This window comes from Pseudomonas sp. A39 (assembly GCF_058145955.1).
Genome location: NZ_JBYVMD010000015.1, coordinates 1 through 114,019, shown reverse-complemented (window position 1 = coordinate 114,019; position 114,019 = coordinate 1). Strand labels below are relative to the sequence as shown.

At 61.4% G+C, this 114,019-nt stretch carries 99 protein-coding genes and 2 pseudogenes (1 of these 101 cut by a window edge); 40 read left to right on the top strand and 61 right to left on the bottom strand.

The genetic code is table 11. The annotated features are described in order from the left end of the window. The 5 genes from pepN to AC3ZU9_RS14380 form a co-directional block, all read left to right on the top strand. On the top strand, positions 1-527 hold the end of the coding sequence (gene pepN, locus AC3ZU9_RS14400; RefSeq protein WP_102060379.1) for an aminopeptidase N. 2,131 nt of this gene lie to the left of the window's left edge; 527 of the gene's 2,658 nt are visible here — the last part of the coding sequence; its start codon lies beyond the left edge, outside the window; it ends in the stop codon at positions 525-527. A 227-nt stretch (positions 528-754) separates the two neighbouring features. Further along, complete coding sequence (locus AC3ZU9_RS14395; RefSeq protein WP_012723873.1) at positions 755-1,471, top strand: helix-turn-helix transcriptional regulator; 717 nt, start codon at positions 755-757, stop codon at positions 1,469-1,471. A gap of 52 nt (positions 1,472-1,523) precedes the next feature. After that, positions 1,524-1,859: a nuclear transport factor 2 family protein gene (locus AC3ZU9_RS14390; protein ID WP_012723874.1), complete on the top strand. Its 336-nt coding sequence runs from the start codon at positions 1,524-1,526 to the stop codon at positions 1,857-1,859. A gap of 15 nt (positions 1,860-1,874) precedes the next feature. Then, entirely contained in the window at positions 1,875-2,978 is a 1,104-nt protein-coding gene (zapE, locus tag AC3ZU9_RS14385) for a cell division protein ZapE (protein WP_012723875.1), read from the top strand. Between the two features lie 172 nt (positions 2,979-3,150). Then, positions 3,151-3,642, top strand: coding sequence for a GNAT family N-acetyltransferase (locus AC3ZU9_RS14380; protein ID WP_012723876.1), 492 nt, complete (start codon positions 3,151-3,153; stop codon positions 3,640-3,642). 106 nt (positions 3,643-3,748) lie between these two features. On the opposite strand, the gene AC3ZU9_RS14375 is transcribed toward AC3ZU9_RS14380, so the two are convergent. From AC3ZU9_RS14375 to AC3ZU9_RS14360, 4 genes are all read right to left on the bottom strand, one after another. Then, positions 3,749-3,970: a hypothetical protein gene (locus AC3ZU9_RS14375; protein WP_012723877.1), complete on the bottom strand. Its 222-nt coding sequence runs from the start codon at positions 3,968-3,970 to the stop codon at positions 3,749-3,751. 145 nt (positions 3,971-4,115) lie between these two features. Continuing rightward, positions 4,116-6,344 carry a TonB-dependent siderophore receptor gene (locus AC3ZU9_RS14370; protein WP_490090882.1) on the bottom strand — a complete coding sequence of 743 codons (2,229 nt, stop codon included), beginning with the start codon at positions 6,342-6,344 and terminating at the stop codon, positions 4,116-4,118. Positions 6,345-6,458: 114 nt separating this feature from the next. Then, complete coding sequence (locus tag AC3ZU9_RS14365; protein ID WP_043205255.1) at positions 6,459-8,207, bottom strand: phosphoethanolamine transferase CptA; 1,749 nt, start codon at positions 8,205-8,207, stop codon at positions 6,459-6,461. A gap of 160 nt (positions 8,208-8,367) precedes the next feature. Next, on the bottom strand, positions 8,368-8,547 hold the full coding sequence (locus AC3ZU9_RS14360) for a DUF6026 family protein (RefSeq protein ID WP_012723880.1): 180 nt from the start codon (positions 8,545-8,547) through the stop codon (positions 8,368-8,370). A 269-nt stretch (positions 8,548-8,816) separates the two neighbouring features. Between AC3ZU9_RS14360 and gnd the strand changes: the two genes are divergently transcribed. Genes gnd through AC3ZU9_RS14345 form a run of 3 tightly spaced genes read left to right on the top strand, consistent with a single transcriptional unit; the run spans position 8,817 to position 12,141 of the window. Then, complete coding sequence (gnd, locus tag AC3ZU9_RS14355; protein ID WP_093545349.1) at positions 8,817-9,800, top strand: phosphogluconate dehydrogenase (NAD(+)-dependent, decarboxylating); 984 nt, start codon at positions 8,817-8,819, stop codon at positions 9,798-9,800. Beyond that, positions 9,797-11,320 carry a glucose-6-phosphate dehydrogenase gene (gene zwf / locus AC3ZU9_RS14350; protein WP_093545352.1) on the top strand — a complete coding sequence of 508 codons (1,524 nt, stop codon included), beginning with the start codon at positions 9,797-9,799 and terminating at the stop codon, positions 11,318-11,320. The genes gnd and zwf overlap by 4 nt, the downstream gene beginning before the upstream one ends. Then, positions 11,317-12,141 carry an HAD family hydrolase gene (locus AC3ZU9_RS14345; RefSeq protein WP_122810657.1) on the top strand — a complete coding sequence of 275 codons (825 nt, stop codon included), beginning with the start codon at positions 11,317-11,319 and terminating at the stop codon, positions 12,139-12,141. Before zwf ends, AC3ZU9_RS14345 begins: the two co-directional genes overlap by 4 nt. 66 nt (positions 12,142-12,207) lie before the next feature. On the opposite strand, the gene AC3ZU9_RS14340 is transcribed toward AC3ZU9_RS14345, so the two are convergent. Beyond that, on the bottom strand, positions 12,208-12,468 hold the full coding sequence (locus AC3ZU9_RS14340; protein ID WP_231807975.1) for a DUF1652 domain-containing protein: 261 nt from the start codon (positions 12,466-12,468) through the stop codon (positions 12,208-12,210). Between the two features lie 342 nt (positions 12,469-12,810). On the opposite strand from AC3ZU9_RS14340, the gene AC3ZU9_RS14335 reads away from it, so the two are divergent. Beyond that, the gene (locus AC3ZU9_RS14335) at positions 12,811-14,136 is read left to right on the top strand and encodes a sigma-54 dependent transcriptional regulator (protein WP_102060382.1); all 1,326 of its coding nucleotides are present in this window, start codon (positions 12,811-12,813) and stop codon (positions 14,134-14,136) included. 116 nt (positions 14,137-14,252) lie between these two features. Here the strand turns inward: AC3ZU9_RS14335 and fapF are convergent, their stop codons facing one another. From fapF to AC3ZU9_RS14295, 8 genes are all read right to left on the bottom strand, one after another. Continuing rightward, positions 14,253-15,557, bottom strand: a complete 1,305-nt coding sequence (gene fapF, locus AC3ZU9_RS14330; protein ID WP_122810656.1) for a fibril amyloid transporter FapF — start codon at positions 15,555-15,557, stop codon at positions 14,253-14,255. 49 nt (positions 15,558-15,606) lie between these two features. Then, entirely contained in the window at positions 15,607-16,353 is a 747-nt protein-coding gene (gene fapE / locus AC3ZU9_RS14325) for a fibril amyloid subunit FapE (RefSeq protein WP_012723887.1), read from the bottom strand. A gap of 39 nt (positions 16,354-16,392) precedes the next feature. Continuing rightward, positions 16,393-17,073: a fibril amyloid maturation endopeptidase FapD gene (fapD, locus tag AC3ZU9_RS14320; protein ID WP_012723888.1), complete on the bottom strand. Its 681-nt coding sequence runs from the start codon at positions 17,071-17,073 to the stop codon at positions 16,393-16,395. Positions 17,074-17,148: 75 nt separating this feature from the next. Next, the gene (fapC, locus tag AC3ZU9_RS14315) at positions 17,149-17,892 is read right to left on the bottom strand and encodes an amyloid-like fimbrin subunit FapC (protein WP_012723889.1); all 744 of its coding nucleotides are present in this window, start codon (positions 17,890-17,892) and stop codon (positions 17,149-17,151) included. Between the two features lie 67 nt (positions 17,893-17,959). After that, positions 17,960-18,511, bottom strand: a complete 552-nt coding sequence (gene fapB, locus AC3ZU9_RS14310; RefSeq protein ID WP_012723890.1) for a fibril amyloid subunit FapB — start codon at positions 18,509-18,511, stop codon at positions 17,960-17,962. Then, positions 18,511-18,960: a fibril amyloid chaperone protein FapA gene (gene fapA / locus AC3ZU9_RS14305; RefSeq protein WP_093545358.1), complete on the bottom strand. Its 450-nt coding sequence runs from the start codon at positions 18,958-18,960 to the stop codon at positions 18,511-18,513. The genes fapB and fapA overlap by 1 nt, the downstream gene beginning before the upstream one ends. A 329-nt stretch (positions 18,961-19,289) precedes the next feature. After that, positions 19,290-20,285 (bottom strand): FecR family protein, encoded by a 996-nt coding sequence (locus tag AC3ZU9_RS14300; RefSeq protein WP_046033784.1) that lies wholly within the window; start codon positions 20,283-20,285, stop codon positions 19,290-19,292. A gap of 161 nt (positions 20,286-20,446) precedes the next feature. Then, a complete protein-coding gene (locus AC3ZU9_RS14295; protein WP_490090881.1) occupies positions 20,447-25,534 on the bottom strand; it encodes a dermonecrotic toxin domain-containing protein in 5,088 nt (1,695 codons plus the stop codon). Positions 25,535-25,740: 206 nt separating this feature from the next. On the opposite strand from AC3ZU9_RS14295, the gene AC3ZU9_RS14290 reads away from it, so the two are divergent. Further along, positions 25,741-26,778, top strand: a complete 1,038-nt coding sequence (locus AC3ZU9_RS14290) for an Ldh family oxidoreductase (protein ID WP_490090880.1) — start codon at positions 25,741-25,743, stop codon at positions 26,776-26,778. A gap of 50 nt (positions 26,779-26,828) precedes the next feature. On the opposite strand, the gene AC3ZU9_RS14285 is transcribed toward AC3ZU9_RS14290, so the two are convergent. Then, positions 26,829-27,149: an ElaB/YgaM/YqjD family protein gene (locus tag AC3ZU9_RS14285; protein ID WP_010172915.1), complete on the bottom strand. Its 321-nt coding sequence runs from the start codon at positions 27,147-27,149 to the stop codon at positions 26,829-26,831. Positions 27,150-27,312: 163 nt separating this feature from the next. Here AC3ZU9_RS14285 and AC3ZU9_RS14280 point away from each other — a divergent pair, with 163 nt between their 5' ends. Next, complete coding sequence (locus tag AC3ZU9_RS14280) at positions 27,313-27,567, top strand: hypothetical protein (protein WP_003190904.1); 255 nt, start codon at positions 27,313-27,315, stop codon at positions 27,565-27,567. Here AC3ZU9_RS14280 and AC3ZU9_RS14275 read toward each other — a convergent pair. After that, the gene (locus tag AC3ZU9_RS14275) at positions 27,539-28,459 is read right to left on the bottom strand and encodes a LysR family transcriptional regulator (RefSeq protein ID WP_093545455.1); all 921 of its coding nucleotides are present in this window, start codon (positions 28,457-28,459) and stop codon (positions 27,539-27,541) included. The two genes, AC3ZU9_RS14280 and AC3ZU9_RS14275, sit on opposite strands and share 29 nt — an antisense overlap. A 90-nt stretch (positions 28,460-28,549) precedes the next feature. Between AC3ZU9_RS14275 and AC3ZU9_RS14270 the strand changes: the two genes are divergently transcribed. Beyond that, entirely contained in the window at positions 28,550-29,476 is a 927-nt protein-coding gene (locus AC3ZU9_RS14270; protein ID WP_093545369.1) for a carbon-nitrogen hydrolase family protein, read from the top strand. Between the two features lie 200 nt (positions 29,477-29,676). Here the strand turns inward: AC3ZU9_RS14270 and AC3ZU9_RS14265 are convergent, their stop codons facing one another. Both AC3ZU9_RS14265 and AC3ZU9_RS14260 read right to left on the bottom strand, forming a co-directional pair. Continuing rightward, positions 29,677-30,138: an LEA/WHy family protein gene (locus AC3ZU9_RS14265; RefSeq protein ID WP_122810653.1), complete on the bottom strand. Its 462-nt coding sequence runs from the start codon at positions 30,136-30,138 to the stop codon at positions 29,677-29,679. A gap of 12 nt (positions 30,139-30,150) precedes the next feature. After that, a complete protein-coding gene (locus AC3ZU9_RS14260) occupies positions 30,151-31,578 on the bottom strand; it encodes a nucleobase:cation symporter-2 family protein (RefSeq protein ID WP_012723898.1) in 1,428 nt (475 codons plus the stop codon). 236 nt (positions 31,579-31,814) lie between these two features. On the opposite strand from AC3ZU9_RS14260, the gene AC3ZU9_RS14255 reads away from it, so the two are divergent. Further along, positions 31,815-33,440, top strand: a complete 1,626-nt coding sequence (locus AC3ZU9_RS14255) for a methyl-accepting chemotaxis protein (protein ID WP_102060387.1) — start codon at positions 31,815-31,817, stop codon at positions 33,438-33,440. Between the two features lie 73 nt (positions 33,441-33,513). Here the strand turns inward: AC3ZU9_RS14255 and AC3ZU9_RS14250 are convergent, their stop codons facing one another. The 10 genes from AC3ZU9_RS14250 to AC3ZU9_RS14205 form a co-directional block, all read right to left on the bottom strand. Continuing rightward, positions 33,514-34,491: a 2-hydroxyacid dehydrogenase gene (locus AC3ZU9_RS14250; protein WP_490090879.1), complete on the bottom strand. Its 978-nt coding sequence runs from the start codon at positions 34,489-34,491 to the stop codon at positions 33,514-33,516. Next, the gene (locus tag AC3ZU9_RS14245; protein ID WP_012723901.1) at positions 34,488-35,780 is read right to left on the bottom strand and encodes an MFS transporter; all 1,293 of its coding nucleotides are present in this window, start codon (positions 35,778-35,780) and stop codon (positions 34,488-34,490) included. The genes AC3ZU9_RS14250 and AC3ZU9_RS14245 overlap by 4 nt, the downstream gene beginning before the upstream one ends. Positions 35,781-35,825: 45 nt before the next feature. Beyond that, complete coding sequence (locus AC3ZU9_RS14240) at positions 35,826-36,767, bottom strand: sugar kinase (RefSeq protein ID WP_012723902.1); 942 nt, start codon at positions 36,765-36,767, stop codon at positions 35,826-35,828. Continuing rightward, positions 36,760-37,542, bottom strand: coding sequence for a sugar phosphate isomerase/epimerase family protein (locus AC3ZU9_RS14235; RefSeq protein ID WP_102060389.1), 783 nt, complete (start codon positions 37,540-37,542; stop codon positions 36,760-36,762). Before AC3ZU9_RS14235 ends, AC3ZU9_RS14240 begins: the two co-directional genes overlap by 8 nt. An 82-nt stretch (positions 37,543-37,624) precedes the next feature. Next, positions 37,625-38,692, bottom strand: coding sequence for a LacI family DNA-binding transcriptional regulator (locus AC3ZU9_RS14230; RefSeq protein WP_093545458.1), 1,068 nt, complete (start codon positions 38,690-38,692; stop codon positions 37,625-37,627). 109 nt (positions 38,693-38,801) lie between these two features. After that, positions 38,802-39,389: a LysE family translocator gene (locus AC3ZU9_RS14225; RefSeq protein WP_490090878.1), complete on the bottom strand. Its 588-nt coding sequence runs from the start codon at positions 39,387-39,389 to the stop codon at positions 38,802-38,804. Between the two features lie 54 nt (positions 39,390-39,443). After that, positions 39,444-40,283, bottom strand: coding sequence for an AraC family ligand binding domain-containing protein (locus AC3ZU9_RS14220; protein ID WP_490090877.1), 840 nt, complete (start codon positions 40,281-40,283; stop codon positions 39,444-39,446). 73 nt (positions 40,284-40,356) lie between these two features. After that, positions 40,357-40,998 carry a DUF1345 domain-containing protein gene (locus tag AC3ZU9_RS14215; RefSeq protein WP_012723907.1) on the bottom strand — a complete coding sequence of 214 codons (642 nt, stop codon included), beginning with the start codon at positions 40,996-40,998 and terminating at the stop codon, positions 40,357-40,359. 656 nt (positions 40,999-41,654) lie between these two features. Then, positions 41,655-44,747, bottom strand: a complete 3,093-nt coding sequence (locus tag AC3ZU9_RS14210; RefSeq protein WP_012723908.1) for an efflux RND transporter permease subunit — start codon at positions 44,745-44,747, stop codon at positions 41,655-41,657. Positions 44,748-44,753: 6 nt separating this feature from the next. Continuing rightward, positions 44,754-45,896: an efflux RND transporter periplasmic adaptor subunit gene (locus AC3ZU9_RS14205; protein ID WP_012723909.1), complete on the bottom strand. Its 1,143-nt coding sequence runs from the start codon at positions 45,894-45,896 to the stop codon at positions 44,754-44,756. Positions 45,897-46,067: 171 nt separating this feature from the next. Between AC3ZU9_RS14205 and AC3ZU9_RS14200 the strand changes: the two genes are divergently transcribed. Then, positions 46,068-46,769 carry a response regulator gene (locus tag AC3ZU9_RS14200; RefSeq protein WP_043205260.1) on the top strand — a complete coding sequence of 234 codons (702 nt, stop codon included), beginning with the start codon at positions 46,068-46,070 and terminating at the stop codon, positions 46,767-46,769. A gap of 3 nt (positions 46,770-46,772) precedes the next feature. Further along, positions 46,773-48,074 (top strand): ATP-binding protein, encoded by a 1,302-nt coding sequence (locus tag AC3ZU9_RS14195; RefSeq protein WP_012723911.1) that lies wholly within the window; start codon positions 46,773-46,775, stop codon positions 48,072-48,074. Here the strand turns inward: AC3ZU9_RS14195 and AC3ZU9_RS14190 are convergent, their stop codons facing one another. The 3 genes from AC3ZU9_RS14190 to AC3ZU9_RS14180 are packed head-to-tail and all read right to left on the bottom strand — an operon-like array spanning position 48,075 to position 49,827. Further along, positions 48,075-48,743 (bottom strand): anti-sigma factor, encoded by a 669-nt coding sequence (locus tag AC3ZU9_RS14190; protein ID WP_490090876.1) that lies wholly within the window; start codon positions 48,741-48,743, stop codon positions 48,075-48,077. Next, a complete protein-coding gene (locus AC3ZU9_RS14185; protein WP_122810647.1) occupies positions 48,740-49,255 on the bottom strand; it encodes a sigma-70 family RNA polymerase sigma factor in 516 nt (171 codons plus the stop codon). The genes AC3ZU9_RS14190 and AC3ZU9_RS14185 overlap by 4 nt, the downstream gene beginning before the upstream one ends. A 50-nt stretch (positions 49,256-49,305) precedes the next feature. Further along, positions 49,306-49,827 (bottom strand): DUF3455 domain-containing protein, encoded by a 522-nt coding sequence (locus AC3ZU9_RS14180; RefSeq protein WP_122810646.1) that lies wholly within the window; start codon positions 49,825-49,827, stop codon positions 49,306-49,308. A gap of 138 nt (positions 49,828-49,965) precedes the next feature. Between AC3ZU9_RS14180 and AC3ZU9_RS14175 the strand changes: the two genes are divergently transcribed. Both AC3ZU9_RS14175 and AC3ZU9_RS14170 read left to right on the top strand, forming a co-directional pair. Further along, on the top strand, positions 49,966-50,736 hold the full coding sequence (locus AC3ZU9_RS14175) for a class I SAM-dependent methyltransferase (RefSeq protein ID WP_490090875.1): 771 nt from the start codon (positions 49,966-49,968) through the stop codon (positions 50,734-50,736). A gap of 91 nt (positions 50,737-50,827) precedes the next feature. After that, positions 50,828-51,613, top strand: a complete 786-nt coding sequence (locus AC3ZU9_RS14170; RefSeq protein WP_122810645.1) for a sulfite exporter TauE/SafE family protein — start codon at positions 50,828-50,830, stop codon at positions 51,611-51,613. Positions 51,614-51,888: 275 nt separating this feature from the next. On the opposite strand, the gene AC3ZU9_RS14165 is transcribed toward AC3ZU9_RS14170, so the two are convergent. After that, positions 51,889-53,130 carry an acyl-CoA dehydrogenase family protein gene (locus AC3ZU9_RS14165; RefSeq protein WP_490090874.1) on the bottom strand — a complete coding sequence of 414 codons (1,242 nt, stop codon included), beginning with the start codon at positions 53,128-53,130 and terminating at the stop codon, positions 51,889-51,891. Between the two features lie 267 nt (positions 53,131-53,397). Between AC3ZU9_RS14165 and sfnG the strand changes: the two genes are divergently transcribed. Beyond that, positions 53,398-54,483, top strand: a complete 1,086-nt coding sequence (gene sfnG, locus AC3ZU9_RS14160; RefSeq protein WP_012723918.1) for a dimethylsulfone monooxygenase SfnG — start codon at positions 53,398-53,400, stop codon at positions 54,481-54,483. Here sfnG and AC3ZU9_RS14155 read toward each other — a convergent pair. Beyond that, positions 54,482-54,928 (bottom strand): annotated as a pseudogene (locus tag AC3ZU9_RS14155) (GNAT family N-acetyltransferase); the annotation flags it as partial. The gene sfnG and the pseudogene AC3ZU9_RS14155 sit on opposite strands and share 2 nt — an antisense overlap. A 94-nt stretch (positions 54,929-55,022) precedes the next feature. Between AC3ZU9_RS14155 and AC3ZU9_RS14150 the strand changes: the two are divergent. Continuing rightward, complete coding sequence (locus tag AC3ZU9_RS14150; RefSeq protein WP_490090873.1) at positions 55,023-56,609, top strand: RimK family ATP-grasp domain-containing protein; 1,587 nt, start codon at positions 55,023-55,025, stop codon at positions 56,607-56,609. Between the two features lie 153 nt (positions 56,610-56,762). Here the strand turns inward: AC3ZU9_RS14150 and map are convergent, their stop codons facing one another. Together map and AC3ZU9_RS14140 are read right to left on the bottom strand one after the other, a co-directional pair. Next, positions 56,763-57,524 carry a type I methionyl aminopeptidase gene (gene map / locus AC3ZU9_RS14145; protein WP_122810643.1) on the bottom strand — a complete coding sequence of 254 codons (762 nt, stop codon included), beginning with the start codon at positions 57,522-57,524 and terminating at the stop codon, positions 56,763-56,765. Continuing rightward, positions 57,524-57,724 carry a ParD-like family protein gene (locus AC3ZU9_RS14140; RefSeq protein WP_010567513.1) on the bottom strand — a complete coding sequence of 67 codons (201 nt, stop codon included), beginning with the start codon at positions 57,722-57,724 and terminating at the stop codon, positions 57,524-57,526. Before AC3ZU9_RS14140 ends, map begins: the two co-directional genes overlap by 1 nt. A gap of 274 nt (positions 57,725-57,998) precedes the next feature. On the opposite strand from AC3ZU9_RS14140, the gene ilvA reads away from it, so the two are divergent. Next, positions 57,999-59,021 (top strand): threonine ammonia-lyase, biosynthetic, encoded by a 1,023-nt coding sequence (gene ilvA / locus AC3ZU9_RS14135; protein ID WP_080943264.1) that lies wholly within the window; start codon positions 57,999-58,001, stop codon positions 59,019-59,021. 234 nt (positions 59,022-59,255) lie between these two features. After that, the gene (locus tag AC3ZU9_RS14130) at positions 59,256-59,525 is read left to right on the top strand and encodes a DUF1652 domain-containing protein (protein WP_043205265.1); all 270 of its coding nucleotides are present in this window, start codon (positions 59,256-59,258) and stop codon (positions 59,523-59,525) included. Here AC3ZU9_RS14130 and AC3ZU9_RS14125 read toward each other — a convergent pair. The 11 genes from AC3ZU9_RS14125 to AC3ZU9_RS14075 all read right to left on the bottom strand — a co-directional run bounded on the left by AC3ZU9_RS14125 (position 59,522) and on the right by AC3ZU9_RS14075 (position 71,234). Then, positions 59,522-59,920 (bottom strand): hypothetical protein, encoded by a 399-nt coding sequence (locus tag AC3ZU9_RS14125; RefSeq protein ID WP_046033796.1) that lies wholly within the window; start codon positions 59,918-59,920, stop codon positions 59,522-59,524. The two genes, AC3ZU9_RS14130 and AC3ZU9_RS14125, sit on opposite strands and share 4 nt — an antisense overlap. Positions 59,921-59,998: 78 nt before the next feature. Further along, positions 59,999-60,268, bottom strand: a complete 270-nt coding sequence (locus AC3ZU9_RS14120) for a DUF2790 domain-containing protein (protein ID WP_043205266.1) — start codon at positions 60,266-60,268, stop codon at positions 59,999-60,001. Positions 60,269-60,352: 84 nt separating this feature from the next. Then, on the bottom strand, positions 60,353-61,291 hold the full coding sequence (locus AC3ZU9_RS14115; RefSeq protein WP_012723926.1) for a carbohydrate kinase family protein: 939 nt from the start codon (positions 61,289-61,291) through the stop codon (positions 60,353-60,355). A gap of 12 nt (positions 61,292-61,303) precedes the next feature. Beyond that, the gene (xylB, locus tag AC3ZU9_RS14110; protein WP_490090872.1) at positions 61,304-62,785 is read right to left on the bottom strand and encodes a xylulokinase; all 1,482 of its coding nucleotides are present in this window, start codon (positions 62,783-62,785) and stop codon (positions 61,304-61,306) included. A 140-nt stretch (positions 62,786-62,925) separates the two neighbouring features. After that, positions 62,926-64,407 (bottom strand): mannitol dehydrogenase family protein, encoded by a 1,482-nt coding sequence (locus AC3ZU9_RS14105; protein ID WP_490090871.1) that lies wholly within the window; start codon positions 64,405-64,407, stop codon positions 62,926-62,928. Between the two features lie 18 nt (positions 64,408-64,425). After that, complete coding sequence (locus AC3ZU9_RS14100) at positions 64,426-65,541, bottom strand: ABC transporter ATP-binding protein (RefSeq protein WP_490090870.1); 1,116 nt, start codon at positions 65,539-65,541, stop codon at positions 64,426-64,428. 37 nt (positions 65,542-65,578) lie between these two features. Further along, complete coding sequence (locus tag AC3ZU9_RS14095; protein ID WP_012723930.1) at positions 65,579-66,409, bottom strand: carbohydrate ABC transporter permease; 831 nt, start codon at positions 66,407-66,409, stop codon at positions 65,579-65,581. A gap of 10 nt (positions 66,410-66,419) precedes the next feature. After that, positions 66,420-67,310 (bottom strand): carbohydrate ABC transporter permease, encoded by an 891-nt coding sequence (locus AC3ZU9_RS14090; RefSeq protein ID WP_046033800.1) that lies wholly within the window; start codon positions 67,308-67,310, stop codon positions 66,420-66,422. Between the two features lie 154 nt (positions 67,311-67,464). After that, positions 67,465-68,748, bottom strand: a complete 1,284-nt coding sequence (locus AC3ZU9_RS14085) for an ABC transporter substrate-binding protein (RefSeq protein WP_375360246.1) — start codon at positions 68,746-68,748, stop codon at positions 67,465-67,467. A 218-nt stretch (positions 68,749-68,966) separates the two neighbouring features. Next, positions 68,967-69,872: an AraC family transcriptional regulator gene (locus AC3ZU9_RS14080; protein WP_012723933.1), complete on the bottom strand. Its 906-nt coding sequence runs from the start codon at positions 69,870-69,872 to the stop codon at positions 68,967-68,969. 72 nt (positions 69,873-69,944) lie between these two features. Continuing rightward, positions 69,945-71,234, bottom strand: coding sequence for a glycosyltransferase (locus AC3ZU9_RS14075; protein WP_490090869.1), 1,290 nt, complete (start codon positions 71,232-71,234; stop codon positions 69,945-69,947). Between the two features lie 158 nt (positions 71,235-71,392). Here AC3ZU9_RS14075 and tpx point away from each other — a divergent pair, with 158 nt between their 5' ends. The 7 genes from tpx (at position 71,393) to AC3ZU9_RS14040 (ending at position 84,313) form a co-directional block, all read left to right on the top strand. After that, positions 71,393-71,893 (top strand): thiol peroxidase, encoded by a 501-nt coding sequence (gene tpx, locus AC3ZU9_RS14070; RefSeq protein WP_012723935.1) that lies wholly within the window; start codon positions 71,393-71,395, stop codon positions 71,891-71,893. 231 nt (positions 71,894-72,124) lie between these two features. Further along, positions 72,125-73,429 carry an MdtA/MuxA family multidrug efflux RND transporter periplasmic adaptor subunit gene (locus AC3ZU9_RS14065; RefSeq protein WP_490090868.1) on the top strand — a complete coding sequence of 435 codons (1,305 nt, stop codon included), beginning with the start codon at positions 72,125-72,127 and terminating at the stop codon, positions 73,427-73,429. Further along, positions 73,426-76,527, top strand: a complete 3,102-nt coding sequence (locus AC3ZU9_RS14060; protein WP_490090867.1) for an MdtB/MuxB family multidrug efflux RND transporter permease subunit — start codon at positions 73,426-73,428, stop codon at positions 76,525-76,527. The genes AC3ZU9_RS14065 and AC3ZU9_RS14060 overlap by 4 nt, the downstream gene beginning before the upstream one ends. Further along, complete coding sequence (locus tag AC3ZU9_RS14055; protein WP_012723938.1) at positions 76,524-79,631, top strand: efflux RND transporter permease subunit; 3,108 nt, start codon at positions 76,524-76,526, stop codon at positions 79,629-79,631. The genes AC3ZU9_RS14060 and AC3ZU9_RS14055 overlap by 4 nt, the downstream gene beginning before the upstream one ends. Positions 79,632-79,786: 155 nt before the next feature. Continuing rightward, positions 79,787-81,199: an efflux transporter outer membrane subunit gene (locus AC3ZU9_RS14050; RefSeq protein ID WP_154846116.1), complete on the top strand. Its 1,413-nt coding sequence runs from the start codon at positions 79,787-79,789 to the stop codon at positions 81,197-81,199. 216 nt (positions 81,200-81,415) lie between these two features. Then, entirely contained in the window at positions 81,416-83,512 is a 2,097-nt protein-coding gene (locus AC3ZU9_RS14045; RefSeq protein WP_093545410.1) for a putative bifunctional diguanylate cyclase/phosphodiesterase, read from the top strand. A 54-nt stretch (positions 83,513-83,566) separates the two neighbouring features. Further along, complete coding sequence (locus AC3ZU9_RS14040; protein WP_046033806.1) at positions 83,567-84,313, top strand: SDR family oxidoreductase; 747 nt, start codon at positions 83,567-83,569, stop codon at positions 84,311-84,313. A gap of 101 nt (positions 84,314-84,414) precedes the next feature. On the opposite strand, the gene mapR is transcribed toward AC3ZU9_RS14040, so the two are convergent. The 3 genes from mapR to AC3ZU9_RS14025 all read right to left on the bottom strand — a co-directional run bounded on the left by mapR (position 84,415) and on the right by AC3ZU9_RS14025 (position 87,726). Beyond that, on the bottom strand, positions 84,415-85,824 hold the full coding sequence (mapR, locus tag AC3ZU9_RS14035; protein ID WP_490090866.1) for a GntR family transcriptional regulator MpaR: 1,410 nt from the start codon (positions 85,822-85,824) through the stop codon (positions 84,415-84,417). A gap of 67 nt (positions 85,825-85,891) precedes the next feature. Further along, entirely contained in the window at positions 85,892-87,301 is a 1,410-nt protein-coding gene (gene ccoG / locus AC3ZU9_RS14030) for a cytochrome c oxidase accessory protein CcoG (protein ID WP_490090865.1), read from the bottom strand. Between the two features lie 185 nt (positions 87,302-87,486). Next, complete coding sequence (locus AC3ZU9_RS14025; RefSeq protein WP_231807487.1) at positions 87,487-87,726, bottom strand: DUF3203 family protein; 240 nt, start codon at positions 87,724-87,726, stop codon at positions 87,487-87,489. Positions 87,727-87,863: 137 nt separating this feature from the next. Here AC3ZU9_RS14025 and AC3ZU9_RS14020 point away from each other — a divergent pair, with 137 nt between their 5' ends. After that, positions 87,864-88,355 (top strand): MgtC/SapB family protein, encoded by a 492-nt coding sequence (locus AC3ZU9_RS14020; protein WP_320400647.1) that lies wholly within the window; start codon positions 87,864-87,866, stop codon positions 88,353-88,355. On the opposite strand, the gene AC3ZU9_RS14015 is transcribed toward AC3ZU9_RS14020, so the two are convergent. Then, entirely contained in the window at positions 88,333-88,509 is a 177-nt protein-coding gene (locus AC3ZU9_RS14015; protein WP_163825743.1) for a hypothetical protein, read from the bottom strand. The two genes, AC3ZU9_RS14020 and AC3ZU9_RS14015, sit on opposite strands and share 23 nt — an antisense overlap. A 205-nt stretch (positions 88,510-88,714) precedes the next feature. Here AC3ZU9_RS14015 and AC3ZU9_RS14010 point away from each other — a divergent pair, with 205 nt between their 5' ends. The 4 genes from AC3ZU9_RS14010 to AC3ZU9_RS13995 are packed head-to-tail and all read left to right on the top strand — an operon-like array spanning position 88,715 to position 97,537. Then, positions 88,715-90,703, top strand: coding sequence for an alpha-1,4-glucan--maltose-1-phosphate maltosyltransferase (locus tag AC3ZU9_RS14010; protein ID WP_490090864.1), 1,989 nt, complete (start codon positions 88,715-88,717; stop codon positions 90,701-90,703). A gap of 34 nt (positions 90,704-90,737) precedes the next feature. Continuing rightward, positions 90,738-94,085 carry a maltose alpha-D-glucosyltransferase gene (gene treS / locus AC3ZU9_RS14005; protein ID WP_490090863.1) on the top strand — a complete coding sequence of 1,116 codons (3,348 nt, stop codon included), beginning with the start codon at positions 90,738-90,740 and terminating at the stop codon, positions 94,083-94,085. Beyond that, the gene (glgB, locus tag AC3ZU9_RS14000; protein ID WP_012723949.1) at positions 94,082-96,319 is read left to right on the top strand and encodes a 1,4-alpha-glucan branching protein GlgB; all 2,238 of its coding nucleotides are present in this window, start codon (positions 94,082-94,084) and stop codon (positions 96,317-96,319) included. Before treS ends, glgB begins: the two co-directional genes overlap by 4 nt. A gap of 51 nt (positions 96,320-96,370) precedes the next feature. Next, positions 96,371-97,537, top strand: a complete 1,167-nt coding sequence (locus tag AC3ZU9_RS13995) for a GGDEF domain-containing protein (protein WP_012723950.1) — start codon at positions 96,371-96,373, stop codon at positions 97,535-97,537. A gap of 3 nt (positions 97,538-97,540) precedes the next feature. On the opposite strand, the gene AC3ZU9_RS13990 is transcribed toward AC3ZU9_RS13995, so the two are convergent. The 3 genes from AC3ZU9_RS13990 to AC3ZU9_RS13980 form a co-directional block, all read right to left on the bottom strand. Then, on the bottom strand, positions 97,541-99,721 hold the full coding sequence (locus AC3ZU9_RS13990) for a GAF domain-containing hybrid sensor histidine kinase/response regulator (protein ID WP_490090862.1): 2,181 nt from the start codon (positions 99,719-99,721) through the stop codon (positions 97,541-97,543). Between the two features lie 153 nt (positions 99,722-99,874). Further along, the gene (locus tag AC3ZU9_RS13985; protein WP_046033815.1) at positions 99,875-100,726 is read right to left on the bottom strand and encodes a CAP domain-containing protein; all 852 of its coding nucleotides are present in this window, start codon (positions 100,724-100,726) and stop codon (positions 99,875-99,877) included. A gap of 81 nt (positions 100,727-100,807) precedes the next feature. Further along, entirely contained in the window at positions 100,808-102,022 is a 1,215-nt protein-coding gene (locus AC3ZU9_RS13980; RefSeq protein WP_490090861.1) for an MFS transporter, read from the bottom strand. 112 nt (positions 102,023-102,134) lie between these two features. Here AC3ZU9_RS13980 and AC3ZU9_RS13975 point away from each other — a divergent pair, with 112 nt between their 5' ends. Together AC3ZU9_RS13975 and AC3ZU9_RS13970 are read left to right on the top strand one after the other, a co-directional pair. After that, positions 102,135-103,040, top strand: coding sequence for a LysR family transcriptional regulator (locus tag AC3ZU9_RS13975; protein WP_490090860.1), 906 nt, complete (start codon positions 102,135-102,137; stop codon positions 103,038-103,040). Positions 103,041-103,061: 21 nt separating this feature from the next. Then, positions 103,062-103,751: a GNAT family N-acetyltransferase gene (locus tag AC3ZU9_RS13970; RefSeq protein WP_122810630.1), complete on the top strand. Its 690-nt coding sequence runs from the start codon at positions 103,062-103,064 to the stop codon at positions 103,749-103,751. On the opposite strand, the gene AC3ZU9_RS13965 is transcribed toward AC3ZU9_RS13970, so the two are convergent. Then, the gene (locus tag AC3ZU9_RS13965; RefSeq protein WP_012723956.1) at positions 103,723-104,325 is read right to left on the bottom strand and encodes a TetR/AcrR family transcriptional regulator; all 603 of its coding nucleotides are present in this window, start codon (positions 104,323-104,325) and stop codon (positions 103,723-103,725) included. The two genes, AC3ZU9_RS13970 and AC3ZU9_RS13965, sit on opposite strands and share 29 nt — an antisense overlap. A 69-nt stretch (positions 104,326-104,394) precedes the next feature. Between AC3ZU9_RS13965 and AC3ZU9_RS13960 the strand changes: the two genes are divergently transcribed. Together AC3ZU9_RS13960 and AC3ZU9_RS13955 are read left to right on the top strand one after the other, a co-directional pair. Then, complete coding sequence (locus AC3ZU9_RS13960; protein ID WP_064053783.1) at positions 104,395-104,994, top strand: NAD(P)H-dependent oxidoreductase; 600 nt, start codon at positions 104,395-104,397, stop codon at positions 104,992-104,994. Positions 104,995-105,105: 111 nt separating this feature from the next. Next, entirely contained in the window at positions 105,106-105,369 is a 264-nt protein-coding gene (locus AC3ZU9_RS13955) for a hypothetical protein (RefSeq protein WP_102060417.1), read from the top strand. 64 nt (positions 105,370-105,433) lie between these two features. Here the strand turns inward: AC3ZU9_RS13955 and AC3ZU9_RS13950 are convergent, their stop codons facing one another. The 3 genes from AC3ZU9_RS13950 to AC3ZU9_RS13940 form a co-directional block, all read right to left on the bottom strand. Continuing rightward, positions 105,434-105,820, bottom strand: coding sequence for a hypothetical protein (locus AC3ZU9_RS13950; RefSeq protein WP_043205271.1), 387 nt, complete (start codon positions 105,818-105,820; stop codon positions 105,434-105,436). Between the two features lie 32 nt (positions 105,821-105,852). Further along, positions 105,853-107,109 carry a 3-phosphoshikimate 1-carboxyvinyltransferase gene (locus AC3ZU9_RS13945; RefSeq protein ID WP_490090859.1) on the bottom strand — a complete coding sequence of 419 codons (1,257 nt, stop codon included), beginning with the start codon at positions 107,107-107,109 and terminating at the stop codon, positions 105,853-105,855. 198 nt (positions 107,110-107,307) lie between these two features. Continuing rightward, entirely contained in the window at positions 107,308-107,871 is a 564-nt protein-coding gene (locus AC3ZU9_RS13940; protein ID WP_043205273.1) for a YecA/YgfB family protein, read from the bottom strand. Positions 107,872-108,172: 301 nt separating this feature from the next. Between AC3ZU9_RS13940 and AC3ZU9_RS13935 the strand changes: the two genes are divergently transcribed. Further along, entirely contained in the window at positions 108,173-108,985 is an 813-nt protein-coding gene (locus AC3ZU9_RS13935) for a crotonase/enoyl-CoA hydratase family protein (protein ID WP_046033823.1), read from the top strand. Positions 108,986-108,990: 5 nt separating this feature from the next. Next, the gene (gene nudC, locus AC3ZU9_RS13930) at positions 108,991-109,824 is read left to right on the top strand and encodes an NAD(+) diphosphatase (protein WP_046033824.1); all 834 of its coding nucleotides are present in this window, start codon (positions 108,991-108,993) and stop codon (positions 109,822-109,824) included. Here the strand turns inward: nudC and AC3ZU9_RS13925 are convergent. From AC3ZU9_RS13925 to AC3ZU9_RS13915, 3 genes are all read right to left on the bottom strand, one after another. Next, positions 109,792-110,571 carry a TSUP family transporter gene (locus tag AC3ZU9_RS13925; protein ID WP_012723965.1) on the bottom strand — a complete coding sequence of 260 codons (780 nt, stop codon included), beginning with the start codon at positions 110,569-110,571 and terminating at the stop codon, positions 109,792-109,794. The genes nudC and AC3ZU9_RS13925 overlap by 33 nt on opposite strands. A 183-nt stretch (positions 110,572-110,754) precedes the next feature. After that, positions 110,755-111,471: a phosphatidylcholine synthase gene (pcsA, locus tag AC3ZU9_RS13920; RefSeq protein ID WP_012723966.1), complete on the bottom strand. Its 717-nt coding sequence runs from the start codon at positions 111,469-111,471 to the stop codon at positions 110,755-110,757. A 148-nt stretch (positions 111,472-111,619) separates the two neighbouring features. Then, positions 111,620-112,534: a class I SAM-dependent methyltransferase gene (locus AC3ZU9_RS13915; protein WP_490090858.1), complete on the bottom strand. Its 915-nt coding sequence runs from the start codon at positions 112,532-112,534 to the stop codon at positions 111,620-111,622. Positions 112,535-112,563: 29 nt separating this feature from the next. Here AC3ZU9_RS13915 and AC3ZU9_RS13910 point away from each other — a divergent pair. Continuing rightward, positions 112,564-112,677 (top strand): annotated as a pseudogene (locus AC3ZU9_RS13910) (hypothetical protein); the annotation flags it as partial. 25 nt (positions 112,678-112,702) lie between these two features. Here AC3ZU9_RS13910 and AC3ZU9_RS13905 read toward each other — a convergent pair. Further along, positions 112,703-113,191 (bottom strand): DUF1289 domain-containing protein, encoded by a 489-nt coding sequence (locus AC3ZU9_RS13905; RefSeq protein ID WP_122810628.1) that lies wholly within the window; start codon positions 113,189-113,191, stop codon positions 112,703-112,705. A gap of 150 nt (positions 113,192-113,341) precedes the next feature. Continuing rightward, the coding region (locus tag AC3ZU9_RS13900; protein WP_301072739.1) for a ribonucleotide-diphosphate reductase subunit beta at positions 113,342-114,019 on the bottom strand (678 nt) is incomplete at its 5' end.

The following is a 114,019-nucleotide window of genomic DNA, read 5'->3' as shown; positions in this document are numbered from 1 at the left end:
TGGCGGCGACACTGGAACAGTTCGACACCAGCGACAACATGACCGAGCGCCTGACCGCGCTGGCGGTGTTGGTGAATTCGCCGTTCGAAGCGCAGAAGGCCCAGGCATTGGCAGTGTTTGCCGAAAACTTCAAGGACAACCCATTGGTCATGGACCAGTGGTTCAGCGTGCAGGCCGGCAGCACGTTGCCGGGCGGGCTGGAGCGCGTCAAGGCGTTGATGGAGCACCCGGCGTTCACCCTGAAGAACCCGAACAAGGTGCGCGCATTGATCGGCGCATTTGCCGGGCAGAACCTGATCAACTTCCATGCGGCGGATGGCTCGGGCTACCGCTTCCTGGCGGACCTGGTGATCCAGTTGAACAGCTTCAACCCGCAAATCGCCTCGCGCCAGTTGGCGCCGCTGACCCGCTGGCGCAAATACGACAGTGCCCGCCAGGCGCTGATGAAGGCGGAACTGGAGCGCATTCTGGCGTCCGGCGAGTTGTCGAGTGATGTGTTTGAGGTGGTCAGCAAGAGCCTTGCGTAAGCGGCATTGTTGAATAAAAAAACGGCCTGTTCACCAGGCCGTTTAATGAGGTGGTCTCCGCCACACCCTGCGAGGGCTGCGCTTTCGCAGGGTGTTTTATTTTCGCAGACCCTGACCCTGACCCCAGCCTGCAATGCAGGCGGTCAAGGGGCTTTTTTACTGCTGACGTTTTCTGACAGGGGGCTCTGCTAAGCTGCGGCACGTTTCCTATTTCGGCAGGCATTCCTGTGTCGCGTACCACTCGTCTTCTGACTTTGCTCCAGGCCCTGCGGGGCAAGAAACGTCCGGTGACCGCTGCCGTGCTGGCGGCGCAGTTGGAGGTGTCCGAGCGTACGTTGTACCGTGATATTGCTGAGCTGACGGCCTTGGGCGCACCGATTTTTGGCGAGGCGGGGGTAGGGTATGTGCTGCGCAGCGGCTTGTTTCTGCCGCCCTTGATGTTGAACGCCGAGGAAACCGAAGCCATCGTGCTCGGCTTGCGTTATGTGGACCAGCGCGGCGATGACGTGCTCAGTCGCGCCGCCGCCAATGCCCTGGCAAAAATCGCCGACGTGCTTGACCCAGCCGCCCAGGAAGCCTTGCGCAACCCGACGCTGCTGCCCGGTCCGCCAGGGTTCGGCTACCCGGAAAACCGTGTGCCCCTGAATGTATTTCGCGATGCCATCCGCCACCAGGCCAAGTTGCACATCGATTACGCGGACGCCAGCCAGACCCAAAGCCAACGCCTGATCTGGCCACTGGCCTTGGGGTTCTTGAATGAGGTGCGGGTGATCGTGGCCTGGTGCGAGTTACGCGGCGCCTATCGCACCTTTCGTACCGACCGTGTGGCGAGTGCCGAAGCGTGCGGTGAGCGTTATCCGGGGCGCCGCAGTGACTGGCTGCGGGCCTGGCGCAAGTTGATGGAGCAGAGTGAGTCCGCGCCGTTTACTCCTGACAAAAACTGACACAACCCTGGCTTAGCATGGCCGCACAAATCATCTGGAAAGGAGCTGTGCCATGTCTATCCCTGAGTTGGCGCCGGCCATTGCGGCCTATCTCGCGGCGGCCAATACCCGTGACACCTCGGCTGTCGCCGAGTGTTTTGCCGAGGATGCCAACGTGTTCGATGAGGGCCAGCACCGTGTTGGCACCGCCGCCATTGCGCGCTGGATGGAAGACACCGGGCGTCGTTACCAACCACGGGTCGAAGTGCTCAAGGTGCAACATCGTACCGGCAAGGTGTTGGTCAGCAATGTGGTGTCCGGCAATTTCCCCGGCAGCCCATTGGAGCTGCGCTACACCTTCCGGTTGAATGCGCAGGGCAAGATTTCACGGCTGGATATTTCCCTGTAGGTCATACTGGTGGGCATGACTTTCGACTCGCCCCTCGCTGCCTACCAACACGCCATTGCTCAACCGGGTTTCGTTGCTGACGACGCCCAGCGCCAGGCGGTGGATGCCCTGCAAGCCTGCCACCACGCCCTGCACCACGGCCAGGCGCCGATTGCCGGTGTGTACCTGTGGGGGCCGGTCGGGCGTGGCAAGACCTGGTTGATGGATCAGTTCTACCAAAGCCTGCGGGTGCCCGCGCGCCGCCAGCATTTTCATCACTTCATGGGGTGGGTGCATCAGCGCTTGTTCCAACTGACCGGTACTCACGACCCCTTGCAGGCCTTGGCGCGGGAACTGAGCCAGGCAGTGCGCGTGTTGTGTTTCGATGAACTGTTCGTCAATGACATTGGTGACGCGATCATCCTCGGGCGCCTGTTCCAGGTGATGTTCGAGGAGGGTGTGGTGATGGTCTGCACGTCCAACCAACCGCCCGATCAGTTGTATGCCGATGGCTTCAACCGGGAGCGTTTTTTGCCGGGGATCGCGGCGATAAAGCAGCACATGCAAGTGGTCACGGTGGACGGCGGGGAGGATCACCGATTGCACCCGGGCGCGGGTATTCAGCGCTACTGGGTCAATCAGCCCGAGGCGCTGGCGGGCGTATTCGAGCAGTTGGCCGAAGGCCAGCCCACCCACAGCGGGCCGGTTGTCGTGGGGCATCGTTCCATCGTCGCCGTGCGGTCCGGCGCCACCGTGCTCTGGTGCCGCTACGCCGACCTGTGCGAACAGCCCCTGGCCGCAATGGATTTCATGCTGTTGTGCGATCGCTTCAAGGCGATCCTGCTGGGCGAAGTGCCCAACCTCAGCGCGCAGAAACGCCCGGGCCGGATTGCACGCGGCACCGAAGACGGTGCCCTGCGTGTGGTGGCCGGTGATCGCGAATTGCCGGCGTTGTCGGTGCACGATGACAGCGTACGTCGGTTTATTGCCCTGGTGGACGAGTGCTACGACCGCAAAGTGCCGTTATTTATCGAAGCGCAGGTGCCTTTGGAGAGCCTCTATACCGAGGGCTATCTGGAATTCCCGTTTCGCAGGACACTGAGCCGTCTGCAAGAAATGCAATTGCAGCGCTTTGGCTGACGTCTGTGCGAAAAAACCTCGGAATCGGCTGATTGCGAATTTTCGAAGGGTCAACCTTCGTGCTTTCATGCGCATATTTGTAGTTAATCTCCTTCATCTGCCTCCTGCTCCACGCTTACAATCGTGCCCCTCACAGGGAGCGATTCCCTTGTAATCGTGATCGAGGATGGAAATGGACACCCCAGATATCCTGGTGCTGCAAGCCAGCTACACCAACCCCGTGCATGCCGAAGCGATTGGCCATGTGCTCAACCATTACGCCGAAGACCCGATGGGCGGAGGCCACAGCCTGCCCGCCGACCTGCTGGAGCAACTGCCGGGTGAACTGGCAAAGCGCCCCCATGCGTTCAGCGTGCTGGCGTTTGTGGGGGGTGAGCCGGCGGGGCTGGTGAACTGCTTTGAAGGTTTCTCCACGTTTGCGTGCCGCCCGCTGGTCAACGTCCACGACGTGGTGGTGATGGGTGCTTTTCGTGGTTTGGGGTTGAGCCAGAAAATGCTGCAGAAGGTCGAGGAAATCGCCCGGCAGCGGGGCTGCTGCAAGATCACTTTGGAGGTGCTGGAGGGCAATGATGTGGCTCAAGCGGCGTATCGAAAGTTCGGCTTTGATGACTCGAAATTTGATCCGGCCCATGGGCGCATGTTGTTCTGGAACAAACCACTTTAATCAATAAGTGGCAAAAAAAAGGCGCCATTAAATGGCGCCAAGTTCACCTTAGCCATAGGAGCGGAATGGTAAAGGGCAGTGCCGTTAAATCAACTGTGCAGTTGAATCAAGTATTCGGTTGTTGCTCGGCGGTGGATTTATCGGCCGCCTCTTTCTTCATGTTTTTTCCATCGGCCTGCGCGGTTTGTTCAGCGGTGCCGTGGGTCTTTTGCTGCATGAACGCGAAGTCGTTGTAGAACGCCTTCGAGCGCTCCGAACCGCCTTCGGCAAAGGCCGCGGCGGAGGTCAGGGTCATCAGGGTGGCAAGCATCAAGGTGGAGAGTTTCATGGCAGTGTTCCCATTAAAAGTGATCGGTATCCGCTCTGTCCTTGATCAGATTCATGGGGCGAGTGTGGAGTCGGTTTATTAAGTAGGAATTAACGTGAAAAAAGACCAGAAGTTAACAATTTCGTTAACTCCTGGTTAAAAAGTCTTACAGCTTCCAATCCAGTGCCAAGGTGATCGAACGTGGGTCCCCCCAATACACGCCGTTATAGAAACCGACGCGCTCGTAATATTTTTTATCAAATAGATTGTTGACGTTGACCGACGCCGAAACATGTTCGTCAAACTGGTAGCGCGACATCAGGTTGACCACGGAATAGGCCTGCTGGGTGATTTTCGCCCGCGTGGTGATCCGGTTTCCGTCGCTGTCCCGTGCGCCTGTCGGCCTGTTGCTGAAATCATAGATTTCGCTCTGCCAGTTCACGGCGCCGCCGACCGTCAGGTTGCGCCATGAGCCCGGTAACCGGTAGGCGCTGGACACCTTCAGCAGGTTCAGCGGCTGGCCGGTGTTATTGCGCTTGTCCGAGCCATTCACCGAGTGGGTATAGGTATAGCCTGCTGTCAGGTTCCAGTCCGGCATCACCTCGCCGGCCACCTCCAGCTCGAAGCCATTCACCTTGTTACCTTTACCGCCGGACTTGTAGTACTCCTCGCCTGTGGTCGGGTTCGGCGGTACCGAATCATCCCGCTCAGCGACGTTGTCCTGTGTGCTCCAGAAATACGCAGCCGCCACGTTCAGTCGCTCCTCCAGCAGACTGCCCTTTAGCCCCACCTCATAGTTGCTGCCCACCACGGGCTCCAGGTATTTCTTGCCGGCGTCCTTTAGGCTTTGCGGCTTGAAGATGTCGGTGTAGCTCGCGTAAACGGTGTATTGCGGGGTGATGTCGTAGAGCAGCCCCGCATAGGGCGTCCACATATCGTTGTGGGTCTGGCGGGTCTTGTTGGCGGCGGTCAATTGGTTGTCGGCGTTATAGGCAGGCGCCGCGCTGACCAGTTCCCAACTGCCGTAACGGCTGCCCAGTACCGCATGCAAGCGTTCGGTCAGGCTCAGGCGCGTGGCCAGGTAGCCGGCCTTCTGCTGCTTGCTGCTGTGCTCGCCCTTGAGGTCGGTAACGGTGTCGGCAAATTTGCCGATTCCACCCATGTGTTTCCAGTCTTCGATGCTGTAGTAGCTGGCAGGCAGGCTGCTGCGCATGAAGGGGGAGACGTCGCGTTGCGTGGCCTCGCCATAGCCCATCATCAGTTCATGCTCGCGACCCAGCAACGCGTAGCTGCCGGCGAGGTTGAGGTCAACCGCCTCCATTCTCGAGGTGCCGAGCATATGGCTTGCCCATGCCGTCATGCCGCTGCGGTCATCGTTGGGGAACCCCGCACCGCCGTAGTACACCTTGCCATCCGTGTCGCTTTGTCGATGGGTGTAGGCGGCCTTCACATGCCAGTCGCCGCCCAGGCGATGGTCGAGGGTGGCGAAGATGGTCTTGTCCGTCAGTGGCCAGGAACTCCAGTGCGCCGCCATATTGGTGGAGCGTGAGAGCCCGGCCTTGCCACCCTGGCTGTTCCAGTAAGGCACGGTGCCCCAGGAAGTGCCTTGTACCTGTTTGTTCTGGTAATCAAAGCCCACGGCCAGCACGGTATCGTCTGATAGGTCGCCTTCGAGAATGCCGTAGCCGACGGCCCGCTGCAGCCCGTAGTTGTCGCGGAACGACTGGCTGTCGCGGTAGGCCAGCACCGTTCGCCCGCGCAGCTTGCCGTCGTACGCCAGGGGGCCGCCGACATCCACGTAGCTGTAGTAGTTGTCATGGCTGCCACCGCTGATGCCGGTTTTGGCCTGCCACTGGGCGGTGGGGCGCTTGCGCACCATGTTCACCGTGGCCGACGGGTCGCCGGCGCCGGTGGTCAAGCCCGTGGCACCGCGAACCACCTCGATGCGGTCGTAGATGATGGTATCGGAATCCGACTTCATGTAGCCGAAGGTGTTGAGCATCCCGTCAATCTGGAAGTTGTTGATGCCATAGCCACGGGACGAATAGGACACACGGTCGGAGTCGTTGTGCTGGACGTTGATGCCCGTGGTCTGGCGCAGCACTTCGGTCAAGGTGTTGAGGTTGAAGTCATCCATTTGCTGGCGAGTGATCACCGAGATGGACTGTGGGGTTTCCTTGACGGACAGGTTCAGGCGGGTGGCGGTGCTCATCGAACCGGTGGTGTAGGCCCCGGTGTGCTCGGTGGTAGCCCCGAGGCCGTCGGCACTGATGCGCGTGGCACCGAGTTCGAGGGTGTAGCTTTCGGGGTCGGTTTCAGCCAGCAGGTCCGGGCTCACCACCACGCTGAAGAGGCCGAGGGTAAAGGTCATGGAACGGGTAAAGGGCGCAAACATCGCGGAAGACTCCTTGTCGTCTTTGCAGCCTTCTCAGTAAGAGAAGGCCTTGGCTCAAAGACGAAAGGAGGCGTGGAACTTTAGGCTTAAACGAGAATGATTGTTATCTTTCTGTTACAGCGGTGCTTGGAGTACCACCTCGGTGGTGGCCTTTTTCGGTTTGATCAGGCTGAAGTCGATCAAGCCTTTCTGCTGCCGCTCGTAGGGGTTGCCGATCAACAAGGGGCGTGGCTTGAAGCTGTCGCTGACCAGGCTCTTGCTGCGGTCCCATTCATCGAAACTCAGCCCGGCCAGGTCGGCCCAGGTATGAATCAACTGCGAACTGCTGTACGGGCGTTGCAGGTCGCCGGCGAAACTCCAGTCGTGGGTTTCGCGCCATTTCGGTGAGGCGTAGGCCATGAACGGGATGGTGTACATCGGCGCTGTCGGCTTGCCTTCGTTGCGGCCCAGGGTGCTGTGGCCGGCGGAGTCGAAGACGTCTTCACCATGGTCCGACAGGTATAGCAGGAAGCCGTTGGGGTCGGTCTTGGCGTAGTCCTTGATCAGGCTCGACACCACAAAGTCGTTGTACAGCACGGCATTGTCGTAGCTGTTGTAGGTCGGCAACTGTGCATCACTGACGCCATCCGGCACGCCCTGACGGTCGGTGAACTTATCGAAGGTCGGCGGGTAGCGGTACTGGTAGCTCATGTGAGTGCCCAGCAAGTGCACCACGATGAACTTGCGCTCGGCAGGGTCGGCCAGGGCCTTGGAGAAGGGCGCGAGCACGTCACCGTCGTATTGGCGGGCGTTTTGGTTGCGGTTGTTGTTCAGGTACACCTGCTCGTCGGCCTGTTCCGAGAACGTCGTGAGCATGGTGTTGCGCTTGGTCATGGTCTGCTGGTTGGTGATCCAGTAGGTCTTGTAGCCGGCCTGCTTCATCACGCTGACAATCGACGGGGTCTTGAGGTACAGGTCCGGGTTTTCTTCGTCGGCGAAGGTCAGCACCTGCTGCAGCGCTTCGATGGTGTAGGGGCGCGGGGTGATGACATTATTGAACACGGCCAGTTGGTCGCGCAGCTTGTCCAGCTCGGGCGTGGTGTTGCGCGGGTAGCCATAGAGGCTCATACGCTGACGGTTGGTGGACTCGCCGATCACCAGCACCAACGTGGACGGCTGGCCGGCCATGCTGTCCTTGAGGTTCTTCAAGGGCGGGATCTGGCTGGCGCTGGTGAGCATGCCTTGCATGTTGTCCAGCTGTTCGGTGTAGCGACGGTACGCCACGATCATCTGCCACGGCACGGCGGGTTCGATACGGGTTTCAAAGCGATCAATGGCCTGTTCCATGTTGTCACTGGTGGCTATCTGCTTGACCAGCGGATAACCCACCACCGCCACAACAATCGCTGCGGCTGCCAGCATCGACTGGCCGCGAGGCAGGTAGACTGGGCGCAGGCGCGTCCACAGGAATACGGCGAAGGCGGTGTGGGCGATGAACGCCAGCACGATCCACCAGGCAAAATACTGGGTGGCGTATTCGCCGGCTTCAGAGATGTTCGACTCGAACATGATGAAGATGACGCTTTGGGAGAATTCCTGCTGGTAGATGAAGAAATAACCCAGGCTGGCCATGGAGCACGCCCATAGCACCACACCGATCAAGGCGGCGAGCAGGCGCGTACGGCGAGGGAACAGCAGCATCGGCGCCAGCCACAGCGCACTCATGAAAAAAGCTTGGCGAAAGCCACTGAAACCGGAGGTGCCGGTCAGTTGGATCAGCAGTTGGGTAATACCCGAGAAGTACCAGAAAAACAGAAACAACCAGCCAAAACCGGCCCAATCAAAGCCTTTCGCAGACGTGGTGCTGCGTTTGAACATCGCCATCCAGCGCTCCAACCCGATAATTTTTCAGTTGACGCGCAGGGGCGCACGCAACAGAGGCCACCCTTGCATGGGGTGGCCCTTCGGGCGGGAGTATCGGGAGGGGCATGTGAAAACTTTGTGAGATTTATGTAGCCGTTATCTTACAAAGTGGTGACGAGGCTTAGCAGAGTGCAGGCTGGGCGCTGGAAGGCTGGTCCAGCTGGGCTTGGATGATGTGCGAACGCAGGCGCAGGACTTCCTGCTGCAGTTGATCGCGTTCGTCCTTCAACTGACGCAACTCATCACGACGGATGTTGACGTAGAGGGTCTGTGGCGGGCGGGTCATCTGTGCTGTGCTCATTGCTTACCTCGCAAATAGCCGGTAGATCGCGGTGCCAGAACGCTTGATTCGAGGTTCTCGGCATCAGTCGGAAGCAATTCTGAATTCTTTTTTGGAACAAGGGAACTTTTTTATTTTTGACGGTCCTGTGACTTTTATCGCCGTGATGGTGAAATGATGGCTACTTTTTTGTCATGAAACTACACGGATCCGCTCTGGACTAACCCTCATTAGCCTCATTGCGCTATAAACTATGTCACACATTTTTTAGTAGTTAGGAGCATCAGCACATGCAACTGGGGATTATCGGACTAGGCCGCATGGGCGGGAATATTGCACGGCGCCTGATGCTCAATGGGCATACCACCGTTGTTTACGACCGTAACGAAGCATTTGTAAAAGGCCTGAGTGAAGAGGGCGCCACCGGCGTTGCCGACCTCAAGGCGCTGGTGGCCGGGCTGCAGAAACCGCGCACCGTGTGGGTGATGTTGCCGGCAGGCGCGCCCACTGAAGACACCATCAATGAATTGAGTACGCTGCTCGAAGACGGTGATGCAATCATCGACGGCGGTAACAGCAACTATAAGGACGACGTTCGCCGGGCCAAGGCCCTGGCTGAAAAAGGCCTGCACTATGTCGACGTCGGTACCTCCGGCGGCGTGTGGGGCCTGGAGCGTGGCTATTGCATGATGATCGGTGGCGACGCCCAGACCGTGCAGCGCCTTGATCCGATCTTCAAGAGCCTGGCGCCGGGCCTGGGCAACATTCCGCGCACCAAGGACCGTTCCGCCAGCGCCGACCCGCGTGCCGAGCAGGGTTATATCCACGCCGGCCCTGCGGGCTCCGGTCACTTCGTCAAGATGATCCACAACGGCATCGAGTACGGGATGATGCAGGCGTTTGCCGAAGGTTTTGACATCCTCAAGACCAAGAACTCGGAAAACCTGCCGGAAGACCAGCGCTTCGACCTCAACGTCGCCGATATCGCCGAAGTCTGGCGCCGTGGCAGTGTGGTGTCGTCCTGGCTGCTGGACCTGACCGCCGACGCCCTCGCCACCGACCCGAAACTGGAGGGCTATTCCGGCTCGGTTGCCGACAGTGGCGAAGGCCGCTGGACCATCGAAGCCGCCATGGAACAAGCCGTGCCGGTACCGGTGTTGTCCACCTCCTTGTTCGCACGCTTCCGCTCGCGCCAGCAAAGCACCTACGGTGACAAAATGCTCTCTGCCATGCGCTTCGGCTTTGGTGGTCACGTGGAGACTTCCAAAAAATGACCGCCAACGGCAAGAAACTCAAGGCCGAACCCGCTCCGCCCACCACCCTGTTTCTGTTTGGTGCCCATGGTGACCTTGTAAAGCGCCTGCTGATGCCGGCGTTGTACAACCTCAGTCGTGATGGGCTGCTGGCCGATGGCTTGCGCATTGTAGGCGTTGATCACAACGCCATCAGCGATGCCGATTTCGCCAAGAAACTCGAGGACTTCATTCGTACCGAGGCCGCGAGCAAGGTCAAGGGCAACGCGGATAACGCCCTCGACCCACAACTGTGGGCGCAATTGGCCAAGGGCATCAGCTACGTCGAGGGCGATTTCCTCGACGACAGCACTTACGCCGACATCGGCAAGAAGATCGCCGACAGCGGCACCGGCAACGCGGTGTTCTACCTGGCAACCGCACCGCGCTTCTTCAGCGACGTGGTGCAGCGCCTGGGCAGTGCCGGCCTGCTGACGGAGACCGACGACAGTTTCCGTCGCGTGGTCATCGAGAAGCCCTTCGGCTCCGACCTGGCCACCGCCGAAGCGCTGAACGCCAGCCTGCTCAAGGTGATGAGCGAGAAGCAGATCTATCGCATCGACCATTACCTGGGCAAGGAAACGGTGCAGAACATCCTGATCAGCCGTTTCTCCAACGTGCTGTTCGAAGCGTTCTGGAACAACCATTACATTGACCACGTGCAAATCACCGCCGCCGAAACCGTCGGCGTAGAAACACGGGGCAATTTCTTCGAAAAAACCGGCACGTTGCGCGACATGGTGCCCAATCACCTGTTCCAACTGCTGGCGATGGTGGCCATGGAGCCGCCTGCAGCCTTTGGCGCCGACGCCGTGCGCGGCGAGAAAGCCAAGGTGATTGGCGCCGTACGCCCTTGGTCCCTGGAGGATGCGCGGGCCAACTCGGTACGCGGGCAGTACACCGCCGGCGAAATTGGCGGTAAACAATTGCCGGGCTATCGCGAAGAAGCCAACGTGGCGCCTGACAGCAGCACCGAGACCTTCGTCGCCCTCAAGGTGATGATCGACAACTGGCGTTGGGTCGGCGTGCCGTTCTACCTGCGCACCGGCAAGCGCATGAGCGTGCGCGACACCGAAATCGTCATCTGCTTCAAGCCCGCGCCGTATGCGCAGTTTCGCGACACCGAGGTCGATGAGCTCAAGCCCACCTACTTGAAGATCCAGATCCAACCGAATGAGGGCATGTGGTTCGACCTGCTGGCGAAAAAGCCGGGGCCGACCCTGGACATGGCCAATATCCAGTTGGGCTTTGCCTATAAGGACTTCTTCGAGATGCAACCGTCTACCGGGTACGAAACCCTGATCTACGACTGCATGACCGGCGACCAGACCTTGTTCCAGCGTGCCGACAACATCGAGAACGGCTGGCGTGCGGTGCAGCCATTCCTCGATGCGTGGAAGGAAGATGACGGGATCCAGGCCTACAAGGCGGGTGAGGATGGCCCGGCCGCCGCCGACGCCTTGCTGGCCCGTGATGGCCGCAGCTGGCACAGCCTCGGATGAGTGACGCAACGATTCATCCCATCCGTTTTATCCTCAGTGACGTGGACGGCACCTTGCTGCATCCCGATCATAGCCTCAGCCAACGCACCGCCGACGCGGTGCGCGCCTTGCGCGAAGCCGGAGTGTTGTTCAGCCTGGCCAGCGGGCGCCCGCCCAAGGCCATGCTGCACCTGATCGAAACCTTTGGGATCGATGTGCCGGTGGCGGGCTTCAATGGCGGTACCTTGATCAACCCGGATGGCAGCATCCTGGTTGCCCATCATCTGCCGGCGGAAGCGGCGCTGGTTACCCTGGCGCTGTTTTCAGCGGAGCCGGAGGTGGAAGTGTGGGTGTTTGCCGATGGCGACTGGCTGCGCCGTGACCCGCCAGGGCCGATGGAGCCACGCGAGGCGAATGGCCTGGGCTATGGGCCGGTGGTGGTGGAAAGTTTCGAGCCCTACCTGGACCGGGTCGACAAGATCGTCGCCGCGAGCCACAACACGCAATTATTGGTGGAGCTGGAGGCGCGATTGCAACCCAAGGTGCAGGGGCTGGCCCAGGTGTCGCGTTCGCAACCGGTGTACTTGGACGTGACCGCGATGCTGGCCAACAAGGGCGAGGCCTTGAAGACCTTGGCGGCACACCTGGGTGTGCCCATGGAGCAAACGGCGGCGATTGGCGATGGTGGCAATGACCCGGCGATGTTTCAGGTGGCCGGGTTGTCGATTGCCATGGGGCAGGCGGAAGAAACCGTCAAGCGCCAGGCCAGTGTGGTGACGGGCAGCAACATCGAAGATGGCGCCGCCGAAGCAATCGAACGGTTTATTCTCGCGGCACCCTAAGCGACGCGTGTTCTAACTCTGAACTTGCGCGCCATTAACACATGGCGCGCAAGTTACACGGTCGACTTACTTTGGCATTACCCAGGACTGCAACTGGTGGCCCTCTTTGTCGAGCTCGGCACGCGCTTGCAACAGCAAGTTTTCCAGTTGCGCCGGGTCGGTATAGGCACTCGACGACAGTTGTTTGCTGCCGATACGGTTATTGGTACGGTCGATGACGCTCAGGCTCAGGGCGCCGTTGCCATCGTGCCAGGCCACGCACTGAAAGGGTTGGAAAGCACGGTCTGCGATCAAAAGAGCTTCGTTGATGCGGAGCGGGGCGTTCATGTGGGTTCTCTCTCATTGCCCATTCAAGTGAGTGCCGGCGGTTGGGCTGACCGTGCGGCGGGTTACTTGTACTGATGCACGATGGCGGGGTACGGGTCACATGTTAGAGCAACTATTTTCAACTTTTAGTGATGGGCGTCATGTAAGCGGCTGTTTTGAAAGCTGAATGAAAGTTATGGCAGTGCCTAACTTTTTTGGCGTAAACGCGCGAAAGTGGCTTTTTGCCCAGACTTATAGCGAAACGGTACAAGCCCCGCGTCAAGACCTTGCTAGGGTTAGCAGCAGACGTCACAAACTGTTGTTTCTAAATAACTTTAACAATTTTGACGCCAAGGAACAGTCATGGGTGGACCCCCCGTTCAACGTCGATTGCTAGTGGTTGACCCCTGTGACGACTGCCACGGTCTGTTGCCCGGTTTGCGGACGGCGGGGTGGGCCGTCGACAGCTGTACGTTGGAAGCGGTGGGTGACCGATCCTGTGATGTCGGCCTGTTGCGCCTGCAGCCCTACCATCTGGAGCGTCCGGAAGCGGTCAAGGAGCTGATCGGCCGCAGCGGCACGGAATGGATCGCCGTACTCAGCCAGGACGTGTTGCGCCTGCAGAACGTCGGTGACTTCGTCTGCGAGTGGTTTTTCGACTTCCATACTTTGCCCTTCGACGTTGCCCGCGTACAGGTGACCCTGGGGCGCGCGTTCGGCATGGCACGCTTACGGGGCAAGGGCCAGACGCCGGTGGACGAACCCGAGCATGAACTGCTGGGGGACAGTCGGCCGATCCGCGAACTGCGCAAATTGCTCTCCAAGCTGGCGCCCACCGAATCCCCGGTGTTGATCCGTGGCGACAGCGGCACCGGTAAAGAGCTGGTGGCCAAGACCCTGCATCGTCAATCCCAGCGCCACGCCAAACCGTTTGTGGCGATCAACTGCGGGGCGATCCCGGAACACTTGATCCAATCCGAACTGTTTGGGCATGAAAAGGGTGCGTTCACCGGTGCCCATCAGCGCAAGGTCGGACGTATTGAAGCCGCGAACGGCGGCACGCTGTTTCTCGATGAAATCGGCGATCTGCCGATGGAACTGCAAGCCAATCTGTTGCGTTTTCTGCAGGAAAAACAGATCGAACGCGTGGGCGGCAGCCAACCGATTCCCGTGGATGTGCGCGTACTGGCGGCGACTCACGTCGATCTCGAGGCCGCGGTGGAGAAGGGCACCTTCCGCGAAGACTTGTATTACCGCCTCAACGTCTTGCAAGTGGTCACCGCGCCATTACGCGAACGCCATGGCGACGTCGCGATGTTGGCCAACCACTTTTCACGGTTCTACAGCCATGAAACCGGCCGCCGCCCCCGCAGCTTCAGTGACGACGCCCTGATCGCCATGGGCGAGCACGCCTGGCCGGGCAATGTCCGCGAGCTGGCCAACCGCGTGCGCCGCGGCCTGGTACTGGCCGAAGGGCGTCAAATCGAAGCCGTTGATCTGGGATTGCAGGGCCGGCAGGCAATTTCGCCGCCCATGGCTACACTGGAAGACTACAAGCACCGCGCCGAACGCCAGGCACTGTGCGATGTGCTCAACCGGCACAGTGACAACCTGAGTGTCGCCGCCCGCGTGCTGGGGGTGTCCCGGCCCACGTTCTACCGGTTGCTGCACAAACACCAGATCCGCTAGGGCGGGTAAACCGAAAAGCCCCGCAACGACCCTTATCGTTGCGGGGCTTTTCCTTTGTTGTGGTAAACGGGCTTGTCGCACCGCCCGCGTTGGGCGGCGAAGCAGCCCCTCCTCAATCAAAAGTAATACGGAAACTTCAGGCTGAACGTAAAGTCCGGCGCATCATCCGTCATCCCGATCGCCAGGTTCGGCACTATCGTCAGGTTGTCCGATGCGGCAATCGTCATCCCGACGTTGAAGTAGCCGGCGTTGGCGTCGCTGGACACCACCGATTGCCAATCCCCGCCATTGGGTTTGAGCTTGCTCTTGCGCTGTATCAGGTCGGAGACTGAGAACGACATACTCATCTTCTCGTTCAGCGCGAAGGCAACGCCCATGCCGACCTGGAAGCTGTCGCCAAGGCTGACCTTGCCGCCGACTTTCTGGTTGACGTCACTGCTGATGTCATCGAATGACTCTTCGAAGTTGTGGGTGTAGGACAGCGAACCAAACAGCACGGCCGGGTCGAACGTCTTGACCAGGGATATGCCGGGAGTAATCGACCAGACACCGTTACCCGTAGGCAGGTTTTCCGGGACATACAGGTTGTCGTTGGCGGTAGACCTGACCAGCTTGATGCCAAAGGGTTCTTTACCGGTTGGCGCCTTGACGCGTATCGACACCACCGCATCCGGCAGGGTGGGGGTTTCATCCAGGAATTTGTACGCCACGCCGAAGTTGACGTCGCCGATGGTCGGGTCGCGGGTCACCGACTCTTCCGATGTGGCGTTGCCATTGTTACCGGCACCGCCCGACTGGTAGGTCGATTCGCGGTAGATCACCGGTACGTTCACATCAAACTGCCAGCGGTTATCGAGGTTGTAGCGACCGGTCAGGTCAAGGGTCCAGTTGTCCGACTTGATCCGGTCCAGGTTGATATTGCCGAGGAAGATCGAGTCCAGCGCCAGGAAGCCGTTAAGCGTCAACTGGCGGGCGTCGTAACGCGCATAAGTGACACCGGTTTCAAAGCTGAACTTGCCATTGCCGAAAAAGCCGCTGGCCTCGTTATAGAGGTTACTGACGCTTTGCGCAGGCGCCGAATCGTCCTTGAGAGACTGACCATAGGAACTGCCGCCGCCGCCCGCACCACCCGAGGCGGCCGCAGCGCCGGTACCGGCGACGGTTGCACCGCTGGCCTTCTGGAAGTCTGCCGGGGATTTCGCCAGGCGCTTGGGTGCCGGTGTCGCCGGTTGATCCTCAACCTGGCGTACCCTTTGCTCCAATACCGCCAGGGCTTTTTGCTGCACTTCGTACCGCTGCTTGAGTTCCAGGAGTTCTTGTTTGAGGGTCTCGATATCGGCGTCTGGCGCGGCATACAGCATGGATGCTGGCAAGAGCGTACTTAAACAGACCACCGCACGTAACGATAACGATCGATGCATGAAATAAGCCGTCCTTTTCTAATGCGAAAGTGTCGAGGGTCAGCGTAGTTCAATAACCGAGAGTGCGTAGGCCTTTAAGTTGATCCAAATTGCAGTTCAACGCCGGGTTGTTCAGTCCGTTATTGCCCATTACCACGTTGAGCTGGGTCATGTTGTTGACGAAGTTGGTATTACCGGTCAACACCGTGCCTTGCAGCACTTGTCCGCCGCCAATCTGCTGGAGGCTATTGCCTTGGTTATGGTTGGCCTGGATCGCCATCTGCAAGCCGCCATTGTTGGCCGATACGCTTACGCGGCCCGCCGCGCTGTCGCCGGTAACCGTACCGCCGGCCACCAAGACTTGCCCCGATTGCACAATATTGGAAGGCGCAAAGCCGTTTTCAGTGACGTTGATACCGACATTGTTGTACGCCGTGTTGCCGTCGCCGGCGGTGCGCACGCTTTGTGTCACGCCGGTGCCAGTGCCCAGGCCGGCGCCTCCGGTGACGTTGCCGGTGCCGGTATTCTGGTTCGTACCTGTGCCTGCCGAGCCGGTGGTCTGCACATAAAACTGGGGGGTAATGGTCGATGAATCGACTTGCATGCTGGCTTTGCCGGTGATGGTGTCACCCACGGCATTGGTCCAGGTGCTGCTCATGACAATACCGAAGCTGATGATCCGCCCCGGCATCACGTAGCGGCCGCGCAGCTCGGCCATTTCCGAATCCTTGAGTTCGATCGGTTTGAACCCTGATGAAGCATAAGCGGGCATTGAGGCTGCCAGACACAAGACCGTCAGCCAACGGGAAGTGTTCATCTTTCGCTCCTGGAGCGTCCTGCCCCTTATTGCGCTTCTTTAGAAGAAGTCGCTCTGGATGAAACCGAAATCCATCAGCTCGGCATCGCCTACGGGCCTGAACTCATTCAACTGGTTCTTGGCCGTCAGTGGCGTGGGCGGGTCGAGCAAGGCATTGGCCTTGTCGTAGCCTTCACCCAGCACGGCGAAAACGATGCCATTCCAGCCCTTGACGAAGTCGTCGTGTGAATAGCGCTTATGGCCCAGCACGGGGTCGCCGATATAGACCCAGTCCTTGTCCGCGCGCTGCAACACCACGAAGTGCTTGTAGCCACGAATTTCCAGCAGCACCACCACAGGGATCTTCACGGTCACCAGGGTGTCTGGCCCGATCTTGTAGCCCCGGGCACGCATGCCGATGCTTTCGAGGTAGCGCTTCATGTCCAGCATGGAAAAGCCCTGGGTGCGTACCAAGTCCTGGTCCGCATTGACCAGCATGCCTTTGATGACGTGGTCTTCGTCTACGTCCAGCCAATAGCCCTGGCGCAGAATGGTGGCGAGTGCCGCAGCACCGCAGCTGAAATCGGTTTTCTGTTCCACCAGGTTGGCGAACCGGCGCTCACGGATACTCTCAACCTTCTTGTAGATGACTGCACCGCCAGGCATGGCGGAGATCGCCATGGTGCCTGCCCATGTAGGGCCGGTGAGCAACATCAGGAGGGTGAGGGTCGCGAGGCGCATGATCGTGTGACCTGCTGGCTACTGATATAAAAAACAGGGAGTAAAAAAGGGCCTTGTTGCCAAGGCCCCTTTGGATCAGAAGCGCACGCCGCTGGCGCAGACGCTGCAACCCTGGCCGATCGACAGGCTGTTGCTGCCTTGGTTGCCGGCACCGGATTGCAGGTTCACACCCACGTTGCCGGAGTTGCGGTTAACCGAGTTGTCGAGGCTGGAGTTGTTGGACACGTACTGAGGTTTGCCGCCGTGATGGCCGTACCCGGTAGCCGCGGTATTGAGGTAGTTGTTGGCGAGCGAGTTTTGCTCGGTGTTGGCGGCCGCTGCGATGTTTTTGCCATCAGCCGTGGTGATCGCCAGGTTGTTTTTGCCTTGGTTGCCTTGACCGGCCTGGCCGTTGTAGCCCAGGTTGCCGGAGTTACCGTTAGCCGAGTTGTCCAGGGAGGCGTTGTTTTGCGTGCCTTTGTTGACGAAGTTGTTCAGCCCGCTGTTTTGATTCACATCGACCACGGCAAACACGGTGGCGAAGTCGCCTTTGGCGCTGGAAATCGCGCCAGAGTTGTCGGCTTGGTTGCCGCTGCCGGCTTGAACGTTCACACCGACGTTACCGCTATTGCCGGTCACCGAGCCATCGGCAGAGGCGTTGTTTTCGGTTTTGGTGTCGTCAAACTTGTTGCCGACGCTGTTTTGTACATCCGTGACCACGGAGGCAACCACACCGGTTGGTTGAGGCGCAGGGTGCCAGCCACCACCTGCTTGAGCAGCAGCAGCCATCAGGGCGGCGAGAGCGAAAACCAGTGGTTTCAGGGCCATTTGAGGTTTCATGGTGTTTCTCCTTGCTTCTAATTAGTTGGTTAAGTGTTGGTACGGTCTAGCCAGTGCTACCAAGCTGTTACTTGATAGTGATGCCCAGGGTGTTAGCCACTCGGTTCCCCACCCCAGCACTCTGGTTCACCTGAATCACTCCTCGGCTGCCTGTGAAGGCCTGGTCGCTTGTCACGACCTGGCGGCTGCCAGTGGTGGGGGTGAGCCCTGAGTCGGTTGCCAGCGTCGTCGTGTTCTGTTGCAACAGGACGCTGTCGTCTATGGCTTGCGGGCCAGGGTTGATGCTGATCCGCACGGCATTGACTGATTGGTTATTGGCCCCGGCTGACTGGTTGATGCCCAACATGCCGTTGCCATTGGTAAAAGAGGTGCCCTCGATCGCTGCCTTGGCGGCCAGAGAGGGGTCGACCTTGCCGTTCATGTTCTGGATATTGCGGGTGGTGCCCTGGCCACCGAGTGCGACGGCGCGGTTGTTGGCGGTTTGCTGCTGGTTGCCCGCCGCCTGGTTGATCATCACGTTGCCGTTGTAGGCTTGGCCGCTGTTGTTGATCACCGCGGTGTTGTCGGCCATCGCCGAAGCACTGCCCAGCAGGGCCAGAAGGAGCAGGGAACGGTTCATTATTTGCCCCCCATCATGCTGCCGATGTTGTTCAAGGGCGCCATGCCACGCTGGATCGAATCGCTGATCTGCCCACCCACGGAAGCCCCGGCACCGTGACCGGCGACTGAGCCGGAACCGAGTGTTGAGACACTGTTTTGGGTGTTGTTCAGGCCCGGAATGTTTCCGTTGGGCAGGATGGCGCGGGTAATGCCCGCGCCACTGGCGATGCCACCGATGTCCATGTCACTGAGCTCACCCGTGGAACCAAGGATCTCGTGGCTTGGATTGGCGTTGGCGGTGGTGGGGTAGGGGTCTTTACCGAATGAAGGTCGACCGTACATGTGCCCTTGTACGTCGCGGCCGGTCACGATCACGCCGTCACCTGCCAGGGTCGGAAGACTGATGCTGGCGCTGAGTACACAGCTGACCAGCAGTACGTTCATCGAACCTTGAGTGAGTGTGATCACGGCGGCATTCCTTATTCTTCACGCTGACCCTAAACAGCGTTGTAAGGGAGAGAGCAGAAGCCGTGCCGCTTTTTATTTATCTTGGTTATTCAATGGGTTGCGCTGAATGCGAGGCAAAATGATGGCCGCACTGTATCAGCCGTGAGACAGCGACCCTTAAAGCCCAGGCTACCCAGCCACTGCACAACCGCTTCACCTCCCTGTATCAGCGTTGAAACACCGGGCATGACAAAACGATGAACGCGCTCACCGTGGGCGGTTCAGGGCAGGGAGCTGTAAAAAAAACGGACACTTCGGACGCGCGCAAGCCTACGCCGGAGGGCGAAGACTCAGCCTTTAGGGGCTTTACGCGGGATGGAGTTGAGTACGGGGTTGCCGTCCTGGTTCTGGGTCAAGTAGACCGGCAGCACCTTGGGCAGGGAGGGCACGAGGTTGTTGACCTCGTTGATGTTGTAGATGCCGCCGATGCGGATCGCCCCGGTGCTGGCGTCGGCCAGCATCACCGGTTTGCTCAGGTAACGATTGATCAGCGGCAACGCATCGGCCAGGGCCAGGTTGTCGAGGATCAGCTTGCCCTGGCGCCAGGCCAGTGCGGTGTCGTCCGGGTTGATCGGCTGCACGCGAGGCGTGGCGTCACCCTGCTGATAGCTGGCCTGCATGCCGGGCGTGAGGGGGACGCTGCCGTGTACCGCGTCGCTGGCGATTTGTACCGAGCCTTCGAGCAGCATCACCCGTACCTGGTCTTCGTATTTCCACACGTTGAACTGGGTACCCGTGACGCGTACCTGGCCATTGCCGGCGCGCACGATAAACGGGTGGGCGTTGTCATGGCTGACCTTGAAGAACGCCTCGCCCTTGTTCAGCGTGACCCGGCGCTGGTCCTTGTAGTTGCTGTAGACCAGCTCGGTGCCGAGGTTGAGTTCCACCTGGCTGCCATCGCCCAGGGTGACCTGGCGTAAACCCGTGGTGGCGTCGAAGCGCTCATAGGAACTGGGCAACCAACCGGCTTCCCAGCCGGTAAAAGCGGCGAGGGGCAGGGCGACCAGGCAAATCGCCGCTGCCACTGCGTAGGTACGCGCCCGGCTGCGGGGCTTGAAGGGCACCACCACTGGCGCAGGTTCGTGGCGTGGCAGGTGATCGGCGACGTCCCAGATTTCGAGCATCGCCGCATATTCAAAGGCATGCAGCGGATGGGCATCGTGCCATTGGGTAAACGCCTGACGTTCGCCCTCCGTGCAGTCAACGGCGTGCATGCGCATGCACCAATGCGCAGCGGCATCGGTGATCGCGTCATATTCGGCTTCTGATAGAGACTGTTCGCGCATTGACCCATCCTGATTTCCGTCATTCTAACTTCACGGGCCCGTGACGAGAACAGCGGTCATGGCGATTGCACATCAATGTTGAACGAATTTAGGCGATACAGCGGTTGAAACCTGCTATATAGCACTCATTCTCATTAATTGGCGTGTCCAGCCTCCTAGGTTCAAGGTGTCGTCGGTATAGGGTCGAGATGGCGTCCCATCTCGCAGATAAGACGAGCGATGGAGTCGGCGTTGCACAGAATCGTGTCAATGCGTGCGTCCGGTGATGTGCTGTCCAGAAACGCGTCGCGCGCATCTTCCACAGTCGTACTGCCCGTGGACTTCTTGACGGCTTTAAAGATGGGATCATCGGAGTCCATAGAGTCGAAGCTCTCCCACATGCCCGAGAAGTCGTTCCAGCGTGAGAACAGCTGGTGACGCGGGGTGGCCAATGACAGGGCTTCGCGCTGTATCTGCTGCAAACTGTCGCGGGCGAGCCTGCCGGTCACGGTCAAGATTTCGATCAGGTCCGAGAACGGCCGGCGTGATTCAGCCGTGCTGATATCGTGGGCGGGCGTGTAGAGATGGGCGAACTCGTGAATCAGCGTGGCCGCTCGCGCATGGCCGTCAATGTCGAACGGTTCGGTCAATAGATGGGTGTATTGGTGCAGTTGTTGATCAAAAAACCGTTCGGTGAAAAACACTTGCTTGCTCTGGTCTTTGGCGATGACGAACGCTATAACGCCTTCAGAGGGATCACTGCCGGTGCCCACCACGAACCGTGAGCTGTTCAACAGATCAAGGCTGGGGTCCACCAAGGCTTTGCACACCGGGATCAGGACTTTTCTCATTTTTTTCAGCATGCTTTCGTCGATGTTGTCGGCGTCGAACAATTGCCTCAGGAACCCCTCCAGGCGGGTACCGGGTGTCAGCTGCTTGAGTTGCACCAGGTTGTGCATGGCGTTGAACGCATAGAAACGCGCCAGATCCAGCGCTTCGATGATTTGCATGGCCTTGGTGGGATACAGCCGGCGAATCTGTTCCATACCCGTCGCTTCGATGTTCAAGAACATCTTGGCGCTAGAGCGGGTCACGTAGCTATTCCCCAACCGCGAGAGCGCTTTTCCGTATTGCAGCCTGTGATTGTGCGGTTCCAGGACCAGACGCTGCAGACGGGTACTGGACACCAGGGGGCCGTCGCTGCCGGGGGCTTTGCCGGCTATTCGCAGTCGCTTGGCGTGTTTGATCGGGTAGACCTTACCTTCCACTGCGCCGTAGAGCGCTTTGCCATCGGAGGTGGCGTAAAGCCCGGTTTTCGGCTGTATGTGCAAGTCCGCCAAGGCTACATCGTTGACTTCGTAGGATTGCAGGCGCGTACGCCTGGGGTCTGTCACGTCGATGTCCGTAAGGGTTGGCGCGATCGGGGCTGCAGGGGTTTTCAGGTCGCGTTCATCCACCTCGTTGAACACCGGCGGTTGCGCCTTGGGCACCGGCGTGCGCACTAATTGCTCCACCGTCGCCATTTGCGCAACACCGAAGATGAACGAGCGCAGTGCATCCTGCCAATGGTGCTGTTGCAGGGCCTCGGCCGAGTCCTTGAACAGGGTGTAGCTCTGCCAGATCAGCAAGGGTAGCTGCAGTTTGCCCGGTAAGAACCTTGCCGCGCGCTGCACACCGCTGCCCAACAGGTGCTTGATGGTGTCCCAGAAGTCTTGGCCATCAGGGTCAAGCTGATGCTCAAGCATGCGTCCCATCACCTGCCGGTTGTCCTGGTACAGCTGTTTGATGGCGTGGCCCTTGATCGGCTGATTGGCCAAGGTGATTTCCGATGTCGCACCTTTGGTACCCGCCAGCAGGTTTTTATACGTGGCCTTGTGCGCACCCAGCAGGTGGGCAACGATCCAGTCTTGCAGCGTGCCGGGTACATTCAGTTGGTTGAGAAACTGCGCCGTGCTCTCGAACTCCTTGAAACACTGGCTTGGGTAGTACGGCGCATAGAGAATCAACGGGCCTGTGGTGCCGGCACTGATCAGATAAAGGCCCAGCGCCTTGGCGATGCTGGCGCGAGGTGTCGCAATCATTTCAAGGGGGCGAATACTCGCCGTGGCACCGTCGACGGCGGCTCGCGCGATGGCGTCCGGCATGTCGAATACCTGGCGAATCAGGATGTAGCCGGCGTCCGATAACTGCTCCTGCAGTTTCAGCGCATGGGCGTGTTGCAACAGCTGCCATGGCAATTGCTGGACGAAACGCCGCTCACGCTCCTGGGCCCCCGGCTGGTCGGTTTCCAGTTTTTCCTTGAGACGGTCCTGACCGTCCTTGGCAATCTTCAAGTTCGCGAGGAGTTGGCGGACAGTCGATTCGGTCAGGGTCTTGGCGCCCGATTCCACGGTGAAGGAACTCGCCTGCTCGTTGATGTGCGCCAGGGCGTAATCGACGAGGTTCTGCCGCTGCCCACCCAACGCAAGTGTTGGCGTTATAAACACGTCTTCGGGGTACAGGGCGTCGTCCACCAGCATGTCGCTGAGCGTGTCGTGGACATGCTGGCGCAACGAGAACAGCTCATACAGGTAGTCTTTCTCATCCAGGGTGTTGCGTCGGTATTGTTCCAGCAACTCGGCATGGTGGCGCTGCTCATCAGGTGGCGCCATGCCCAACCAAGCCGGCAGCGAGCGTTGCGTGACAAAATAATGCGCGAGCTGCGCGGCGCCCTCCAGGGGCGACGCGGGAAGCACGGCTAAACGATTAAAGAATGCCTTGCCGGTCGGCTTCTGTGCCAGCCAATGCGCCCTTTGTGCGATGTAGTGGTCGATCCACGACTGCTGGCGGTTTTCACTGATGGGCTCGGTGATCAGCCAGAACGCTCCCAAGGTATATCTGGCATGGGGCATGCGTTGGCGCGGGTCAAGGTTTTCCAGGAGCGCCAGGCGTGCGTCGGGATCTTCCAGCCGCGCCTTGAGTTGTTCTTTCGCCAGCGACGGGGACGCGAAGCTTTCCAGGCCCCACGCCGGGGTCCAGAGAATCGCGCGGCCCGAGTGATGGTGGTCCAGGCCGCCGCGTTCGGTGAGCATCAGGCAATTGGCCAAGCGGTGGCGCAGGCTTTGCCCTTCACGTTCGACGGTGACGCAGTAGACATCCGGGATGAACCCTTGGAGGTCCTCCCGTCGACGGCGGTCGGGGGTGTCGCTGTCAAAAACGGCCTGGATGATCGACTCGTCCCTGGCGTCCAAGCTCTTGTTCAGGCGCCGCAGGTGCGCCTGGCTCAATATCGCCTTGGACATCATGTCGCCCATCAGCGGCAACAGGCTTTCAAGGCGTGCACGGGGAATGTCGCCGATGTCCTGGTGTTTAAAATGAGTCAGCACGCCCTCGACCATCCGATTGAGGGCCTTGACGTCCAGGTTGGACAGTTTCTCGGCATGATTGCCGTTGCGTGGCTGATAAACGCCGTAATGACGGGTCTCGGGAACCGGTCCGAGACCTTCGGCCAGGCGGCCGATAAAATGATCTTCCAGGCTTTGGCTTTCCAGAGGCAACGCCACGGCACGCTGGTCGGCGCTGTCAGCGTAGCGATTGATGAATACCCGTGCCGGATCGAGCTGTTGGCGCTCACGCTGTCTCAAGTTATCGATCAGCGGGTCCATGACCGAGGGCAATGGCTTCATCAGGTCTTCGAGTGCCTTTGGGATATCAATCAGTTGTTTGTACAGCCGTTCTGCGCGCTTGGCGGCGGCCGACACCGGCCGCGTGGGGTCGGCCAATACGGAGTGAGTGGTCCAGCGCTGTGCGCTGTCCAGCGCCAGAAGCCGGTCGTCGACCATGAAGCGCACGTCCAGGGCATGGTCCAGCAGCGCCGAGAGGTTGATATCGCCGCGTTCGCGACGGAACTGGCCGAGCACATAGATCAGGTTGTTTACCTGCTTATCAATGATGCGTTCCATCAAGTGTTCGAACACGTTGCCGACGATGAGATTGCCGGTGACCTGAGGCTCGGTAAAGCCGATAAACAGCAGGCGCTCCTCCAGGGACATAAAGTTGTAGACATCGTCTTCATAGGCGGGCGCCTTCACCATCGCCTTCAAGGTCTGGATCAGGTCGGCGTGGTCGGCCAGCACTTGCAGCCCCTTGGGCGGCGAGTAAAACCAAGTGTGGGCGTTGCCAATCATCACGCAACTGGTCAACTCGACACCATGCGCCGCGTGTTCCCAGAACCGCACGGTCTCCCAGCGCAGCCCGCCACTGCCCTGAGCGCGCGGAGCACCGTCAGGGAGGAACAGGGCGGCCAGTTCATCCGCTTCTTCAGGGGTGATGATCGCGTCCTGGCGTTTGAGCAGTAGATCGATCCGGGCCTTGTGCGCCATCGTTTGTGCCAGGAATGTGCGACGCGAGGTGCCGTGTGGCGTGTCGGTGTTCCAGAAAGTCTCCAAGGTGTTTTGCAAGAACGACGACAACTGCCGTGACGCCTGTTCCAGGCCGTTTTCCCACGGGGTCAGTGCTTTGGATACGGGGGTGTATTGGGGATGGAAAAACTCACGTGTCTGCCCCACGGGCCAAGCCTGCTGACGATAGCGCAACAGCAGTGCATCGGTGATCGGCAGCGAATTGACCCATTGTCGAGGTTCACCGTCGGTGGACCCCACCTTGAAAAAGTTGACCCGCGCGCGGCTGGGGTCGAGCGTGGGCAGGAGTGGGCGAAACACGCTTTTGAGCAGGTCCTGAAGCATCGTCTCCAGGCTGGGCAGTTTAACCAGCTCGGCGAGCACCGCCTGCAGGTTGAGCGTTTGCTGGTGGTCCAGGGCTTTTTTTTGCGCCTGGAAAACATCCTGTGCAATATCCTCGGCCGTCAGCACCAGGCGGTTGTCCAGGATCAAGCCGGCGCGTGTGCCCAACGCGATGAACTGCAACAGGTCATCCGCTTGTGTGGCGTCCCTGAGTCGTTCGGTCAGCTCGACGAGCAAGCGTGCACGGTTATCGAACTTCTCCAAACCTCCGTAGGGCGTATAGAGAAACGCCGGGGTGTAGTCGCCTGTCGAACTCATCATGAAGCTGCCCGCCAACTCCAGCGCCGACGGGGTGTTTTTGTTCAGCCAGAGGGCTTGGGCGATCATTGGCGGTTCTTGCGCGCGTCGCGTGGCGTCGGTGGCGAATGACAGGTTGCGCAGAAACCCGATGTCCTTGGCGGTGATGCTGAAGTGCCGTTCGCGTTCGCGTTCCTTCCAGCCTGTGCGCAAGGCTTCGGTAAAAAAGTAAGGCGGTTGTACCTGGCTCATGAGGCGTTCCTTAAAGACGTTCAGACGGTGCGACGGCCCCGTCCGGTGAGTCTTGAGGCTAAAGCGCGGTACAGCGGCCCGGCAGTAGATATGTCTGGTGCGCGCGGCGCGCGGTGGTCGACAGCCGCGAGGGAAACCCTGTTTAATCGAGGGTGCCGATTGTTCGTACGCAGTTGCCGATTCCAATAATTAAACGGGAGCTACAGATGTCAGCATCGCCTTTGGATCAAGAACCTTCGCTCACGCGGCTCAGCAGTGCGCAGTTGACCCAGCTGTTGCGGCGGATCTTTATCCGCCACGGCACCTCTGAAACAGTGGCCCAGGTATTGGCCGAAAACTGCGCCAACGCCGAGCGCGACGGTGCCCATAGCCATGGGGTGTTCCGCATCCCCGGTTATGTGTCGACGCTGGACAGTGGTTGGGTCAACGGCAAGGCGGTGCCCATCGTTGAAGACGTCGCCAGTGGGTTTGTGCGGGTCGATGCGGCCAATGGTTTTGCACAGCCGGCGCTGCACGCCGCGCGCGCGCTGCTGGTGGACAAGGCACGCAGCGCCGGGATTGCGGTGCTGGCGATCCGAAACTCCCATCACTTCGCCGCCCTTTGGCCGGATGTCGAGCCGTTTGCCGAAGAAGGCCTTGTCGCGCTCAGCGTGGTCAACAGCATGACCTGCGTGGTGCCGCATGGCGCCGACCGGCCGCTGTTTGGCACCAACCCGATTGCATTCGCTGCGCCCCGTGCCGACGGGCCACCGTTGGTGTTCGACCTGGCCACCAGCGCAATCGCCCACGGCGACGTGCAGATCGCCGCGCGCAAGGGTGAACGTTTGCCACTGGGCATGGGCGTGAACAGCCTCGGCCAGCCCACCCAAGACCCGAAAGCCATCCTTGAGGGGGGCGCCTTGCTGCCCTTCGGCGGGCACAAAGGCTCGGCGTTGTCGATGATGGTCGAACTGCTGGCTGCAGCGCTGACCGGGGGTAATTTTTCGTTCGAGTTTGATTGGTCAGGCCACCCAGGCGCCAGGACGCCGTGGACCGGACAGCTGGTGATTCTGATCGACCCCAGCAAATCGGCCGGGCAGGGCTTTGCCGAACGCAGCCAGGAATTGGTGCGCCAGATGCACGGCGTGGGGCTCAAGCGTCTGCCGGGTGACCGACGTCATCGCCAGCGAGAAAAATCCAAGGAAAACGGGATCGCCATTGGCGCCGAAGATGTGGCGAACTTGTACCGATTGGCGGGGGAATGATGCACATGATCGCGAGGGCGCCGGGCGGCACCCTCGCGGGCAAACGTGGATCAGTTACGGCGGCCCAACAACAGGCCGACCACTAGGCCAAAGCCTGCGGAAATGGCCACGGTCTGCCATGGATGGCCACCGATGTAGGTTTCGGTCGCATCGACCACAGGCTTGCTGCGCTCGCGCACATTGGACACCGAGTCCAGGGCTTGCTTGAGCTTGATGGCGACCTGCTCGCGCAGGGTTTCGCCTTCTTCGCCCACCAGGGAGGCGCTGCTCTTGAGCAGTTTGTCCGATTCCTCGATCAGTGCAGTCAGCTCACTGAACGCTTGATCCTTGATTTGTTCTTCGACGGCTTGCGCGGCAGATTTACGGGCCATTGTGTGACTCCTTGCAGGTAAAGGTGGCAGTGAACAATGGAGTCTCGGGCTGAGGCAAAAGTTGCAGTTTTTTTGCCCGGCAGCCTTTTCAGCTGCAATCCGAATCAAGAAATTTCGACCTACAGTGTAAGATGTCGCCTATTTGTGCAGCAGGTAATTCAACATGAGCTTCAATCTGGCCAACAAGACCCTCGCCGAACGCGCCGAGCTGGAAGATGAAAAGTCCCGTCTCTACGACCTGTGGCAAACCAACTTGGGCAAGGCCAAGGGTGAGGCGGCTCGGTTGTTCGGCGAGCGTGCCAAACGCAAGGGCAAGTGGGCCGAATGGGTCCGTGCGGAGCTGGACGGCATGTCGCCGCCGGAGTTCTCCAACATGGTGCGCAGTGAGGTCAACAAGTTGATGGCGGCGGCGAAGTAAAGCTGGCGACAATCGCCTCGCGCACTTTGAGCAGCATCGGATCCAGTTGGGCCTGGGTCAGCCACCCCAGTTCCACCGGGTAACGCGGCAGTGCCAGCGGGCAGGGCAGTGTGCGCAAGCCTGTCAGGCTGGCGATGGCCTCGGCGGCATGCCCCGGAATGGTCGCCACTGCCTGGCTGCCCTTGAGCAGAAATGCCAGCGCGGCAAAGTGGCTGGTCGACGCACACACCTGGCGGCTCAGCCCCAGCGCCGCGAGCCCCTCATCGGTAATCCCGACAAACCCGCCTGACGACACCAGCACATGCTCGCGTGTCACGAACTCGTCCAGGCTGATGCCTTGCTGGCCCGGCGCCAGGCTGTTGGGGTCGACCAGGCAAGCGTAATCGCCTTCTCCCAGCACCCGCCGACTCAGCCGGCGTTCGGCAAAACCTCCCGCCGTGATCGCCATATCCAGGCTGCGATCAAGCAGGGCGTTGCCGACGATCTGGCTGTGGGTCTGACGGAAAATCACCCGCAGTTTCGGCAGGCGCTGCGCGATGGCCTCCATCAGTCGGCGGCCGTAAGCGATCTCGAAATCATCCGACAACCCCACCACCACGGAGCGGCCCTGATAGTGCGGGGTTTGTGGATCGATCATCGCCAGGCTTTGCCGACAACGGTCCAGCGCTTCGCTGATCACCGGTTTCAACTGATTGGCGCGCAAGGTCGGCGCCAGGCCCCGGCCGGTGCGCACAAACAGCGGGTCGCCATACACATCGCGCAAACGCCGCAGGCCGGCACTGATCGCCGATTGCGTCACACCCAGGCGCAGCGCCGCACGACTGGCACTGGACTCATCGTGCAGGGCCTCGAAGGTTTTCAGTAAGTTCAGGTCAACGTTTGCGATATTCATGTGGCTCATATCATTCAGCATTGAAGTGGGCTTTATTCATGATCGAGGCTGGCCGGAGAATGGGCAACCCTATTATTCGGAGTGTGTGTGATGCCTGTTTCTACTGTGGCCGCTTTACAGATAGGCGCGTTGCCGGGTGGCAAGGCCGAGACCTTGGCGCAAATCCTTGGCTACGAGGCGGAGATCCTGCGCAGTGGCGCGCAATTGGTGGTGATGCCCGAGGCGCTGCTCGGTGGCTATCCCAAAGGCGAAAGCTTCGGCACGCAACTGGGTTATCGCCTGCCCGAAGGCCGCGAAGCCTATGCGCGCTACTTTGCCAACGCGATCGACGTACCCGGCGTGGAGACCGAGGCGCTGGCCGGTTTGTCCGCCCGTACCGGCGCCAGCCTGGTACTCGGCGTGATCGAGCGCAGCGGCAGCACCCTCTACTGCACGGTGTTGTACTTCGAACCCATCGGTGGCTTGGTGGCCAAGCACCGCAAGCTGATGCCCACCGGCACCGAGCGGTTGATCTGGGGCAAGGGCGATGGCTCGACGTTGCCGGTGATCGACGCGGCGGTGGGGCGTATCGGCGGTGCGGTGTGCTGGGAAAACATGATGCCGCTGCTGCGCACGGCAATGTACGCCAAGGGCGTAGAGGTCTGGTGCGCGCCGACCGTGGACGAGCGCGAGATGTGGCAAGTGAGCATGCGCCATGTCGCTCATGAAGGCCGCTGTTTTGTGGTGAGTGCGTGCCAGGTGCAGGCGTCGCCGCAGGCGTTGGGCGTCGAGGTTGCCAACTGGCCGGCTGAGCGCCCGTTGATCGCCGGTGGCAGCGTGATCATCGGCCCCATGGGCGACATCCTCGCCGGACCGTTGCAGGGCGAAGCCGGGCTGCTGACGGCGCAGATCAACACGGACGACCTGGTGCGTGCGCGTTACGACTATGACGTGGTGGGCCACTACGCTCGGCCGGATGTGTTCGAGTTGATCGTGGATGAGCGCGCCAAGCCGGGCGTGCGCTCTATCACTGACTGACACACGGTCGAAATGTGGGAGGGGGGTGAGCCCTGATGCCAGTCACTTAAGGGCGAATAGTGTACCTGTGGCGAGGGAGCTTGCTCCCGTTGGACTGCGCAGCAGTCCCAGTCTTTCAAGTAAAGAGCCGGGGCCGCTTCGCGGCCCAACGGGAGCAAGCTCCCTCGCCACAGGTTACACAAGATCGATTTCAGGCGGCTTTACCACGTCGCGGTGTTCGGCAGGTCCAGCGTCCCACGGTCGACGAAGCGCATCGTACCGAGCAGCCCGCCCGCCAGTTTGCCTCGCAGCACGTAGGGCAGGTTGTTCAAGCTTTGGGTCTGGCTCAGGCCCAGGGTCTGACGTAACACGGAGAATGCCGAAACACTGACCGGCACCGTCAGAACCGTCTCGGAAAAGCGTGGAATGGAGCCGCTCTGATCACTCACACCTGACGCCAGCGGCCGGCCATTGACCTCCAGGTCCAGGGCCACGCCGTTGTAGTCGATTGCCGTTTCATTGGGGTTCTGCACCCGCAGCTTCACGGCGAAGCGCACTTCCAAGTCCTGGCTTTGCAGGGGCTCGATGCCCACCACGTTGATATTCACCGGGTCGCGGTTGGGGAACAGGGCGCAGGCGCTCAGGGTCAGCAGCAACAGCGATAGAACCATGAGCTTGCGCATCTAAAAGTGCTCCTATTTCGTGACGTCCGGGTCCTGCATGACTTTGAGGGTAGAGGACTCCGGATCAAATTCATCTTCTTCCAGCTCTATGAACTCTTCCGGCAGGAAAATGTTCAGCAGGATTGCACAGAACGCGCCCACGGTGATCGGCGATTCAAAGATGTTATGCAGCGCCTTGGGCAGCTCGCGCAGCACTTCCGGCACGGCGGCGACACCCAGGCCCATGCCGAGGGAGATCGCCACGATCAGCACATTGCGCCGGTGCAGCCCGGCTTCGGCGAGGATCTTGATCCCGGCCACGGCCACGGTGCCGAACATGATCAACGTGGCGCCGCCCAGCACCGGCTTGGGCATCAGTTGCAACACCGCCCCGATCATCGGGAACAGGCCCAGCAGCACCAGTAGGCCGGCGATAAAGTACGCCACGTAGCGGCTGGCCACGCCGGTCAACTGGATCACGCCGTTGTTCTGGGCGAAGGTCACCATCGGCAGGCTGTTGAAGGTGGCGGCCATCGCCGAGTTGAGGCCGTCGGCCAGCAGGCCGGACTTGATGCGCTTGATGTACAGAGGGCCCTTGACCGGCTGCTGCGAAATCATCGAGTTGGCGGTCAGGTCACCGGCCGCTTCCAGGGGCGAGATCAGGAAGATCACCGCCACCGGGATAAACGCCACCCAGTCGAACGAGAAACCGTACTTGAACGGCACCGGCACGCTGATCAATGGCACCTGGGGCAACGCCGCCATGTCCACACGGCCCAACAGCCAGGCCACAACAAAGCCCAACGTCAGGCCAATCACGATTGAACCCAGGCGCAGGAACGGGTTGTTGAAGCGGTTGAGCACCACGATCGTCAGCAGCACCAGCGCCGCCAGCCCCATATTGCTCGCGGCGCCGAGGTCGCTGGCGCCAAAGCCGCCGGCCATGTCGGTGACCGCCACCTTGATCAACGACAAGCCCATCAAGGTAATGATGGTGCCGGTGACCACCGGGGTGATCAGCTTGCGCAGCTTGCCGATGAACTGGCTGAGCGCCACTTCGATAAAGGCGGCGAAAAAGCAGATGCCGAAAATCGTCGAGAGGATCTCATCGGTGCCGCCGCCGCGGGCCTTGACCATGAAGCCCGCGCTGAGAATCACACTGATAAAGGAAAAACTGGTGCCCTGCAGGCACAGCAACCCGGAGCCGATCGGACCGAATGTGCGCGCCTGCACGAAGGTCCCGAGCCCCGACACAAACAGCGCCATGCTCACCAGGTACGGCACTTCGCTTTCCAGGCCGAGTACGCCACCGACGATCAGCGTGGGGGTGATGATGCCGACAAAACTGGCCAGCACATGCTGCAACGCGGCAAAAACCGCTGCGGTGAAGTGCGGGCGGTCTTCCAGGCCGTAGATCAAGTCGGATTTATAGCGCGGGCGGGGGGCTTGAGCGTCAGACAAAATGCGGGCTCGGGTCAGAAAAGGGAGGCGCAGGATGCCAGAAACTGCCTATGCTCAGAAGTGTAAATAAATATTTATAAACCCCCTGCGCAAAATCCAAGGCCCGGCCGATAACGCTTATAGGCCCACATTCCAATGACAACAGTGGTGACCAAGGTCTGGGCAGCGCGTTGACGCTGACGGATCGTTTCGCGGCAGGGACGCTCGCAAACACAATTTCTGAGAGCACCCCGCCTATGTCCCTCCGTCAGCTGAATATTGCCCCTCGAGCGTTTCTCGGTTTCGCCTTCATTGCGTTGTTAGTGATTTTACTGGGGGTGTTTGCGGTCAACCGCATGACGCAGATCCGTCAGTCCTCGGTGGACATGAGCGCCACGCAACTGCCTAGCGTGACCTTCCTCGGCAACATCACGGAAAACGTATTGCGCCTGCGCATCCTGTCGTTCCGTGTACTGGTCAACCGCGAACCCGCCGGCCTGCAGGAAGCCGAAACCCGCATCGGCGTGCTGGCGGACAAGGTGAAAACCGCCCAGGCCAGCTATGCGGCGTTGCCTATGGGGACGGAGGAGGCGGCGCTGTACAAGACGTTTGTCACCACCCTGGACAACTACCTCAAGGCCCAGGCCGATATGCTGGTGCTGTCCAAGCAAGGCAAGGTGGATGAAATGCGCGCCTTGATCAATACACGGATCAAGGACGGCACCGACCAGATGGGCGAGCAGTTGAACAAACTGATCGCCCTCAATGCGGCGGATGCCAAGCAAGCCGACGCTGAAGCCGGGCAGAGTTACCAGGGCGCCATCACCGGCGTCATCGTGGTCTCGGTGGCCGCCGCATTGCTCACCGTGTTGCTGGCCTGGTTGCTCACCCGCAGCATCGTCACCCCACTGCGCAAAGCCGTGGAAGTGGCCGAAACCATCGCCGGTGGCAACCTGAGCAAAACCATCGAAGACGACGGCAAGGACGAACCGGCGCGGTTGCTCAGTGCCTTGTCCACCATGCAAGCCAACTTGCGCCAGACCATCCAGCACATCGCCGGATCGGCCACCCAGTTGGCGTCTGCGGCTGAAGAGCTGAGCGCGGTCACCGAAGAGGCCTCCAAAGGCTTGCAGCAACAGAACAATGAAATCGACCAGGCGGCCACGGCGGTCAACGAGATGACGGCGGCCGTGGAGGAGGTGGCACGCAATGCGGTGTCGACTTCCGAAGCGTCCGGGCAGTCCAACCAAGCTGCGCGCGAAGGCCGCGACCGCGTGATGGAAACCGTCGGCGCGATCCAGACCATGACCCTGGACGTGCAGAACACGGCGGCGATGATCGAAGGCCTGGCCACCCAAGGCCGTGACATCGGCAAAGTGCTGGACGTGATCCGCGCGATTGCCGAGCAAACCAACCTGCTGGCGCTCAACGCCGCCATCGAAGCGGCACGTGCCGGTGAAGCCGGGCGTGGGTTTGCGGTGGTCGCCGACGAAGTGCGGGCCCTGGCCCATCGCACCGCGCAGTCGACCCAGGAGATCGAGAAAATGGTCGCCGGTATCCAGAACGGCACCGGTGAAGCCGTGCAGTCCATGCAGCAGAGCAACCAGCGCACCCAGGGCACCCTGGAAATGGCCCGCGCCGCCGGCGTCGCCTTGGAGCAGATCACGCAGTCCATCAGCCTGATCAACGAACGCAACCTGGTGATTGCCAGCGCGTCGGAAGAACAGGCCCAGGTTTCCCGTGAAGTTGACCGCAACCTGGTGAACATCCGCGACCTGGCGACTCAGTCGGCGGCGGGTGCCAACCAGACCAGCGCGGCCAGCCATGAGCTGTCGCGGCTGGCGGTGGATTTGAATGGGATGGTGGCGCGGTTTGTGATCTGAATGCGTCAGGAACCTGCTTTTTGTAGTGAGCGGGCTTGCCCCGCGCGAGGCAGGCTCGCTCACTACAGTAGGATCAGTGTTTCCAAGCTGCTGCATTCACAAGGTTCTTTGGTCGCTCCCCGGCCAACGCCTGCAACAGATTATCTACCGCACACGTGGCCATTGCTTCACGCGTCTCATGGGTGGCTGAGCCGATATGCGGCGTGGCCACCACATTGTTCAAGCGCAACAACGGCGAATCGTGATCCAGTGGTTCCTTCTCAAACACATCCAACCCCGCCGCCCGGATCGTGCGCTGTTGCAACGCCTCCACCAGCGCAGCTTCATCCACCACTTTGCCCCGCGAGATATTGATAAAGATCGTTTCCGGGCCCATCCGCGCGAACTCATCGGCGCCAATCAGCTTCTCGGTCTGCGCGGTGAGCGGCAGCGTCAGGCAGACAAAATCGGCCTGTTGCAGCAGGTCGTTCAAGCTGCGGTACTGCGCGCCAAAACGGGCCTCCACCGCCGGTTTGGGTGAATGGCTGTGGTAGATCACCGGCATGCCAAATCCGAAATGCCCGCGTTGGGCCAGGGCTTCGCCGATGCGGCCCATGCCGATGATGCCCAGGGTCTTGCCATGCACGTCGCTGCCGAAATGCGCCGGGCCGATGTTTTTGCTCCACTGGCCGGCGCGCACCATATCGGCCAGTTCGACCACGCGGCGGGCAGTGGCCAGGATCAAGGCAAAGCCGGTGTCGGCGGTGGTTTCGGTGAGCACGTCCGGGGTGTTGCTGAGCAGAATGCCGCGTGCCGTCAGGTAGTCGATAGCGTAGTTGTCGACGCCCACCGACACGCTGGCGATCGCTTCGAGTCGCGGTGCCAGGTCCAGCAATTGCGCATCCAGGCGTAGGCTCGCACCCAGCAACCCGTGGGCGTAAGGCAGGGCATCGCGCAGTTTGGCCAGGCCGGTGTCGTCCAGCGTTTCGATCAGCGTGACCTCGGCCTGCTCATGCAGGCGGGCCATCAGCGGCGCGGAGAGTTTTTTGTACAACACGACAGACTTTTTCATGCGGTCTTTACCTTCAATTTCAGGTTTGGCTCCGGCGTGCGGTCACTGGCGCCGGGCTTGAGAAAAATCGTCAGCACCACCGACAGCATCAACGCGCCGCTCATCAGCAGGTACGAAGCGCCGGGCGAGCCGGTGCTGCTATTGAGGTAACCCACCAGGTACGAACCGCCGAACGACCCGAGGGCGCCCATGCTGTTGATCAGCGCCATGGCGCCCCCGGCGACGTTGGCCGGCAGGATTTCCGGGACAATCGCGAAAAACGGCCCGTAAGGCGCGTACATGCACGCGCCGGCAATCACCAGCAAGGTGTAGGACCACCAGAAGTGTTCGGCGCCGAGCGCGTAGGAGGCATAGAACGCGATGGAGGCGATCAGCAGCGGCGGCCACACAAAGCGTTTGCGCTTTTGCAGCTTGTCCGAGCCCCACGACACCAGCAGCATGCCGATCACCGCCGCCAGGTAAGGCAGCGCCGACAGCCAGCCGGCTTCGACCATGTCCATCTGCAAGCCGGCCTTGAGGATCGACGGCAGCCACAGCACAAAGCCATACACGCCGATGCTCCAGCAAAAGAACTGCAGCGCCAGGATGATGACCTTGGGCGAGCGGAAGGCTTCGGCGTAGTTCTTGACCGCCTTGATGCCCACCTGTTCGGCGGCCAGGGCGGTTTCCAGGTTGTGCTTTTCGCTGTCACTGAGCCACTTGGCATCCTTTGGACGCTCATCGGCCAGCTTCCACCAGATAAACGCCCACAGCACCGCCGGCAGGCCTTCGATGATGAACATCCAGCGCCAGCTGAAATGCTGCACCAGGTAGCCCGAGACCACCGACATCCACAGCATGGTCACCGGGTTGCCGAGGATCAGGAAGGTATTGGCGCGCGAACGTTCGGCACGCGTGAACCAGTGGCACAGGTACACCAGCATCGCCGGCATCACCGCGGCTTCGACCACGCCGAGCATGAAGCGAATCACGATCAGCATGTAGGCGTTGGAGACCACACCGGTCAGGGTGGCCAGGCCGCCCCAGAGGATCAGGCTGACGAAAATCAGCTTTTTCACGCTGCGCTTTTGCGCGTAGATCGCCCCCGGCACCTGGAAGAAAAAGTAACCGAGGAAAAACAGGGCCCCCAGCAACGACGACATGCCGGGGGTGATCATCAGGTCTTCGGCCATCCCGGAGGCGGCGGCGAAGCCGTAGTTGGCGCGGTCCAGGTACGCCAGGCTGTAGGTGATAAAAACGATGGGCATGATGTACCACCAACGGCGGGTGGCGAGTTTCACGGTGTCCATGGGGTTGCTCCTGAGCTTGTTGTAGTTGTGGCAACAGGGTGTGAGTTATGCAACGGATCGACTGGGTAACTCTGAACGCTTGGGCAGGCCTTCCATGTCGCCGCGGCTCTGCACGGCGCGGCTGCCGATCCAGTTGCCGCGCTGTACCGCTTCGCGGAAGCTGAGGTTTTCCAGCAGGGCGCTGATCATGCCCACGGCAAAACCGTCGCCGGCGCCGACCGTGTCCACCACGTTTTCCACGCGTACGGCGGCGACAAAGCCTTGGTCCATCTGGGTGCGGTAGTAGGCGCCGTCCGGGCCGAGCTTGATCGCCACGGCTTCGGCGCCCTGGTCGAGGTAGAACGCGGCGATATCGGCCGGGTCATCGAGACCGGTGAGCAAACGGCCTTCGCCCAGCCCCGGCAGGACCCAGTCGGCCAGGCCGGCGAGGGCGTTGATTTCGCGGATCATTGTCTGCTGGTTGGCCCACAGCGATGGCCGCAGGTTGGGGTCGAACGACACGCTGTGCCCTGCCTTGCGCATCTGCGTCATGAGCTCGACGGACAATTCGCGTGTCGCTTCGGACAACGCCGGCGGAATGCCCGTGGCGTGCAGGTGGCGGGCTTTCAGCAAGGCTGGGCTGATCGCGGCAACGGACAAGTGGCTGGCCGCCGAACCCTTGCGGAAATACTCCACCTGGGGATCGTCTCCGGCGTCTTCGCGGGATTTGAGCTGAAAGCCGGTGGGGTGCAACGGGTCGACCGCCACATGCCGGCAATCCAGGCCTTCCTTGCTCAGGGTGTCGACCACAAAACGCCCGAGGGAGTCATTGCCCACCCGGCTCAACCAGGCCACGTTGAAGCCCAGGCGTGACAGGCCGATGGCGACGTTGCTGTCGGCCCCGGCAATGCGTTTGTGAAACTGCCCGACCTGGGCGAGGTCGCCGGTGTGCTCGGCGACGAACATCGCCATGGTTTCACCAAACGAGAGGATATCGATCTCAGACATGCGCATTCTCCGCACGGGGTTGGCCCAGCAGGGCGAGGGCGGCAACTTGCTGCGCGGTGACCGCGACCAGGTCATCGCCCTGCAACGGAAATTCCACCGCCCGGGTAATACCTTGAGTCATGTGTTTGAGCAGTTGTTCCCACAGATGCAGGTCGGTGGCGCCAGGCGGCAGGGCCACCAGCTTGCCGTCCGCGCGGCGCGCCACGGCCTTGCAGTGCAGGTAATCCACATGCCGGCCCAGCAGGCGCGCGGCGGTGAGGGCGGACTGGTCCTGCCACTGCCAGTTGCCGATATCGAAGGTCATCTTCACCGGTAAACCGAGGCGCTCGACTGCGGTGAAGAAACGCTGCATCGGCTCGATCCGACCGCCGTGCAAGGTCTGGTCGTTTTCCACCAGCAGTCGGACCGGGTGGCGGTTGAGCAGGGCGTGCAGGCTTTCCAGGTCATTGGTGTCGGTGAAATAACCGAGGGACACCTTGAGCCAGCGCGCACCAAAGGCCTGCGCGCGGTCCAGGGTCGCGCCCAGCTCGGCATTCGGTTGGGCGCGGCCGGCGACCCACAGTTCCAGGGGCGATGAGAACACCGACTCCAGACCCTGCTCGGCAGCGGCCTGGGCCAGTTCGTGGGGGTGTTCGACGGTCAGCAATTCTTCACGCCATTCGATACGTTGGGCGCCGGCGGCCGTCAGCAGCGCGACAAAACTCAATTGGCCCTGCTGGCGGACAAGCTCGGCGCCGTAACTGGAAAGGCTGATGGAGACGGGGTACTTATGCATTGTTGTTTACCTCTGAAACCGGTTTCATTTTTGTGCGCAAAATTAACAAGTGGGCGCTGGGCCTACCCGCGATGGCGGTGTGTCAGGTGGCCAGGTGCTTGCCTGAAGCACCGTCATCGCGAGCAAGCCCGACTTCCACGGGGAGTTGGGTTGAGCCTCGGATGATGAGTCGTGGCAAGAAATCCAAGGTGCGGGTCGGCTCAGTGTCGCCGCGCAAGCGCTTGAGCAAACAGTCGAACGCGGTGGCGCCGATGGCCTCGGTCGGCTGGGCGAGGGCGGTGATGCCATTGCCTACCAACGGGTACCAATCAAGGTCATCCAGGGCGATCAGGCCGACATCCTCGAACAGGTTGCAGCCCAGGTTTTTCAGGGCTCGGGTGCAGGTCAGCGCCGCCACGCCGTTGGCGCAAAACAGGGCCTTGGGGCCGGCGTTGGCGAGAAAGGTTTCCAGACGATTTTCCAATTCGCCATCCAGTTCCAGCACCGCACCAGTCAGTGCCGGGCGGCGGGCAATCTCGGCCTTGAAACTGTCCAGGCGCTCCAACCGCGAGCTGGTGCCATCGGGGGCTTCGCTCACCAGCAGCACATGGCGATAACCCTGTTGCTCCAGGTGATCCACCGCCATACGCACTGCTGCCGGGTTGTCCAGGCCGACAAGGTCGCTGTGCAGCGGCTCGACCTTGCGGTCCACCAGCACCAGGGGCATTTCCCGTTGCAGTTCCAACAGTTGGTCGAGGTGATGGCCGAGGGTGTTCACGATCAGCCCTTCGATGTTGTACGAACGCAACGCGGCGAGGTGCTGGCGCTCTTGCTCGTCATCACGGTCGGTATTGCACACCACCAGGCTGTAGCCGTGCTGGCGGCAGGCGGTTTCGACGCCGTGCATCACGGCAATGGAATAGGGGTTGCGGATATCGGCCACCAGCATGCCGATCAGGCGGGTGCGGCCGCGCTTCAAGCCACGGGCCATCTGGTTGGGGCGGTAGCCAAGTTCTTCGATGGCGTGTTCGATACGCAGGGCGATGGCGTCGGAGAGCAGGGCGCGGTCATCGCCGATAAAGCGCGACACGCTGGCTTTGGACACGCCCGCGCGCTCGGCGACGTCGAGCATGGTCACGCGGCTGCGCTGGGCGGCGGAAAAGTTGTTCACGGTCATCGACCTTCTATTTTTATTGGAATGACTGAAACCGGTTTCAGGAGACCATTAAATGAGGAAAGTCGTCAAGAAGACGAAGGGCAATGCCAGATGACCGGTATGTTCAGACCAGCACACTCAACCAAGTCGCGACTAACAGCAGCAAGGCCATGCCTTGGTTGAGACGTTGCATGGCGGTGGCCGACCGGAACACCCGCGAGGCGCCTGCACCCAACAGCGCCCACGTCCCCAGGCAGGGCATCGATATCAGGCAAAACACCAGGGATAAGTAAACCACCTGGCTCTGGCGCTCGGCACCGTGGCCGGCAAATACACTCACCACCGCGAGCGCCATCATCCAGGTTTTCGGGTTGATCAACTGCAGGCTGGCGCCGCCGATCAGGCCAAGAGGCTTTTCGCTTGCAGCCACTTCGATGGCCTGCGCGGGCGCTCTGAAGATCTGGCAGGCCAGGTAGCTCAGCCAGGCGACCCCCATCCATTGCAGCGCCATTTGCACGTTGGGCCAGTGCGCCAGTGACTGGCCCAAGCCGGTCCCCACCAGCAATACAAGGCCCGCCGCCCCGAAGCAGGCGCCGAGAATGATGGGCAGCGTGGCTTTCAATCCATACCGCGCGCTGTTACTCAGCACCAGGATATTGGTAGGGCCGGGAGTGATGGAGGCGACAAAGGCGAACAACATAAATGACAACATGGCAGGTGACTCCGAAAAACCAATCGATGGAGTCGATCTTCACTGCCCGGCGTGTCATCTGTCTGGAAGATTTGAGCAGCGCTTGCGGTACGCGGCGGGCGTGAGGCCGTAGGCACGCACAAACCAGCGTCCTAAATGGCTTTGATCAGCAAACCCCAGGGCAATCGCCACCTCCGCCGGTTGCTCACCCCTGGCCAGCAAGTGCCGGGCACGCGCCAGGCGCAGCTGTACCAGGTAGGCGTGCGGCGGCAGGCCGAACGCGCTTTTGAATGCGCGGGTCAGGCGGAAGCGGTCGACGCCGCAGGCCAGGGCCAGTTCGTCCATGCCCACGTCAACGTGCAGGTGGGCATGCAGGTATTCCCGGGCCTTGTGCGCCACCCGCGGCAGACGCGGGTCTTCGCGGTAGCGGGTGCGCCAGTAGAGTTGGCCGGTGAGGCGTTCCAGCAATTGGTCCATGGCGCGCTGGCGAACGATGCGCAGCTCGCCGCTGTGCAGGGTTTGGAAGGCCTGGCTGGTGGCCAGGGCCAGGCGTGGGTCGCTGGTCAAGGTGCTGGCGAAACTCAATTGGCTATCGAGTGGTGCCTCTTCAAACACAGTGCTCACTTCCCGCGCCAACCACAGCGGGTCGAGATAGAGCATGTGGTAGGTGAAGCCGTCCGCGCTGGGCGCGTTGCCGTCATGCAGTTCGCCGGGCTCCACCAGGAACACCTGGCCCGGCACACTGTTGTGGCGGGCGCGGCGGCAGTTGAATTGCTGCACGCCTTGTTCGGTGACGCCGATCAGGTAGCTGTCATGCCAATGGGGGTCGTAGGCATGACCCTCAAAATGCGCGCGCAGGGTCTCGATGCCGGTGTCGGCGTCTTGGGACAGATCGATCCAATTGTGCGCGGCCATGATTCACCGAGGCGAAATACGTGAGGCTATTAGCGCCCAGCGCTGGGTGGGCGTCTAGAAGGTTTGTGCAGCATCAGCCGAACAGCCCGGCGGCGATATTGATCGAGAAACCCAGGATCGCCGTGTTGAACAGAAACCCGATCAGCGATTGCCCCAGCACCACCTTGCGCATGCCCCGGGTGGCGACGCCCACATCAGAGGTCTGCACCGCCACGCCAATGGTGAAAGAGAAGTACAGGAAGTCCCAATAGTTGGGGGTCAGCAGCCCTTCGGCAAAGCGCAGCGCCGGCTCCTTGCCGTCCCAGGTGTAATACAGGCGGGCGTAATGCACGCTGAAAATCACCCCGATCAGCAGCCATGAACCGATCACCGTCAGCCCGGTAAAGCCGTAGTGCAGCAGGCGTTCGGAGGTGGCCAGGTCTTTGCTGCCGACCAGTTCGAAGGTGATGGTCGCCAGGCTGGCAATGGCGGCGATGCACACCGTGAACAGCACCAGCCCGGCGTTTTCATCTTCGACCTCGGCGATGCGCTTCACGTCCTCGGCCTTGGCGCGGCGGGTCAGCCACAGCATCAGCACCAGATAAGTCCAGACCCCGGCGTTCCAGCCGATGAGGATTTTGCTGACGAGGGTGTCGGCCGGCGCCAGGAGGCCCACGGCAAGGCCGAGCACGGCGGCGGCGGAGAGGCGAGGGTGGGTGCGGGCCAGGAAGGGCATAGAAACTCACAGCTGACGAGGTGTCAGTAGACTGTACCTGATCCCGAATACAACCCATAACCCTTGTGGGAGGGGGCTTGCTCCCGATAGCGGTGTGTCAGTCGATTCATCAGGTGACTGCTACACAATTCTGGGTAGGGCGTCGGACCTGTGGCGAGGGAGCTTGCTCCCGTGGCGGCCTGGCAGACGACCAGGATGTTGGATCAGACCGGGTACATATCCATTATTTAGGTAACGGTTGGTATGGGTTCCGCCCTTACGGCGGGTCACTTTTGAAAGGAGCCCAAAAGTAACCAAAAGGCTCTTGCCCCAACACTCGGCACCTCGCTCACGCTCGGTGTGCCCGTAATCCGACAGGTATTTGGGGGGCCGCCGCCACGCGCCATCCATGGCGCGGGGCGGCTAAACCGGCATCCCTGCCGGTTTACCCCCCAAATCCCTGTCGAATTCCGGCCAGCGTGTTTGACGGGGCGCCTGAGATCAAAAGCAGGGTCAAGATCAAGATCAAGATCAAGATCAAGATCAAGATCAAGATCAAGATCAAGATCAAGATCAACAGCGACTCGCTTCGCATCGTGGTTAGCGTGGTTGCTACAGCGTTGTGTAGATGCCTATGGTCATCGGGGGCAAGGCCCCTCCCACATTTTTACCTGTGTCTACTTGGGGCCTTTTTTGACCAGCTTCATCACCACCACAAAAAACACCGGCACAAACACCACCGCCAGCGTCGCGGTGATCATCCCGCCGATCACCCCGGTACCGATCGCCTGCTGGCTGGCCGAGCTGGCCCCCGTGGCAATCGCCAGCGGCACCACGCCGAGGATGAACGCCAGGGACGTCATGATGATCGGCCGCAAGCGCAACCGCGCAGCCTTCAAGGTGGCGGTGATCAGGTCTTCACCCTGGTCGTACAGGTCCTTGGCAAACTCGATGATCAGGATCGCGTTTTTCGCCGATAAGCCAATGATGGTGATCAAGCCGACCTTGAAGAACACATCGTTGGGCATGCCGCGCAAGGAGACGGCCACCACCGCACCGAGCACGCCCAACGGCACCACCAGCAACACCGAGGTCGGAATCGACCAGCTTTCATACAATGCCGCCAGGCACAGGAACACGATCAGCAGCGACAGGCCGAGCAGCAACGGTGCCTGGGCGCCGGACAGGCGCTCCTGCAGCGACAATCCGGTCCATTCCTGGCCCAGGCCGGCCGGCAACTGGCTGACCAGGCGCTGGATCTCATCCATCGCCTCACCGGTGCTGTGCCCCGGTGCCGCTTCGCCGGAAATCGCGATGGCCGGGTAGCCGTTGTAACGGGTCAACTGCGTCGGGCCCTGGGTCCACTTGGCTTCGACAAACGCCGACAACGGCACCATCTTCCCGGCGTTGTTGCGCACGTTGATCTTCATCAAGTCCGCCACCTGGCTGCGCTGGTCACCCTCGGCCTGCACCACCACCCGCTGCATGCGGCCCTGGTTGGGGAAGTCATTGATGTAGGCCGAACCGATGGCTGAGGACAGCACGTTGCCGACGTCGGCAAACGACACGCCCAGCGCGTTGGCCTGCTTGCGGTCCACCTCCAACTGCACTTGCGGGGCCTCGGCCAGGGCGCTTTCGCGCACGTTGGCCAGGATCGGGCTTTTTGCGGCGGCGGCCAGCAACTCGGTGCGCGCCGCCATCAAGGCGGCATGGCCGACACCACCACGGTCCTGCAAGCGGAATTCGAAGCCGCTGGACGTGCCCAGGCCATCCACCGGCGGCGGCAGGATCGCATAGGCGATCGCGTCCTTGAGCTCGCTGAAGGCCATGTTGGCACGGTCGGCAATCGAGGACGCAGAGTCATCGCTGCTGCGTTCCGACCAATCCTTGAGCGTGGTAAACGCCAGCGCCGCGTTCTGCCCCGAGCCGGAGAAGCTGAACCCCATGATCATGGTGGTATCACCCACCCCAGGCTCCCCGGCGTTGTGCGCTTCGATCTGCTCGGCCACCTGCACCGTGCGGTTCTTGCTCGCACCCGGAGGCAACTGGATGTCAGTGATGGTGTAGCCCTGGTCTTCCACCGGCAGGAACGAGGAGGGCAGGCGGCTGAACATCCATCCCAGGCCAACCAGCAGCATCAGGTAAATTAACAGGTAGCGGCCGCTGCGCTTGAGGGCGTAGGCCACCCAGCCTTCATAGCGGTCGGTGAGCTGTTCGAAGCGCTTGTTGAACCCGCCGAAGAAACCGCCCTTGGCGTGGTGCTCGCCCTTGGCAATCGGCTTGAGCAAGGTGGCGCACAGGGCCGGGGTCAAGGTCAGGGCCAGGAACGCCGAGAACAGGATCGAGGTGGCCATCGACAGCGAGAACTGCTGATAGATCACCCCGACCGAACCCGCCATGAACCCCATCGGCAGGAACACCGCCACCAGTACCAGCGTGATGCCGACGATGGCACCGGTGATCTGGCCCATGGCCTTCTTGGTCGCGTCCTTGGGCGACAGGCCCTCGGTGGCCATGATCCGCTCGACGTTCTCCACCACCACGATCGCATCGTCCACCAGGATGCCGATCGCCAACACCATGCCGAACATGGTCAGTACGTTGATCGAAAAGCCCAGCAACAACATGGTCGCGAAGGTGCCCATCAACGCAATCGGCACCACCAGCGTGGGGATCAGCGTGTAACGCACGTTCTGCAGGAACAGGAACATCACCGCAAACACCAGCGCCATCGCCTCGAGCAACGTGTAGACCACCTTGGTGATCGAGACTTTGACGAACGGCGAAGTGTCGTACGGGATCTTGTATTCCACATTGGCCGGGAAGAAGCGCGACAACTCGTCCATCTTCGCCCGCACCCGCGTCGCAGTGTTCAGCGCGTTGGCACCCGGTGATAGTTGCACGCTGACCGCGGTGGACGGTTTGCCGTTCAGGCGCGTGGAGAACTGGTATTCCTGGCTACCGACTTCCACTCGCGCAACGTCGCCGATGCGCACGGTGGAACCGTCCGGGTTGGCCTTGAGCACGATGTCGGCGAATTCGGCCGGCGTCGACAACTGGCCCTTGACCAGCACCGCCGCGGTGATTTCCTGGCTGTTCGTCCCTGGCAAATCACCGATGCTGCCGGCAGACACCTGGGCGTTCTGCGCGCTGATGGCGGCGTTCACATCGGCCGGGGTGAGGTTGAAACCGATCAGTTTCTGCGGGTCGATCCAGATGCGCATGGCGCGCTCGGCACCGTACAGCTGGGCCTTGCCCACACCGTCCAGGCGCTTGAGTTCGTTCATCACGTTGCGCGCGAGGTAGTCACTGAGCGCTACGTCATCGAGCTTGCCGTCGTTGGACGTGAGGGTCACCAGCAGCAGGAAGCCGGCGGAGACTTTCTCCACCTGCAAACCTTGCTGGGTCACCGCTTGCGGCAGGCGCGGTTCCACGGCCTTGAGGCGGTTTTGCACGTCAACCTGAGCCATTTCCGGGTTGGTGCCCGGCTGGAACGTCGCGGTGATGGTGGCCGAGCCCAGGCTGCTCTGCGACTCGAAATACAGCAGGTGATCGGCGCCGTTGAGCTCCTGCTCGATCAGGCTGACCACGCTTTCGTCCAGGGTCTGGGCCGAAGCGCCCGGGTACACCGCATAGATCTCGACTTTCGGCGGCGCGACGTTGGGGTACTGCGCCACCGGCAGTTGCGGGATGGCGAGCGCGCCGGCCAGCAGGATAAACAGGGCCACCACCCAGGCGAAGATCGGGCGGTCAATAAAGAACTGCGGCATGACAGGTTATTCCTTTACGAACGGGCTAGCGTCCACTTCAACTTTTTCACCGGGGCGCGCATGTTGCAGGCCTTCGACGACGATACGGTCACCGGGCTTGAGGCCGCTGCTGACGATCCAGCGGTCCTCGATCACCGCGCCCAACTCCACCGGTTGCTGGGTCACCGTTTGCTCGGCGTCCAGTAGCAGCACCATCGGGATGCCGGCGCTGTCACGGGTGATGGCGCGTTGCGGCACGCTGATGCCTTGCTTGTCGACGGCCTGTTCCAGGCGCACCCGTACAAAGCTGCCGGGCAGCAGGTCGAGGTCCGGGTTGGGGAATTCGCTGCGCAGGATGATCTGCCCGGTGCCGGGGTCGACGCTGATCTCGGCGAACAGCAATTTGCCCGGCAATGGGTAGAGACTGCCGTCGTCCTGGATCAGCGTGGCTTTGGCCTGGTCCTGGCCGACCTGCTTCAAGCTGCCGGCGCGGAAGGCCCGGCGCAGATCATTCAGCTCGCGGGTGGACTGGGTCAGGTCGGCGTGGATCGGGTCCAGTTGCTGGATGATCGCCAGCGGCGTGGCCTCGTTCTGGCCGACCAGTGCGCCTTCCGTCACCAGCGCCCGGCCGATGCGCCCGGAAATCGGCGCGGTCACGGTGGCGTAGCCCAGGTTCAACTTGGCGCGCTCGACCGCCGCCTTGTTGGCGGCGACCTCGGCGTTGGTCTGGCGCACGGCGGCGCGGGCGTTGTCATAGTCCTGGCCGCTGATGGCGTTGCCTTCCACCAACTGGCTGTAGCGCTGCTCTTGCAGGCGCGCCTGGAAGGCATTGGCCTCGGCCTTGCTCAGGTTGGCCTGGGCGCTGTCGAGATCGGCCTTGAACGGCGCGGGGTCAATGCGAAACAGCACGTCGCCCTGTTTCACGTCGTGGCCTTCCTTGAACACCCGCTGCATCACCACGCCGGCGACCCGTGCGCGCACTTCGGCAATGCGCGGCGCGGCAATGCGCCCACTCAGTTCGCTGGTGATGGACAGGGGCTTGGCGGCGAGGGTTTCGATGCGCACTTTGGCCAGGGGCATTTCCGGTGCCTCGGCGGCGGAGTTGTCACACGCGCTCAGCGCCAGGGTGAGGGCCAGCAGGCAAAACGGCGCAAACAGATTCTTCGACATGCTCTTATCCCAATATTGACTGGCGCATCCTAAAGTCACCTGCGCCGTGGTGCTGTGAAGCTGTGTAGGCCGTGTGTGAAGAAATGTAAGGTGCGGCGCGCGGGGCGCCGGGGGCGTATATCCTTGCACAATCCTGCACCACCCCAACAAACCGCATTATTTGGAAACACCATGCCCAACATCCTCCTGGTGGAAGACGACGCCGCACTCTCCGAGCTGATTGCCAGCTACCTGGAACGCAATGGCTACCAAGTCAGCGTGCTCAGCCGCGGCGACCACGTCCGCGAACGCGCCCGCCTGAATCCGCCGGACCTGGTGATCCTCGACCTGATGCTGCCCGGCCTCGACGGCCTGCAGGTGTGCCGCCTGTTGCGCGCCGATTCGGCGGGCTTGCCGATCCTGATGCTCACCGCCCGCGACGACAGCCACGACCAGGTGCTGGGCCTGGAAATGGGCGCCGACGATTACGTGACCAAACCCTGCGAGCCGCGTGTGCTGCTCGCCCGTGTCCGTACATTGCTGCGGCGCAGCAGTTTGTCCGAGCCCCAGGCGGCCAACGACCAGATCATCATGGGCAACCTGTGCATCGACTTGTCGGAACGCACCGTGACTTGGCGCGAGCAGTCGGTGGAGCTGTCCAGCGGCGAATACAACCTGTTGGTGGTGCTGGCGCGGCACGCCGGCGAAGTGCTCAGCCGCGACCAGATCCTGCAGCGCTTGCGCGGTATCGAGTTCAACGGCACCGACCGTTCGGTGGATGTAGCCATCTCCAAGCTGCGCCGCAAGTTCGACGACAACGCCGGTGAGGCGCGCAAGATCAAGACGGTGTGGGGCAAGGGCTACCTGTTCAGCCGTTCCGAGTGGGAATGCTGAGCCATGTTTCGTGTACTGCTGCGCCTCTACCTGATCACCATCGTCACCTACAGCCTGGCGATCTACTTGATCCCCTCGCTGGTGATCCAGCTGTTTGAACACCGCTACATGAACTACAACATCGAGCAGACCCGCGGCCAGCAGAAGCTGATCGTCAAGCAATACCTGCGGGCGCCGGTGGAACGCTGGTCACAGGTGACCGAGCAATTGGGCCACGACTTCGCGCCGCTCAAAGTGCAGTTGCTGCTGCGCCAGGACGCCAGCTATAGCCCCGCGCAGGAAAAACTGCTGGAGCAAGGCAAATCGGTGGTGCGCCTTGGGGAGTGGGGCTGGATGGAGGAAATCAGCTCGCCGATCAATGAGCAATTCGTGGTCAAGCTGACGATCCCGCCGGATCCGATGGACATGAACGTGCTGTACTGGGCCATCAACGTGCTGATCGTCGCCGCGCTGCTGGCGTGCCTGCTGGTGTGGCTGCGTCCGCACTGGCGCGACCTCGAGCGCTTGAAAAGCACCGCCGGGCAATTGGGCCAGGGCAACCTGGCCGAGCGCACGCGTATCCCGGCCAGCTCCAGCATCGGCAGTCTGGCCTCGGTATTCGACACCATGGCCGACGACATCGAGCACCTGCTCAACCAGCAGCGCGACCTGCTCAACGCCGTCTCCCATGAACTGCGCACACCGCTCACACGCCTGGATTTCGGCCTGGCCCTGGCGCTTTCCGAAGACTTGCCCGAGGCCAGCCGCGAACGCCTGCAAAGCCTGGTGGCGCATATCCGCGAGCTGGATGAACTGGTGCTGGAGCTGCTTTCCTACAGCCGCCTGCAAAACCCGGCGCAACTGCCGGAGCGGGTCGAGGTGGTGCTCGATGAGTTTATCGACAGTGTGCTTGGCAGCGTCGATGACGAACTGGAAAACCCCGAGATCGTCATCGACGTGGCGCTCGATTGCGCCGTGGAGCGGTTCAGTCTAGATCCGCGCCTCACCGCCCGTGCCTTGCAGAACCTGCTGCGCAATGCCACGCGTTACTGCGACAAACGCATCCAGGTGGGCGTCAAGGTGTGCCCCAAGGGCTGTGAAATCTGGGTCGACGATGACGGTATCGGCATCCCGCTCGACCAGCGTGAACGCATCTTCGAGCCGTTCTACCGCCTGGACCGCAGCCGTGACCGCGCCACCGGCGGTTTCGGCCTGGGCCTGGCCATCAGCCGGCGCGCCTTGGAGGCCCAGGGCGGCACCTTGACCGCATTGGCGTCGCCATTGGGCGGCGCACGGTTCCGGGTGTGGTTGCCCAGCGTCGCCTGATCACAGCACTTTGACGGCGCGGCCGATCGCCTGGATCGGCCCGGTGGGCTTGCCGGTCGGCGAGCCGCGCGGGTCTTCCAGGGTCAGTTCGAACAGCTGGTTCTGCGTCAGCGGCGGCAACTTGTCCAACGGCACTGACAGCGTCTGGCCGGGTTTGACCAACCCCAGCGACACGGGCCCTTGCCAACCATCGCCCTTGGTCCAGAACTGCAGGGCCTTGTCCGCCGGTACGTCCATCACGCCCAATGGGATCAACTGAATCTGCTGGTTATCGCTGGCCTGAATCACCCAGCCCGGCGCCTGGCTCTGCGGGGCCACCAGCACCACCACAAAGCTGGGTTCCAGGTTGGGCGGACGGGTCAGCAGCAGCGCGGCCAGCACCAGCGTAGCCACTAGCCCGGCACCGGCCAGGCCTCGCCAAACGGCGAGCAGGTCCCACCAGGGTGTGCGGGCGCCGGCGGTGCTGCGTTCGATGCGTGGCCACAACTCAGAGGAGGGGGGCACGGGCTCCGCCAAGGCGGTCAACGGCAACAGGCGTTGCTCCCAGGCGTCCACTGCGGCGCGTAACTCGGCGTCGTGGCTCAGGCGCTGTTCTACTTCCGCGCGTTGTTCGCCAGGCAGGGTGCCCAGCACGTATTCGCTGGCCAGTTCGTCCAGTGGGTTGCTCATGTCATGCACTCCCGCAGCGCGGCGAGGCTACGTTTGATCCAGGCCTTGACGGTCCCCAGCGGGGTGTCGAGTTTCTGGGCGATTTCGCTGTGGGAATAACCGTCGACATAGGCATGCAGGATGCACGTGCGACGGGTCGGGTCGAGCTGCTCCAGGCAGGTGTGGACTTGCCCCGTGCGTGCGCTGAACTCAAAGGTGTCGGTCGCAGCGGCTGGCTCGTGTTCGTCGCCCAACGGGACTTCGCGATAATGGTTACGCACGACGTTGAGCGCCAGGTGCCGGGTCACGCTGAACACCCAGCCACGGGCCGACCCGCGACTGGGGTCAAAGCTGCCGGCGCCGCGCCAGATCTTGATGAACGCGTCATGCACGATATCTTCGGCCAGGGACTTGTCCCTGACGATACGCAGCGCCACGCCAAGCAGATGGCTGCTTTCCTGCTGATAGAGCGCGCGCAAGGCGCGTTGATCGCCACGGGCGCAGGCCAGCAGACAGGCTTCGTAATCAAACACGCGGTGCTCCCCCCAACCAACGTCATTGGGGGCAGCGTAGCCGTATTTGTTCAGTTGGCTGCCCAGAAGATGTAATCAGCCTTGTACTTGACCATTTCCTGCTTGCCCTTGTTGGCCGCCGTGCACGCGCTGTTCGGTGCTACGCCCCCCTCTAAAGCAACCCGCTGGATGTAACTCACACCGCTCATCGCGCCCTTGCCTTCGGCCGGGTTGGCCTTGACCAGTTGGTAGGGAAGGTTGCCCGCACCGGACGGCGCCACGGCCAGCTGGGTGCCGGTGACTGTCGAACCGTCCTTGGCCTGCCAGGTGGCGGGCGGGCCGAAATAGGTGCCGACTTGCTTGCCGCTGCGGTCATTCAGCACGGCCTTGGGGCCGACGAAGGTCCATTCGGTCTGGCCGGCGGCGTTGGCTTTGTCGCGGCACTCGTAAGTGATTTCGCCGACGCCGGTGGTCTCCAGCGCCACCTTGTGGCCGTCCGGCACTTTGATGCTGTCGGGCAAGCCGGTCTGGGCAAAGGCTGCGGGTGCGGCGGCGAGCAGGGCGGCGAGGCAGAACAGTGCTTTAGCGTTCATGGGTACTTCTCCATTTCAGTAAAACAGCGGGGTGACTGAAAGGACTACCCATGGCACGCACGATTGGATGCAGCGATTAGAAAATAAACGCGGGAGGGCGCACACTGTGCCCCCGCTTTACCCGAGGAGAGATTGGCAATGACTGGTGTTCACACGTCTGCTCAACAAGGTTTCTCTACCCAGGCCGTGACCTACGCCCAAGGTCGGCCGGATTATCCAAGGCAACTCACGGGCTGGCTGGCCGAGACCTTGCGCATCGACGCACAGTCGAGCGTGGTTGACCTGGGTGCCGGCACCGGCAAGTTCACCCGTTTGCTCAGCACCCTGGCGCCGACGTTGACCGCCGTCGAGCCCGTGGTGGCGATGGGGGCGCAGTTGCGCAAACTGCTGCCGGATGTGCGCCTGGTCAATGGCACCGCCGAATCCATCCCATTGCCTTCCGCCAGCGCTGACGCGGTGGTATGCGCCCAGGCATTCCACTGGTTCTCCACCGAGGCTGCCCTGGCGGAAATCCATCGCGTGCTCAAGCCCGGCGGCCGCCTGGGCCTGGTGTGGAACGTGCGCGATGAGTCGGTGGATTGGGTCGCAGCCATCACTGACATCATCACGCCCTACGAGGGCGACACCCCGCGTTTTCATACCGGGCTCTGGCGCGAGGCCTTCAACGGCATGTACTTTTCCGCCCCCGACGTGACCTGTTTTCCCTACAACCATGTCGGCAGCCCTCAGGAGGTGATCATGGATCGCTTCCTCTCCGTGAGCTTTATCGCCGCGCTGGCTGATGGGCCCAAGGCGAGTGTCACCGCGCAATTGCAAGCGCTGATCGACACCCACCCGGCGTTGAAGGGGCGTGACACGGTTGCCTTTCCGTATCAAACCCAAGCCTACGTCTGCCATCGCCTGAGCTAAAAGGCATAAAGTCAGATCATATTGATATAAGTCGTTATAAGAAAAATCGCTATCCTGCGGCCAGAAATTTATAAGGCCGCAGGTAGCGTTAATGGATGTAGGTAATGTTGGTTTCGTGGTGGCTGGCCTGATCGTTGGTTTTATCGTAGGGATGACCGGTGTGGGCGGGGGCTCGTTGATGACCCCGATCCTGCTGTGGTTCGGCATCAACCCGGCCACGGCGGTGGGTACCGACTTGTTGTACGCGGCGATCACCAAGTCCGGTGGGGTGCTGGTGCATGGCAAGAACAAGAACATTGACTGGACAATCACCGGTTGGCTGACCTTGGGCAGCGTGCCTGCGGTGTTGCTGACGCTTTGGTTCCTGGCCAGCCTGCACACTGATCCCAGTGCGATGAACGCGGTGATCAAGCAGGCGCTTGGTGTGGTGTTGCTGCTGACGGCGCTGGCGATTCTGTTCAAGAAAAGCCTGTTGGCGTTTGCCCAGCGGCATGCGGGCGATGACTATCACATGAGTCCGCGCAACCTGAATATATTGACGGTGGTGACGGGTGCGATCCTGGGGACCATGGTTGCCCTGACCTCCATCGGTGCGGGTGCGCTGGGGACTGTGGCGTTGTTTATTCTGTATCCGTTTCTGGCTACGCGACGGCTGGTCGGGACTGAGATCGCGCATGCTGTGCCGCTGACCCTGGTGGCGGGGTTGGGGCATGCCAGCATGGGGAATATGGATTGGCATTTGTTGGGGTTTTTGTTGATGGGGTCGTTGCCGGGGATCTATATCGGTAGCCATATGACTGGCAAGTTGCCGGATGGGGTGTTGCGGCCGTGTTTGGCGGTCATGCTCATGGCTATCGGCTACAAATTGGCCTTCTGATTGGGGGGCATACCCGTTATAAAGCCTGTACGGACCGGACACAGGGTTGACGGGGCGCCTAAGATCAAAAGCAAAAGCGCGGCGGCCTTAGAGCCGACGGGTGTGGCACCTGTCGATCGCGGTCCAAATGTGGGAGGGGGCTTGCCCCCGATAGCAGTGGGGCAGTCACAGATGCATGAGCTGACACACCGCCATCGGGGGCAAGCCCCCTCCCACAGTTTGATCTCCATACATCAGGTAGACATCGGCCTGCTTTTGATCTTGCAACAGCCAACTCAAGCCCCAGTCCCTGGCCCATTTCCAATCTGCCAAACAAACGGCGGCTCAACCCCATTGATCACCCAATCCCCTACAATCCTTGCCTTGTAGATCACCGGATTATGCGACGACACAGTCCGCGCATTCCGCCAATGCCGATCCAGCGCTTTCCCCTGGCGCACATCCGAAGCCCCCAATGCATTGAACAATTCACTGGTCGCACGCTGGATCAACTCAGACACCACCACCTGCGCGGTAGCCGACTCAATCTCCGCCGCCACGTTGGCCTCACGCTCCACTGCATCATCCCCACCAAAGCGCGCCACGTACGCGCGTTGCGCCGGCAGCGTCGCTTTCAACGCGCTGGCCTCGGCGGCGTAGACCAGCGCAGCCACTTCGCCCACCACCTGTTGAACCTGTGCGTCCTGGCTGACATGGGGCGCATTGCCATGGCTGTAGATGCGTTTGCGGCTGCGCACCTGATGCGCCACATCGCGCAATGCCGCACGGCCAATGCCAGCCAGACTGGCCAGTAACACGAGTTGGTAAAACGCGGTCTGGTATTTGAATCGGGTGGCAAAGTCGATGACGTTGTCCGCGTCCACCACCGCATCGGTAAAGCGCGACGTGCCGCTGCCGGTGGTGCGCTGGCCAAAGCCGTCCCAGTCATCGCTGTGCACCACGCCCGGCTGGCGGGCGCGGGTGGCGGCGATCACATCGGCGCCGGTGTCGCTGCGTTGGGCGTACACATCGATCCAGTCGGCGAAAATGCTGCCGGTGCTGTAGAACTTTTCGCCGTTGAGCTTCCAGCTGTCGCCGTCAGGGCTGACCTGGGTGACCACATCGCCGATGGCCACGTTGCCGATCTCGGTCCAGGCGCAGCCGACGATATCGCCGTCCACGAAACGCTTGAACCACAGGTCGCGGCCGGCACTGGGCGGCGCATTCAGACGGTCTTCGGCAAAGGCAAAATGCCCGCGCAGGGCCTGAGGGACATTGGAGTCGGCTTCGGCCAGCTCGATCAGCAACTCAAATAACTGCGGCAGGGACGCGCCGCCGCCGCCGTACTCCACCGGCACCCGCACCGCGCCAAAGCCGGCGTCTTTGAGCCACTGGATCGGCTCGTGGGGCAGGGTGCGCTGTTGTTCGCGCGCCAAGGCACCGTCGGCGATGCGCTGGAAAATCGGCCGAAAGCGAGCGGCCAGGGTCGGGTAGTCGACACCGGTGGACAGCGGGTTGATGACGTGTTGTTCGGTCATGGGCAAGGCTCCGGGGCAGTGATCAATGCGAAGAGTGATTGCACAGTCCGTGCCGGGTGCCAGGGCCAATGTTTACGCGCCCTTCACGGCCTGTGCTGTTGCCCCAGCAACAGCGATCCAGCAAACCGTCGCAATCCCTGACATTCGCCGGCAAGCCGTGCCTGCCGGTTTTTTTCGCCGCAACCCTCATGGCGCGGGCGTTTCTCGTGGCCTGGCACGCTTGCTGCTCAAGCCCTGGGTACATCCCTATGTACGAGGTACCGCTCGATGAGTCAGCAAGCCGTGAAATTTGCCTATTGGGTGCCCAACGTCAGCGGTGGGCTGGTGGTCAGCAAGATCGAACAACGCACCCATTGGGGCATTGATTACAACCGCAAACTGGCGCAATTGGCCGAGGCGGCTGGCTTCGAATACGGTCTCACCCAGATCCGCTTCACCGCCGGCTACGGTGCCGAAAACCAGCATGAGTCCGTGGCGTTCAGCCATGCGCTGCTGGCTGCGACCACCACGCTCAAGGTCATCGCCGCGATCCTGCCTGGCCCGTGGCAACCGGCGCTGGCGGCCAAGCAATTGGCAACCATCGACCAGCTCACCAATGGCCGTATCGCGGTGAATATCGTCAGCGGTTGGTTCAAGGGTGAGTTCCAGGCCATTGGCGAACACTGGCTGGAACACGACGAGCGCTATCGCCGTTCCGAAGAGTTCATCCGCGCCCTCAAAGGCATCTGGACCCAGGACGACTTCACCTTCAAGGGCGATTTCTACCGCTTCAACAACTACACCCTCAAGCCCAAGCCGCTGGGCCAGCCGGAAGTGTTCCAGGGCGGCAGCTCGCGGGCGGCGCGGGACATGGCCGCACGGGTGTCGGACTGGTACTTCACCAACGGCAACACCCCGGAAGGCATCAAGGCCCAGGTCGATGACATTCGCGCCAAGGCGGCGGCGAATAACCATTCGGTCAAAGTCGGCGTCAACGCCTTCGTGATCGCCCGCGACACTGAAGAGGAGGCCCGTGCGGTGCTGGCGGAAATCATCGACAAAGCCGACCCGGAAGCCGTCAACGCATTTGGCGACGCCGCGAAGCAAGCGGGCAAGGCCTCACCGGAAGGCGAGGGCAACTGGGCCAAGTCCAGCTTTGAAGACCTGGTGCAGTACAACGATGGCTTCAAGACCAACCTGATCGGCACGCCACAGCAGATCGCCGAGCGTATCGTCGCGCTCAAAGCGGTGGGTGTGGACCTGGTGCTGGCGGGTTTCCTGCACTTCCAGGAGGAAGTCGAGTACTTCGGCAAGCGCGTATTGCCGCTGGTGCGCGAGTTGGAAGCCAAGGCCGGGATCAAGCAGGTGGCGTGAGCAAGGTTTTTTCCAGGCGCAGGGCAGGGCTGTGGTCTTCGTAATAGTCGTTGACCACGGCAAAGCGCCGGTAGCCATTGCGTTCATACAGCGCCAGGGCGCCTGGGTTGTCGGTGCGCACTTCAAGGCGCAGGTGCGCACAAGCGTGCGCTGCCGCACAGGCCTCGGCACGCTTGAGCAACTGCTGGCCCAGCCCAACGCCGCGTAAGTGCGCGGCGATAGCGATGGAATACAAGCGCGCGCACGCGCTGCCACGCCGAAACAGCACCAGTGCATAGCCGAGCAGTTGCCCGTCTTCTTCCGCCACCAGCAATTGGCCATGGGCGCGGCTGATCATCCATTGAAAACGACGCGATGAGAGTCGGTCAGTGGTGAAACACTGCTGTTCCAGTGCCATTAATTCAGGCACATCGAAGGGGGATGCAACGCGAAAAGAAAGTGCCATATGACCGCCATAAAAGTTACGTAACGAAACGGGACTTCTCTAAAAGATCGTGCTTAATAGAAAAGGTCGAGTTCTCTAAAGCGGATCAATTATTATGTCGGCGGTACAAAGTCATTGGCGTGAAGTATCGGAGCAAACTGTCGCGGCGACAATAACGAGCCAGGGTTATTTTTCCGCCCCCCTCACAGGCGCCCGTCAAGTAGTGATCATTGTCGAGCGCAAGGAAGACTGGGCCTCCTACTTCCCCAGCGAAGACATCATCACCGCCCAGGAGTACCTGGAACAGACTCGGGAAAACCAGTCAGGCAAGCGTGTGCAGGTGATCAACCTGTGCCGCAGCTACAAATACCTGGGGCACGGTTATTACTGCTCGTTGCTGGCCGAAGCACGCGGGCACAAGGTGATTCCGTCGGTGCGCACCATCAGCGAACTGACGAAAAAGGCGTTGTACGGCCTGGCCTTGGACGACTTGGACAAAACCCTCGATAAAGCCTTGAGTCATCATCTTTACAGCAATACCGAAGGCTTTACCCTGACACTTTATTTTGGACGGACGACTATAGAACCGTTGCAGGATCTGGCCCGGCAATTGTTTGAAGCCTTCCCCTGTCCTATTTTGTTAGTGGGTTTCAAACAGCATAACGGCTGGCATATCGAAGGGATCAAGTCCGGCGTATTACACAAGTTGCGCGATGACCAGGAAGATCAATTCGCTCATGCGCTGGACAACTTCAGCCGCAAGATCTGGCGCCAGCCTCGCTCACGCCGCCTGGCGCGTTACGACCTGGCCATCCTGCACGATCCCCAGGAACAACTACCACCGTCAAATGCCCAGGCGTTGGATAATTTCATTCGCGTAGGCAAGGGCCTGGGTATCGATGTCGACCTGATCGAGCGCAAGGACTATGCGCGCCTGGCCGAATACGACGCCTTGCTGATCCGCGAGACCACCAGCGTCGACAACCACACCTATCGTTTCGCCAAGAAAGCCGAAAGCGAAGGCCTGGTGGTGATGGACGACCCGGCGTCGATCCTGCGCTGTACCAACAAGGTCTATCTCACCGACCTGCTCAACAGTCATCAACTGGGCATGCCCACCACCGAGATTCTTTACAAAGAGCGACCGCAAGACTTCGAACGGGTCGGCGAGCGCCTCGGGTTCCCGTTGGTCTTGAAGATCCCCGATGGTTGCTTTTCCCGTGGGGTCATCAAGGTGGAAAGCCAGGCAGCCTTGCTCAAGGCCACCGCCGAGTTGTTCGAACATTCGGTGCTGTTGCTGGCCCAGGAATTCTTCTACACCGAGTACGACTGGCGCATCGGCGTACTCAACCGCAAGCCGATCTTTGCCTGCCAATACTTTATGTCCGAGGGCCATTGGCAGATCTACAACCACAAGGCCATCGGCCAGGCCATCAACGGCGAATGCCGCACCCTGGCGGTCCACGAGGCGCCCAAGGCGGTGGTGGAGTTGGCCGTGAAGACCGCCAACCTGATCGGCGATGGCCTCTACGGCGTCGACCTCAAGCAGTCCGGCGACAAGGTGGTGGTGATCGAGGTCAACGACAACCCCAACCTGGACGCCGGCATCGAGGATGCTTACTTGCAGGACGACCTGTATGGCCTGGTGCTGGAGGAATTCGTGCGGCGCCTGGAGTTGAAGCGCCAGGGCCAGGTGTGGTGACTCGGTGATGTTGTTCAACAACCCCGGGATGAAACGGATAGCGGGTACGACGATGTAAATGTGGCGAGGGAGCTTGCTCCCGTTGGCGTGCGTAGCGCGCCTTTCTTTAGGGCCGCTGCGCAGCCCAGCGGGAGCAAGCTCCCTCGCCACAGGTCATTCGCCAGTCTGCACCTGCAGGGTCAGGACTTCAAAACCATCCGCCGTCACCGCCACGGTATGCTCCCACTGCGCCGACAAGCTGTTGTCCTTGGTCACCACCGTCCAGCCGTCCTTCAGGCTGCGCACTTTGGCGCTGCCCTGGTTGAGCATCGGCTCGACGGTGAACACCATGCCTTCACGCAGTTCCAGCCCGGTGCCGGGACGACCGAAGTGCAACACCTGCGGCTCTTCATGCATCTGCCGGCCGATGCCGTGGCCGCAATACTCGCGCACCACGCTGTAGCCGTTGGCCTGCGCGTGGCTCTGGATGGCATGGCCGATATCGCCCAGGCGGGCGCCGGGCTTGACCTGGCGGATGCCGGCCCACATGGCTTCGAAGGTCATCTCCACCAGGCGCCGGGCTTTGGGGGCGACGGTGCCGATCATGTACATCTTGCTGGCGTCGGCGATATAGCCACCTTTTTCCAGGGTGATATCGATGTTGATGATGTCGCCGTCCTTGAGAATCTCCTTGGCGCTGGGCATGCCATGGCACACCACCTCGTTGATCGAGGTGTTGATGGAGAAGGGGTAGTCGTATTGGCCGAGGCTGGCGGGACGGGCTTTGAGGTCATGGCGGATGAAGGCTTCGACGGCGCTGTCCAGCTCCAGGGTGGAACGGCCGGCGGCCACGAAGCCATCGAGCATGGTGAAAACCTGGGCCAGCAGGCGTCCGGATTCACGCATCACGGCCAGTTGTGCGGCGGTCTTGATCATCAATGGCGCCCCCGGATCAGGTCGGGCTTATCCAGCAACAGTTTGTTGATCAGCTCGTTGTAGGGCAGGCTGGGATTGAGTTCGGCGAGCAGGCCGATCTTGATCCAGAATTCGGCCTGGGCGTTGATGGAGCGGTCCATCGCGGCGCTGGCCAGGCGCAGTTGTTCATGCAGCTGGTCGGTGATCTTGACGATGCCCATGGTCTTCACTGTGCGGTAGGGATATACAAAGCGTATACGTTTCGTATATTAAACGTAACCCCCAGCACCACGAAATGGCGCTTGGCCATTGACTTGCCCGCCAGTCGCCGGTTAGTTTCGCCCTATGACTTTTCAAGCCTTCCGCAGCCAGCCAAGCATTATTACCGCCATTCCTCATTTGGCGGGATAGCGCACGGCTGTACCCAAACCCGCCCTAGAGGCGGGTTTTGTTTTTCCGTCTCCAGGGTCTTTGACAAAAAGCCAGGAGACACCCATGAGCACCTGCACCGCGCCCCACACCGCCGACCCGGGACTGCTTGAACATTATGTGAAAAAGATCCTCGCCGCCCCGGTCTATGACCTGGCGGTGCGCACGCCCTTGCAGGCGGCCCCGGCCTTGTCGGCGTTGCTGGGCAACCAGGTGTTGCTCAAGCGTGAAGACCTGCAACCGACGTTTTCCTTCAAGATCCGCGGCGCCTACAACAAGCTGGTGCAGCTCACGCCGGAGCAAAAGGCCCGCGGGGTGGTCACCGCGTCGGCGGGCAACCATGCCCAAGGTGTGGCCCTGGCGGCGCGGGAGCTGGGGATCAAGGCGCGCATTGTGATGCCCAGCAGCACGCCGGAACTCAAGGTGCTGGGCGTGCGTTCGCGCGGTGCGGAAGCGGTGCTGCACGGCGCGAGCTTCCCCTTTGCCCTGGCCCATGCGTTGCAACTGGCCGAGCAATCCGGGGGCACCTTCGTTTCGCCGTTCGATGACCCCGAGGTGATTGCCGGCCAAGGCACCGTGGCCATGGAGATCCTGCGCCAACAACAGGGGCCCCTGGATGCGATCTTCGTACCGGTGGGCGGCGGTGGCCTGATCGCCGGGGTCGCCGCCTACGTCAAATACCTGCGGCCCGAGGTGCGCATCATCGGCGTCGAACCCGAAGGGTCCAGCTGCCTGTTGGCGGCGCTACGGGCCGGTGAGCGGGTGGTGCTGCCCAGTGTCGACGGGTTTGCCGACGGCACGGCGGTGGCGCAGGTCGGTGCTTATGGGTTTGAGATCTGCCGCGACTGGGTGGATGAAGTCATCACGGTCAGCAATGATCAGTTGTGCAGCGCGATCAAGCTGATCTACGACGATACGCGCTCCATCACCGAGCCGTCCGGAGCGTTGGCGGTAGCGGGCCTGCGTGAATACGTGACCAGTCACAATTTGCGCGGGCAGACCCTGGTGGCGATCAATTCCGGGGCGAATATCAACTTTGATAGTTTGCGACATGTTGCTGAAAGGGTCGCCGCGCAAGGTGCCGTTTAAACAAACGTGCAGGGTTAAACGTTTAATCGCAGCGGTTCGGCGACGATTTAATCGATACGGTTTAACTTATATATACAAGCACAGTGCTTATGAGGAATGGTTACAACAGGGGCCGATTTTGCCGAGTAGGCTTGGGTGTTGTAAGCGTCTTCCAAGGTCGGTAAGACGTGGCGGGCAAGGGCCCGCGGGATTAATAACAATCTGTTGGCATTCTCAGGAAAGGAGAGGTTGACCATGCTTTCGGAATTAGAACTTCGCAGCATTATTGAAGGAAGTTTCCTGCCCAAACGGTGCGAATGCACCAAAGCCGAAGATGCGTCGCTGACGATCAAGGTCTACGACGAGCGCGACCGTGACCGGGTGGATTTGGAAGTCAAAGGCATCAACGCGGAAAAACTCGACAGCAGCCGCGCCATTTGCAACCTGATTGCCGGGTTGCGTGAAGACCTCAAGCACACCCATGCACCCGCCCTGCAACGAGCGGGAGGGCGCAGCCTCTACTAGCTGGACGCTTGAGTGTGAGGCACCGAAGACCTGTGGGCTTGGATGAACGCCAGGCCCAATACGGTTTCCGTTGCCACCGCCAGCAAGATGCCCGGCCCGGCATTCCCATTGATCCACTCACTGAACCCCAGCACCGCCAGCACCAGGCACCCGGCGATAAACCCGGTGGTGAGGGCGCGACGCGTGTCTGAAGGCGGCGCGTGACGTGCGCGGTAGAACATGATGCCGATGCCCAGGAACAGCGCGGCGTTGCGGCGCGACACCAGCCCGGTGCCACTGGAATACTCGACACTCCACACCCACAGCAGCAGGTCGGGACGCAGGCCCCAGATAAGCGCGAGGGCGAAGCACAGCAGCGCGGTGAAGGTGGCGAGGGTGCGGAAACTCAACAGCATGGCGAATCCTTTCAGCCTTAGGACAAGCCCGCAAGACTACTCCTATTTGCGCGGGCTTGGCGTGTTTGCCTCATCGACTCAGTTCTGGAAATCGCAGGCGTCGGACATTTTCCGATAGCTCACGTCTTCCACCTTGCCCGCCTTATCCAAGAACTTGATATCCGCCTTGATGACTTTGCATTCGTCAGTTGGGGTTTCGTTCATGGCCAGGACCTTGTCGATATTCATCGGCATGCCGTACCGGTAAGGCACGGGTTTGGCAGCGGCAGGTTGATCGTCGGCCTGGGCCAGGCCTGACACCGCTGCCAGCGCCAGGCTGGCGCTGAGCATTAAGGTGCGCAGTTTCATGGTGGTTCTCCGCAAGTGGGTACAACTTCACTCTCGACGTGCGGGATTAACCATCGATTAATGTTTAGCTGGCTGACAAAACCTTCATCCAAGCTGTTGGCGATACGGCAGGTCCGGCCCGGTCTTGGTGCAGGTCAACGCCGCGGCGCGGATGGCAAAGCCCAGCATGGCGTCGATCTGCGCACGCGTGAGCTGTTGCAGGCCTTCCACTGAATCCAGTTGCTGCTCGGTCAACCAGGCAATCAACGCGGCCTGGAAGGTATCACCGGCGCCCACCGTGTCGGCCATCACCACCTTGACCGCCGGTGCAGACCAGTGGCCATGCTGGCGGCTGTAGACGCTGGCGCCCTCGCCACCACGGGTCAGGAAAACCAGCTGGCAACGGTGTTGCAGCCAGCCCTGCAGCACGCTTTCCGGCGACTGGTCGGGGTAGAGCAGGTGCAGGTCTTCGTCGCTGACCTTGATCAGGTCGGCATGCTTGACCAGTTCCGCTACGCGGTTGCGCCACAGCTGGATATCGGGCTGCGGGTTGAGCCGCACGTTGGGGTCGAGGCTGATCATGCGCTTGCCGCTTTCGCGCTTGACCAAACTCAGCAGGGTGTCGCCGATCGGTTGCACCACCAGCGAAAACGAGCCGATATGCAGGCCGCGAATGTCAGCCCCCAGCGCGGGCAGGTGGTCGATTTCCAGCAGGCGGTCGGCGCAGCCTTCGCCACGGAAGTTGTACTGCGGTGAACCATTGGCACCCACGGCGACCATCGACAAGGTGGTCGGCGCGGCGAATTCCACCAGGAACTGCTCGCTGACACCTTCGTCCTTGAGCACCTGCAACAAGCGACGGCCAAGGAAGTCGGTGGACACACCGCCGAACAATCCGGCGTCGATGCCCAGGCGACGCAAGCCCACCGCGACGTTGAACGGCGAACCGCCGGCAATCGCCTTGTAATTGACCTTGGAAGCCTGCCCGCTGGCGTCTTCCTCGCTGAAGAAATCAAACAGCGCTTCACCACACACCAGATACATAGTCGTTCGCTCTTAAAGGGTTGCCACGTGCTGTTGATAGCGCTCGTAAGCCTGTTGATAGGCGCTGACGCTGGTCGCCACCGGCAGGGTCCGGCTGGCCGGGTCGACGCTCACGCATTTGTCGCACAGGCTGGCCAGGGATTCGCCGGACTGGCTCCACGCCGCCTGGATCGCCGCGCCCAGGGCAGCGGCTTCGCTTTGTTCGGTGCAGATCACTTCGGTGTTCATGATATCGGCAACCATCTGCCGCCATACCGGGCTTTTCGAGCCACCGCCGATCAAACGGATGCTCTGGCTTTGCAGGCCGGTCTGGCGCAGCAGGTCGAGGCCGTAGCGCAGGCCGAAGGTGGTGCCTTCGACCACCGCACGGCACAGGTTGGCGCGGGTCAGGTTGGTCATGGTCAGGCCGTGCAGGCTGCCGGTGGCGTGGGGCAGGGCAGGCACGCGTTCGCCGTTGAGGAACGGCAGCATGCTCACGCCGTCGGCGCCGATGGGCGCCTGTTCGACCAGGGTGTTGAACGCGGCCAGGTCGAGGTCGAACAGCTCGCGTATCACCCCGGTGGCGTTGGTCAGGTTCATGGTGCAGATCAGTGGCAGCCAGCCGCCGCTGGACGAGCAGAACGTCGCGACCGACGCCTGCGGGCTGACGTTGGGCTGGTCGGCAAATGCATACACAGTGCCCGATGAACCCAGGCTCATGGTGATCACGCCGGGGGCAATGTTGCCGGTGCCGATGGCGCCCATCATGTTGTCACCGCCGCCACTGGCGACGATAGCGTTGGGGTTGATGCCCAAGCGTTCGGCGATGGCGGGCAGGATGCTGCCGACCGCCTGATCGGCCTCAATCAACGGCGGCAAGGCCTGTTCGAGGCGACCGCTCGGATCGATGTGCTTAAGCAGTGCCACGTCCCACTCACGGCTGCGCACATTGAAATAGCCGGTGCCCGAGGCATCGCCGTATTCCGCCACGGCGCGACCGGTGAGCCAATAGTTGAGGTAATCGTGGGGCAGCAGGATATGCGCGATGCGCGCGAAAATGTCCGGGTGCTGCTCGCGGGTCCAAAGCAGCTTGGACACGGTGTAGCCCGGCGCAATCGCTACGCCGAGGCGTTCCAATGAGCCGCTTTCGCCGCCGAGGTAGGCCAGCAGGCGGTCGTTCTCGGCGGCGGTTTCGGTGTCGCACCACAGTTTGGCCGGGCGCAATACCGCGCCGTGCTCGTCCAGTAGCACCAGGCCGTGCTGTTGGCCGGATACGCCGATGCCAAGGATGTCCTGACCGTCCACACCGGCTTGTTGCAGGGCGCGGTGGGTGGCTTCGGTGAAGGCGTCCAGCCATTCCTGGGTGTGCTGCTCGCGACGGCCATTGGCGCCGCTGATCAACGTGTGCGCCGCCGCGCCGAGGCCCAGCGCCTTGCCGCTGGAGGCGTCGAGGACGATGGCTTTGGTGCCCTGGGTGCCGCAGTCGATGCCGAGAAACAGGTTTTGCTGGGTCATGAGGATTTGCTCAGCAGTTTATTGTTCGAGTTGGCAATGCATTCCAATGTGGGAGGGGGCTTGCCCCCGATAGCGGTGTGCTAGTCAATGAATCAGTTAGCTGGTCCACCGCCATCGGGGGAAAGCCCCCTCCCACATTTCTAAGCCGGTTTCTTCAGGAGTTGCTGCAGTGTTTCGGTCACGCCGTTATCACGCAAGCTCACATAACACCGCTCGAACGCTGCCACAAACTCAGCCGACTTGGGAATAGCCGTACCGAAAATTTCCTCCACCCCCAACAGCCGCTTGCTGATCAACGCCTCATCACTCACCAGCCCCTGGCAAAACGCGGCACGCGGATCCGGGATCGTGTAGCGCACGCCGTTCTCATCCACACCCTTCAAATACAACGCCCACGCCGCCACCACCAGCGCCGCGCGCTCGGTCTCGCGCCCATCCGCAATCAGGCGATTGATCGTCGGCACGGTGAACTTGGGAAACTTCGACGAACCATCCGAGCACACCCGCTCCAACTGGTCGGCAATCGCCTGGTTGGAGAAGCGGTCCACCAGCGTTTGCTTGTACTCGGTCAAGTCGATACCCGGCACCGGCGCCAGGTTCGGCGTGACGTCCAGGTCCATATACGCCCGCATATACGCCACGAACACCGGATCGTTCATGGTCTCGTGCACGAACCGATAGCCCTTGAGAAAGCCCAGGTAGGTCAGGGCCAGATGGCTGCCATTGAGCAGGCCGATCTTCATCTCTTCATAGGGCGTGACGTCATGGGTGAACTGCACGCCGACTTTTTCCCAGGCCGGGCGACCGTTGACGAATGTGTCTTCCAGCACCCATTGCACAAAGGGTTCGCACACCACCGGCCAGGCATCGTCGATCGCGTGCTCGTCGTGCAGTTGCTGGCGATGGGCGGTGCTGGTCATCGGTGTGATGCGGTCGACCATGGCGTTCGGGAAGCTCACGTTGGCCTTGATCCAGTCATGCAGTTCGGCGTTGTGCAGGGCGGCGAAGGCCAGCAGTGCCTTGCGCGTCACGGCGCCGTTGTGCGGCAGGTTATCGCAGGACATCACGGTGAAGGCCGGGATGCCGTTGGCGCGGCGTTGGGTCAGGGCGGCGCAGATGAAACCGAACACGGTTTTCGGCGCGCTCGGGTGGGCCAGGTCGTGCTGGATCTGCGGCAGGTGGGCCATGAACTCGCCGTTGCTGTCGTCGATGCAGTAGCCGCCTTCGGTGATGGTCAATGACACAATACGGATGGCCGGGCTGGCGAGTTTATCGATCAGCGCCTGGGCGCCGTCTTCGGCCAGCAGCATGTCGCTGATCGAGCCGATCACGCGCACTTCGGTGTCGTCGGTATCGCCCAGTTCATACAGGGTGAACAGGTAGTCCTGGCCGGCCAGGTCGTCGCGGGCCTTGCGGTCTTCAGCGCGCAGGCCGACGCCGCAAATGCTCCAGTCCAGGCCTTCGCCGGTATTCATCAGTGCATCGGTGTAATACGCCTGGTGCGCGCGATGGAAACCGCCGACACCAATATGAGCGATGCCTTGGGTGGTGCTGGCAATGGCGTAGGCCGGCAGTTTTACTTCCGGCGCCAACTGCGTGAGGGTGTGTTTATTCAGCTTCATAACGTCATACTCGCGATATCAGGCGGCGGCGCGCAGTGGGCGGGCCACGGCCACGCCGTCGGTGTCGAACAGATGGCAGTGCGCCGGGTCCAGGTGCAGGTGCAACGTCTCGCCATACTGGCTGGCCATGTCGCCGCGAATCCGCAGGGTCAACGGTTCGCCGGTGGCGGTGATGACGTGGCAGAAGGTGTCGCTGCCCAGGCGTTCACCGACATCGGCGGTGACGGTCAGGGTGTTCTGAGCTACTGAGCCAGAGGCGTCGGCGATTTCCAGGTGCTCCGGGCGAATGCCGAGCGTGACGGCACTGCCCACGCTCAGGGTTGCGCCGCTCAAAGGCAGGCTGATGGTGGTGCCGGCGTCCAGTTGCACTTCGCAACCCTGGCCCTCGACACGGGTGACTTTGCCCTTGAGGAAGCCCATCTTCGGCGTGCCGAGAAAGCCCGCCACAAACAGGTTGGCCGGTTGGTGATACAGCTCCAGCGGCGAGCCGACCTGCTCGATACGGCCACTGTTCAACACCACCACTTTGTCGGCCAGGGTCATGGCTTCGACCTGGTCGTGGGTCACGTAGATCATGGTCGCCTGCAACTCTTTATGCAGGCGCGACAGCTCCAGGCGCATCTGCACCCGCAGGGCGGCGTCGAGGTTGGACAGCGGTTCGTCAAACAGGAAGATCTTCGGGTTGCGCACAATCGCGCGGCCGATCGCCACACGCTGACGCTGGCCGCCGGACAGTTGCTTGGGCTTACGCTCCAGCAGCGGGCCCAGCTCAAGGATGCGCGCCGCTTCGCTGACCTTGCTTTCCACCAGCTTCTTGTCGACGCCGGCCAGGTCCAGGGCAAACGACATGTTCTTGCGCACGCTCATGTGCGGGTAGAGCGCGTAGGTCTGGAACACCATCGCCAGATCACGCTTGGCCGGGGTCACTTCGGTGATGTCGCGGCCATCCAGTTCGATGGTGCCTTCGCTGACTTCCTCCAGGCCCGCGATCAGGCGCAGCAGCGTGGATTTACCGCAGCCCGACGGGCCGACGAACACCACGAATTCCTTGTCGTTCACTTCCAGGTCGATGCCTTTGATGATCGAGAAGCCTTCGAAGCCTTTTTGCAGATTCTTGATTTTCAGGTTGGCCATGATGGGCCTCCACGTACAGAATTTTTATAAGAAACCGTTACTTCACGGCGCCGAAGGACAAACCGCGCACCAGCTGTTTTTGGCTGATCCAGCCAAAGATCAGGATCGGCGCGCAGGCCAGGGTCGAAACGGCGGATAATTTGGCCCAGAACAACCCTTCGGGGCTGGAGTAGGAGGCGATCAACGCGGTCAACGGCGCAGCGGTGGATGAGGTCAAGTTCAGCGACCAGAACGCCTCGTTCCAGCACAGGATCAGCGACAGCAACACGGTGGACGCCAGGCCGCCCTTGGCGATCGGCAGCAGCACGCGGACCATTTCCTGCCACAGCGTGGCGCCATCCAGGCGGGCGGCTTCAAGGATGTCCTTGGGGATGTCCTTGAAGTAGGTGTAAACCATCCAGACCACAATCGGCAGGTTGATCAGGGTGTAGATGATGATCAGCGCAATGCGCGTGTCCAGCAGGCCGAAGCTCTTGGCCAGCAGGTAGATCGGCATCAGCACGCCCACCGGCGGCAGCATCTTGGTGGAGAGCATCCACAGCAGCGTGCCCTTGGTGCGCTGGGTCTCATAGAACGCCATGGAGTAGGCGGCCGGCACCGAGATCAGCAGGCACAGGGCGGTGGCGCTGAAGGAAATCAGCACCGAGTTCCACGCATAGCTGAAGTAGTTGCTGCGTTCGTTGATGTGCAGGTAGTTCTCCAGCGTCGGCGTGAAGATGAACTGCGGCGGCGTAGCGAATGCGTCGATTTCGGTCTTGAAGCTGGTCAGCACCATCCAGAAGATCGGGAAGAAGATCAGGATCGCGATGGCCCAGGCCAACGTGCCGAGCAACAGGCTTTGCAGGCGGCGGGATTGTTGAAGCGTCATGGCGCGGCCCTCAAGGCTTGTCAGTCAGGTTTTTGCCGATCATCCGCACCAGGATGATCGCCGCGATATTGGCGATGACCACGGCAATCAAGCCGCCGGCCGAGGCCATGCCCACGTCGAACTGCACCAGCGCCTGGTTGTAGATCAGGTAGGCGAGGTTGGTCGAGGCGTAACCGGGGCCACCGTTGGTGGTGGTGAAGATTTCGGCGAACACCGAGAGCAGGAAGATCGTCTCGATCATCACCACCACGGCAATCGGGCGGGCCAGGTGGGGCAGGGTCAGGTGCCAGAAGATCGCGATGGCGCCGGCACCGTCCAGGCGCGCGGCTTCCTTTTGTTCCTGGTCGAGGGACTGCATGGCGGTCATCAACAGCAGGATCGCAAAGGGCAGCCATTGCCACGACACAATGATGATGATCGACAGCAGCGGGTAGTGTGCCAGCCAGTCCACGGGCTCTGCGCCGAAGAACTTCCACACGGCGGCGAGAATCCCCGACACCGGGTGGAAAATCAGGTTCTTCCAGATCAGCGCGCCGACGGTGGGCATGATGAAGAACGGCGAGATCAACAACACCCGCACCAGGCCGCGACCGAAGAACTCACTGGCCTCCAGCAGGGCGCTGATCAACACGCCGAACACCACACTGATCAGCAGCACGCTGCCCACCAGCAACAGGGTATTGGTGGCGCCGGGCAGGAAGCCCGAGTCGGTGACGAAGTAGGTGAAGTTCTCCAGCCCCACGAATTGGTTTTCACCGGGGTAGAGCAGGTTGTAGCGAATCAGCGAGAAGTACAGGGTCATGCCCAGGGGCACGATCATCCACAGCAGCAGCAAGGCCACCGAGGGGCTGACGAGGAACCAGCCGGGGTTGGCCAGGCGGTTTTTGGCGGGTGTATTCATGGTATTCACGACCGGTACAGAGCAAGAATCGGAGTGCGGTCAGTGTGGGAGGGGGCTTGCCCCCGATAGCGGTGTGTCAGTCACAAAATCATCAACTGGTAGATTGCTATCGGGGGCAAGCCCCCTCCCACATTTGACTGTGGGTGGGTCTGGATTATTTGGGGTAGCCCGCCCGCTTCATTTCACGCTCGGTGGTGGTCTGCGCGGCGGCCAAGGCTTGGTCCACCGTCTGCTGGCCGGTCAGCGCGCCGGAGAAGAACTTGCCGACCTGGGTACCAATGGCCTGGAATTCAGGAATGGTCACCAACTGGATACCGATATACGGCACCGGCTTGAGCGTCGGCTTGGTCGGGTCCGCGACTTTCAGCGATTCGAGGGTCACCTTGGCAAACGGCGCGGCCTTCATGTACTCGTCGCTGTAGGTCGACTTGCGCGTGCCTGGCGGAACGTTGGCAACGCCGTCGGTCTTGGCGACCAAGGCGCCATATTCCTTGGACGTGGCCCAACTGGTGAACACCTTGGCGGCGTCCTTGGCCTTGGAACTGGTCGGAATTGCCAGGCTCCAGGAGTACAGCCACGAGGTTCCTTTGTCGGTCTTCTCGTGAGGGGCAAAGGTAAAGCCAACATGGTCAGCCACTTTGCTCTGGGTCTTGTCGGTGACGAACGAGCCGGCCACGCTGGCATCGACCCAGATGGCGCACTTGCCGCTGTTGAACAGCGCCAGGTTTTCGTTGAAACCGTTGCTGGAAGCCCCCGGCGGGCCGGATTTCTTCATGTTGTCGACGTAGAAGTTCAGCGCGTCTTTCCATTCAGGGCCGTTGAATTCAGGTTGCCACTTTTCATCGAACCAGCGCGCACCGTAGCCGTTGGCCAGGGTGGTGATCAGCGCCATGTTCTCACCCCAACCGGCTTTGCCGCGCAGGCACAGGCCGTATTGCTCTTTGCTCTTGTCGGTGAGTTTGGACGCGAATTCGCCGATCTGAGTCCAGGTCGGGTGCTCGGGCATGGTCAGCCCGGCGTCCTTGAACAGGTCGGTGCGGTAGTAGGTGATCGAGCTTTCGGCGTAGAACGGCAGGGCGTACAGCGAACCCTTGACTGACAAACCGTCACGCACTGAAGGGAATACATCGTCGAGGTCGTAGGACGCAGGCAGGTCCTTCATCGGCTCCAGCCAACCTTTGGCGCCCCAGAGTGCTGCTTCGTACATGCCGATGGTCAATACATCGAACTGCCCGCCCTGGGTAGCGATGTCGGTGGTCAGCCGCTGGCGCAACACGTTTTCTTCGAGCACCACCCAGTTCAGCTTGATCTCCGGATGCTCAGCCTCGAAGGTTTTCGAGAGCTTTTGCATGCGGATCATGTCGCTGTTGTTGACGGTGGCAATGGTCAGGGTCTGCGCGCCAAAGCTGACGGCGCTGAGGGTCATGCAGGTGGTCATGCAGGTAGAGACAAGCAGTGCTTTTGCTGTGAACTTCATCGCGCACTCCATTTCCGCGCCCAGGGGGCTACAGAAGGACAGTTATTGTTGTTGTGTCTTCCTACAGGTCGTCAGGAAGAGTGTGCGTTGATTACAGCCTTCAAATGGGGTTATGACAAATCCTTGGGCGCACTGGGACTGATACTTTTTTGCACTCGTTCACACAGCAGCTGAAACCATTAAGCCAGGTTCTGCTCAGTCAAGCGCTGCACCGCCAGGCGCCGGTAGTGGGAAGGGGTCATGCCTTTAAGCTGTTGAAAACGCCGGTTGAAGTTGGAGATGTTGTTGAAGCCCGATTCAAAGCACACATCGGTCACGGCTTTATCACCATCGGCCAACAGCTCACACGACTTGCTGATGCGCAGCCGATTGACGAATTCGATAAACGTGCGCCCGGTGGCCTGTTTAAACACCCGTGAGAAATAGGTGGGCTTCATCCCCAGGTATTCCGCAACCTCTTCAAGGGACAGCTCACGCGCGTAGTGGGCAAAGATGTAGTCCACCGCGCGGTTGGTGCGGTCGATACTGTGCTCGTCTGCCAACTGCGGTGTCGTCACCCCTGAAAGCAACTGGTAGTCCTCACACGCACTCAGCACTTCCAGCAGGATAAAGAAGTGCCCCAGGCGCGCCATGCCCTGGGCGTCTTCGATGCGCTGCATCAGGGTCATGGCCTGGGCGATGGTCTTCTTGCAGCGGAACTCGATGCCGTATTGCGCGCGCTCCAGCAACGGCGCCAGGCTCTTGAGTTCGGCGAAGATGTGGCTGCCTTGCTCGAACAGCTCATCGGTGAAGTTCACCAGCATGTCGCGCTTGGGCACCACCTCGTCTTCCTCCACCTGGCTGATCCAGTTGTGGGGCAGGTTGGGGCCGGTGAGGAACAGGCTTTCCGGGTAGAAGTTACCGATATAGTCGCCGATGAACACCTTGCCGGAACTGGCGACGATCAGGTGCAGCTCGTATTCCTTGTGAAAGTGCCAGCGCACCAGCGGGCAGGGGAAACCGTGCTGGCGATAGATGATGGACAGGCCGTTGTGGTCGTCCATCAGCTCGTAGGAAGGGTCGGTGATGCGCGTTGCTCGGGTCATGCTGCCGTCGCTTTATTGTGGTTGCTGCGTAGGATAATGCCCCCTCGCGCGCGACCTCGCCAGCGCCGCTGTTTATACCAAACGGTTTTTCGCCTCGATCCACTGGGACATGTACTGCGTACTTTTATGCGCGTGGTGGCGCAGCATGCTGCCGGTGAAGTTGTCGCGACGGTGGTCTGCGAGGTGGCGACGGCAGTGTTCCAGGCACGCCACCAGCGCCGGTCCGTGAACAGCCTGGTCGTAGCGGCGGCCCAGCAGTTGGCGCCCGTCTTCCTGGGCCTGGTTCCAGCGCTCGCGGTCCTGGTAAAGCGCTACGGCAGCGGCGGCGAGGGCCGGCGCGCTGTGTTCGATCACGCCCGGCCATGGCTGTTCATCACCCATGGCCTCGGCGCCGATGGGCGTGGTGATATTCGGTGTGCCGCAGAGCATCGCATCCGCCAGCTTGCCCTTGATGCCGGCGCCGAAACGCAGGGGCGCCAGGCAGATACGCGCGGCAGTCATCACCTGCAAGGCGTCTTCGGCCCAGTTCATCACATGAAAACCCTGCGTCGGGTTGTGTAAGGCCGTGGCCTTGGGCGGGGTGTAGGCGCCATAGATGTGCAACTGCGCCCCCGGCAATTGCTGGCGGATCAGCGGCCACAGGCTGTTTTTCATCCACATCACCGCGTCCCAGTTAGGCGCGTGGCGGAAGTTGCCGATGCTGAGAAAGTGCGCACGCTCTTCAAACGGCGCGAAGGCTGCGGTCGGCGGTTCCAGCATCAACGGGCACCAGTGGAGCAGGGCGGCCGGGACCTTGAAGTGCTCGGTGAGCAGGCGGATTTCCACGTCGGAGATCATCAGGCTGATGTCGCAACGGTAAATCGCGGCGATTTCGCGCTTGGCCAGGTCGGATTCGGCCATCAAGTGGAATTCCTCCTGCAGCGCCGGGGAAAACAGCGCGCTGAAGTCGTCGCTGTCGGGGTGGGCCTTCAGGTGATCCTTGAAGCGCTGGTGACGTGCATCGCGCAGGCTTTGCAGGTCGGAGGTTTCCAATACGCGCAGGGCGTCGGGGCAACATTTCTCGACACGCCAACCGAACTGTTCTTCCATCATGAAGCGGTCGAACAGCACGATATCCGGGGCCAGTTCGCGGATAAAATCATCGAAACTGCTGTTATTGAGCGCGATGGCGCATTCGGCGATGCCCAGCGCAGGCAAGTCGGCCTTGTGCTCGCCGAGGGTTGCGGGGCTGCTGAAGGTGATGTCCCAACCTTGCTTAAGAAAACTTTCAAGAATTTGCATCATATGCCCGCCTGCGGCCGAGGAACGCGGTTCCGGCCAGACATAACCAATGACCAGGACTTTGGTGGCAGGCTGATTCATCAATAACAGGTTCCTTGAAGGGCAGGGCGGAAGGCGCGCAATTAAACCATAACCGGCGACATGACAATTTATGTCTAGCGGTAGGTAGCCATCGCACTTTGTGGTTAACTTCCGCTTCTCGAATTCGTTTTATCAAACCCAGCATAAGGATTCTGTTCATGGCCCAAGTCACCCTTCGTGGTAACCCCGTCCAGGTTGAAGGCGAACTGCCGAAAACCGGTTCCACCGCCCCTGAGTTCAGCCTTGTCGCTGTCGACCTGTCGGAAGCTTCCCTGGAAACGTTCGCCGGTAAGCGCAAAGTACTGAACATCTTCCCAAGCGTTGATACCCCGACCTGCGCCACCTCGGTACGCAAGTTCAACGCCCAGGCCAACGACGTGAGCAACACTGTCGTGCTGTGCATCTCGTCTGACCTGCCGTTCGCCCAGAAGCGTTTCTGCGGCACCGAAGGCCTGGACAACGTGCTGAGCCTGTCGGACTTCCGCAACGCCGACTTCGCTGTTGACTACGGTGTGTCTCTCGCCGACGGCCCATTGCAAGGCCTGACCGCCCGTGCCGTTGTGGTATTGGACGAAAACAACAACGTGCTGCACAGCGAACTGGTCAGCGAAATCGGCCAGGAGCCGAACTACGAAGCAGCCCTGGCTGTTTTGAAGTAACTGTTTCGGTACGTTACTGCCGTTTTGCAGTAACACGCTTGCTGCATAATTGCGGCCTGGCCTAGTCCAGGCCGTTTTTATTTGTGCCTCAGGGGCTTAGCGAAATAGCGAGCGGACTAAGCCCAGAAGTTAAAAGTTGTAAGCCCAAGGTAAATAGCCGGTAAAGGCGCTTTTCTTAATGCGCCCCAGTGCTTATCTTTCAGCCTCCCAAAGAAGAAGCTCTCGCGCCCAATGGTTGATCAATCCATGCAATCCTCCCCCCGTAAGTCCCGCCGCTGGCTGTTTGGCCTGCTCGTGCTGCTGGTTATCGCCGGCCTGTGCTGGAAATTCTGGCCCGGCAGCCACAAGGATGGTGCCGAGCAGAAGCCTGCCGGGCATGCCGGCAAGTCGGGGATGATGCGCCCGGGTTTCGGCGGCGCCACCGGCCCGGTGCCGGTGCGCGTGGCACCGGCGGTGCTGGGGGAGTTCCCGGTCTACTACAAGGCGCTGGGCACGGTCACCGCGCTCAACACCATCAATGTGCGCAGCCGGGTGGGCGGCGAGCTGGTGAAGATCGCCTTTGAAGAGGGCCAGATGGTCAAGGCCGGTGACCTGCTCGCCGAGATCGACCCGCGCAGCTACCAGAATGCTCTGCTCCAGGCCCAGGGCACGTTGATGCAGAACCAGGCCCAGCTGAAAAACGCCCAGGTCGACGTCCAGCGTTATCGCGACCTTTACGCCCAGGACAGTATCGCCAAGCAGACCCTCGACACCGCCGAAGCGCTGGTGCTGCAATACCAGGGCACGGTCAAGACCAACCAGGGCGCGGTGGATGACGCCAAGCTCAACCTCGAATTCACCAAGATCCGCGCACCGATCAGTGGCCGCGTGGGCCTGCGCCAGGTGGACGTGGGCAACCTGGTGGCGGCCAACGACACCACCTTCCTCGCGGTGATCACCCAGACCCAGCCGATCAGCGTGGCCTTCACCCTGCCGGAGAACACCCTGGAAACCGTGCTCGCCCGCTACCACGCCGGCAATAAGCTGCCCGTGGAAGCCTGGGACCGTGGCGACGTGAAAAAACAGGCCACTGGCGTGCTGCAGAGCCTGGACAACCAGATCGACGTCACCACCGGCACCCTGAAATTCAAGGCCCGTTTCGATAACAAGGACCAGGCGCTGTTCCCGAACCAGTTCGTCAATGTGCACCTGCTGGCCGACACCCTGCACGACGTGGTGCTGGCACCCTCGGCGGCGATCCAGTTCGGCAACACCGGCACCTTCGTCTACGTGCTCGACGGTGACAAGAAGGTCAAGGTGCAACCGCTGGTGGTGGGAGACACCGACGGCGACAACACCGTGATCAAAGAGGGCCTCAAGGCTGGCGATCGGGTGGTGCTGGAAGGCACCGACCGCCTCAAGGACGGCAGCGAGATCGAAGTGGTCAACGACAGCAGCGAAGTGCCGACCACCCCGACCGAACACCTGCAAGGCAAGCCTGCGGCTAAAGGGGAGACCGGCAGCACCGCCGGCAAGGCGCAAAAGGTCGGTTCATGAACCTGTCGCGGCTGTTTATCCTTCGCCCGGTCGCCACCACGCTGAGCATGCTGGCCATTGTCCTGGCCGGCATCATTTCGTACCGCCTGCTGCCGGTATCGGCCTTGCCCCAGGTGGATTACCCGACCATCCGGGTGATGACCCTGTACCCCGGCGCCAGCCCGGATGTGATGACCAGTGCGGTCACCGCGCCGCTGGAACGCCAATTCGGGCAAATGCCTGGCCTCACGCAGATGGCGTCCACCAGCTCCGGCGGCGCGTCGGTGCTGACCCTGCGTTTCAACCTCGACATCAATATGGATGTCGCCGAGCAGCAGGTGCAGGCTGCGATCAACGCTGCCACCAACCTGCTGCCCAAGGACCTGCCGGCGCCGCCGGTGTACAACAAGGTCAACCCGGCGGACACCCCGGTGCTGACCTTGGCAATCACCTCCAAGACCATGCTGCTGCCCAAGCTCAATGACCTGGTCGATACGCGCATGGCGCAGAAAATCGCGCAGATCAGCGGCGTCGGCATGGTCAGCATCGCCGGCGGCCAGCGCCAGGCCGTGCGCATCAAGGTCAACCCCGAGGCCCTGGCGGCCAACGGCCTGAACCTGTCGGACGTGCGCACCCTGATCGCCGCCTCCAACGTCAACCAGCCCAAGGGCAACTTCGACGGCCCGACGCGGGTGTCGATGCTCGACGCCAACGACCAGTTGGTGTCGCCCCAGCAATACGCCGAATTGATCCTGGCCTACAACAATGGCGCGCCGCTGCGCCTTAAAGACGTGGCACAGATCGTCGACGGTGCCGAAAACGAACGCCTCGCTGCCTGGGCCAACGAAAACCAGGCCGTGCTGCTGAATATCCAGCGCCAGCCGGGGGCCAACGTGATCGAGGTGGTGGACCGTATCAAGGCATTGCTGCCGAGCATTACCGACAACTTGCCGGCCGGCCTCGACGTGACGGTGCTCACCGACCGCACCCAGACCATCCGCGCCTCGGTAAAAGACGTGCAGCACGAATTGCTCATCGCCATTGCCCTGGTGGTGATGGTGACCTTCCTGTTCCTGCGTCGGGTCAGCGCCACGATCATTCCCTCGATTGCCGTGCCGCTGTCGCTGGTGGGCACCTTTGGCGTGATGTACCTGGCGGGTTTCTCCATCAATAACCTGACGCTGATGGCCCTGACCATCGCCACCGGGTTTGTGGTGGACGACGCCATCGTGATGCTGGAGAACATCTCCCGTTACATCGAAGAAGGCGAAACGCCGCTGGCCGCCGCGCTCAAGGGCGCCAAGCAGATCGGCTTCACCCTGATTTCCCTGACGCTGTCGCTGATCGCGGTGCTGATCCCGCTGTTGTTCATGGCTGACGTCGTGGGGCGGCTGTTCCGCGAATTCGCCATCACCCTGGCGGTGGCGATCCTGATCTCCCTGGTGGTGTCCCTGACCCTCACGCCGATGATGTGCGCGCGGTTGCTCAAGCGTGAACCCAAGATCGAGGAGCAGAGCCGCTTCTACAAGGCCAGCGGCGCCTGGATCGATTGGCTGATCGCGCGTTACGGGAGCATGTTGCAGTGGGTGCTCAAGCACCAGCCGCTGACCCTGCTGGTTGCCATTGCCACGCTGGGCCTGACCGTATGCCTGTACCTGGTGGTGCCCAAGGGCTTCTTCCCGGTGCAGGACACCGGGGTGATCCAGGGCATTTCCGAAGCGCCGCAGTCGATTTCGTTCGCGGCCATGAGCCAGCGCCAGCAACAGTTGGCCAAGATCATCCTGGCCGACCCGGCGGTGGAAAGCCTGTCGTCCTATATTGGCGTGGATGGCGATAACGCCACCCTCAACAGCGGACGCTTGCTGATCAACCTCAAGGCCCACGGCCAGCGTGACCTGAGCGCAGCCCAGGTGATCACCCGCCTGCAGCCGGAAATCGACAAGCTGGTGGGCATCCGCCTGTTCATGCAGCCGGTGCAGGACCTGACCATCGAAGACCGCGTCAGTCGCACCCAGTACCAATTCAGCATGTCCTCGCCGGATGCCGAGCTGCTGGCGCTGTGGAGCGACAAGCTGGTCCACGCGTTGAGCCAGTTGCCCGAACTCACCGACGTGGCCAGCGATCTGCAGGACAAGGGCCTGCAGGTGTATTTGGTGATCGACCGCGATGCCGCCTCGCGGCTGGGCGTGAGCGTATCGACCATCACCGACGCGCTGTACGACGCCTTCGGCCAGCGGCAGATCTCCACCATCTACACCCAGGCCAGCCAGTACCGCGTGGTATTGCAGGCCCAATCCGGCGAAACCCTGGGGCCCGAGGCGCTGAACCAGATCCATGTGAAGACCACCGACGGCGGCCAGGTGCGCTTGTCCAGCCTGGCCCATGTGGAACAGCGCCAGGCCCAGTTGGCGATTGCGCACATCGGCCAGTTCCCGGCGGTGATGATGTCGTTCAACCTGGCCCCCGGCGTTGCGCTGGGCAAAGGCGTGGAGCTGATCAACCAGACCCAGAAAGACATCGGCATGCCGGTGGGCGTGCAGACCCAGTTCCAGGGCGCGGCCCAGGCGTTCGAGGCGTCGCTGTCGAGCACCTTGCTGCTGATCCTGGCGGCGGTGGTCACCATGTACATCGTGCTGGGTGTGCTCTACGAGAGCTATATCCACCCGATCACCATTCTCTCGACCTTGCCTTCGGCGGCGGTGGGGGCATTGCTGGCCCTGCTGCTCAGTGGCAATGACCTGGGCATGATCGCGATCATCGGCATCATTCTGCTGATCGGTATCGTCAAGAAGAACGCGATCATGATGATCGACTTCGCCCTCGACGCCGAACGCAACCAGGGCCTCGACCCGCAGACCGCCATCTACCAGGCGGCGCTGCTGCGTTTCCGGCCGATCCTGATGACCACCCTGGCGGCGCTGTTTGGTGCGGTGCCCTTGATGTTGGCCACCGGTTCCGGCGCGGAATTGCGCCAACCGCTGGGTTTGGTGATGGTCGGCGGCTTGCTGGTAAGCCAGGTGTTGACGCTGTTCACCACCCCGGTGATCTACCTGTACTTCGACCGTCTCGGCCGCCGCTGGCGCAAAGAGCCGCAAAGCCAGGAGCCGGTTGAGTCATGAACCTGTCCGGACCTTTCATCCGTCGGCCGGTAGCGACCATGCTGCTGAGCCTGGCGATCATGTTGTTGGGCGGTGTCAGCTTCAACCTGCTGCCGGTGTCGCCGCTGCCGCAGATCGACTTCCCGGTGATCGTGGTGTCGGCCAGCTTGCCCGGCGCCAGCCCCGAGGTGATGGCGTCTACCGTGGCCACGCCGCTGGAGCGCTCGTTCGGCGCGATTGCCGGCATTACCACCATGAGCAGTTCGTCGAGCCAGGGTTCCACCCGGGTGATCCTCGCGTTCGATTCCGACCGCGATATCAACGGCGCGGCGCGGGAGGTGCAAGCGGCGATCAACGCCTCGCGCAACCTGCTGCCCAGCGGTATGCGCAGCATGCCCACGTACAAGAAGATCAACCCGTCCCAGGCGCCGATCATGGTGCTGTCGCTCACCTCGGACGTGCTGCAGAAAGGCCAGCTGTACGACCTGGCCTCGACCATCCTCTCGCAAAGCCTGTCCCAGGTGCCGGGTGTAGGCGAAGTGCAGATCGGCGGCAGCTCCCTGCCGGCGGTGCGCATCGAGCTGGAGCCCAAGGCGCTCGATCAGTACGGCGTGGCCCTCGACGATGTACGCAACACCATCGCCAACGCCAACCAGCGGCGGCCCAAAGGCTCCCTGGAAGACAGCCAGCGTAACTGGCAGATCCAGGCCAACGACCAGCTGGAGAAAGCCAAGGACTACGAGCCGCTGCTGATTCGCTACCAGAACGGCGCAGCCCTGCGCCTGGGGGATGTCGCCAAGATCAGCGACGGCGTGGAAGACCGCTACAACAGTGGCTTCTTCAACAATGACTCGGCGGTGCTGCTGGTGATTAACCGCCAGTCCGGTGCCAACATCATCGAGACCGTCCGCCAGATCAAGGCACAACTGCCCGCGTTGCAGGCGGTGCTGCCGTCCAGCGTCAAGCTCAGCCTGGCGATGGACCGCTCGCCGGTGATCACCGCCACCTTGCACGAAGCCGAGATGACCCTGTTGATCGCGGTGGGGCTGGTGATCCTGGTGGTGTACCTGTTCCTGGGAAACTTCCGCGCTTCGTTGATCCCGACCCTGGCGGTGCCGGTGTCGCTGGTGGGCACGTTCGCGATCATGTACCTCTACGGTTTCTCGCTGAACAACTTCTCGCTGATGGCGCTGATCCTGGCCACCGGCCTGGTGGTGGACGATGCCATCGTGGTGCTGGAGAACATTTCCCGGCACATCGACGAAGGCGTGCCGCCGATGAAAGCGGCGTACCTTGGGGCCGAGGAAGTCGGCTTTACCCTGTTGTCGATGAACGTGTCGCTGGTGGCGGTGTTCCTGTCCATCCTGTTCATGGGCGGGATTGTCACCAACCTGTTTCGCGAGTTTTCCATCACCTTGTCGGCGGCGATCATTGTGTCGCTGATCGTCTCGTTGACCCTCACGCCGATGCTCTGCGCGCGCTGGCTCAAGCCACATGTCAAAGACCGGATGACCGGTTTGCAGCGCTGGAGCCAGAAGATCAACGACCGTATGGTCGCCGGCTACGCCACCAGCCTGGACTGGGTGCTGCGCCATCGTCGCCTGACCCTGCTCAGCCTGTTGCTGACCATTGGTATGAACGTGGCGTTGTACGTGGTGGTGCCGAAAACCTTCATGCCCCAGCAGGACACCGGCCAGTTGATCGGTTTTGTGCGCGGTGATGACGGGCTGTCGTTCAGCGTGATGCAGCCGAAGATGGAGACCTTTCGCCAGGCGGTGCTCAAGGACCCGGCGGTGCTCAGCGTGGCCGGCTTCATCGGAGGCAACAACGGCACTAACAACGCGGTGATGCTGGTACGCCTGAAGCCTATCAGCGAACGCAAGATTTCCGCCCAGGCGGTGATCGAGCGCCTGCGCAAGGACGTGCCGCTGGTGCCGGGCGGTCGTCTGTTCCTGATGGCCGACCAGGACCTGCAATTCGGTGGCAGCCGCGACCAAACCAGCGCGCAGTATTCCTACATCCTGCAAAGCGGCGACCTCGCGGCACTGCGCCTGTGGTACCCGAAAGTGGTCGCGGCCTTGCGTGAGCTGCCGGAGCTCACCGCCATCGACGCCCGCGAAGGCCGGGGTGCGGCGCAGGTCACGCTGATCGTCGACCGCGACCAGGCGAAGCGCCTGGGCATCGACATGGACATGGTCACGGCGGTGCTTAACAACGCCTACAGCCAGCGGCAGATTTCCACCATTTACGACAGCCTCAACCAGTACCAAGTGGTGATGGAGGTCAATCCCAAGTACGCCCAGGACCCGATCACCCTCAACCAGATGCAGGTGATTACTTCCACGGGTGCACGGGTGCCGTTGTCGACCATTGCCCACTATGAGAACAGCCTGGCCGATGACCGCGTCAGCCACGAAGGCCAGTTCGCCTCGGAAAACATTGCCTTCGACATGGCGCCCGGTGTGACGGTGGAGCAGGGCACGGCCGCCATCGAGCGGGCGATTGCCAAAGTCGGGTTGCCGGAAGACGTGATCGCCAAGATGGCCGGCACCGCCGATGCCTTCGCGGCCACGCAGAAGGGCCAGCCGTTCATGATCCTCGGCGCGCTGGTGGCGGTGTACCTGGTGCTGGGCATTCTGTATGAAAGCTACATTCACCCGCTGACGATTCTCTCGACCCTGCCGTCGGCGGGGGTCGGCGCCATGCTCGCGATTTACCTGACAGGGGGCGAGTTCAGCCTGATTTCCTTGCTGGGCCTGTTTCTGTTGATCGGGGTGGTGAAAAAGAACGCGATCCTGATGATCGACTTGGCGTTGCAGTTGGAGCGCAACGACGGCCTGGGCCCGCTGGAATCGATCCGCAGCGCCTGCCTGTTGCGTTTGCGCCCGATCCTGATGACCACCCTGGCGGCCATCCTCGGCGCCTTGCCTTTGCTGCTGGGCACGGGTGATGGCGCGGAAATGCGTCGCCCCCTGGGCCTGACCATTATCGGCGGCCTGGTGTTCAGCCAGGTCCTGACCCTTTACACCACCCCGGTGGTTTACCTTTATCTCGACCGCGCGCGCCATCGCTTCAACGCCTGGCGCGGCGTGCGGACCGATGCTGCCCTGGACACTGCGCTATGACCGATCCAATCAACGCCCCCGTAGGCACCGGTATCCTGTGGAGAGGGAGCTTGCTCCCGTTGGGCGGCGCAGCAGCCCCCAAAATGCTGGGGAGCGCTTCGCACTCCAGCGGGAGCAAGCTCCCTCGCCACAATACGGGTGCCAAACTGTTGGTGATGGTGCTGTGTGGCGTGTTGCTCAGCGCCTGCGCCATCGGCCCTGACTACAAGCGTCCTGACGTCATCGAACCGGCCCAATTCAAGGAAGCCCAGGGCTGGCGCCAGGCTACCCCAAGTGACTCCCTGGCCCGTGGCGCCTGGTGGGAATTGTACGGCGACCGCCAGCTCAATGACCTGGTGCTGCGCCTGAACACCTCCAACCAGACCGTGGCCCAGGCCGAGGCCCGTTTCCGCCAGGCCCAGGCCCTGGTGCGCAGCTCCCGCGGGGCGTTTTACCCCAGCGTCGACCTGAGCGTCGGGAAAACCCGTGCCAGCCAGGGCACCGGCAGCAGCAGCGCCAGCCTCAGCAGTTCAAGCAGCGGCATCCGTGACACCCTCAACGCGCAATTGGGCGTGAGCTGGGAGGCGGACATCTGGGGCAAGCTGCGCCGTGGCCTGGAAGCCAACGAGGCCAGCGCCGAAGCCAGCTCGGCAGACCTGGCGGCAATGCGCCTGAGCCAGCAGTCGGAACTGGTGCAAAGCTACCTGCAACTGCGCGTCATGGATGAACAGACACGTTTGCTGCAAGCCACCCTGGAGACCTACCAGCGCTCCCTGCAAATGACCGAAAACCAATACCGCGCCGGTGTGTCCGGCAAGGAGGCGGTGGCCCAGGCGCAAACCCAACTGAAGACTACCCAGGCCAGCCTGATCGACCTGATCTGGCAGCGTGCCCAACTGGAAAACGCGATTGCCGTGCTGATCGGCGAGGCGCCGGCCAACTTCAACCTGGCGGTGAGCAAAGACATCCCGGCGCTGCCGCAGATTCCAGTGAGCCTGCCCTCGCAACTGCTGGAGCGCCGCCCGGACATCGCCTCGGCCGAGCGCTCAGTGATCGCCGCCAACGCCAATATCGGCGTAGCCAAGGCCGCCTACTACCCGGACCTGAGCCTGAGCCTGGCCGGTGGTTACTCCAGCAGCACCTACGCCGACTGGATCAGTCTGCCGAACCGCTTCTGGTCGGTAGGGCCGAAGTTGGCCATGACCCTGTTCGACGGTGGCCAGCGTTCGGCGGAAGTCGACCGTACCGTGGCCTCCTATGACGAGACCGTGGCCAAATACCGCCAGACCGTACTGGATGGTTTCCGCGAAGTGGAAAACTACATGGTGCAACTCAAGGTGCTGGAAGACGAGGCGGTGGTCAGCAACGAAGCGCTGGAGGCCGCACGCGAGTCGCTGCGCCTGACCCAGAACCAGTACAAGGCCGGCCTGATTGCCTACCTGGATGTGGTCACCGTACAAGCCACTGCCCTGAGCAACGAACGCACGGTGCTGACCTTGCTGCAGACACGCCTGGTGGCGAGCGTGCAACTGATCGCGGCATTGGGCGGTGGTTGGGACGGGCAGACGCCAATCGCCGACAAGAATTAAAGATGAACGCGATCCAATGTGGGAGCAACCGCGCGCCCACATTTTGAACTCAGCCAGCCCTGGTATTTGAGTCGTTACTGAGCCATATGATTGGCGTCAAAAAGCCACTAATGGCCCTCTGATAATTAATCAAGTACTCAAGAATTATTCTCGCTACAATCGCCCGCTTTGCCACTTGGTACGGGCGTCTCAGGCCCGTTGCGCACGAGAAGTCCCATGCTCATCGGTAGTTATTCACCCTCACTGGTCGTGATTTCGCTGTTCGTCGCGATCCTGGCTTCCTACACCGCGCTCGACCTTTCCGGCCGGATCGCCACCGCCAAGGGACGCGGTGTCTATTTATGGATAACCGGCGGCGCCATGGCGATGGGCGTGGGCGTGTGGTCGATGCACTTCATCGGCATGCTGGCGTTGCGTTTGCCGTTTGCCCTGGGGTTCGACGTAGGCATCACTGCGTTGTCGTTGTTGATTGCGGTGTTGTCCAGCGGCTTTGCCTTGTGGCTGGTCAGCCAGCCGCGCTTACCGGCCTGGCAGCTGGCATTGGGCGCGCTGATCATGGGCACCGGCATTGCCAGCATGCATTACACCGGCATGGCCGCGATGCGGATGACGCCGGGTATCGACTACGACCCCGCCTTATTCGGCGCTTCGCTGCTGATCGCGGTCGCGGCGTCCGGCGCTGCGCTGTGGATCGCCTATAACCTGCGGCGCAATACCCCGTACGTACGCCTCGCGCGCGGTGGGGCGGCGGTGGTGATGGGTTTTGCCATCGTCGGCATGCATTACACCGGCATGGCGGCGGCACGGTTTGCCGATGAGAGTTTCTGCGGTGCTGCGCTGAACGGCCTGAGCGGCAAGGGCTTGGATAATCTGGTGCTGGTGACGACCCTGGCGGTGCTGGCCATCGCTTTGCTGACGTCGTTGCTCGATGCGCGTCTGGAAGCCCGCACTGCGGTGCTTGCCGACTCCCTGACCCAAGCCAACCAAGAGCTGACCCACCTGGCCCTGCACGACATGCTCACCGGTCTGCCCAACCGCACTTTGCTCGCTGACCGTATTCAGCAAGCCATGCAGGCGGTGAAGGAGCAGGGTGGCTGCTTCGCACTGATGTTTATTGACCTGGATGGCTTTAAGCCGGTCAACGATGCCTTCGGCCATCATATGGGTGACCAGTTGCTGAGCGAAGTTGGGTTGCGCCTGCGCGAAGACCTGCGCAGCCAGGACACCCTGGCACGCATCGGCGGCGATGAGTTTGTGTTGCTGGTGCAACTGACCCAGCCGGACGATGCCCTCGGCCTCGCCGAACGCCAGGTGGTGCTGATCAACCGCGCCTTCCGGGTGGCCGAGCATGAGTTGAAGATCTCCGCCAGTGTCGGCATCGCCATGTTCCCCGGCAATGGCAATAGCCCCCAGGAGCTGTTGATGAACGCCGACGCCGCGATGTACCACGCCAAGGGCATGGGCAAGAACGGCTACAGCTTCTTTGATGCGTCGATGAACACCAATGCGCGCAAACAATTGCAGTTGTTGCAGGACTTGCGCAACGCGGTGGAACAGCAGCAGTTCCGCCTGTACTACCAGCCCAAGTTCGATGCGCTCAGCGGTATCCCGGTGGGTGCCGAAGCGCTGCTGCGCTGGGAGCATCCGCAGCAGGGCCTGCTGCTGCCGGCGACGTTTATCGAAATGGCGGAAAAGACCGGGCTGATCATTCCCATCGGCGAATGGGTGCTTAACGAAGCCTGTCGTCAAATGAGCCTGTGGTATGCAGAAGGTTACGAACACTGGCGCATCGCCGTGAACCTGTCCGCGTTGCAGTTCTGCCACGTAGGGCTGGTCAAAAGCGTGGCGGCGGCCCTGGAACGTCACCAGTTGCCGGCCAACAGCCTGACCCTGGAAATCACCGAAACCACGGCCATGAGCGATGCCGATGCGAGCATGACTGTGTTGCAGCAGTTGTCGGACATGGGTGTCGATTTGTCCATCGATGACTTTGGCACCGGCTACTCCAGCCTGATGTACCTCAAGCGTCTTCCGGCCAATGAGCTGAAGATCGACCGCGGTTTTGTGCGCGACCTGGAGCACGACAGCGACGACGCCGCCATCGTTTCGGCCATCGTTGCCCTTGGCCAGGCCTTGGGGTTGCGGATTGTTGCCGAAGGCGTGGAAACCGATGTGCAGCAGAGTTTCCTGACGCGGCTGGGGTGTAACTCCCTGCAAGGTTACCTGTTAGGCCACCCGCTGCCGGCTGACGTTTTCATGGCCGATATCGTGCGCGCCGAAAACGCCGTAGCGCCTGACAAAAGCCGTGCGTGACGGGTATTCTTGGATCCGACCCTAAACACCAGGTTGAATCAGGAGACCGCACGCATGGACAAAGTCCTCATCATCACCGGGGGCAGTCGTGGGATTGGCGCCGAGACGGCATTGCTGGCCGCTCACCAGGGCTATCGCATCTGCATCAACTACCAGTCCGACGAAGAAGCGGCTCACCGCGTGCTTGAGCAAGTGCGTGCGTTGGGCGCCCAGGCCATTGCGGTGCGGGCGGATGTGAGCATCGAGGATGAAGTGATCGCGCTGTTCAATCGCGTCGACAGCGAACTGGGCCGGGTCACCGCGCTGGTCAACAATGCCGGCACGGTGGGGCATAAATCCCGCGTTGATGAGATGTCCGAGTTTCGCATCCTGAAAGTCATGAAGACCAACGTGCTCGGGCCGATCCTGTGCGCCAAGCACGCGGTGCTGCGCATGTCGCCCAAGCATGGCGGGCAGGGTGGCAGCATCGTCAACGTCTCGTCGGTGGCCTCGCGCCTGGGCTCGCCGGGCGAGTATGTCGACTATGCGGCGTCAAAAGGCGCGCTCGATACCTTCACCCTGGGGTTGTCGAAAGAAGTCGCCGGCGAGGGCATTCGCGTCAACGCGGTGCGCCCCGGCTATATCTACACCGACTTCCATGCCCTGAGCGGCGACCCGGACCGCGTCAGCAAGCTTGAGTCCGGCATTCCCATGGCCCGAGGCGGGCGCCCGGATGAAGTGGCGGAAGCGATTATCTGGTTACTGTCGGATAAGGCCTCGTATGCCACCGGCACGTTTTTGGACCTGGGGGGCGGTCGTTGACCGACTGACGCTATCGCGGGCAAGCCCGTCTCCCACGTGGAATGCGTACCCTGTGGGAGCCGGGCTTGCCCGCGATGGCGCCAGTGCAGGCGACCCTTGGCTCAGAACGACCGCACAATCCGCCCCAATGTTTCCATGGCCTTTTCCGACGCCTCGGTCCACGGGCTGCCATAGTTCAGGCGAATGCAGTTGCGAAAGCGCTGGGTCGCCGAGAAGATCGGCCCCGGCGCAATGCTGATGCCTTGCGCCAGCGCCATCTGGAACAACTTCAATGAATCCGTCTGCTCCGGCAGCTCCAGCCACAGGAAGTACCCGCCGGCCGGCTGGCTGACGCGGGTCTGCGCCGGGAAGTAGCGCGCGATGGCGGCCAGCATGGCGCTTTGCTGTTCTTCCAAGGCATAGCGCAATTTGCGCAGGTGCCGGTCATAGCCACCGTGCTGCAGATAATCGGCAATCGCCGCCTGGGCCGGCATTGACGGGCACAACGAGGTCATCAATTTCAGCCGTTCGACCTTCTGCGCAAAGCGCCCGGCCGCGGCCCAGCCCACCCGGTAACCGGGTGCGAGGCTTTTGGCGAACGAGCCGCAATGCATCACCAGGCCTTCGGTGTCGAAGGCCTTGGCCGGTTTTGGCGCCTGTTGCCCGTAATACAGCTCGGCGTACACGTCGTCTTCGATCAGCGGCACTTGATGGCCCCGCAGCAGCTCCACCAATGCCTGTTTCTTGGCTTCCGGCAGGGTCGCGCCCATGGGGTTCTGGAAGCTGGTCATGGTCCAGCAGGCCTTGATCGGATAGCGCTCCAGCGTCTGTGCCAGGGCGTTGAGGTCGATGCCATCGCGCGGGTGCACGGGAATTTCCACCGCCTTGAGTTTCAAGCGTTCCAGTACTTGCAGGCAGGCATAGAACGCCGGGGCTTCGATGGCCACCAGATCACCGGGTTCAGTGACGGCTTGCAGGCACAGGTTCAAGGCCTCCAGCGCGCCATTGGTGATCAGCAGTTCCTCCATGGGCAGCATCAGGCCCCCGACCATGTACCGCAGGGCGATTTGCCTGCGCAGTTGCGGGTTGCCCGGCGACATGTCGGTGACCACCAGGCGCGGGTCCATCTCACGGCTGGCGCTGGCCAAGGAACGGGCCAGGCGCGGCAACGGGAATAGCATCGGGCTGGGGAACGCCGAACCGAAAGGCACGGTGTTCGGGTCTTTGATCGAGTCGAGCACCGAGAACACCAGCTCGCTGACATCCACCTCGGTGGACTCATGCACCTGTTCGCTCACCTCCGGCTCGGAAAACGGGCTGGGCGCATGGGTGTTGACGAAGTAGCCGGAGCGCGGCCGCGCGCGGATCAGGCCACGGCGCTCCAGCAGGTAGTAGGCCTGGAACACCGTGGACGGGCTGATGCCGTAAGTCTGGCTGGCATAGCGCACCGAAGGCACCCGCTGGCCGGGGCCGAGCACGCCGGTGCGGATCAGTTCAGCGATGTCGTCGGCGAATTTTTCGTAGCGTTTCATGGGGCCTAATCACTTTCTTAAATTGTACGCAGGGCTAAATGGGGGGAGCTGGCTCGCCTGACGGACCTCAGCGGTTCAGCGGCGCCACGAAGCGACTCTCGGCAGCACTGTAGATCCACGGCTCATCCACATCCGAGACCTTGAAGCGCAAGGTCTGCGAACTGCTCGCCGCTTTATCCGCCAACAACGCCACCGACACCGGCACATCGCTGATTTCCCCCGCTGCCAGGCTGATCTCAGTCTTGCCTTGCAACTGGAAGCCGTCGGCGTCCACTAACGCCAGGCGGTAATCCTGGCGCTGCTGGGTCTTGTTGATCACCTTGAGGCTGTAGATGTTTTCGATCTGGCCCTGAGCGTTCTCGCGGAACAGGCCACGGTCCTTGGTCACGTCCAGCGACACCATCGGCCGTTCCACCAGCGCCACCACCAACGCCGCGATCATCACCAGCAGTACGGCACTGTAGCCGATCAGGCGTGGCCGTAGCAGGTGGGTCTTGCCGCCTTGCAGTTGATGTTCGCTGGTGTAGCTCACCAGGCCGCGCGGGTAGCCCATTTTGTCCATGATCGAATCGCAGGCGTCGATGCACGCCGCGCAGCCGATGCACTCCATTTGCAGGCCGTCGCGGATGTCGATACCGGTAGGGCACACCTGCACGCACAGTTGGCAGTCGATGCAATCGCCGAGGCCGACATCGGTGGGTTTGACTTCACGCTTGCGCGGGCCACGGTGTTCGCCGCGCGCCACGTCGTAAGAAATGGTCAAGGTGTCTTTGTCGAACATGACGCTCTGGAACCGCGCATACGGGCACATGTGCATGCACACCGCTTCACGCAGCCAGCCGGCGTTGAGGTAGGTGGCACCGGTGAAAAACAGCACCCAGAACAGGCTGACGCCGCCCATTTGCCAGCTCAGCAGTTCGGCGGCCAGGGGGCGGATCGGCGTGAAATAGCCGACAAACGTCAGCCCTGTCAGCACGCTGATACCCAGCCACAACGTGTGTTTGGCCGAGCGCCGCGCCAGTTTGTTCAGGCTCCAGGGCGCTGCGTGCAGCTTGATACGCTGGTTGCGCTCGCCCTCGGTGACTTTTTCGCACCACATGAACAGCCAGGTAAACGCGCTTTGCGGGCAGGTGTAGCCGCACCACACACGGCCGGCAAACACCGTGATCGCAAACAGGCCAAACGCGCAGATGATCAGCAGCGCCGAGAGCAGGATGAAGTCCTGGGGCCAGAACGTCGCGCCAAAGATGTGGAATTTGCTTTCAGCCAAGTCCCATAGCACCGCTTGCCGGCCGCCCCAGTTCAGCCACACGGTGCCGAAAAACGCCAGGAACAGAACGCCTGCACCGGCCACGCGCAAGGTGCGGAACAGGCCGGTGAAACTGCGGGTATGAATCAGATTGTCGCTGGATTTGGCCTTCACCTTCTTTGGGTGCAAGGGCTCAAAGGTGTCCACGGTGGGGATTCTATCGCTCATGGTCGTTCGCTCATCAGCCTCCATCAGGCGGACGAACTATGCGCGTGGGGCTGTGTGCATAACAGACTCAGGTAGGGCGATAAAAAGCGGATCAGATGACAGGGGTGCAAGGGCCTGCGTCAATGTGCTGCACCCCATGGCGCCTGGGGTGCAGCAGTGTCTGGGGGGGAACTGATACAGATCAATTAAATCAGCGAACCAGGTTCGTCGGCCTTTACATGCTGGCGCCCATCGTGCGCCCCGGCGACCGTCAAGGCGTCGGCCTCGGCTTCGGTGATGTAGATGCGCTCGGCGGCCAATTCGACGTAGGACATGGATTTTTCAGTGTCGGTCACGATATTGACTCGGGTCGCCGGCACGCTCTGTTCCTGGCCATTGTCATCGAGCATGAAGTAACACAGCTGGTTTTCGATACGTAGGGACATGCCGTTCTCCTTATTCGTGAGCTATGTAATGCGTGGGCTATGTAAGGTTAGGGGCCGCCGATGTGCAGGGGTTCCAGGCAACTGACTGGCGGTCGCTGCTGTCCATCCTTTACCAACAATGACAAAGGACGGCATCCATGGACGCCTGGTGGCATGAAGTGTGGCAAACCCTGCAGTCCGAATTCGCCGATATCGGTGACGCGAAGCAGCTCACCCAGATCACGGTGCGCCTGCTGATTGCCGCGATCCTGGGCGGCATTCTGGGGTTTGAACGCGAGAGCAAGGGCAAGGCCGCCGGGGTGCGCACGCATATGCTGGTGGCCTTGGGGGCGGCACTGTTCGTGATGGTGCCGCAGATGTCCGGTAATCAGGCGGATGCCATGAGCCGGGTGGTGCAGGGCGTGATTGCCGGGATCGGCTTCCTGGGTGCCGGTACCATCATCAAGGGCAAGGATGATGAGGAAGGCCATGTCAAAGGCCTGACCACCGCAGCCGGTTTGTGGATGACCGCTGCGATTGGGGTCTCGGCCGGGTTGGGCCGGGAATCGACAGCGGTACTGAGTACGTTGCTGGCCTTGGCGGTGTTCAGCGTGATGCCAAAAATCGTCAAGCGCTTTGAGAAGGACTGACGATCACCGGTGGCATGGTCGTCGGCGGTTCTTCAACCGGCGGCGGCTCATTCTCCGGCGGTTCCTTTTCCGGAATCGGTGCGGGCTCGGTGGGCGGCAGGGTGGGGTTGTCGATATTCGGGTCGGGTGTTTCAGCCGGGATCGGGATATTCATCGGTGTGGCCTCCTTTGTGCTTTGCTCTACCGGTGGACAGTGGGCCGGGCGAATTGATTCCCCGCTCAATGGCGACACATCCACCTGAACTTTTATCGACGGCACAGGTTCGGACCTATTACGGCCGTGCTCAGGGAGAGCTCGGCCGCCTGAAGAATTCGGATCAAGCAAAGAGCGTCCACAGGGCGTAAGGGGAAGATGCTCGATGACTGCTGAAACACAGGTTCCAGGCACGTCCATATTGCCGCTGTCCCAGGCGCTGTTGCTGCCCAGGATCGCCATCGAAAGCACCACTCCCGTGATTGACGGCGGCGAATTCGCCGTCAAGGCCGTGGTCGGCCAACGGGTCAACGTCACCAGCAAAGTGTTTGCCGACGGCCATGACAAGCTCGCCGTGCTGATCCGCTGGCGCCCGCTGCAGGATGAAAGCTGGCACAGCGTCGTGATGACCGATGTGGGCAACAATGGCTGGGAAGGCGCGTTTACCGTCACCCAGCAGGGCCCTCATGAATATTGCATTGAAGCCTGGATCGATACCTTCGCCAGCTTCTGCTACGAGTTGCGTAAGAAACACGAGGCCGGCGTACCGGTCAGCCTGGAATTGCAGGAAGGCCGCAGCCTGGTGCTGCAAGCCGCCGAACGCAGTGACAACGAGCTGCGCGATCGCCTGATGCTGCTGCACCATGAACTCTCCGGCCTGCTGGAAACCGAGCAGGTTGCGCAGTTCCTGCACGAAGACAGTGCACATTTGATGACGCAGGCCGATCACCGTGCCTACCTGAGCATCAGCACCGTTTACCCGATTGACGTTGAGCGTGAGGCTGCGCTGTTTGCCAGCTGGTACGAGCTGTTTCCACGTTCGATCACCGACGATCCTGCGCGCCACGGCACGTTTAATGACGTGCACTCGCGGTTGTCGATGATCCATGACATGGGCTTCGACGTTCTCTACTTCCCGCCGATCCACCCGATCGGGCGCAGCCACCGTAAAGGCCCGAACAATTCACTGACCGCCGGCCCCGATGATCCGGGCAGCCCCTACGCAATTGGCAGCGAGGACGGCGGCCACGAGGCCATCCACCCGCAGCTGGGCAGCCGCGATGACTTCCGCCGCCTGGTGCAGGCCGCCGCCGACCACGGCCTGGAAATCGCCCTGGACTTCGCCATCCAGTGCTCCCAGGACCATCCGTGGCTCAAGGAGCATCCGGGCTGGTTCAACTGGCGCCCCGACGGCACGATCAAGTACGCGGAAAACCCGCCGAAAAAGTACCAGGACATCGTCAACGTCGACTTTTATGCGGCGGACGCCATCCCGGGCCTGTGGACAGAGCTGCGCGACGTCGTGGTGGGTTGGGTGGAAGAGGGCGTGAAGACCTTTCGCGTCGATAACCCTCACACCAAGCCCCTGCCGTTCTGGCAATGGCTGATCAGCGATGTGCGGTCCAAATACCCCGACGTGATCTTCCTCGCCGAGGCGTTTACCACGCCGGCGATGATGGCGCGCCTGGGCAAGGTCGGTTACTCCCAGAGCTACACCTATTTCACCTGGCGCAATACCAAGGCCGAGTTGAGCGAATACCTGACCCAACTGAACGAGTCGCCGTGGCGCGAATGCTACCGGCCGAACTTCTTCGTCAACACGCCGGACATCAACCCGCCGTTCTTGCATGAATCCGGGCGTCCGGGCTTTTTGATCCGTGCCGCGTTGGCCACCATGGGCTCGGGCCTGTGGGGCATGTATTCGGGGTTCGAACTGTGCGAAGCGGCGCCGGTACCGGGCAAAGAGGAATACCTGAACTCGGAGAAGTACGAGATCCGTCCACGGGACTTCACCGCCCCCGGCAATATCATCGCCGAAATCGCTCAGCTCAACCGCATCCGCCGGCAAAACCCGGCGTTGCAGACGCACCTGGGGCTGAAGCTCTACAACGCCTGGAATGACAATATCCTGTATTTCGGCAAGCGCAGCGAGGATGGCAGCAACTTCATTCTGGTGGCGGTGAACCTTGATCCCTATAACGCCCAAGAGGCCAACTTCGAGCTGCCACTCTGGGAGCTGGGCCTGCCGGACGATGCCGAGACTCAGGGTGAAGACTTGATGAATGGCCATCGCTGGACTTGGTATGGCAAGCACCAGTGGACGCGGTTGGAGCCGCAGATGCCGTTTGGGATCTGGCGTATCACCACCACTTAATCCCAGCGCGGTTCACGTATTCCAGGAGCTTCCAATGGCGAAGAAACCCAACGCTGCCACTTTTATCAAAGACCCGCTCTGGTACAAAGATGCGGTGATCTACCAAGTCCACGTCAAATCGTATTTCGATTCCAATAACGACGGTATCGGTGATTTTCCAGGCCTGATCGCCAAGCTCGACTACATCGCCGACCTGGGTGTGAACACCATCTGGTTGCTGCCGTTCTACCCCTCGCCACGCCGTGACGATGGCTACGACATCGCCGAGTACCGTGGCGTGCACAGCGACTACGGCACCATGGCCGATGCCAAGCGGTTTATTGCCGAGGCGCACAAGCGCGGGCTGCGGGTCATTACCGAGCTGGTGATCAACCACACCTCCGACCAGCATCCCTGGTTCCAGCGTGCGCGCAAGGCCAAGCCCGGCTCGGCGGCGCGGGACTTCTACGTGTGGTCGGATGACGACCAGAAATACGACGGCACCCGCATCATCTTCCTCGACACCGAGAAGTCCAACTGGACCTGGGACCCGGTTGCGGGCCAGTATTTCTGGCACCGCTTTTATTCCCACCAGCCCGATCTCAACTTCGATAACCCGCAGGTCATGAAAGCGGTGTTGTCGGTGATGCGCTACTGGCTGGACATGGGCATCGACGGCCTGCGCCTGGACGCCATCCCGTACCTCATCGAACGCGATGGCACCAATAACGAAAACCTGCCCGAAACCCACGATGTGCTCAAGCAGATCCGTGCCGAGATCGACGCGCATTACCCGGACCGCATGCTGCTGGCCGAGGCCAATCAATGGCCGGAAGACACCCAGCTGTATTTCGGTGACAAAAAGGGCGACGACGGCGACGAATGCCACATGGCCTTCCACTTTCCGCTGATGCCGCGCATGTACATGGCGTTGGCGCAAGAAGACCGCTTCCCGATCACCGACATTCTGCGCCAGACCCCGGAGATTCCCGCCAATTGCCAGTGGGCGATTTTCCTGCGCAACCACGATGAACTGACCCTGGAAATGGTCACCGACAAAGAACGCGACTACTTGTGGAACTACTACGCCGCCGACCGCCGCGCGCGCATCAACCTCGGCATCCGCCGGCGCCTGGCGCCGTTGATGGAACGTGACCGCCGTCGTGTCGAACTGCTCAACAGCCTGCTGCTGTCGATGCCCGGTACACCGACCCTGTATTACGGCGATGAAATCGGCATGGGCGATAACATCTACCTGGGTGACCGCGATGGCGTGCGTACGCCGATGCAGTGGTCCATCGACCGCAACGGCGGTTTCTCCCGCGCCGACCCGGCCAGCCTGGTGCTGCCGCCGATCATGGACCCGCAATACGGCTACCAGTCGGTGAACGTCGAGACCCAGGCCCAGGACCCGCATTCGTTGCTGAACTGGACCCGGCGCATGCTGGCGGTGCGTAAGCAGTCCAAGGCGTTTGGCCGTGGCAGCCTGAAAATGCTCTCGCCGAGTAACCGGCGCATCCTCGCCTATACCCGTGAGTTCACCGGTGAAGACGGGCGCAACGAGATCATCCTCTGCGTGGCCAACGTGTCGCGCAGCGCCCAGGCGGCCGAACTGGACCTGTCGGCGTTTGCTGGCATGGTGCCGGTGGAGATGCTGGGCGGGAATGCCTTCCCACCCATAGGCCAACTCAATTTCCTGCTGACCCTGGCGCCTTACGGCTTCTATTGGTTTGTGTTGGCGCCGGAAAACCAGATGCCCAGCTGGCATGTGGAACCGGCCCAGAGCATGCCGGACTTCACCACGTTGGTATTGAAAAAACGCATGGAAGAACTGCTGGAAGAACCCTGCCGCGCCTCGCTGGAGCAAACAGCACTGCCGGCCTGGCTGCCCAAACGCCGCTGGTTCGCGGGCAAGGACACGGCGATCGACAGCGTGCGCATCGCCTATGGTGTGCGCTTTGGCGACCCGCAGCACCCGGTATTGCTCAGCGAGCTTGAGGTCAGTGCGGGTGGCCAAATCAGCCGCTATCAGCTGCCGTTCGGTTTCCTCGGTGAAGACCAGTTCACCAGCGCGTTGCCTCAGCAATTGGCCTTGGCTCGTGTACGCCGGGTGCGCCAGGTGGGCTTGGTGACCGATGCCTTCAGCCTCGAGCACTTTATCCGCGCCGTGATCCAGGGGCTGCAGGCGGGCACCGTGCTGGACTCAAGCGAAGGCGAGCTGCGCTTCACCGCTACGCCTCATCTGGCCAAGCTGCAACTGACGGATGAGTCCGAGGTGCGCTATTTGTCGGCCGAGCAGTCCAACAGTTCGGTAGTGGTGGGCGAGAGCCTGGTGCTCAAGCTGATCCGCAAAGTCGCCTCCGGCGTGCACCCTGAGTTGGAGATGAGTGCTTACCTGACCGAAGCCGGCTACCCGAACATCTCGCCGTTGTTGGGCTCGATGATTCGCCACGACGCCGAGGGCCAGGACAACCTGCTGATGATTGCCCAAGGCTACCTGAGTAATCAGGGCGACGCCTGGGGCTGGACTCAGAACAACCTGGAACGGGCGATTCGCGACGAGCTGGCCGAAGCCATCTCCGAGCAGGAACAGCACTACAACGCCCTGGGCGAGCTGGCGGATTTTGCCGGGTTGCTCGGCCAGCGCTTGGGCGAAATGCACGGGGTGCTCGGTGCGAAAACCACTAACAAGGACTTCAAGCCTGAAGTCACCACCGCCAAGGACACCCAGGCCTGGGCCAAGGATGTCGGCGCGCAGCTGGACCGTGCGTTGCACTTGCTCAACCTTCATCAAAACCAGTTGAACCCGGCGGATCAAGCGCTGGTCACTGAGTTGCTGGCGCAGAAAAAAGCCATCACCCGCCATGTGCAGGCGCTGGCGAAAGCCACCCTGGGTGGGTTGCGTATTCGGGTGCATGGTGACTTGCACCTGGGCCAGGTGCTGGTGGTGAAGGGCGATGCCTACCTGATCGACTTTGAAGGTGAGCCGGCGCGACCGCTGCACGAACGACGCGGCAAGCACAGCCCGTATAAAGATGTTAGCGGCGTGTTGCGCTCCTTCGATTACGCGGCGGCCATGGCCCTGAATGTACAAGGGGTGGATCACTCGCCCGAAGCGGACCAGGCGCGCAAACGCGTGACGGACCGTTACCTGAAAGAAGCACGCCAGGCCTTTATCCAGGCGTATCAGTCTGCTGCGTCTACACTGGCGCATGACTGGCAGGATGCCAAAGGCCAGGACGCAGCGCTGACGTTGTTCAGCCTGGAGAAGGCCGCGTATGAAGTGGCTTACGAAGCGGAAAACCGCCCGACTTGGTTGCCGGTGCCCCTGCAAGGGTTGCACGGACTGTTGAGCGGGCTTGCACCTATATCGAACACTGCACGCGGTGGGGAGACGTCATGAGCTTTACAAATAAAGAACCGCTGCAAGCGAAGTTGACTGCATTGCCGGCGTCCAAGGACGTCGAAGCGCTGGTACGCGCCGAGCATCACGACCCGTTTTCGATTCTCGGGCCGCACGATGATGAGCACGGTGGCCAGTTTATCCGCGCCTTCCTGCCGGAGGCCTTGAGCGTCCACGTGCTGGCACGCGACAGCGGTGAACAGCTCGGCAGCCTGGACGCGAGCCAGGTGCCGGGGTTGTTCGTCGGCCAGTTCAAGACCCGCGAACCCTATTTGTTGAAAATCCAGTGGGCCGGCGGTGAGCAGATCACCGAAGACCCTTACAGCTTCCAGCAACTGTTGCTGGGGGAAATGGACCTGTACCTGTTCGGCGAAGGCAACCATCGTGACCTCAGCAGTTGCCTGGGTGCCCAGGTGACCAGCGTCGATGGCGTGCAGGGTGTGCGCTTTGCCGTGTGGGCGCCGAATGCGCGGCGGGTGTCGGTGGTGGGCGACTTCAATATCTGGGACGGCCGCCGTCACCCGATGCGCCTGCGTCATCCGTCCGGCGTGTGGGAGATATTTATCCCACGCCTGCAACCGGGCGCGGCCTACAAGTACGAAATTCTTGGCGCCAATGGGATCCTGCCGCTCAAGGCCGACCCCATGGCGTTGGCCACCCAGTTGCCGCCGGACACCGCCTCGAAGGTGGCCGAACCGTTGCAAGTGGACTGGCAGGACCACGCCTGGATGCAGTCGCGGGTCGACAAGCAAAAGCCGACGGCGCCGCTGTCGATCTACGAGCTGCATGTGGGCTCCTGGCAATGCGAGTTGGATGAAGCGGGCGAAGTGGCCCGCCAGTACAACTGGCGTGAGCTGGCTGAGCGCTTGGTTCCCTATGTTCAGCAACTGGGCTTCACCCACGTCGAGCTGATGCCGATCATGGAGCACCCGTTTGGCGGCTCTTGGGGCTACCAGGCACTGTCGCAATTCGCCCCGACGGCGCGGTTCGGCTCGCCGGAAGATTTCGCCTATTTCGTCGATGCCCTGCACCAGGCCGACATCGGTGTGATCCTCGACTGGGTGCCGGCGCATTTTCCCACCGATACCCACGGCCTCGCGCAATTCGACGGCACCGCGTTGTACGAATACGCCAACCCGCTGGAAGGCTTTCACCAGGATTGGGACACGCTGATCTACAACCTGGGCCGCACCGAAGTGCACGGCTACATGCTCGCTTCGGCGTTGCATTGGCTCAAGCACTTCCATATCGACGGGCTGCGTGTGGATGCCGTCGCGTCGATGCTCTACCGCGACTACTCGCGCAAGGCCGGCGAATGGGTGCCGAACCGTCATGGCGGTCGCGAGAACCTCGAAGCGATTGATTTCCTGCGCCACTTGAACGACGTGGTGGCCCTGGAAGCGCCCGGCGCACTGGTGATCGCGGAGGAATCCACGGCCTGGCCAGGTGTTAGCCAGCCGACCCAACAGGGCGGCCTGGGCTTCAACTACAAGTGGAACATGGGCTGGATGCACGATTCCCTGCACTACATCCAGCAGGACCCGGTGTACCGCGCCCATCACCACAACGAATTGAGCTTCGGCCTGGTGTATGCGTGGTCCGAGCGCTTTATCCTGCCGATTTCCCACGATGAAGTGGTGCACGGCAAGCACTCGCTGATCGACAAGATGCCCGGCGACCGCTGGCAGAAATTTGCCAACCTGCGCGCTTACCTGGCGTTCATGTGGATGCACCCCGGTAAGAAACTGCTGTTCATGGGCTGCGAATTCGGCCAATGGCGCGAGTGGAACCACGACCAGCAACTGGACTGGTACCTGTTGCAGTACGCCGAACACAAAGGTGTGCAAAAGCTGGTCGGCGACTTGAACCGGCTGTACCGCGAAGAACCGGCCTTGCACGAGCAGGACGACGCGCCGCAGGGCTTCCAATGGCTGATCGGCGACGACGCAATCAACAGCGTCTATGCCTGGCTGCGCTGGAGCAAGGACGGTAAGCCGGTGCTGGTGGTCGCCAACTTCACCCCGGTGCCGCGTGAGGGTTACAAGGTCGGCGTGCCCTTTGCTGGGCGTTGGAGCGAAGTGATCAACAGTGACGCCGACATGTACGCAGGTTCCAATTACGGTAACGGAGGCGAGGTGTTTACCCAAGATGAACCGAACCATGGGCAAGCGGTGTCACTGGCGTTGAATCTGCCGCCATTGGGGGTACTGATTCTGCGGCCGGAACCGCTTTAAAGGCTCTATCTTGCTGGATTCTGTTGTCCACGCTGGTGGCAGGGTGCCACAATGGCGCCTTTGTCGTGGCAGTCGAATCAGGCGGATTTCATGAATGGCCTTGGGCGTGGGCAGGACCAGGATTGCTTTATAGAGGAGCAGGTGCGGACTGACCGTTTGCACCAGCTGTTCCGGCAATCCTTTGCCGCGATATTCGGCAGTTACCTGGCCGCTCTCATGCTCTGCTGGCTGTGCTGGGACCGGTTTGACCATCAGGTCATCCTGGTCTGGCTGGGTGCGTTGGCGGTGTCCTCGCTGTTGCGCGTGAAGATGTTCATGGAGTGGTTTCGCTGCCCCAACGCCGAACGCACGCCCGAGCGTTGGGAACGCCGTTACTGGCTGACGCTGATGCTGTCTGCCGGGATCTGGGGCGCTGGCGCCCTGGCGGTGATGCCTACCGATGACCGGCTGTCCCAGGCACTGGTGATGTTGTTCACCGTGGGCATGTCCGTCAGCGCCGTGTCCTGTTATTCGGCTTACCGCTACATGACCCTGGCCTCCCTGGCCCTGGTGTTGCTGCCGTGTACGCTGTGGCTGTTGTTCCAGCCGTCTTCCATGCAAGTCGGCGTGGCCATCGCGGTGCTGGTGTTTTCCACCTTTGTGGTCAGCGCCACGCGCAAACTCTCGGATGCCTTGGAAAAGGCCTTCCGCCTGACCCGGCAAATGGAACGTGCCCACACTATTTCCACCCGCGCAGCCCAGACCGATGAACTCACCGGCCTGATGAACCGCCGTGCGTTTTTCGAACATGCCCAGGTGCTGTACGAGCAATGCCGCCACAACCGGCAACCGCTGTGCGCGCTGATGATGGACATGGATCACTTCAAGCAAATCAACGACACCTACGGCCACCAGGCCGGTGATCAGGTGCTGCGCCAGATTGGTGGGGTGATCAGTGCGTCGTTCCGTCAGGCCGATGTGTACGGACGCTTGGGCGGCGAGGAGTTTGCGGTACTGCTGCCCAATACGTCGTTGGACACCGCGCGCACTATCGCCGAGCAGTTGGTCAAGGCGATCTCGGGCCTCGCTTCCGAGCCGGTGCATGGGTTGAGCGCCAGCCTGGGCGTTGCATCTACCCACACCCAGGACCAGGACCTGCACGGGCTGATGAACACCGCCGACAAAGCGCTGTACCGCGCCAAGGCCCAAGGCCGCAATCAGGTGGCAGTGGCGGAGTAGGGCTCAAAGCATCGCTTTGGCCAGGGCCCGCGCAACCTGATCGGCGGAGTAGGGCTTGGCGAGGAATTCGAACCCTTCGTAGCCGCTGTCGGCCAGCTCTTCGCTGTAGCCGGAGGTGAGCACCACCGGCAAGTCCGGGCGCCGTTGGCGCAGCACTTTGGCCATGGCCACGCCGGTCATGCCCGGCATCACCACGTCCGAAAAGATCCCGTCGAACGCCAGGGCATCCGCGCCGGCCAGCGTGAGTGCCTGCTCGGCATCGGTGGCCCAAGTGGTCTGGTAACCGAGGTCCTGAAGGATCTGGTTGGCAAAGCGGCCGACTTCGAGGTTGTCTTCCACGATCAGGATATGGCACTGCGCCGTATCATGGGTGGGCGACTGGCTTTCCGGAGTCGGGTCGGGCTGCGCCATCTGCTGCGCCACTTCGGGCAGGTACAGGGTGAACACGGTGCCTTCGCCAGGGCGGCTTGCGACGTCGACGTTACCCCCGGACTGCTTGGCAAACCCGAAGACCTGGGACAGCCCCAGCCCGGTGCCTTTGCCTACAGCCTTGGTGGTGAAGAAAGGCTCGAAAATGCGCTCGAAGGTATCAGAGGAAATACCTGTGCCGGTATCCGCCAGGGAAATGCTCACAAAGGGCTGGTGTGCCTCTTCATCGCCACGGATACGCGGCATCGAGTCCACATTCGCCACGCGTAAAGTCAGGGTGCCTTGCCCGTCCATCGCGTCGCGGGCATTCAGGGCGATGTTGATCAGTGCGGTCTCGAATTGGCTCGCGTCGACGCGCACGTGGCAAGGGCGCTCTGGCAACTGCACCTGCACATGGATGCGCGCACCGGTAACGCTTTCGAGCATCTCGCCGATGTTCTTGACCCGTTGGCCCGCATCGAAGACTTCCGGGTTGAGCGGTTGGCGCCGGGCGAAGGCGAGCAATTGGCTGGTGAGCTTGCTGGCGCGCTCCACCGTGTCGGACACCGCGCCCATGTAGCGCTGGCGCCGTTCCTCGGAGAGTCCGGGCTGACGCAGGAAGTCCACCGACGAACGAATGATGGTCAACAGGTTGTTGAAGTCATGGGCGACGCCGCCGGTCAATTGGCCGATGGCTTCGAGTTTCTGCGATTGGCGCAGCGCGGCTTCGGCCTGGGTGAGGGCGTTGGTGCGCTCTTGCACCCGCTGTTCCAAGGTGGCGTTGAGCTCGGTAAAGGCTGCCAGGCCTTCGCGCACAGCGACGTCGGCGCGCACCCGTTCGATATGGGCCCACGAGCGCTCGGTGACCTCGCCGACCAGTGCCAGGTCGTAGGGCGACCAGGCGCGGGCCGTTTTGTGGTGCACGGCCATCAGTGCGGTCAGGCGACCGTCCTTGATCAGCGGGAAGCACACGGTGGCGAGCGCGCCCAAGGCCTGATAGCTGGCGGCGATTTCGGGAGCGAATTCGAATCGGTTGTCCTGGACCACCAGCGGCTCGCCCGCGCGCAGGCGCTTCACTGCCAATGCGCCGAATGACGCCAGGCTGTAGTGGCCCAGGATGCTCGGCGAGCCAGGCGCCGCCCAGTTGCCGCGAATGGTGAAGCCGTCTTCATCGGCATCCATGTCGGCATACGCACAGTTGGACACCTGCAGGTGCTCGGCCAGCAGGCGCGTGGTGGTGGACATGATACTTTCGGCGTCGGTGGCATTCGCCACGGCGCTGCCGACGGCATCCAACACCGCCAGGCGGCGGTTCAGGAAGACGGTGGTGGTGGTTTCGGTGACGGTATCCAACATCCCCACCACCTGGCCCTGAGGGTCGCGGATGGGGCTGTAGCAAAAAGTGAAATACGCCTGCTCCGGCCCGTCGCCACGCTCGATCATCAGCGGGAAGTTTTCAATAAAGGTCGCATGCCCGTTGAACGCCGCGTCGGCGATTGGGCGCACCTGCTCCCAGACTTCGCGCCAGGTTTCGCTGAACGGGCGCCCCAGGGCGTCGGGTTTGTTGCCCAGGATTGGAATAAACGCATCGTTGTAAAGGGTGGTCAGGCTCGGCCCCCAGATGATGGCCTGGGGGAAGCTCGACGCAAAGCACAGCGCCGCGGTGGTCTTGAGCACATCCGGCCATTCTTCCAGCGGTCCCAGCGGCGTACTCGCCCAATCATGCAGGCGGACCCGCTCAGCCATGTCGCTGCTACTTTGCAGCCAATTCATCATCGCAAGAACACCTTGTTTGCCACAGTCTGTCGAACGCCTGAGAGGGTCAGGTCAGCAATCAACAGACCGGCATGGCCGCTGCCAAGTTCAGCGGCATTATCCATGAGATGGCAAATTGATGCCTCCTCCGTTCGGATAGATCTGTGAGCGTGTTTATTGCGCGCCGAAAACCCCTGTCCAATAAATCCCGGCATCACTTTTCGGGTCCATGGCATACGCCGCACCCAGTTCGCGAAATTGCGGGTTCATCAGGTTGGCGCAATGGCCCGGACTGGCCAGCCAGCCGTCCACCACCTTGCGCGGCGTATCCAGGCCGGCGGCGATGTTTTCGCCAATATTCTTCGCGCTATACCCGGCCAGTTCGGCACGGTCACCGGGGGTGCGTCCGTCGTGGTCGAGGTGGTCGAAGAAATTGCCGTTGGCCATGTTACGCGTGTGGCTGTTGGCGGCGTCGGCCAGGGCGTCATTCCAGGACAAGGGTGTGGTTGCGGTAAACGCCTGGGTGCCGCATTGGCGCGGTTGCGCACGCGCGGTGTTGATCAGGTTGAGCAGTTGTTTGCCTTCGGTCTGCCAATCGCCCAGGCCGCTGGTCAGCAGTGGGCGGGCAAGCACGATGCGCCAGTCCTGGCCACTGTTGCTTACGCCGATATCGACAAATTGCGGGTCCAGCACCACCCGACAGAAGCTTTCGCGCACGGCCTTCATGGCTGACTGGGCATCCTTGGGCCCGGACAGGCTGATGGCCTGCACGTTGACCATCGGGTACGCGGCCCGGGCCAGCGCTTGCTGCAAATCGCCGACGTTGGTGGCCGGCAGCACCAGCCGCGTATCGCTGGCCAGCGGTGGCAGTTCCTGGGAACCCTGGTCGCCGCAGCGTTGTACCTGGCTGCGGTATTGGTTGATCTGTTGTACTAACTGACTCTCTTCATTCGCCATCGCGCTGGCGCAGAACACCGTACTGGCGGCCAGCGTCGTGAGACCCATCATCAATGACAGAACGCGCATGGACGTTACCCTTGAGCTTGAAAGTGCCCATGATGCGCGATGTAACCCGGTCTGGTGCAACGCCTTTTTTGTTTTTTTGCCTCAATGGGTGTTCTTGGCGGTATTAAAGGCGCTGGCGCGGCGCAATGCCATCACACTGGCCAGCAGGATCAAGCCCAGCGCCACGCTGAAGGTTACATGCAGGCCATGGGCCACCGATTGCGTGAGCGCACGGGTGACATCCGGACTGGCCCACGCGAACACCGCCCCCAGCGCTGAAGCACCGAGGATCAGGCCTAGATTGCGTGACAGGTTCAGCAGGCCCGACACCGTGCCGCGATGCGCCGCCTCTATATCGCTCATCACCGCCGTGTTGTTGGCCGCCTGAAACAGGCTGTAGCCCGTCGTCAGAATGACCAGTGCGGCCAGATAGGCGATCAGTCCAGACGCCAGCGACAGCAGCAGCGCCCCACACCCCAGCACGCCCAGCCCGGCGAGTGTCATGCGCCGGCTGCCGAGGCGGTCGGTCAGGCGGCCGGCCGGGATGCCGGTGAGGGCCGCCACACAGGGCCCGACGGCCATGGCCAGGCCCATCCACTCCGGGGCCAGCCCCAGGCCCCTGGACAAATAAAAGGGCCCGACCACAAAGGTGGCCATGATCACAGCGGCCACCAAGGCACTCATGGCCAGGCTGCTGCGCAATGACGCGTCCTTCAGTAAAGACCAGACACCAGAGGCCGCACCGGCGGGTGCCTGCGCACGATCAACCGGCAAACAGCGATAAGCGAGGGCGGCGGCCAGCAGCCCCAACGGCACCCCGACCAGGAAGATCGCGCGCCAACCCCACAGGCTCAGCAATACCCCGCCCAGGCTGGGACCCATGGCAGTGCCGACGGCCGACATCGTGCCCAGCCATCCCATGACCCGGCCGGTACGTTCCCGGGTGACGGTATCGCCCACCATTGCCAGGGCCATGGCCATCATCACTGCTGCGCCGAGGCCTTGCAGGACGCGCGCGGCAACCAGACCCTCCAGCGAGGGGGCCAGCCCGCACAGCCCGCACGCCACGGCGAAGAGCAGCAAGCCGGCGAGCAATACGCGTCGACGGCCCCAGCGGTCACCCAGGCGCCCGGCGCTGACGATCACTGCCGTGATTGCCAGCAGATAGGCCAGCACCACCCACTGCACCGCGTGAAACGACGCATCAAACGCCTGCGCCAGGCTGGGCAGGCTGACATTGGCGATGCTGGTGCCGAGGGAGGCCAGCAACATGGACAGGGACAGGCTGACGAGGCTGCCGCGAGAAGAGGGGGGCATGGGTAATCCTTGAGCGAAGGCAACTGTCACAAATCTACGGCGTGGCCTACCATGGCGGAAGACGCATGGGTTGCAGTTAATACCTGCATCTGACGCCTGATAAGGAGCACCGATGGCCGATTTAAATTTGCTGGTCACCCTGGATGTATTGCTCGCCGAAGGCAGTGTGGCCGGCGCGGCCAGACGCTTGCGCCTGAGCCCCTCGGCGATGAGCCGCGCTTTGGCGCGTTTACGCGAAACCACCGGCGACCCGTTGCTGGTGCGCGCCGGTCGCGGCCTGGTGCCTACGCCGAGGGCGATGGAACTGCGCGAACAGGTCAGCCGCCTGGTGCAGGAAGCCAGTGCCGTGTTGCGGCCCGTGCACACGTTGGACATGGCTCAGGTCGAGCGCACCTTTACCCTGCGTACCAGCGAAGAGTTCGTCGAAAATGTCGGTGCGGCGTTGTTGGCACGTACGGCGCGGGAAGCACCCGGTGTGCGCCTGCGCTTCATCCATAAAACCGACAAGGACAGTGCGCTGCTGCGTGACGGCAGCGTCGACCTGGAAACCGGCGTGGTTGACCCTGCGGCCAGCCCCGAAGTGCTGACCCAGGCGCTGTTCCGTGACCGTTTGGTTGGCGTGGTACGCAGCGGCCATGCGCTCAGCCAGGGCGACGTCAGCGCCCGGCGGTATGCCGAGGGCCTGCACGTCTACGTATCACGCCGTGGCCAGGACCGTGGCCAGATCGACGACGCGCTTGAGGCCCAGGGCCTGACGCGACAGATCAGCACCATCGTCGCCGGGTTCGCCACCGCCATTGCCCTGGCCCGCAACACCGACCTGATCGCCAGCGTGCCCGAACGCTACACCTTCCATCAACGGGAAGGCCTGCATCGCTTTGAGCTGCCGGTGGCGCTGCCGACCTTCACCGTCGCGATGCTGTGGCACCCCAGGCTCGATGCCGACCTGGCCCATCGCTGGTTGCGCGGGTGTTTGCGCGAGGTGTGTGCCGAGCAGGTACAATCCGCGCTGCCTTGATGCTTAACCCCAGGAATCTGCATGTTCAGCCTTACCCGCTACACCACACCGTGCCCGGAGCCTATCAATGCTCAGATCCTGCAGATGGTGGTGGACAACCTCACCGACATCAGCAGCGTGGCGCTGCCGCCGAGTAACCTGCTGTACAACATCTACCAGTACGCGATTGGCTTTGAGGTGCATCTGTACCTGGAAGCGCTGGACGGTTCAAAGGGCATTGCCGTCGAGTTGGTCGTGGCCACCGATCCGCAAGACCCGCAGAAGGTGATGGGCTTTGTGCTGTACCTGCCGGTGAAGGAGGCTCCCGAGGCCTGCGGAATCGCTTTCATGGCGGTGCAAGTCGGCTATCGGCGCCAGGGCGTGGCTCGCGGGATGATGCGCGACGTACTGAGCCGTCATCCCCATGCGGAACTGGCCTGCTCCATAGAGAAGGTGCCAGCGTTTGAAAGCATGGGCTTTCGGGTACGTGGCGCACGTGAGACTCAAGTGCTGATGAACACGCGGGACTACGGCACCGACGGCCTGATGGGCGTGCTGGATGTGGCGGCGATCTATAGCTCGCTGGAGGTGCGGCAGATTCATACCTACCTGCTGCAAAAGCACGGCAAGCGCGCGATGGTGGATGCCGAGAAGCAGCGTGACCGCCACCTGGATCAACTGGCACGTAAGGTCCAGGCATTTATTACTCGCGGTGAACACGGCCGCGATTGACCATTGCCAGGATAGTCGCCAGCAATTCCTGCTGCGCTTCTTCTCGGCTGATCTCGCCACTGAACGCCGCCTGGGACAGCGCTTCCGCAGCGCCCAGCATCGCCCTTAAGCCAGCCTTGGACACGTGGCCGAAGGGCGATAGCGCGTCGCGACACTTATCGAGGAAGATCGCCTCGTAGTGGCGCTTGAGGGTTTCCAGCTCCGGCGAGCTGCTCAAGGCTGCAATCACCCCCGGGATTTCCCGGCCCTGCAACAACACGCACTCCACATAGGACGCGGCGATCACTCCGGCGCGATCCTCAAGGGTGGCGCTGCTGGCCTCTATGGCGTCGACAAACACTTGGTTCTGGCGCGCATCGAAATCCTCATACAACGCGACCAGCAACCCCGCACGGGTGACGAAATGGTCGTAGACCACCGGCTTGGTCACGCCCGCCAGTTCCGCCAGGCGTCCGAGCGTCAGTGCTTCGGTGCCTTCATCGCGCACCAGTTGCCAGGCCACATCGAGTAATTGACGCAGGCGTTCTTCACGGGACAGGCGCCGACGTGGGGCAGGGGATTCGCTGCTTGACATGCTTATATACCAAAAGTAACTTACTAATCGTAACTTAAGCCCAGCGTAACCCCAAAGGGAGTCCTTGTCATGCACGCACTTATCGTTGTTGCACATCACGACCCGCAATCCCTCACCCACAGCGTGGCTGCGCAGGTGGCCGCCGGGCTCACTGCCGCTGGCCACACTGTTGAAATCGCCGACCTTGCCGCCGAAGGTTTTGACCCGCGCTACACCGCCGCCGACCATGCGGTTCACCGAACCCGCGCCACGCCACCCGCCGACGTGCGGGCCGAACAGGCCCGCATCGACCGTGCCGACGCCCTCGTGCTGGCGTTCCCGATTTACTGGTGGTCATTGCCGGGCCTGCTCAAAGGCTGGATCGACCGCGTATTCATCAACGGCTGGGCCATCGAATACGGCCCCGATACGCCGGTGGTGAAAAAGCTGCGGCACCTGAACGTGCATCTGCTGGCCTTGGGCGCAGCGGATGACGATGCGTTTGATCGACACGGCTACGCCCAGGCGATGCGCACGCAGATCGACTACGGGATCTTCGATTACTGTGGCGCGCAGGTGCTGACCTCGGCGCTGTTGCTCGACTCGGAAAGCGGCGGGGCGCAGGCGCATTTGGAGAAGGCGTGGGCCGTGGGGCAGGGTTTGTTCGACGTCGAGACAGTCGCCGGTTGATTCAACCTTCGCGAATCCAGCAGACGGGCGGTGAAGAGGGGGTGGCGGGCATGGAACTTGGAACGATTGGACGATCACTCATGGTGTTCACACACACTTGAGATAAAGTTAATGACGTCAATTTCTTCTGCACCTGGAACCGCGTTCATTGCCCCCACCATCGATACGTCTTACGGAAAGCCCACGCAAGATCAAGTGAGGCAAGATCAACAAAACGATGCGAAAAAAAACCATCCCTTTCCGAACGTCTCGCCTGAACAACTGCAGACCTTGAACAGCGAGCAACTGCAGAGGCTCAACAAATTTCCCGATATGAGCTATCAAGACGTAAGGGGTGGGCATGGAACGGAATTTGCCAATGGTTTCGTCTGGTAACGGGTTTAGCTACGACAGACACTGTGCCTGCGGCAACTGGGTGCTGACGCGTTTAAAGAACTGACTACTGTCCAAACAGGTCATGTGCATCAAGCAACCGATAAGCAACCTCCGGCCGTTTTTCCATACCTTTACGGATTGCGGCCGGAATCGACAACCGAGTCTTGCGACACAAGCCTGGCAGTTTGTCGATCACAATCTGAATCCCACGCATGCTTTTGACTTCAGTGTGGCCGGGTGCGACATGTACGCGGATACCCAGTTGCAGGTACATCAAGCGCTGCATGTGTTCCAGGTCTTCCAGGCTTTGAAGGTTTTCCAGGCGCTCCAGCAGCTTCTTCTCTTCCTGGCGGGTCAGCCGCAGGATGCGTTGGTCTGCCGAGGGGGTGCCAAGCAGTTGTTCGCGCTCGCAGTCACATAACGCAGGTGGGCAGGGTTGGCGAATTGTCATGATCACTCCCTCCCCACACCGTTGCCGACAGATTAGTAGGTCAGTTGAACGCCCAGGCTACCCAGGGCATTCCAGTATTCAGGATAGGTCTTGCCCACGCAGTCGGGGTCTTGGATCTTGACCCCTGACACTTTCAAGCCCGCCAGCGCAAAGCACATGGCGATGCGGTGGTCGGCGTGGGTGTCGATCAGCGCGGTGCAGGAAGTGCCGGCCAGGGCCGGGTCGCTGGCCACCAGCAGGTCATCGCCCTCGATGGTCGCCAGGCCCGGACGGATTTCGTTCAGGCCATCATGCAGCGCCTGGACGCGGTCACATTCCTTGACGCGCAAGTTGGCCAGCTCAGTGAAGCGCACCGGGGTGTTGTTGAACGCAGCCAGCACCGCCAGGGTCGGGATAGCGTCCTGCATCTGCGAGCCAACCACCGTGGCTTGCATGTTCGGGAACTGCGCGATCACGGCCTGGGCCTTGGCGTCCGGCTGGGTGAAATCCTGCGCGGCCACGCCGATGTCGATACGGCCACCGGTCAGCACTTCTGCGGCCCACAGGTAAGTGGCGGCGGAGGCGTCAGGTTCGATCAGGTAATCATGGGCGGTGTAGCCGCCAGGGGCGACGCGCCAGGTGGTGTCGTTGACGGCTTCAACCTGGGCTCCGAAGGCACGCATGCAGTCCAGGGTCAGATCCACGTAGCCACGGGCGCCGATGTCCTTGCCGGTCAGCGCCACTTCAATCGGCGCTTCGCCGCAGGCTGCGAGCATCAGCAGGGCCGATACGTATTGGCTGGACAGGCCGCCGTCGATCTCGAAGCGCTTGGCCTTGATCTTGCCCACGCCGTGCACGGTGACCGGTGGGCAACCGGTGGGGCTGTCGACCTGGATACCGTTCTGGCCGAGGGTCTCCAGCAGCGGGCCGATTGGGCGTTTTTGCATGTAGTCATCGCCGTCGAGCACCAGGGTGCCTTCAACGGTGGCCACGGCGGCGGTGAGGAAGCGCATGGCGGTGCCGGCGTTGCCGAGGAACAGGGGCTGCGGCGGCAGTTGCAGTTTGCCTTGGCCGGTGACGACGAAGGTGGTGTCGTCGGGTTCGTCGATGGTGACGCCCATTTGGCGCAGGGCCACTGACATGTGGCGGGTGTCGTCGCTCTTGAGGGCGCCGCTGAGGCGGCTGGTGCCCTTGGCCAGGGCGGCCAGCAGCAGGGCGCGGTTGGTGATGGATTTGGAGCCGGGGGGGGCAACCTTGCCGTTGAGGGGGGCGTTGGGCGGTGTAACGGTCACGGTTTTCTGCGAACTCAAGGTACAAGGCTCCTGATTCAAGGCAAGGTGGGATGGAGTGGCCGACGGGCGGATTTGAATGATCGGGTATAGGTGTGGTGCTTGTCGAGCTTGCGATGGCGGTGGTGCGGTGTGCCTATCCGTTATTTGGGGGGGGGCGCCCCCAAATCCCCGTCGAATCCCGGCCAGCGTGTTTGACGGGGCGCTTGAGATCAATATCTACAGCACGTATCGCTTTGCCAACCAATAATCATGCAACGCCCGCGCTGCCGGTTCGATTTCACTGACGCGTTGCTGGTGTGCTTGTACGTCCAGGTCGGCGGGCAGTTCGAAGTTGTCTTGTTCGGCGCACCAGGAGATTTTTTCCAGCAGGGCGGCCTGTTCTGCCGGCAGTTCCGGCCAGTTGCCGATGGCGGCGCCGCGGATGTAGCCGAAGCACCATTCTTCGGCGAGGGTGACGTTCTGGCCCTGGTGTTCGGTTTCGTCGAAGCGGGCCTTGAAGCCTTGCGCGTCGGTGGCCAGTTGGCTGGCCAGGGTGTTGATGTGGCGCACGCACAGTTCGAGGAAGCTTTGCGCTTCGTCCATGTTGTCCCACTCGGGGTTTTGCCCGCCCCAGATCGCCGGGAACCACTCTGCCACATCCACTTGGACCGGGCTGGAGACCAGCGCGGTGAAGTAGCCGTCGAGTTCGGCCAGGTTCAGGACCGAATGGTCGTCGCCGTACTTAAGCAGGGTGTCTTCGATGAATTCGAAGTCGGCGGCGGTCAGGGGGTGGGCGTGCATGGGCATATCCTTTAAACGTCGAGCGCCGCAGGTGAGGCGGCTTAAAGCGCGAAGGATGGCGTGTGTGCAGGGTTTTATCCAGCGCTTTGCAGTGTTTTACCCGCGCGGCTGGCACAGCTTGCTCACGCAGACCGAACCGACCACGGCGAGGATGATCGCCAGCAGTGCGCCATTGGCCAAGTCGATAACGGTGCGCCCACAACATTTCATTACGTTTGCCCGTCCTGTTTTTGGCTGATGCGTCGTGGTGCACCCTTGTTATAGTTCGGGCCTCATCACTCGCCAGTCAGGGATCACTGCCATGTCCGAATACCAAGCTTTCGTCGTCGAACTCGCCGGCAACGTTGCCCATGTGCAGATCAACCGTCCGGAAAAGATCAACGCGATGAATGCGGCGTTCTGGACCGAAATCATCGACATCTTCCAATGGGTCGAAGACACCGACGCCGTACGCGCCGTGGTGCTCAGCGGTGCCGGCAAGCATTTCTCCTCCGGCATCGACCTGATGATGCTGGCTTCGGTGGCCAACGAGTTCGGCAAGGACGTGGGCCGCAACGCGCGCCTTTTGCGCCGCAAAATCCTTGAACTGCAAGCCTCGTTCAATGCCGTCGATAACTGCCGCAAGCCGGTGCTGGCGGCGATCCAGGGCTATTGCATCGGCGGTGCCATTGACCTGATCAGCGCCTGCGACATGCGCTACGCGGCTGACGGCGCGCAGTTCTCGATCAAGGAAATCGACATCGGCATGGCGGCCGACGTCGGCACCCTGCAGCGCCTGCCGCGCATCATCGGTGACGGCATGCTGCGCGAGTTGGCCTATACCGGCCGCCAGTTCGGCGCCGAGGAGGCGCGCAGCATCGGCCTGGTCAATCGCGTTTATCCCGATCAGGACAGCCTGTTGGCCGGGGTGATGGAAATCGCCCATGAAATCGCCGCCAAATCGCCGATTGCGGTCACCGGCACCAAGGCCATGATCAGCTACATGCGTGACCATACGGTCAATGACGGCTTGGAATACGTTGCCACCTGGAACTCGGCTATGTTGCAATCCAACGACCTGCGCGTGGCCATCGCGGCCCATATGAGTAAGCAGAAACCCGAATTCGTGGATTGACTGACATGACCCCAGGCTGGATTACCACAACGCTGCTGGACAACGACACCCCTGGCGGCTGGGCCGTTGCCCGCAGCCGCGACGGCTTTTTGCATGACACCAATGGTCCCTTGTTCCCCCGGGAATGGCTTAAGCGCCAGGACCTGTCGGTGTTCGCCGAACACGGCATCGGCCACCTCGACGGTGAGCCGGTGTACCTGCTGGAACTCAATAGCGCGGGTGAAGTGCCGGGCTGCAGTTGGCAAGGCCTGCGCGGCTTCATGCTGCAAGGCGATCACACCTTGTACAAAGTGCTGGGTTACGCCGCGCAGATCGGTACGTGGGCGCGCGAGCATCGGTTTTGCGGCAGTTGCGGCCAGCCCATGGTCCAAGTACCGCGCGAGCGTGCGATGTATTGCCAGGCCTGTGACCTGCGCAGCTACCCGCGGATTTCGCCGAGCATGATCGTGCTGGTGACCCGTGGCGACGAGATCCTGCTGGCGCGTTCGCCACGCTTTGTCACGGGGGTGTACAGCACGTTGGCGGGGTTTGCCGAGCCGGGTGAGTCGGCCGAAGACTGCCTGATCCGCGAGGTCCGCGAGGAAGTGCAGGTGGAGGTCAAGAATATCCAGTACATGGGCAGCCAGTGCTGGCCGTTCCCGCATTCGATGATGCTCGGCTTCCATGCCGAGTACGCCGGTGGCGACATCGTGCCCCAGGCTGACGAGATCGAGGACGCGCAGTGGTTCAACATCCACAATCTGCCGCCGCTGCCGGCGTCACGCTCGATTGCGCGTTATCTGATCGACCTCTACCTGGCCCGTCGCCTAGGCCACGCTGAACCAGTGCTGCCAGGCTAGGCGCACCGTCAGGCCGAGGACCACGGTGATGAACACCGGGCGAATGAATTTGGCGCCGCCGCTGATCGCGCTGCGTGCGCCAAAGAACGCGCCACACATCACCGACACGCCCATGGCCAGGCCGACGATCCAGTCCACCGAGCCGTTGAAGATAAACACCGACAGTGCCGCCGCGTTGCTGACGAAGTTCATGCTGCGCGCCACGCCGCTGGCCTTCACCAGGTCGATGGGGTGCAACAGCATCGTGCTGACGGTCCAGAACGCGCCGGTGCCCGGACCTGCCACGCCATCGTAGAAGCCCAGGCCGAAGCCTTGGGTGGATTGCCACTTCTTCTTGATCGGCGCGTCGGCATCCAGCGGCGCCTTGGGCGTGCCGCCGAACAACAGGTAAAGGCCGCAGCCGAACACAATCACCGGCAGCATCTTGTTCAGGGTTTCAGCCGGCAGGTAGTGGGCGACTACCGCGCCAGCGAGGGCGCCAATCAGCGTGCCGACAATGGCGTGCACCCACTGGCGCGGGTGGAACAGCTTGCGGCGGTAAAAGGTGAAGCTGGCGGTGGCCGAGCCGAAGGTGGAGCTGAGCTTGTTGGTGCCCAGTACCAAGTGCGGCGGCATGCCGGCGGTGAGCAGGGCGGGCGTGGTGAGCAAGCCCCCGCCGCCGGCGATGGCATCGATGAAACCGGCGATAAAGGCGACCGCCGCCAGGATGGCAAGGGTGGTGAGGTCTACGCTGAGTTCGAAGGGCATGGTCAGGGCTTATTGTTGGCAGGGCGCTAAGCGAAAGGCCGCCATCTTACTCGCGGGGAGTCTGCAAATCCAAATGTGGGAGGGGGCTTGCCCCCGATGGCAGTGCTCCAGCTGACTCATCTTTAGCTGGCCCACCGCTATCGGGGGCAAGCCCCCTCCCACATTTACAGAGTGTTCACCGGGTCATTTGTGTGTTCCCAGCCACTCCAGGGCCGTGCGCCAGATACAAATCCCGAGGAAATACGCCGACATCAGCGACCACAACCCAAACGTCCACGGGTTGGTGTTGGGATAGTCCACCACCATCAAGAAGCTGCACAGCAACCAGATCGTGGTCACGGCGATATTGATCGGCATGAACCGCTTGACGCGGAACGGGTGCAGGAACTTCATCGGCGTCACCGTCAGCAGCGCCAGGCCGATCACGGTGAGCAAGGTCACCCAGGCTTCCGGCTGGATGATATAGACGCACAGCGCAACCACGTTCCACGCGGCGGGGAAGCCGACGAAGTAGTTGTCTTTGCTCTTCATGTTCACGTTGCAGAAGCAGAACAGCGACGACACCAGGATCACCGACACCGTCAGCAGGTGGGTAAATTCCGGCAGGTCGATATAGCGGTAGATAAACAGTGCCGGAATAAACACGTAGGTGAGGTAATCGATCACCAGGTCGAGCACCGAGCCGTCGAAACTGGGCAGTACCGTGCTGACATTCACCCGTCGCGCCAGTGAGCCGTCGACACCGTCCACCACCAATGCCAGGCCCAGCCAGAGCAGGCAGGCCTTGGGTGAGTTTTCCAGCAGCGCCAGGGTGGCCAGGAAGGCCAATACCACACCGGTGGCGGTGAAGCCGTGGGCGCCCCAGGCTTTGAGTCTGGCTACATGCAGGGTCGATATCACGGGCGGATCTCCAAAAGGTGAAACAGGGCAGCCGACGACGTGACGCCGTCGAGTCTGGCCGGGGGATGCAGGTATCGACCGGGAAGGGGGTAAGAAGGTTCACCACCCGGCGTATCACTTAGCGTAGCAAGCGTAGGCAGTTTCGGCATCAGCCTTGGCGGAACACCAGTGCCTTTAAGCCACTTTGCGCGTCAATATCAGGAAATTCCGGCGGGTTTTGCAGCCGTTCGGCAAAGCGCAACCCAGGGGCCTCGCGTGTCACGCCGTCGATCAGGAAGTCTTCGCCAAAGGCCGGGTCGTTCATGCAGGCCAGTACCGTGCCCTGTGGCGTGAGCAGATCCGGCAGGCGACGCAGGACGCGCTGGTAGTCCTTGGTCAGCAGGAAGCTGCCTTTCTGGAACGACGGTGGGTCGATGATCACCAGGTCGTAGGGGCCGCCATGCGTGACCTTGGCCCAGGACTTGAACAGGTCGTGGCCCAGGAAGCTGACCTTGCTCAGGTCATGACCATTGAGGCGATGGTTGTCGCGGCCACGGCTCAGGGCGCCACGGGCCATGTCCAGGTTCACCACGTGGTCGGCGCCCCCTTCGATGGCCGCCACCGAAAACCCGCACGTGTAGGCGAACAGGTTGAGCACCCGCTGGCCTTTAGCCTGTTCGCGCACCCAATTGCGCCCGTAGCGCATGTCGAGGAACAGCCCGCTGTTCTGTTTTTTACCCAGGTCGATCAGGTAACGCAGCCCGCCTTCGGTGATGGTCAGCTCGTCGACGGGGCCGCCCACCAGCCATTCGGTGGTGCTTTGCGGCAGGTAGCGGTGTTGCAGGGCGACGGTGTAAGTGCCGAATCGGGTTTGCAGCAGTTGCTTCAAGGCTTGCAACTGCGCCGCTTCCGGCGCCTTGAACAACGCCACCAGCAGCACGCCTTGCAACCAGTCTACGGTCAATTGCTCCAGGCCCGGCCAGCAGCGGCCACGGCCGTGGAACAGGCGCCGGGTTTCCGCCGGTGGGGTGACCAGGGCTGTGAGCAAGTGGGCGTGCAGGGTGGCGAGTGCGTCTGGGTTCATCGTTAAACGTCGTTCGTTGAGCGGGCGGCATTTTAAACACAATTGCCGGTGCGAGGGGGCTGGATGAATGGCGCGATGCCCTGGCTTCGCTGGTGGCCAACGCCGGCCCCGCGCGGGCGCGGCAGGTCATTGACCTGCTGAGCGATGCAAATCCAAATGGGGTGTTGTCTAGAAGGTGGCGATCAGGGCCGGCCCAAACGCTTCCTTGAGAAAGCCCGGCGCGATATACCGCTCGTAATGCGCTTCGGACAGCAGGAAAAATTCCCGGTCAATCGCATCGCGCAAATCCGCCAGGCTGCGCTCACGAAATTCCGGCAGCAACGCCAGCCCATACGCATCCAGCTTGGAAATCACCCGCGCACCCCGGGCAATCAGTTGGTACGCCCAGCAATACGGCGATTGGTGCGGCACAAAACGGATCTTGCGATTTTCCAGTTGCTGGCGCAGCAGGTGCGTATCAAACACCTCGAGTTTGCTGGCCATCACCTGCACCAGCAATTGCTCCAGGCGCAGCCACACCGCTTGTTTTTCCTCGGCGTTGTAGCCATTCCACTGGATCACTTCATGGTGATAACGCTTGCAGCCCCGGCAGACCAGGTCCCCGTAAACGGTGGAGCACAGGCCGACGCAAGGTGTTTTGATGGTTTGATTGGGCATAAGAGGCAATTTGCAAAGATCTATAGCGCACCGCAACCCCTGTGGAAGGGGGCTTGCCCCCGATCGCGGTGCATCAGTCACTGAAGCTTGAACTGAACGAACATCATCGGGGGCAAGCCCCCTCCCACATGTTGGGGGCTCGTCCGTGGATCAGTCCCAGCTCAACGCGCCGCCGGTCTGGTATTCGATCACGCGGGTCTCGAAGAAGTTTTTCTCTTTCTTCAAGTCCATGATCTCGCTCATCCACGGGAACGGGTTGGTGGTGCCTGGATACTCTTCCTTCAAGCCAATCTGCGACAAGCGACGGTTAGCGATGAACTTCAAGTAGTCTTCCATCATCGCCGCATTCATCCCCAACACGCCGCGTGGCATGGTGTCGCGAGCGTATTCAATCTCCAGCTGCGTCCCTTGCAGGATCATCTGGGTCGCTTCTTCCTTCATCTCGGCATCCCACAAATGCGGGTTTTCGATTTTGATCTGGTTGATCACATCGATACCGAAGTTCAGGTGCATCGACTCGTCGCGCAGGATGTACTGGAACTGTTCCGCCACGCCGGTCATTTTGTTGCGACGGCCCATGGACAGGATCTGGGTGAAGCCGCAGTAGAAGAAGATGCCTTCCAGGACGCAGTAGTAGGCGACCAGGTTGCGCAGCAGCTCTTTATCCGTCTCGACGGTGCCGGTTTCGAACTTCGGATCGGAGATCGAACGGGTGTACTTCAGGCCCCAGGCAGCCTTTTTGGCGACCGATGGAATCTCGTGGTACATGTTGAAGATCTCGCCTTCATCCATGGCCAACGATTCGATGCAGTACTGGTAGGCGTGGGT

Coding starts and splice junctions, on each gene's coding strand:
- AC3ZU9_RS14390 (WP_012723874.1), top strand. CDS start 1,524: ATGTCTATCCCTGAGTTGGCGCCGGCCATTGCGGCCTATCTCGCGGCG.
- zapE (WP_012723875.1), top strand. CDS start 1,875: ATGACTTTCGACTCGCCCCTCGCTGCCTACCAACACGCCATTGCTCAA.
- AC3ZU9_RS14380 (WP_012723876.1), top strand. CDS start 3,151: ATGGACACCCCAGATATCCTGGTGCTGCAAGCCAGCTACACCAACCCC.
- AC3ZU9_RS14375 (WP_012723877.1), bottom strand. CDS start 3,970: ATGAAACTCTCCACCTTGATGCTTGCCACCCTGATGACCCTGACCTCC.
- AC3ZU9_RS14370 (WP_490090882.1), bottom strand. CDS start 6,344: ATGTTTGCGCCCTTTACCCGTTCCATGACCTTTACCCTCGGCCTCTTC.
- AC3ZU9_RS14365 (WP_043205255.1), bottom strand. CDS start 8,207: ATGGCGATGTTCAAACGCAGCACCACGTCTGCGAAAGGCTTTGATTGG.
- AC3ZU9_RS14360 (WP_012723880.1), bottom strand. CDS start 8,547: ATGAGCACAGCACAGATGACCCGCCCGCCACAGACCCTCTACGTCAAC.
- gnd (WP_093545349.1), top strand. CDS start 8,817: ATGCAACTGGGGATTATCGGACTAGGCCGCATGGGCGGGAATATTGCA.
- zwf (WP_093545352.1), top strand. CDS start 9,797: ATGACCGCCAACGGCAAGAAACTCAAGGCCGAACCCGCTCCGCCCACC.
- AC3ZU9_RS14345 (WP_122810657.1), top strand. CDS start 11,317: ATGAGTGACGCAACGATTCATCCCATCCGTTTTATCCTCAGTGACGTG.
- AC3ZU9_RS14340 (WP_231807975.1), bottom strand. CDS start 12,468: ATGAACGCCCCGCTCCGCATCAACGAAGCTCTTTTGATCGCAGACCGT.
- AC3ZU9_RS14335 (WP_102060382.1), top strand. CDS start 12,811: ATGGGTGGACCCCCCGTTCAACGTCGATTGCTAGTGGTTGACCCCTGT.
- fapF (WP_122810656.1), bottom strand. CDS start 15,557: ATGCATCGATCGTTATCGTTACGTGCGGTGGTCTGTTTAAGTACGCTC.
- fapE (WP_012723887.1), bottom strand. CDS start 16,353: ATGAACACTTCCCGTTGGCTGACGGTCTTGTGTCTGGCAGCCTCAATG.
- fapD (WP_012723888.1), bottom strand. CDS start 17,073: ATGCGCCTCGCGACCCTCACCCTCCTGATGTTGCTCACCGGCCCTACA.
- fapC (WP_012723889.1), bottom strand. CDS start 17,892: ATGAAACCTCAAATGGCCCTGAAACCACTGGTTTTCGCTCTCGCCGCC.
- fapB (WP_012723890.1), bottom strand. CDS start 18,511: ATGAACCGTTCCCTGCTCCTTCTGGCCCTGCTGGGCAGTGCTTCGGCG.
- AC3ZU9_RS14300 (WP_046033784.1), bottom strand. CDS start 20,285: ATGCGCGAACAGTCTCTATCAGAAGCCGAATATGACGCGATCACCGAT.
- AC3ZU9_RS14295 (WP_490090881.1), bottom strand. CDS start 25,534: ATGAGCCAGGTACAACCGCCTTACTTTTTTACCGAAGCCTTGCGCACA.
- AC3ZU9_RS14290 (WP_490090880.1), top strand. CDS start 25,741: ATGTCAGCATCGCCTTTGGATCAAGAACCTTCGCTCACGCGGCTCAGC.
- AC3ZU9_RS14285 (WP_010172915.1), bottom strand. CDS start 27,149: ATGGCCCGTAAATCTGCCGCGCAAGCCGTCGAAGAACAAATCAAGGAT.
- AC3ZU9_RS14280 (WP_003190904.1), top strand. CDS start 27,313: ATGAGCTTCAATCTGGCCAACAAGACCCTCGCCGAACGCGCCGAGCTG.
- AC3ZU9_RS14275 (WP_093545455.1), bottom strand. CDS start 28,459: ATGAATATCGCAAACGTTGACCTGAACTTACTGAAAACCTTCGAGGCC.
- AC3ZU9_RS14270 (WP_093545369.1), top strand. CDS start 28,550: ATGCCTGTTTCTACTGTGGCCGCTTTACAGATAGGCGCGTTGCCGGGT.
- AC3ZU9_RS14265 (WP_122810653.1), bottom strand. CDS start 30,138: ATGCGCAAGCTCATGGTTCTATCGCTGTTGCTGCTGACCCTGAGCGCC.
- AC3ZU9_RS14255 (WP_102060387.1), top strand. CDS start 31,815: ATGTCCCTCCGTCAGCTGAATATTGCCCCTCGAGCGTTTCTCGGTTTC.
- AC3ZU9_RS14250 (WP_490090879.1), bottom strand. CDS start 34,491: ATGAAAAAGTCTGTCGTGTTGTACAAAAAACTCTCCGCGCCGCTGATG.
- AC3ZU9_RS14245 (WP_012723901.1), bottom strand. CDS start 35,780: ATGGACACCGTGAAACTCGCCACCCGCCGTTGGTGGTACATCATGCCC.
- AC3ZU9_RS14240 (WP_012723902.1), bottom strand. CDS start 36,767: ATGTCTGAGATCGATATCCTCTCGTTTGGTGAAACCATGGCGATGTTC.
- AC3ZU9_RS14235 (WP_102060389.1), bottom strand. CDS start 37,542: ATGCATAAGTACCCCGTCTCCATCAGCCTTTCCAGTTACGGCGCCGAG.
- AC3ZU9_RS14225 (WP_490090878.1), bottom strand. CDS start 39,389: ATGTTGTCATTTATGTTGTTCGCCTTTGTCGCCTCCATCACTCCCGGC.
- AC3ZU9_RS14220 (WP_490090877.1), bottom strand. CDS start 40,283: ATGGCCGCGCACAATTGGATCGATCTGTCCCAAGACGCCGACACCGGC.
- AC3ZU9_RS14215 (WP_012723907.1), bottom strand. CDS start 40,998: ATGCCCTTCCTGGCCCGCACCCACCCTCGCCTCTCCGCCGCCGCCGTG.
- AC3ZU9_RS14210 (WP_012723908.1), bottom strand. CDS start 44,747: ATGCCGCAGTTCTTTATTGACCGCCCGATCTTCGCCTGGGTGGTGGCC.
- AC3ZU9_RS14205 (WP_012723909.1), bottom strand. CDS start 45,896: ATGTCGAAGAATCTGTTTGCGCCGTTTTGCCTGCTGGCCCTCACCCTG.
- AC3ZU9_RS14200 (WP_043205260.1), top strand. CDS start 46,068: ATGCCCAACATCCTCCTGGTGGAAGACGACGCCGCACTCTCCGAGCTG.
- AC3ZU9_RS14195 (WP_012723911.1), top strand. CDS start 46,773: ATGTTTCGTGTACTGCTGCGCCTCTACCTGATCACCATCGTCACCTAC.
- AC3ZU9_RS14190 (WP_490090876.1), bottom strand. CDS start 48,743: ATGAGCAACCCACTGGACGAACTGGCCAGCGAATACGTGCTGGGCACC.
- AC3ZU9_RS14180 (WP_122810646.1), bottom strand. CDS start 49,827: ATGAACGCTAAAGCACTGTTCTGCCTCGCCGCCCTGCTCGCCGCCGCA.
- AC3ZU9_RS14175 (WP_490090875.1), top strand. CDS start 49,966: ATGACTGGTGTTCACACGTCTGCTCAACAAGGTTTCTCTACCCAGGCC.
- AC3ZU9_RS14170 (WP_122810645.1), top strand. CDS start 50,828: ATGGATGTAGGTAATGTTGGTTTCGTGGTGGCTGGCCTGATCGTTGGT.
- AC3ZU9_RS14165 (WP_490090874.1), bottom strand. CDS start 53,130: ATGACCGAACAACACGTCATCAACCCGCTGTCCACCGGTGTCGACTAC.
- sfnG (WP_012723918.1), top strand. CDS start 53,398: ATGAGTCAGCAAGCCGTGAAATTTGCCTATTGGGTGCCCAACGTCAGC.
- AC3ZU9_RS14150 (WP_490090873.1), top strand. CDS start 55,023: ATGTCGGCGGTACAAAGTCATTGGCGTGAAGTATCGGAGCAAACTGTC.
- map (WP_122810643.1), bottom strand. CDS start 57,524: ATGATCAAGACCGCCGCACAACTGGCCGTGATGCGTGAATCCGGACGC.
- AC3ZU9_RS14140 (WP_010567513.1), bottom strand. CDS start 57,724: ATGGGCATCGTCAAGATCACCGACCAGCTGCATGAACAACTGCGCCTG.
- ilvA (WP_080943264.1), top strand. CDS start 57,999: ATGAGCACCTGCACCGCGCCCCACACCGCCGACCCGGGACTGCTTGAA.
- AC3ZU9_RS14130 (WP_043205265.1), top strand. CDS start 59,256: ATGCTTTCGGAATTAGAACTTCGCAGCATTATTGAAGGAAGTTTCCTG.
- AC3ZU9_RS14125 (WP_046033796.1), bottom strand. CDS start 59,920: ATGCTGTTGAGTTTCCGCACCCTCGCCACCTTCACCGCGCTGCTGTGC.
- AC3ZU9_RS14120 (WP_043205266.1), bottom strand. CDS start 60,268: ATGAAACTGCGCACCTTAATGCTCAGCGCCAGCCTGGCGCTGGCAGCG.
- AC3ZU9_RS14115 (WP_012723926.1), bottom strand. CDS start 61,291: ATGTATCTGGTGTGTGGTGAAGCGCTGTTTGATTTCTTCAGCGAGGAA.
- xylB (WP_490090872.1), bottom strand. CDS start 62,785: ATGACCCAGCAAAACCTGTTTCTCGGCATCGACTGCGGCACCCAGGGC.
- AC3ZU9_RS14105 (WP_490090871.1), bottom strand. CDS start 64,407: ATGAAGCTGAATAAACACACCCTCACGCAGTTGGCGCCGGAAGTAAAA.
- AC3ZU9_RS14100 (WP_490090870.1), bottom strand. CDS start 65,541: ATGGCCAACCTGAAAATCAAGAATCTGCAAAAAGGCTTCGAAGGCTTC.
- AC3ZU9_RS14095 (WP_012723930.1), bottom strand. CDS start 66,409: ATGACGCTTCAACAATCCCGCCGCCTGCAAAGCCTGTTGCTCGGCACG.
- AC3ZU9_RS14090 (WP_046033800.1), bottom strand. CDS start 67,310: ATGAATACACCCGCCAAAAACCGCCTGGCCAACCCCGGCTGGTTCCTC.
- AC3ZU9_RS14085 (WP_375360246.1), bottom strand. CDS start 68,748: ATGACCACCTGCATGACCCTCAGCGCCGTCAGCTTTGGCGCGCAGACC.
- AC3ZU9_RS14080 (WP_012723933.1), bottom strand. CDS start 69,872: ATGACCCGAGCAACGCGCATCACCGACCCTTCCTACGAGCTGATGGAC.
- AC3ZU9_RS14075 (WP_490090869.1), bottom strand. CDS start 71,234: ATGAATCAGCCTGCCACCAAAGTCCTGGTCATTGGTTATGTCTGGCCG.
- tpx (WP_012723935.1), top strand. CDS start 71,393: ATGGCCCAAGTCACCCTTCGTGGTAACCCCGTCCAGGTTGAAGGCGAA.
- AC3ZU9_RS14065 (WP_490090868.1), top strand. CDS start 72,125: ATGGTTGATCAATCCATGCAATCCTCCCCCCGTAAGTCCCGCCGCTGG.
- AC3ZU9_RS14060 (WP_490090867.1), top strand. CDS start 73,426: ATGAACCTGTCGCGGCTGTTTATCCTTCGCCCGGTCGCCACCACGCTG.
- AC3ZU9_RS14055 (WP_012723938.1), top strand. CDS start 76,524: ATGAACCTGTCCGGACCTTTCATCCGTCGGCCGGTAGCGACCATGCTG.
- AC3ZU9_RS14050 (WP_154846116.1), top strand. CDS start 79,787: ATGGTGCTGTGTGGCGTGTTGCTCAGCGCCTGCGCCATCGGCCCTGAC.
- AC3ZU9_RS14045 (WP_093545410.1), top strand. CDS start 81,416: ATGCTCATCGGTAGTTATTCACCCTCACTGGTCGTGATTTCGCTGTTC.
- AC3ZU9_RS14040 (WP_046033806.1), top strand. CDS start 83,567: ATGGACAAAGTCCTCATCATCACCGGGGGCAGTCGTGGGATTGGCGCC.
- mapR (WP_490090866.1), bottom strand. CDS start 85,824: ATGAAACGCTACGAAAAATTCGCCGACGACATCGCTGAACTGATCCGC.
- ccoG (WP_490090865.1), bottom strand. CDS start 87,301: ATGAGCGATAGAATCCCCACCGTGGACACCTTTGAGCCCTTGCACCCA.
- AC3ZU9_RS14025 (WP_231807487.1), bottom strand. CDS start 87,726: ATGTCCCTACGTATCGAAAACCAGCTGTGTTACTTCATGCTCGATGAC.
- AC3ZU9_RS14020 (WP_320400647.1), top strand. CDS start 87,864: ATGGACGCCTGGTGGCATGAAGTGTGGCAAACCCTGCAGTCCGAATTC.
- AC3ZU9_RS14015 (WP_163825743.1), bottom strand. CDS start 88,509: ATGAATATCCCGATCCCGGCTGAAACACCCGACCCGAATATCGACAAC.
- AC3ZU9_RS14010 (WP_490090864.1), top strand. CDS start 88,715: ATGACTGCTGAAACACAGGTTCCAGGCACGTCCATATTGCCGCTGTCC.
- treS (WP_490090863.1), top strand. CDS start 90,738: ATGGCGAAGAAACCCAACGCTGCCACTTTTATCAAAGACCCGCTCTGG.
- glgB (WP_012723949.1), top strand. CDS start 94,082: ATGAGCTTTACAAATAAAGAACCGCTGCAAGCGAAGTTGACTGCATTG.
- AC3ZU9_RS13995 (WP_012723950.1), top strand. CDS start 96,371: ATGGCGCCTTTGTCGTGGCAGTCGAATCAGGCGGATTTCATGAATGGC.
- AC3ZU9_RS13990 (WP_490090862.1), bottom strand. CDS start 99,721: ATGATGAATTGGCTGCAAAGTAGCAGCGACATGGCTGAGCGGGTCCGC.
- AC3ZU9_RS13985 (WP_046033815.1), bottom strand. CDS start 100,726: ATGCGCGTTCTGTCATTGATGATGGGTCTCACGACGCTGGCCGCCAGT.
- AC3ZU9_RS13980 (WP_490090861.1), bottom strand. CDS start 102,022: ATGCCCCCCTCTTCTCGCGGCAGCCTCGTCAGCCTGTCCCTGTCCATG.
- AC3ZU9_RS13975 (WP_490090860.1), top strand. CDS start 102,135: ATGGCCGATTTAAATTTGCTGGTCACCCTGGATGTATTGCTCGCCGAA.
- AC3ZU9_RS13970 (WP_122810630.1), top strand. CDS start 103,062: ATGTTCAGCCTTACCCGCTACACCACACCGTGCCCGGAGCCTATCAAT.
- AC3ZU9_RS13965 (WP_012723956.1), bottom strand. CDS start 104,325: ATGTCAAGCAGCGAATCCCCTGCCCCACGTCGGCGCCTGTCCCGTGAA.
- AC3ZU9_RS13960 (WP_064053783.1), top strand. CDS start 104,395: ATGCACGCACTTATCGTTGTTGCACATCACGACCCGCAATCCCTCACC.
- AC3ZU9_RS13955 (WP_102060417.1), top strand. CDS start 105,106: ATGACGTCAATTTCTTCTGCACCTGGAACCGCGTTCATTGCCCCCACC.
- AC3ZU9_RS13950 (WP_043205271.1), bottom strand. CDS start 105,820: ATGACAATTCGCCAACCCTGCCCACCTGCGTTATGTGACTGCGAGCGC.
- AC3ZU9_RS13940 (WP_043205273.1), bottom strand. CDS start 107,871: ATGCACGCCCACCCCCTGACCGCCGCCGACTTCGAATTCATCGAAGAC.
- AC3ZU9_RS13935 (WP_046033823.1), top strand. CDS start 108,173: ATGTCCGAATACCAAGCTTTCGTCGTCGAACTCGCCGGCAACGTTGCC.
- nudC (WP_046033824.1), top strand. CDS start 108,991: ATGACCCCAGGCTGGATTACCACAACGCTGCTGGACAACGACACCCCT.
- AC3ZU9_RS13925 (WP_012723965.1), bottom strand. CDS start 110,571: ATGCCCTTCGAACTCAGCGTAGACCTCACCACCCTTGCCATCCTGGCG.
- AC3ZU9_RS13915 (WP_490090858.1), bottom strand. CDS start 112,534: ATGAACCCAGACGCACTCGCCACCCTGCACGCCCACTTGCTCACAGCC.
- AC3ZU9_RS13905 (WP_122810628.1), bottom strand. CDS start 113,191: ATGCCCAATCAAACCATCAAAACACCTTGCGTCGGCCTGTGCTCCACC.